We start from the raw sequence: 115,343 nt of genomic DNA, 5'->3' as shown, positions 1-115,343 counted from the left end.
CCCGTCGCAGTCGCACCCGATCTCGTCACGGACGGCCTCGACCTCATGGCAGGCGGCAATGGCTTCCTCGATATCGGCGCAGCGCTGCCGATATCGCTCCAGCGTGTGCTTACGATCTTTGGGATCGAGAAGGAATCCGGACTCAAGCAACTGCTCCATGGCCTGTGAGTGGCCTCTGAACAGATCCGGCTCAGCATAGCTGACGCCGTAGACGAAGATATCGAGGGGACGGCTTGCGGTAATCCGCGAGTCTTTCTGGCGGACTGAACCGGCCGCGGCGTTTCTGGGATTGGCGAACGGCTCGTCTCCTTCCGCCTCCAGCCCCCGATTCAACTTGTCAAACGCTTGACGCCACATGAAGATCTCACCGCGCACCTCCAAGGCAGTAAGCTCGGTTAACGGCTCGCGCAGGCGACGCGGAATGCCCCTGACCGTCATCAGGTTGTGCGTCACATCCTCCCCGTATCGGCCATCACCCCTGGTGGCGCCCCGTTCGAGCCGGCCGTGCTCATACACCAGGGCTACGCTCAACCCGTCGACCTTCGGTTCGGTCACGTAGGTAAACTGCTCGCCAGGCAGCGCTCGCTTCATACGGGCCTCAAACTCCCGGAGTTCATCAGCGCTGTAGGCGTTATCCAGGGACAGCATCGCTACCTTGTGCTGCACCGAGGCAAACCCTTCGACAGGCTGGCCGCCAACGCGCTGGGTCGGAGAGTCGGGCGTGATCAGTTCGGGATGCTTTGCTTCAAGCTGTTGCAGACGCTGAAAGAGCGTATCGAACTCTGCGTCGGTGATCTCTGGCCGGTCCTGTACATAATAGAGATACTCATGGCGTCGAATAAGCCGTCGGAGTTCCTCAGCCTGTTCGCGAAGCTGAGAGATATCTGGCATGATTCTCCACGTGGCAATCAGTCTAACTATTTATAAATACAGGCATTCACCGATTATATATTCCGCCTATTGGTAGCAGAAATTCTTAGGTGAGGCAAGGTAATTCGGTCCTTAAACTCTTGTCGAGGTTGGCTGTCTAATCAGGCAAACAGTCACAACAGGAGGAAACGATCATGAAACAGTATCTGTCGAAACTGGTAGTAATGGCTCTCGTTATCGTGGGATTGGTTGCCGTCACTCGGCCGGCTCATGCATGGGTGAGGGTTGGAATCAACGTCGGGGTCCCATACCCGGTTGTCGTCGCCAGAGCCCCTGTTGTAATGCCGGCTCCAGGATGGTACGCGCGACCTATGCCTGTCGCGTATCAACCTATCTGGATGCCCGGACATTTCAACCGATGGGGCGCCTGGGTTCCTGGCCATTGGCGGTAAACGCCTCCAGCTCTGCCTGACCTCCTCCCCCTCCCTCCGACCGCTGAGGGACTGACTGTTTGGTGAGTCCCTCAGCGGTTTTCTTATCTGTTCGTGTACCCTGTTCGTCACCTTGACATTTGCGGGCTTCTTCTGTAGGGTGGCTTTTATAGATGATGATCACCCACGTTGGCGAGCGCGATGATCGAAGCTATACTTCTGCAACAGCTTGAAGAGCTGGCAGAGCGGCTTGGCGTCAAGGTCCTCTACGAGGGCTTAGATCAGCAGGAATTCGTCGTGAAGAGCGGAACCTGCATGCTGCGAGGACAACTTGTGGCGATCATCGATTATCGCCTGACGCCGGGCGATCGAATACGGGTCCTGGCCGATTGCCTATCACGGTTCGACCTTTCCACAGTCTACCTGGTTCCGGCTGTCCGTGAATTGATTGAAACGCGACGGGCCGCACGGCCTGCAGCATAGGAGAAGAGCGATGGGGAAGACGATGAACCAACAGGCCATAGACGTATTCTTGGGACAACAGAAGGTCTGCCGACTGGCTACGGTAGATCGTCAAGGCCAACCGCACGTGGTTCCTGTCTGGCACATACTACTGGATGGCGAACTCTACGTTGAGACCTCACCACGATCCAAAAAGGGCCGGAACCTGCAGGCCAATCAGAAGGTGGCCCTCGTAATCGATGCGGGTGACAGTTTCGAGCATTATAAAGGGATCATGATTCAGGGAATAGTAGAGTTCGTCAACGATAAGCGGATGCTCCAGCGATTTCGTGATGCGATGGCGCAGCGCTACTTTGGCACCGCGGAACATCCAGGCTATAAGTACCTCGTCAGCGGTCCTGATCCGCTGCTGATGAAGGTCGTTCCCAAAAAGGTCGTGACCTGGGATTACAGTCAGAAGAAGCTATAACAAGGAGTAACGTCTTGAACGAGCAAGACCTCGCAAAATACGCCGGCCAGTTGGACTCCAGGATTCCGCTGCTGGGTCCTCGGTTGCGTCGGGAGGCGTGCCGAAAACTGGCCGAGGACTCCTCGCCAGGCGCTGTACGGTATCTGGTTCAGGCTCTCCGTTCGGACGACGCGGAGGTACGCTCGACGGCCGCCGCCGCCCTCCGCGCGCTCAAAGACGCGGCCGCCGTGGATGCCTTGTGCGCCCTGTGGTCGAAGGAGCGTGACGAGCAGTTGGGCCGTATCGTCGCCGAGTGTGGTTACGTCGCCATCAAGCCGGTTGAGTTGCGCGTACTGTCGGCCTTGAAAGCGAACCGGCCTGAGGTGGCGGGCGAGAGCGAGGCTGCAGTCAAGCCCCTTGTGGATGCCCAGGACGATCGGGATCAGGAGATAGCGAAATGCGCGAAGGCGGCCCTGAACCGGCTCACGAATGCGGCCGCCGTGGATGCCCTCTGTGAGCTCGCCATCGCTGATCCGGCAGGAGCCATAGCAGCCCTTGTCAAGGAGGCAGGGTATCTGCCGCAAAGCGTCGGTCGGCGCTGTGTGCTGTTCCTGCTGACCAAGCAGTTCCAGCGCTACCTCGACCTCGATCCGGAATTTCAGCATCTCCGTGCGGAATACCGGGTCGGCGATAAGGAACTGCGCAGGCGAATCAGCTCGCTGATTCGCGGTAGCGGCGATACCAGGCTGATGGGGCTCTTCCGCGAGAGCCGCCGACGTCAGCTCGCGAGCGAACTGACAGAGCAGGAGACCGCTACTGTCATCGACGTGTACGCTCGGAATCAACAGTGGGCTGAGATCTTCGCCTTGCTGTTTCAGATCCCTCTGGTGAGTGCCGTTGTGGGGCTTGATCGACTGGGACAATCGGGTTGGCGACCTGAGAGCCCTGCCGAGGCAGCTCTGCTTGATGAATTGATCGAACTTCGCTCGGCCATTGCCGAAATTCCCGAGAGAGCCCCGGCGCCCGGGGTCGCCTTCGGCGCAGCGCTCATCCGATGGATCGAACGAGGCCGCAGCGCAGAATTTGCAGGTCAATCTCCGGACACCTTGCGAAAGACTCTGCTCCGGAGCTCCCCGCCTGATGCGGTAGCCGCACTGGCCGCATTGGTGAGCAGCGGCAAGTTCCCCACGGGCGACATCGAGAAAGTACGTACACATCGCCACTGGCTGGTGCGCCTGGCCGGTCTGGCACTCTGCGAGATCGCCACGCAATTCGTCTTCTCCGAAACGCCATCCGGCCGCGGCGGCGGGAGGATCTGGATCGAACGCCTGGCGCCGGCAGTGCTCGATAGAGCACTATACCGAAGGCGTGCCGTCAGTCTTAGCGCGGACCAACTGGACGCGCTGCAGGCGGCATTGGCACCGGGAGGAGACCGGAAGAACGGGCGCTGGGCATACGGTCGGCTGATTGAGGCCCTTGCCCGTCACCGGCTGCAGCAGACCGTCGCGGTGGATGCACAGATGACTGTCGAGATTCTTGAACCGGCCATTGAGATCGAGGAGTGAAGATGCAGAGATCTCACGGACTGATTGATGCTGACCTCGATCTGTTGATCGAGAACGAGCGGGATGGGACGCTCTTGGTCCTGATCCCTGAGGGAGAGTTTTTGGCGGGTGATGCGCGATTTCCGGTTCGTCTGCCGGCCTACTATCTTGGGCTCCATCCGGTGACCAATGCCCAGTACAAGCGGTTCGTCGAGGCTACAGGTCACCGGCCGCCGGACCAGGCAACGTGGGGCCAGCCGACTTGGCATGGCCAGGAGTTCCCCCCGGAGAAGGCCGATGATCCCGTGGTCTGCGTAAACTGGGCGGATGCCCAAGCCTATTGCGAGTGGGCTGGCCTGCGCCTACCGACAGAGCTCGAATGGGAGAAGGGGGCGAGAGGGAACGATGGCCGGACCTATCCCTGGGGAAACGACTGGGAAGGGGGGCGTTGGTGCCGGTGGCACCAGGACCGGGGTCAAACGACGACCTGCAGTATTTGGAACCATCCGGACGGGTGCAGTCCCTGGGGGCTCTACCAGATGGCCGGGAATATCTGGGAATGGTGCGCAGATTGGCACGACGATGGCGCCTACGAGCGGTACAAACAGGGCAACGTCGATCCACCCTCGAGCGGAACCTCTCGGCTCGTGCGTGGCGGCTCCGGGAGTCTCGGTCCACTCGACATCTATCGGTGTACCTTCCGTAGCAACGTTGCCCCGACCTCTGCAGAGCACGACCTCGGGTTCCGTTGCGCCAGGTCTTTCACATAACTCCTTGTTTCTTTTTGGTAAGATGTGAAGATTTAGCTTGACAATCAGCCGCATTTTGGTATAGTAAATTAACCTTTTAATCGAACTCAGAGAGGTTCGAAAAGGAGATGTTGTGGGGACTTCGCAAGTCATTCTAGATATTGTGCATCGAGCGACCTCCTCGCCGGATGGTGAGGGGGTTTTTTTGTGCCCTGAACTTCATGGCTGCTGAATTGAACGAAAGAGCCCTGATTCTGGAACAGGCCGGCATCCAGCGGGCTGTAACCAGGATTGCCCACGAGATCACGGAGCGAAATAACGGGACGGAGGACCTCGTCCTGATCGGCCTCCGTAGTCGAGGGGTAGATTTGGCCAGGCGGATCGCCAGGGAGTTGAAGTTTATTGCTGGGACTGATACTCCGGTTGGAGCCCTGGATGTGACCCTGTATCGCGACGATCTGGACAAGGTCGGGCCGCAGCCGGTGGTCCGAACAACCGAGATCCCGTTCTCGATCAACGAGAAGCGGGTGGTGTTGGTGGATGATGTCCTGTATACCGGCCGGACTATCCGGGCCGCCCTGGACGGACTGATCGATCTTGGTCGGCCCCGCCTGATTCAGCTTGCCGTCCTCGTCGATCGAGGTCACCGCGAACTGCCGATCCGGGCCGATTATGTCGGCAAGAATGTCCCCACCTCACGGCAGGAGCAGATTCAGGTCCTGCTCACTGAGGAAGATGGGGAGGACAAGATCGTCATCGTGAAGGGGTAGAAGAGGACGCGATGGGCCTGGCAGGCAAAGATCTGTTGAGCATGCGGGAGCTGACGGTCGACGAGATCCGGCTGATCTTGGACACTGCCGAGTCGATGAAGGAGGTGGCTCGCCGCGACATCAAGAAGGTGCCGGCTCTGCGTGGCAAGACCCTGATCAATCTCTTCTACGAGCCTAGCACGCGGACCCGGACATCCTTTGAGATCGCAGGCAAGTGGCTGAGCGCCGACGTCATCAACATCTCCATCTCGTCCAGTTCGGTGGCCAAGGGAGAAAGTCTGAAGGACACGGGTCTCACACTGCAAGCGATGCACCCGGACATCGTCGTCATCCGCCATCCGTCCGCTGGAGCGGCGGAATTCCTGGCCAGGCGGATTGCGGCGTCGATCATTAACGCCGGAGATGGCGCTCACGAGCATCCCAGCCAGGCCCTGCTCGACCTCTTCACCATCAGAGAGAAGTTGGGGCGACTGGAGGGGCTCAAGGCAGCCATTATCGGCGACATCGCCCACAGTCGGGTCGCCAGGAGCAACATTTACGGGATGCAGAAGATGGGGATGGAGGTACGGGTCGCAGGGCCACGGACGATGCTCCCCCGCTTTATCGAGCGGCTCGGCGTTGAGGTCTTTACGAACCTCGATCGAGCCATCGCCGAGGTCGATGTCATCATGATGCTGCGACTTCAGACCGAGCGTCAACAGGCCGGGCTGTTCCCCTCGCTGCGAGAGTACTCGCGCCTGTTCGGTCTCAGCGGAGAGCGGCTGAAGGCCGCAAAGTCCAATGTCCTGATCATGCACCCCGGCCCGATCAATCGGGGCGTGGAGATTGCGCCGGACGTTGCCGACGGGCCCTATTCGCTGATCCTCAATCAGGTCGAAAATGGCCTGGCCGTGCGAATGGCCTTGCTCTACCTCCTTGCCGGCGGCGGCCAGACAGGATAGTTCGGGAGATGGAGCGATCATGAGGATACTGATTAAGGGCGGACGCGTCATCGATCCTGCAAATGCGGTCGATGACGTTCTGGACGTTCTTATAGAAGATGACAAGATCGTCCAGTTAGACTGGAATTTAGCTGGATACATGCTCAACTCAACGGGAAGAGAGAAATCTTCCAGAGGTTCAAAGTCCCAGACAAATGAGATAGGCCCCATTGATCGGATGATGGATGCGACGGGACTGGTGGTCTGCCCTGGATTGATCGACATGCATGTCCACCTGCGCCAGCCAGGGCGTGAGGATAAAGAGACTATTGCGAGCGGGACGATGGCCGCAGCGCGGGGTGGCTTTACGGCGGTCTGCTGTATGCCGAACACCGCCCCGGTCAACGATACGCGCTCTGTTACCGAGTTCATCCTTGACGTGGCCAAGCGCGAGGGTGCCGTTCAGGTGTATCCCGTTGGCGCTATCACGAAGGGGCTGAAAGGGGAGGAGCTGGCCGAGATCGGAGAGCTGTTCGAAGCCGGCTGCGTCGCAATCTCCGACGATGGTCGGCCGGTCATGAACGCCGAACTGATGCGTCGAGCCATGGAGTATGCGGCAATGTTTGATCTGCCGGTCATCCAGCATAGCGAGGATTTGCACCTGAGCGGCAGGGGTGTCGCCCATGAGGGGTTCGTCTCGACCGAGCTCGGGTTTCGCGGCATCCCCTCGGCCTCGGAGGCAGTGATGGTCGCGCGGGATATCCTCCTGGCGGAGCTGACCGGCGCGAAACTCCACATTGCGCACGTAAGCGCAGCCGAATCGGTGCGCCTGATTCGTGCGGCCAAGGCCCGCGGGGTCCGGGTGAGTTGCGAGGCAACCCCGCATCATATTGCGCTCACAGAAGAAGCTGTCCGTGGCTTCAGTGCTCACGCCAAAATGAATCCGCCGCTTCGGTCTGAGACCGACCGACAGGCCCTGCTCGAGGGGCTGCGAGACGGCACCATCGACGTGATCGCAACGGATCATGCCCCTCACACGGTCCAGGAGAAGGAGCAGGAGTTCGATCTGACCCCCTTCGGGGTGATCGGCTTGGAGACGGCGCTTGCCGTGACGCTGACAACCATGGTGCACCCGGGAGTACTGAGTCTATCGGAGGCGATTGCGAAACTGAGCAGCGAGCCCGCGCGTATCCTGAAGCTTCCAAAGGGACAGATCGCCGAAGGCGCCGACGCCGATCTGACGATCTTTGATCCAAACCGTGACTGGACGGTGGAGCCTTCTGCCTTTGCCTCCAAGAGTCGGAATACACCTTTTGATGGGTGGCGGTTGAAGGGGGGAGCGGTAGCGACGCTGGTAGCCGGCAAGGTGGTGTGGGAGGCATGATGAGGGGACGTTTGTGAAACAGGCGTTGTTGGTGCTGGCCGATGGCACCCTCTTCGAGGGGTCGTCCTTTGGCGCAGAGGGGGAAACCGTCGGCGAGGTGGTCTTCAACACCAGCATGACCGGATACCAGGAGGTCCTGACGGACCCCTCGTATAAGGGCCAGATGGTCGTGATGACCTACCCCCTGATCGGCAACTATGGCATCAACCCTGAGGACGTGGAGTCAACAGCGCCGGCCGTGGAAGGATTCATTGTGAAGGAGGCGAGCCCCTACCCGAGCAACTGGCGCAGCACTCGGACCCTTGACAGCTACCTTCAAGAGCAGGGCGTCGTGGGAATTCAGGGAATCGATACCCGAGCGCTCACCAGGCATCTGAGGGATCATGGGGCGATGGAAGGGGTGATCTCAACTCAGGATCTGGATCCAGAGAGCCTTGCTGCCAAGGCCAAGTCCTCGCCTGGCCTGATCGGTCGCGACCTAGTGATAGAAGTCGCCTGTAAAGAATCTTACACCTGGCGACAAGGGACATGGCAATTGGGAAAGAGGTATGAAGAGCAGGAGCTAGGGGTTGGGGGTCAGGGAACAGAGCAGAGGCTGCAACTGAATCTCTTTCCTAAACCCTCTACCCTAACCCCTACACCCTACCGCGTGGTAGTCTACGATTGCGGGATCAAGTGGAACATCCTGCGGAAGTTGGTGGAGGCAGGGTGCGACGTGACGGTGGTCCCGCCGGACACCCCCGCGTCCACGGTCCTGGATCTGGCCCCGGATGGGATCTTCTTGAGTAATGGTCCAGGCGACCCGGAGGGTGTGCCGTATCTGATTGACAACGTACAAAAGCTGATTGGCATCAAGCCGATCTTTGGCATCTGCCTGGGGCATCAGATCCTGGGCCTCGCGTTCGGGGGGCGGACCTACAAACTGAAGTTCGGGCATCATGGCGGCAACCAGCCTGTCAAGGATCTGACGACCGGGAAGGTGGAGATCACCACTCAGAACCACGGCTTTGCCGTAGACATCGCCTCGATCCCTGATAAAGAGATCGAGCTGACCCACATCAACCTCAACGACCACACCGCCGAGGGGATGCGGCACCGTCGCCTCCCGATCTTTTCGGTGCAGTACCACCCGGAAGCCTCCCCTGGTCCCCACGACGCCGGCTACCTCTTTCAGCGCTTCGTAGATGTGATGGCGAAGGCGCGTGCAGGCCAATGAAGGCGGGGGTTGGACTCATCATTCATCGGGAGCAGGAGGAGTATCTCGGGCGGCTGCTCCCCGAGAGGGATCTGCTGCTGCAAGAGATGGAACGCTTTGCAGGCGAGCATGACATTCCGATTGCCGATCCGGAGGTTGCGACGTTTCTGGAGATTACGGTCCGGACCATCCGGGCAGAGCGGGTTCTGGAGGTCGGCACCGCCATTGGGTATGCCGACATCTTTATGGCGCGAGCCATATCGTCTCACGGCAGGGTGGTGACCATCGACACCAACGCTGAGATGATCGTGAAGGCGAAAGCGTATGTGAAGCGCGCCGGCCTGGAGAACCAAGTGGAGTTTCATAAGGGGCCGGCGCTGACGGTCATCTCGACACTTGAGGGGCCATTCGACCTCGTCTACCTTGATGCGGTGAAGGAGGAGTACCGGGACTATCTGGATCTGGCCTTACCGTTGATGAGGACCGGCGGGATCGTTGTCTGTGATAATGTTCTCTGGAGAGGACAGGTCGCGAGCGGCCGCTTGGTCGCCGAACAGTATCGTCGATCAACCGAGGCGCTTCGCGATTTTAATGACTACTTCGTCCACCATCCCCAGTTTCTCGCTCAGATCCTCCCAGTAGGCGACGGCCTTGCCTACGGCGTAAAGGTGACGTAGGTGCCAAAGCGCACTGACATTGAGAGCATCTTAATTATCGGCTCTGGCCCGATCGTGATCGGGCAGGCGTGTGAGTTCGACTATTCGGGGACTCAGGCCTGTAAGGCGCTGCGGGAGGAAGGCTACCGGGTGATCCTGGTCAACTCGAATCCGGCCACGATTATGACCGACCCGGAGACGGCGGACCGGACCTACCTGGAGCCGCTGACCGTACCGATGCTTTCGCAGATCATCGCCCTGGAGAAGCCCGATGCACTGTTACCCACCCTCGGGGGGCAGACCGGCCTCAACCTGGCCGTCGCGCTGGCCGAGGAGGGCATCCTGGACCGATACGGGGTTGAGATGATCGGGGCGAAGCTCCACGCCATTAAGAAGGCCGAAGACCGCGACCTCTTCAAGCAGGCGATGCAAAAGATCGGGGTTGAGGTGCCTGAGAGCGGCCACGCCGACTCTTTCGAGCAGGCTCGTGCCGTTGTCGAACGAATCGGCTATCCGGCGATTATCCGTCCTTCGTTTACGCTTGGTGGCGCCGGCGGCAGTATTGCCTACAATCGGGACGAATTCGACGAGCAGGTTCAGTGGGGGCTCAGCATGAGCCCCGTCCACCAGGTCCTGATTGAAGCCTCCGTCATCGGCTGGAAGGAGTTCGAGCTGGAGGTCATGCGCGACCTGAAGGACAATGTGGTGATCATCTGTTCCATCGAGAACTTCGATCCGATGGGGATTCACACCGGTGACTCGATCACGGTGGCCCCGGCTCAGACCCTGTCTGATAAAGAGTATCAGCTTATGCGGGACGCCTCCATTGCTATCATCCGGGAGATTGGCGTCGAGACGGGCGGCAGCAATATCCAGTTCGCCGTCAATCCCGAGAATGGGCGGATGTTGGCGATTGAAATGAATCCGAGAGTCTCTCGATCCTCGGCATTGGCCAGTAAGGCCACCGGGTTTCCCATCGCGAAGATCGCTGCCAAGCTGGCCGTCGGCTACACCCTGGATGAGATCAGCAACGATATCACGAAGGAGACGACAGCCTGCTTTGAACCGACCATCGATTACTGCGTCGTCAAGTTCCCTCGATTCTCGTTTGAGAAGTTTGCCGGCGCGGACGAGACCCTGACGACGCAAATGAAATCGGTTGGGGAGGCGATGGCGATCGGTAGGACCTTTAAGGAGGCTTTGCAGAAGGTGATCCGCTCGCTCGAGATCGATAGGTATGGGCTCGAGAGCCGGATCTTCAAGGGTAAGGTCGTACGGGGTGCAGAGATGAGCGATATCGACCTGAAGCTGGTCCGAGACCGCCTCTGCATCGCCAATTGGGAGCGGGTCTTCTATCTTGCCGACGCGCTCCGCTTGGGGATGACGGTGCAGGAGATTCATCGGCTCACGTCCATTGATCCCTGGTTCCTCGAAAACATCAAGGAGATCGTAGACTTTGAGGACCGATTGATCGGCCTCGGTGGGCGTCGTCGTGGGCCGACACTGCTCCGCCTCTTGACGGCTCCAATGATGCGCGAGGCCAAAGCCCTGGGTTTTTCAGACCGCCGACTGGCCGAGCTTGTCGGCTCGCAGGCCTCCACCGTCCGGGATGCCAGGAAGCGGATGGGGATTGAGGCCACCTTCAAGATGGTGGATACCTGTGGCGCCGAGTTCGTAGCCCATACGCCGTACCTCTACTCGACGTACGAGCAGGAGTGCGAGGCCAATCCGACCGGCCGCCGGAAGATCATGATTCTGGGTTCCGGCCCGAATCGGATCGGTCAGGGGATTGAGTTCGACTACTGTTGCGTCCACGCAGCCTTTGCCTTGAAGGAGATCGGCTATGAGACGATCATGGTCAATTGCAACCCGGAGACGGTCTCGACGGATTACGACACCTCCGATCGCCTGTACTTCGAGCCGCTCTGCCTGGAGGATGTCCTGAACATTGCGGAGCGGGAGCGGCCAGAGGGAGTGATCGTCCAATTCGGTGGGCAGACTCCACTGAAACTCGCCATCCCGCTAGAGCAGGCTGGCGTGAAGATCCTGGGAACTCCGCCAGACGCTATCGACCGAGCCGAGGACCGGGAGCGATTCAAGCAGATGCTGCAGCGTCTTGGCCTGAATCAGCCGCCAAATGGGACCGCCGTCTCGGTAAGCGAGGCGCTTCGAACCGCGCAGCAGATCGGGTATCCGGTCTTGGTGCGACCCTCATATGTTCTCGGTGGCCGTGCGATGGAGATCGTGTATAACGAATCGAGTCTCCAGGAGTACATGACGCGTGCAGTGCAGGCCTCGTTGGATCACCCCGTACTGGTCGATAAGTTCCTGGAGGACGCCATCGAGATGGATGTGGATGCCCTGTGCGACGGCCAGGAGGTTGTAATCGGTGGGATCATGGAGCATATCGAAGCGGCGGGAGTTCACTCCGGCGACTCGGCCTGCTCTCTGCCACCCCGGTCGGTGCCACAGTCATTGCTCGATCAGATCCGGGTCCAGACAAAGGCCATGGCGCTGGAGCTTGGGGTCGTTGGCCTGATCAACATCCAGTTTGCGATCAAAGACCATGTGGTCTATGTCCTGGAGGTGAACCCCCGCGCCTCGCGGACCGTCCCATTCGTCAGCAAGGCGATCGGCGTCCCGTTGGCCAAGCTGGCGGCCAAGGTCATGGCTGGAATCAGCCTCAAGGAGCTGGGCTTTACCGAAGAGCCTGCGCTTCGCCATGTGGCGGTCAAGGAGGCGGTCCTGCCTTTTGTCAAGTTTCCTGGGGTCGATGTCCTCTTGGGGCCGGAGATGAAATCGACCGGTGAGGTCATGGGGATCGATCGCGAATTCGGGCTGGCCTTTGCCAAGTCACAGGTGGGAGCGAGTGGTGCCCTCCCCCTGGAGGGAACGGTCTTCCTGAGCGTGCGGGGCAACGACAAATCTCATATTGTGCCCCTGGCGCGACGGCTCGCGGAACTGGGCTTTCACCTTGTAGCGACGGCCGGGACCGCGGCCGTGTTACAAGGCGGGGGCGTGACCGTGGAGCCAGTGGCCAAGGTCATCGACGGCGTACGCCCACACATCGTCGATAAGATGAAGAATGGCGAGATCGGCCTGGTCATTAATACGCCGGAGGGCCACCATGCGCGCCTCGACTCGTACTCCATCCGACGGACAGCGGTTACCATGGGCATTCCCTACTTTACCACGATGGCCGCGGCGCACGCAGCGGTGGAAGCGATCCAGGCAATGCAGCATGGGCAGTTGAGGGTCAAGGCACTGCAGGAGTATCACTCAGATGTTGGGTGCGCGTAGGGGCAGCCCCTTGCGGCTGCCCTAGGTGGGGAGTGTGGGGTCCGATGTTGAGAGGTGCGGGGAATGGCGGCGGCATCTGAGGTCCAAGTTGAGGTGGTAGCCAATCGGCAGATCGCGCCGGAGTACTTTTCGATGCGTCTGGTTGGCCCTCGACACCTGGCTCGATTCCGCCCTGGTCAATTTCTCATGCTCGGATGGCCCGATGGACGCGATCCGCTGCTGCCTCGGCCGATGAGTATCAGGTGCGCAAGCCAGTTCAAAGTTCAAGGTGTAAAGTTTCAAGTTCAAAAAGGCTCTTTCGCGAACCCAAAACTGGGCACAGCCCAGGTGGAGATCCTCTACAAGGTGTGTGGTCGCGGGACGACACTCTTGGCGGCGATGCGGCCAGGGAGGTCGCTCCGCGTCCTCGGGCCCCTGGGGAACGGCTTTGAGGTTCCACGTTCCGTCACAGACATTTTCTTGATTGCCGGTGGAATCGGCGCCCCTCCCATCGCTGCCCTTGCCGAGGCGCTGGCTGCGCGCCGGACATCACGCGGAACGAAGATGACCGTCTTTCTCGGCGGGAGATCGAAGGCTGATCTGCTGTGTACCGCCGATTTTAGGCGGGCCGGCGCAAAGATTCACGTGACCACAGAAGACGGCAGTGCGGGTCAGAAAGGGTTGGTGACCGAGCTGCTGGAGCAGTATCTTCACACCCGACACCCGACACCCGACACCAGTATTTATGCCTGCGGCCCGTATCCTATGCTGGCGGCCCTTGCGTCGCTTGCCGAAAAATATGAGCTGCCATACCAGGCTTCCCTGGAAGCGAGCATGGCCTGCGGCTTCGGAGCCTGCATGGGCTGCGTCGTACCGGTGAAGGGGGGCGGACAAGATCGGACCTACCGCCTCGTCTGCAAGGACGGACCGGTCTTCGACGCCCGTGACATCCTCTGGTCCCATCAGAGATAACCCCTATGACCCCGTCGTCTTCTATTCCCGCTCCTCGCGTTCCACACCACTCTTTCGACCTCCTCACAGAGGAAGTTCCGAATCCGCCGGTCCTCACGGATCTTTTCGGTCTGGTCGCCGCCCGGCCAGGCTCCAGCCTCCTGGATGCTGACCCTTGGGCTGTCAATCGCTGGCGGGCTACGTGCTTCGGCTATGATCCGTTCCTTACCTTCTCGGCGAAAGGACAGGAAATTACCATCTCGCTCCAGGGTGAGCTACGCCGACTCACCGGTGATCCCTTCCGGCACCTTCAGACGCTTCTCCAGCAATTTGGTGACACCGCGCCTATCCGGGAATTTCCAGGCGCCGGCGCCATCGGCTACTTTGGGTACGATCTCCGACACCATCTCGAAACAGTGCCGGCTGTGGCGGTGGACGACCTTGGGCTGCCGGACTGCGTGATCCATTTTTACGACCTCCTCTTCTGGTTCGAACCGGGAACGGGCCAGCTTCTCGTCACCTCATCCGGCTTACCGCTCCCCCCAGGCGCCGAGCGGGAGCAAAGGGCTCGGAAGCGGTTACAGGAAGGCCTTGACCTGATTCGACGGGCCCGGCTCGCCGGTAGCGTGCCGCCCGAGTTACCGCATACCGAGGCCCCCCTTGAAAGCAACATGTCAAAGACGCACTACTTCAAGGCGCTGGAGGCGGTGCTAGAGTACATCGCGGCGGGCGACATCTATCAGGCCAACATCTCGCAGCGCTTCGCCGCTTACTTCTCGGGTGACCCCTGGGCCCTCTACCGGCGCCTGCGGAGCCGCTTCCCTGCGTCCTTTGGGGCGTATCTGCACTGTGGTCCCTTTCAGGTGCTGTCCAACTCCCCGGAACGGTTCCTGCTGGTGGAAGGGAACCGGATCTCGACTTGTCCAATCAAGGGGACACGCCCTCGCGGGATGACGGTAGAGGAGGATGCGCGCATCATTGGTCAATTGCGCCGCGATCCCAAGGAGCGCGCCGAGCATGTCATGATCGTGGACTTAGAGCGGAACGATCTGGGCAGGATATGTCAGGTCGGTTCCGTGCATGTGGAGCAATTCGAGACGATCGAAACCTATCACACCCTCCACCATATGGTCTCAACCGTGGCAGGCATCCTCGAGGAGGGGACAGATCCGATCGACTGTCTGCGGGCCACATTTCCTGGCGGCTCTATCACCGGAGCCCCCAAGATCCGCGCGATGGAGGTGATCGACGAGGTGGAGCCGACGGCTCGTGGCCTCTACACCGGGGCGATCGGGTTCATCGGGTTCTCCGGCGCGATGGAGTTGAACATCGCTATTCGAACGGCCATCGTAACAGGCGGACGGATCTATTTCCAGACCGGCGGCGGAATCGTGGCTGATTCCTCACCGGCACGGGAGTACGAGGAGACGTTATTAAAGGCCGAAACCTTCTTTCGGACCCTCGGCGTCGGCGCTGGCTTTGGGAGGTAAAGGAAGCGGATGGCCGTTGTCTATCTGAACGGGCGCTACGTGCAGGCTGAGCGGGCAAAGGTGTCAGCGTTCGACCGAGGGTTCTCGTATGGCGACGGCCTCTTCGAAACGATTCGAGCATATGCCGGGTGGGTCTTTAGCCTCGAATGCCACCTTGCTCGCCTCAAGAAGGGCGCCGATCAGATCGGGATTCCGTTCAAAGGTGACGTGGGTGAGTGGCGGCAGGTGATGAGTAAGCTGCTCCGGCGCAATCGCCTTCAGGCTGTTGATGCCTCTTTGCGGCTGACGGTGACGAGAGGCCCGGACGTGCTCGGTTCCCTCCTGCCTTCTGATGCCCCCTCCTCGCCCACATTGCTGCTGGTTGCCAGGCCCCTGGACGCGGGAATCGCCGAACGTCAACAGGTCGGAATCGGCGTGATCACGGTTCACTGGGGAAGCCCATTCAACCCGCTTCAGATCAAGTCGCTCGACTACCTCTATAACATGCTGGCAATGGCCCAAGCGCGCCGTGAAGGGGCTCAGGAGGCCCTGTTTGTCGATCACGATGACTGCGTCGTCGAGGGAGCCACGAGTAACCTGTTCTCATTCTCGAAAGGGGTATTGACAACCCCTCCTTTAAGCTCTGGACTCTTGCCAGGAATTACCCGGGATGTGATTATCGAGCTGGCTAAGAAAGATGGTCTGAGGGTCAGCGAAGCCCCGGTTCATCTCAACGATCTCCTCGTGACTGACGAAGCGTTCCTGACCGGTTCCCTGAAGGAGATCATGCCGCTTATCTTCGTTGATGGCAGCAAGATCAGTACCGGCAGTCCTGGCCCTGTGACGCAACATCTCCAAAAATGCTACCGGGCAGCCGTCGAAAAGGAACGGACGCGGGCGCATGTAGGGGCGCACTGCGTGCGCCCGTGCGGGGCATGAAACCGTGAAATCTGTGGTGAGCCGCGCCAAACAGCCGGATCTGAGCGTGACCGTCGCGGGAATTGCGATGCAAAATCCGGTGATGACTGCCTCCGGGACGTTTGGCTATGCTCAGGAGTTTGAGCCTTTCCTGGACCTCTCACGTCTGGGGGCCATCGTCGTCAAGACCATCACGCTGCGTCCACGAGCCGGGGCCCAGCCTCCACGGATCGTCGAGACCCCGGCCGGGATGCTCAATGCCATTGGTCTTCAGAACGTTGGTCTGCAAGCCTTCATCGAGGAGAAACTGCCCTACCTCAGGAAGTTGGGCCCCCCGATCATCGTTAATATCGCCGGCGAGTCGATCGAGGACTACGTTGAACTGGCGAAGAGGCTGAGCGATCAGGAGGGAATCAGCGGGATCGAGTTGAACATCTCATGCCCCAATGTAGCCGACGGCCTGGTCTTCGGCTGCAATGCCATACTGGCCAACAAGCTGGTCGCGTGTGTGCGACAGGCCACTCGACTCCCACTTATTCCGAAGCTCTCCCCGAACGTCACTGATGTTGCTGAGATGGCAAGGGCACTGGCGGATGGCGGGGCTGATGCGTTCTCCCTCATCAACACGCTGATCGGTATGGCCATCGACGTGCGAAGTCGGCGGCCGAAGCTCGGCAATGTGACCGGCGGGCTCTCCGGCCCCGCCATCCGGCCAATCGCTGTCCGAATGGTGTGGGAGGTCGCCCGAACGGTCAAGCTGCCGCTGATCGGGATGGGCGGGATCATGACGGCCGACGATGCGCTGGAGTTCCTGATCGCCGGTGCGACCGCCGTCGCAGTCGGGACCGCCAACTTCACCTCGCCGAGCAGCGCCGAGCGAATCATCGATGGCATCGAGGCGTATCTCGTCCGCCACAAGGTTAGCCGCGTCACTGATCTGATCGGGTCCTTGGATCTCAGCGGCACTCCTCGGGAGACAGCAGGGTGATCAAGTCGAAGCCGCAAAAAAGCGATATCCGTACTGCTACCCCCGCCAAAGCCAAGCAGATCGTGGTCGTCCTTGAGCAAACCTACCCTGGTTCCCACGTGACGCTGGATTTCAAGAATCCGTTTCAATTGTTGATCGCCACGATCCTGGCCGCCCAATGTACCGACGAGCGTGTCAATCAAGTCACGAAGGGGCTGTTTAAACAGTATCCAACGCCGAAGTCGTTTGCCGATGCCGAGCCGGTGGAGCTGGAGGAGGCGATCCGATCGACGGGCTTTTACCGCAACAAGGCCAGGAATATCATTGGCTGCTGCAAGAAGCTGGTCGAGGAGTTCGGCGGGCAGGTGCCGCAGACGATGAATGAGTTGATTACGCTGTCAGGCGTGTGGCGCAAGACCGCCAACATCGTTCTGGGCAACGCCTTCGGCATTACCGAGGGGATTGCGGTGGACACCCATGTCACGCGGGTAGCCAACCGCCTCGGCCTGGCCGCCAGCGACAAGCCGGATGAGATCGAAGCTCAGCTCTGCCGGATCATCCCAAAGGAGAAGTGGACCCTCCTCACCCACCTGCTCGTCTTCCACGGCCGGGCCGTCTGCACCGCCAAGCGACCCGACTGCCCCCACTGCCCAGTCCGCCACCTCTGCCCCTGGCCGGACAAAACCACATGACCTATTTTTTCAAAGGAAGATGACTGCGCGAACCACCGTCTCGGGTTACAGGAGAGAACGGAGATCGGCATCGATGGTGCCGAGACCTATTCCTCACCGGGCCGGCGATTGTAACCCAAGTCGGTCAAGGAACTCCCGCGCGACGACTGCGGCATCGCGGTGGCCGACATCCACATCGTAGTTCATCTGTCGCATCACCTTCTCCGAGATCCGTCCTGCTAATCGCTCGATTGCCGTTCGAAGCTCCGGGTGAGCTGCCAGCGTTTCTGTTCGGACGACGGGAATGGCGTGGTAGGGCGGGAAATAGTGCCGGTCATCCTCGAGCATGTACAGATCGAGCCCCTTGATCAGCCCACTGGTCGCCTCGCCGGCGATCAGATCGACAGAGCCGCCGGCAAGCGCGCGGTAGCTCAGCGTCAGATCCATCACATGCGGCGTCTCACTAAATCGCAGCCTGTAGGTCTGTACCAGTCCTTTGTAGCCGTCCTCGCGTTCCAGGAATTCGTATCCGAAGGCGGCCTTCCAGCTTGGCGTATGCGGCGCCGCATCGCTGATTGTTTTGAGGTTGAGTCGCCGCGCCTCGGCGGCTCGAATGAGGATCGCGAAGGTATTATTGAAGCCGAGGGGCGACAGGACTGTGCGACCGGTCTCCGTATACGCTGCAGTGACGCGCGCGAGCACATCCGCATGATCCCGAGCCACCGGTTGATGAAAGATCGCGGTCAGAGCCGTTCCCGTGTACTCGACGTAGGCGTCGATGGCGCCGGAGCGGAGCGCCTGATCGGCGATGAACGTGCCGCCGAGATTGAGACGACGCTCAACCCTGAGATCGGTTGTCCGCTCGATCACCTGGGCCAAGAGCTCGCCGAGGATGACCTGTTCGGAAAAATTTTTCGACCCGATGATGACTCGAGAGCCCCAGCGCCCAGAGATGGCGAAGCTACCCGTCACGATCAGTGCCAGGACGATCCCGACGGCTGTCAGGGCCCGGGCCGTCACGCGCCGCGATTGGGCAGCCCCCGGTGTCATGGCGCGCTCGAGCCATCCGAGTGAGGCGTCCACCGTAAGGGCGAGGAGCGCAGCCGGCACCGCGCCCGCCAGGATCAGGGTCGGCTCGGTCATGGAGAGACCCCGGAAGATATAGTCGCCGAGCCCTCCGGCGCCGATGGCGGCGGCAATCGTGGCGGCGCCCACGCCGACCACCGCGGCCACCCGCACCCCCGCTACCATCGTCGGCATCGCCAGCGGCAACTCGACCTGCAGCAGCAACTGTTGCGGTGTCATCCCAAGAGCCACACCCGCATCCCGAGCCGCCCGATCGATCCCCTGGATACCGGCGACCGTGTTGCGCATGACCGGCAGTAGCGCATAGAGGATAAGCACGATGAGGGCACTGCGGGCGCCGACTCCCCCAATCAGCGGCAGCGCCACCAGGAATCCGAACATAGCGAGACTGGGCACCGTCTGAGCGATATTGGCGAAAGTCAGCAGCACCGCGCCCAGTCGAGGGCGTCGCGCCGCCACGATCCCGAGCGGGACCGCGATAGCGATCGCCGCGACGGTCGCAACCAGCGTAAGCAGCAGATGCTGAGCAATCGCGCCCAGCATGTCGGCCCGATGGGCGATCCAGAAGTTAATCAGTATCACGGGCGATGACCGGTACTGGCGGCATGGCGTTGAGGAACAACCGGATCCTCGGATCGGCGGCGCGGGCGATGGCCTCCGGAGTATCAAGCGCCACGAGGCGCCCCTGATCCAGGACCCCCAGCTTGGTGGCGAGTGCAAAGGCTTCACCCATGTCGTGCGATACCATGACGACGGTCTTGCGGAGCTGATCCTGAATGCGGTGGAACTCGTGATGCAGCTCGGCTCGCGTGAGCGGATCGAGCGCACCGAACGGCTCGTCCATCAGGATTATGGGGGGATCAGCGGCCAGCGCCCTCGCGAACCCTACTCGTTGGCGTTGTCCGCCTGAGAGCTCGTGGGGAAACCGTCCTTCAAAGGTTGATGGATCAAGCCCAACAAGCTCCAGCAGTTCCTGGCAGCGCGCATGGATGCGGGGCTCCGGCCACCCGTTCAGGCGTGGGACGACCCCGATGTTGCGGCCGATCGTCATGTGCAGGAACAGGCCGACCTCCTGCAGTACATAGCCGGTCCGGCGGCGCAAGGCGATCGGGTCCCACTCGGGTGTCGCCCGACCCTCGACCCGGACCTCACCCGCGCTCGGCACGAGAAGGCGATTGATCAGCCGCAGAATAGTTGTCTTGCCGACGCCGCTACGGCCCACAAGAACGAGCACCTCGCCGCGCTTCACGCTGAAGCTGACATCATCAAGAATGACCGCGCCGCCGGGGGCTCGGTAGTACACGTGGTCAAACTCAATCGCGACCAGGTCGTTCATGGCTGGGAGGAAAAAGGGGTCGGAACCATCGTGTGGGGGATAATCAAGAGGCCAGGAAAAGACAAAATTGATCCCGAGGATCGGTAAAACGACCAAGAATCTGAAATCCGTGGCGCGTAAGCAGCGATTCCATTCCCGACTTGGAGTACTTGTAGCAGTTTTCTGTGTGGATCGTTTCGCCCTGGCGAAAATCGATGTCAAGGTTCAGGTCGGCGATTCTGACGCGTTGATTGCGCATACTGACCAGGTTCATCTCTATTCGGCTGCGTTCGTGATTCCATACCGCCCGATGCTGAAATGCGGCCAAATCGAAATCGGCGGACAACTCCCGGTTGAGTCGTACCAGAATGTTGAGATTAAACTGTGCGGTCACGCCCTGGGCATCATCGTAGGCCGCTTCCAGGACGGCAAGGTCTTTGATCAGGTCAACGCCAAGCAGGAGCCGGTCCATTGGGCGAAGATGGCAACGGAGCATCGTGAAAAACCAGGCGATCTCTTCTTCCGTGAAGTTGCCGATGGTGGATCCCAGAAACGCGACCAATCGAGGTCCGCTTGCGTGTGTGGTAAGATAGCCAAGCCCATCGGCAAATTCGGCCGCCACCCCCACAACCCTCAGACGCGCGTAGTTGTCCAATAGCTGTCGCGTTCCATTCTCCAATCCAGTGGGTGAGATATCAACCGCATAGTAGGTGAGATCCTGCTGCCGAGCCAGGCATGACTCGATCAGATATCGGCTCTTCGTGGAACTGCCGCTGCCCAGTTCGACCAGCGTGAGGTCCGAGGGGCAGCGTTCGATGATTGTCGCGGCATGGCTGTTGAGAATAGCGGTCTCCGCCCGCGTCAGGTAGTACTCGGGCAGCTCACAGATCTGCTCGAATAGGGCGTTCCCGGCGGGATCGTAGAAGTACTTGCAGGGAAGCCACTTCCTGGGAGCGGTCAGCGCCTGCCGAATATCGTCGGCCAGCGTGTCCTGAGCATTCCTTAGCGCAATGCAGATATATCGTTCATCGTCCATGACGTTGCCTCAAGTCCACTGTTCGCGTGATACCGTGCTTTGATCCCACTGTCAAGGAGAAATGCGATTTAGGCCCAGCTTTTTCACCTTGCCCTGTGCGGTGATTCGGATTACCCTTTTTATGAAGCGGGCACTTTCTGTGCGCGGGGTTGTTGTGAGCACTGCTAACCTTCCTACCCGAAGGTATCAAGTCTCCGCCCATGAGGGAAAGCAACTGTTGAGACGGCCTCTAACATTGTTCCACGCCAGGAGACAGGTATGACGCAGCAGGTCCTTGTTTTGATCAGCTTTCTGATTGTGAGCGGTGCACTTGTGCTGGTCTTTCAGATGGTGTTTTTCAGCACAAAAAAAACGAACGACATTGCACCTGCGCGGGTCAATCGCTATCGGGGTCTCTGGTTTCTCATGCTTGGTATTATTCTTGGTGTGGTGTTCTTTTTCACCCTTCCACGCTCTCCCTATCTGCTTTTTGTCCAGGAACGGCCGGAAAAAATCATCGTTGTGACGGCACAGCAGTTCGCGTTTACCCTTTCGGATGAATCGCTCGACAGGGAAAAGACCTCCGCCGAAGCTTCAGGCGGCACCGTTCTACCTGCAGGGGCCTTGGTAGAGTTCCGAGTCACCAGCCGGGATGTGAATCATGGCTTTGGCATTTACGACCCGGAACATACCATCATCGCTCAGGTTCAGGCGATGCCGGGTTACGTCAACCGCTTGCGTATCCGGTTTGAAAAGCCTGGTACATACAATGTCCTTTGCCTGGAATACTGCGGTATCGCCCATTTTATTATGCGCACGAGTTTTGAGGTACGATAAGGAGAAGACGAAATGGAGCAAGCAAATTCTCGCATGACCGCCTTGTGGATCTATACCGGTCTCACTTTATTTCCCATTCTGATCCTCCTCGGAATCTTCATGCGTGCCAATCAGGGAGGGGTGATTACCGTACCGGCGGACCGTTTTTTCTCATTTCTCACCCTCCATGGCCTGGGTATGGCGGGTCTCTGGTTCGTTTTTGGCATGGCAAGCAACAACTACCTACTGAACAAACACTCGGCTTCACCGTTGGTCGGAAACATCATCGCCTATATCCTGACACTGATAGGGGTGGTCTTGCTGATCATTGCGACCTTCATCGGGAAATTTGCTGCCGGATGGTATTTCCTCTATCCCCTTCCCTTTTACAAGACATGGGAGAGCTGGGCAACGCCGCTCTTTCTCGTCAGCATCGGGGTACTGGGGGTTGGGTGGCTGGTCTGGACCATTTCCATGCTGATCGGCATCTTGCGGAAATATTCATTGCCCCAGGCTCTGGCCTGGCATTACCTCCGCGGGAGAAAAGAACCGGAGGTCCCACCGTTCATTGTCGTTCTCACCGCGACGCTGATCGGTATTTTTATTTGCCTGCTTGCCGGGGTGACCCTGCTGAGCCTGTACTTTGGTGAGTATCTGGGGTGGTTCAAAAACGATGCACTCCTGATGAAGAATTTGACGTTTATATTTGGACATACGCTGGTGAATGAAATGCTGTATTTGGCGGTAGCGGTGCTATACGAGCTCTATCCGGAATTCGGCCATCGCGCGAAATGGAAGACCACATGGTATGTGGCATTATCCTGGAATGCAACCTTTCTTATCGTGATGTTCGCCTACTTTCACCATTTGTATATGGATTTTGTCCAGCCGACCGGATTTCAATTCATCGGTCAGATCGCCTCGTTCCTTGCGCCTATCCCTGCGGCTGTGATCACGATCTTCAGCGTACTCGCCTACACCTACCGGAACTCGATGAAATGGAATCTGGCCTCTCTCCTCTACTTTTATGGCGTACTCGGTTGGGCGATAGGGGGGGTGGCAGCCGTATTAGATGCGACGATCGTCAACAATTTTGTTCTTCACAATACCCAGTGGGTTCCCGCCCACTTTCATACCTATAACCTGCTGGGTCAGATCTTCTTCAATCTCGCCTTTGTCGTCTGGTTCGCTGAGAAGGTGTCCGGTACACCCTTCTCTGTCGGATTATCGAGGAGCATCTTTGCGTTGCTCTTATTGGGAGGTTGGGGATTTGTGAGCATGTTTTATCTTTCGGGAACGTTCTCCATCCCCAGAAGATTCAATCTCTATCCGCCCGATCTGTCCATGGGCACAACACTGGCGAAAGCTGCCGCGGGCTTCGCTGTACTGTATTTACTGGGGATAGCCTTCTTTTTCTTCGGAGCGTCAAAGCGATGCGCCAGAGCCTTTTCTCGCTGATTCTCATACCTCTTTTAGCGGCTTCCGCCTTTGCGCAACCGGAACTGCCCGAAGAGAATCGATATGTCTTTCGCAAGATGCCGAATGCCCTGATAAAGACCGCTCATGAGGAGATCCATCTTTCTGAGATTTACACGAGAAACCCTGTGCTTCTCACTTTCGTCTACACCAGATGTCCGACCATTTGCTACCCGTATCTCCAATATCTGCAGAAGGAACTGCAAAAAATTCAGATAGATGGATATCGCGTTCTGGTCCTCAACCTTGATCCTCGGGATACTGTAGAGGATATGGTGAGATTGGGGAAGATCCTGGATGTACCCCGACCAGACAACTGGATGTTTGGCGTGACGAAAGATATAGCAGCCCTTGCCGACAGTATGGGATTTCACTTTGAATGGCGCAAAGAAATCGGAGGATTTGATCATCCGGCGATGGTTGCCGGTATTGATCGGAATGGATATGTCCTGAGAATTCTTGTAGGTTTTCAGAAGACTGCAAGGCTTGCAGAGGTGCTGAGAGAAATGCAGGGAGAATTTATTCCCTCCTATCCCCTTCCCGGAAAAGAAACTATTTTCCGCTGCTTTGAATACGACCCAATCACAGGAAAATGGCGAATGGGGCCAGGGTTTCTGATTCTTTTCACTCCAGCCCTGCTGGGTCTCTTCGGGCTATTATCCATGTCTCTGATCATAAAACCCTCGACCGGAGGAAAACGGAGGTAATTACATGGTGACAACTTACTGGCATCGAACAAAACTAGGTAATGGGGGTCACATGGGAGGAACTGTGCAATCCATTGAAATCGTTGGTGCCGGGGGCGGGAGTCGAACCCGCATAGGCCGAAGCCCGCAGGATTTTAAGTCCCGAGCGTCTCCCAGTTCCGCCACCCCGGCAAGGTCGTTCCCGCGCTATCCGGACTGGCGCCGGCGTAGCTTCTCTTTCAACTCGTCAGGGGCTTTCGTGACCACGATGTTCCCGGACCGGACAACATAGAGCGGCTGATCTGTCTGGGTATCGTATTGGTCCGTGCGGATGATCTCACTGACCACCAGCTTCACACGGATCCGGCTACCGTCCTCGGTCTCGTACTCATTCCACTCCTCGCGCAGTGTCCGAAAATCGAGATCGACCCCGTCAACAGCCTCAGTGCCGATCTGGACCTTGATGCGCTTCGCCACGCGCCATCCCCTTCCTTCGCTATTGTCCGCCGCGAACCGGCGGCTTAACCAACGCGCACTCGACGGCCGTTGTGAGTGACATGATCACAATCCAGAACAAGTATCCGACATGGTGGAGGCGGCGGGCGGACCGAATAAAGGTTTCGTAGACCTTTGGCACGAGAAACTCCATATAGCATGATAGCAGAGACAACCCGCGATTACTGACACTTTCAAGTTAAGCTCTACTATCGTCAATACCGGCTTTGCCCTATGACATTGTATACTTCTAGCACAAAAACATCACAATCACCATAGCCTTCTGCTAAAGCAATAGCTTTGCGCAAGCGCTCTTCGCTCTCTGCTTTGCACTGTACTTTTCCTTCAAGTTGAGCCATGCCTTGCCGATAACGAATATACGGCATATCGGGGCGGCCTAGCGACCCATTACGCTTAGCAGCGCAAGGGCTGCTACCCGCTCGTTTTCACGCCCTCGCGGGACTTACCCAGAAGGAGCCTGCGTGACCGCTAGGATTGGCTCATCGCTGCTTGCTCATATCCCGACTCTCACTCCGCCCCTGAACCAGGGCAGTTCCTTACTGAAGCGACTCAACCTGGATCAGGCGCTTCAGGGGCGCGTACTCGCGGTACGTGGCAGTCAGGTAGTAATCTCCATGCTGGGGGAGCAGATCGCAGCAGAAAGCCTCCTGCCGCTACAGGTCGGGCAGGTCTTGAACCTTGTGGTACGCGAAGTCCGACCTGACCGAGTCGCTTTGCATGTGGCCTCAAAGATTGAAGAGGAGGCGCCGGGACTCCGCCGTATCGCCGATCAGGAGCTGAGTGATTTGCTGTCCACACAGCACCTTCTCCCCGACCGCACGAACCTGCTGATCGCTCGCGCGCTTCTCCGCAATTCGCTCCCCATCACGAATACGATCGTATCGGCGGCACGCAACGCGCTCCCGTTCATTGAGGCGCCTCAAGCAGACGACATCGAGGCGGCAATCTTCCTCATGCTCAAAGAGTTGCCCGTCACACACGAGAGCATGGAGCTGGCAAAGGGCGCACTGCTGCAACCGAATAACCTTGGCGCCCGAGTGCAGGCTCTCGTGACTCAGTTAGTAGAGTTGCTGCTACATGCAGAACAGATAGAGCCAGGCGGTGAGGCTGCCATACTGCCCAGGGATATGCTGGCCCTTGCGTGCCAACTCCTTCATGAGCTGCCTCTCCTCGTACCAGACCAAGTCCAGGGTCAGGCTTTTGCCGCGCTGGTCAAACAGGTACTCAATCAGATCGCTATGCCAACGGAGAACCGCCTCGCGCGGCTCCTCGAAGAAAGTATGCATACCCTGAGAGAGCAGGCGGTGCAGCCATCCACTGCACCAGCCAAAGAGGAAATCATCATTGAGCTATCAAGGCTACCCTCAAACGAAGGCCCTGATCTGGCGCCGCTCGATCTACGGCCAGATCCGGTTAAGACTATGACCTCCACCGCCGACCTTCCTGCTGGAGAGGCGCTTCTCACCGCAGAATCCCCTCAATCGACCCATTCTCTTGTATTGGAACAGGAAGCGACCGCTCCCGCTCCCCCTGCAAGGCTTCTTTCGGAGGAGCCGCACCAGGCGTCACCCGCGTTGAGGCGGCAGCACCCTTCAGAAATAGCCTCCGACTTCCGCCAGCAGCTCGCCTCGATGAACGACGTATTGACTCAGGCCTCAGATGAGCTGCCCGCCCACCATCGTCTCGCACCCCTGCTCCGAGAACTCGGCGGAGCCATCCACGAGATGATCACGATGGTGGAGGCGGAACAGTTGAGTAATGCCGGTATGCCACCGCCTACCCAGCCCCAGGGGTACTACGTCTTCAATCTGCCGATAGCCGCTGCTGGTCAAGATACGACCGACACCGCCGAGGTCCGGATCTACTACCAGCGACGAGGCCACACAAAGCGGGTAGACCCGGAAAACGCGCACCTCGCCTTTCTGTTACAGATGAGTCACCTTGGACCGGTCGATGTCCACGTGGATCTGTACCGGAAGCACCTGCGGTGCCGCATTGAATGCTCGAACGACGAGACGATTGGCCTGTTTCAGGAGTCCTCGCTCGAGTTGCGGGAGCGCCTTCACATTTCCGGTTACACTGTGGATTCCATTCGCGCCCTCATTGCCACCAGACTCAATACGCGATCGAACCGAGAGCCCATGCCACCTCTCTTCAAGATCGACATCCAGGTCTAGGGGGGCTGCCGTGCAGAAGGCCGTTGCCCTGAAGTACGAACCGCCCAAGGACTCGGCGCCAGAGGTGATCGCCTCGGGCCGCGGGCAAGTCGCTGAGAAGATCATCGAACTCGCCAAAGCGCACGGCATCTACATCAAACAGGATCCTGACCTGGTGGAGGTCCTCTCCAGGCTCGACATCGGCGAAGCAATCCCGCCTGAGCTCTACGCCGTCGTGGCCGAGGTGCTGGCCTTCGTCTACCGGGTCAACGCCAAGAAGCGACTGTCCAGTGGTCCCGGTCAGTCCTCCCGCCCATAAGCGCCGCCCGAGGTAGTTCAAGACAATGTCACGGCTGATTATGCAGTGATGTGTGCAGTCGTGCGGCTGAGGAAAGATGGCTCTCTCACTCAGAGAGAGACCTGCAGTAGCACCCCATCGGGACTATACCAGTCGTCGCTTTGTCTGCAACTTCGTGATGAACTGAGTCAGCCGCTTCTCGTCGGCTCGCTTCAGATCAGTCACACGGAGCGCGACCCTGCGTAAATCCCGTCCGGATCGGACAGATTGCTCTGTCCGGACGACCTGTACGGCGGTCTGCAGGGGAGGCTCGTCGCGAGAGAATATTACCGAGACATCGACGGCATCCCCGACCTCCATTCGCCCCTCGCACACCAAGAGCAAACCGCCACAACTGATGTTCACTGCCGTCGCTCGCTTGCGCGGCGCCTGAGCACCATTGCCTCTTGACATGACGAACTCTACATCGAGTAGGCACGGCTGTCTGACGTGCTCTCTCCGCTGATGCCTTTGCACCTCGCCAGGAGGGGTAAGGTAGAAGAGAAGGCCTGACGAGCGGAGAAGCGTGGAGGTAAATCGATAGATGGCATCTTCCACTGTCGCCGACACGCGCACGTCCCGTGCTGTGGTCAAGGATCCCGCCGACTTGCCCTGGTTCTCCTCAGACGCCAGAGATACGACCAGCGTCTGCACATCGACGTGCAGAATCGTGCCGACCATCGAGACGGGGCAGTCGGCGAAGTCGATCGTCACCTTAAGACCCTTCCTGATTCTCTCCCGCATCGAAACCCCCTACTCGGACGTCAATGTTGCCGGATTGATCGGCTGCCCTTCCCTTCGCACTTCAAAATGAAGATGCGGTCCTGTCGCCCTCCCGGTCGCCCCTACGATGGCGATCGGCACCTCCTTCTCCACGACTACCCCGGCAGGAATCAGGTTAGAGGAGTTATGGCCATAGGATGTCGTGAATCCGCCCGCATGCGCCAGGATAACCAGGTTACCGTAGCCGAGAGTCTGACCGCTGAAGATGACCCGGCCCGGCAAGGCCGGATAGATGAAGGAGCCGGTCGGCAACTTGATATCCACGCCGGCGTGGAAGGCTCTCGATCCGGTCATCGGATCAGCCCTGTGGCCGAACGAGGACGTAACTCGGCCCGCAAGAGATTGCATGAAGGCCTTCAGGCCGTGCACGATACTGCCGGCGGATACGCCCGCCTCCGCCGCCGCTCCATCGTCACTGAGCCCGACATCCCGCTCGTTCGGATTCGCGCTGGGGGTGAGGGCGGACAGATCGATCGCCTGGCCAGGACGGATGCGATCCGGATTCGTAATTCGATTGACCCTGGCTACCTCCTCGACCGCTCGATAGATGGCAGGAGGACTGACACGGATACCGGCCTGCCGCAAGACCCCTTCGACGATCTGTGAGAGAGTATCCCCTTGGCGGACTGCGCGGACGGTCCGTCGTCCTCCCGGACTCGTGATGCCCGCAGCGGATCCGGAAACGCGCCACCGATCATCGGCCTCGGCCAGTACGCGCGAAAAGGTCGGCCTCGGCCATCCCACATCCGGACCGGCGCCCCCAGGATTCGACACCGCTGTCGCGTCGACCTGTTTTCGCTCCTCTACTCTCATGTGTGAGCTACCTCGACCTTCCCATGGCCGGACCCCCCATTTCCTTCTCGAACGTGATTCGGCAGGTCCCCTGCGTCGCAGGTCGGCATCACCGTGAGGCCATCCTTTGCAGCTTTCATCCGATGCAGGTTCATCAACAACGCCACCTCTCCCACACTCATCCCGGTCGCCCGAGCCGCTTCAGTCGGCGTAAGCCCAAGATCGAGAAGCTGAAGAGCGGTTCCTCCCGCAGCGGGCAGCCTTGCCGCCACCTGTTCTCGGTCGAGCACCCGCAGTACCTGCTCTGCCAGCGTGGAAAACTCCCGGATCATCTCACGGAGTTCCCCCTGAGCAGCGGTCACCTCGCTTACGGCCTGCGGGCCTCCTTCGGGTGGTTCCACATCGCTCACCGCCGGCTTAACAGTCGTCCCCTTTGATCGTCGCCGCAGCAGTACAAGCAGCAGGCAGAGGCTTGCCAGAGACACGATCAGCGAACCGATGATGGCCGCCTCCTGCGTCCCGAGAGTGGCGAAGTAGGTATCCAAGTCCTTCACAGCAGATACACCCCATTCGATCATCTCCCCCTCCTCTCATCACCATTCAGACCGCGATATCAATAAGCCGACCCTTTGACGGCAGGGTCGGCGCGATGGCTTTGTCCCGCCCATAGCACGCTCCAGATACCTCCTGGTCGGCCGGAGTCTCCTTATCGGGGTCGGTTTGCGGCGGCGAACCGCCGTCCTCTTCCGCGTGAGAGTCCCTCCTGTCGTCTGATGCCGTCCCCCACCCCGGCTCTCCCTTTTTCGGTCTGCGCCGCGCAGCCCCTTTCGGCCGGCTACTGGCCTGCCAGCGTCCTTCTCTTGCCTGCTCCGCCACAGCGACATCCGGCAACGGCTCGCTGACCTTCGACAGACCGTCCATCACCTACCCCGTCCCTGCCTGGGCGTTACACGCAGACAGGTCACCGTAGACTCTCGGCCAGCCTCCGCACCGCGATACGGGTCGCGTGCTCGAACGACCATCCGGCCGTCCCCGCGCTTCCCGGCGCGATCTTCCCGGCCCACAGCAGAACTCCGGACGGCAGGGCGATGAGCCTGGCCTCCACCCCGACTCTCGTCACCCTGGTCGTTCCCTCCCAATGCTGATCAACGCCATACAGATTGACGACTAGGGCCCGCCTCACCCCCAAGGCGTCCCAATCGAGTACCGGGGATTTCGCGTCTCCATCCCGGAGGAATACCCCTTCCCCGATGGACGAAAGGGACGTATCCCATCCACGGGCGCGAGCCTCCTCCCGCAACCAGTCCGGTCCTCGGACGTCAATTCCGGAGTGTGAGAGCTCGAGGACAAACAGTCTGGCAACCGCCTCGACCAACGGACGATCCTCCATGGGCGCCAGCGCCGGCACGACAACGGTCCGACCCTCTCGGGGAATGACGACCGGTTGGAGCGGTGGTCTGCCGGCCGGCGCCGCGCATCCTCCAACCAGTAAACCCAGGCTCAAGAAGATGGCCAGCACCAACTCTCGCAGGGTGAAGGCCGCGCTCTCCTCCGTGATCAGGTCATCCCGCTTGAGCTTGACCCGAAGGAGCCTGGCCCGCATCCGGAGAATAGCGGAGGTGTGGATCTGTGAGACGCGCGATTCCGACACCTCGAGTACCCGTCCGATCTCTTTCATGGTCAGTTCCTCAACATAGTACAGGGTCAGAACCATCCGCTCCTGAGTCGGTAGCCCCTCAATGATCTCGCCCAGGAGCCGCACCCGCTCCTTGGAGGCTGCCGCAATGAAGGGATCTCGAGGCGTCGGGTCCGGGAGTTCCCGCATGAGTCGATTGGACTCTGATCCGTCCGCCTCTGTGCCCGGTTCATCGAGAGACACCAGGACCATGCCCCGGATCTCGCCGAGTTGCCGCCAGTAGGCGTCCCGCTCAATTCCGAGCGCGCTCGCCACCTCACTATCTGTCGGCTCTCGTCCAAGGGTGGCCTCCAATTGAGACAGCGTCTGTTCAATTTCCCGTGCCTTCATCCGAAGTGAGCGGGGAGCAAAATCCTGTGACCGGAGATCGTCCAGGATGGCCCCACGGATTCGGTGCTGGGCATAGGTGGCAAACTCCGCCGGCTGTTCCGGGTCATAATGCTCGACGGCACTCAAGAGACCGATCGCGCCGGCGCTCTCCAGCTCGCCAACCTCAACACACGACGGTAGTTGCAGTGACAGCCGCCCGGCGACCTGACGCACAAGGGAGATGTTCGCCGTAACCAGCAGATCTCTCAGCCGGGGATCTTTCGTACGCCGGTATTCTCTCCAGTGTTCCCGCGTAATCTCCATTGATCCGTCCACTCTTTCGGTGGGGCGCAGAGGACGCCTCACAACTGCGCCGCCAAGTGAATCATCCGACCCCAAAAGGGTTCCGGGTGTGGCGCGAACTGACTCGGCGCTGCGAGCGACTTAGCCAGCTCGTGCAGCGAGCGTGAGGCTCTCGCGTAGGGGAAGCAGACCGAGAACGGCTTCTGCTCACAGACCGCTCGTCCGACGCATTCGTCTCGAAGGACATGGCCCGTGAATCGGACCTCCAGCTTGAGAAAGTGCCGGATGATCCGCCGCAACTGATCAAATACCTCCTCGGCCTGGGAGACTCCCTCCACCATATTCATCAGGATACCCGCGCGCAGATCGGCGCGATGGCGCGACAGGACCTTGATGATCGCGTACGCATCGGTGATGGCGGTAGGTTCTGGGACGGTCACGACGATCGCCTCGTCGGCCGCCAGGATCAGGCTGAGGACGTTGGGCGAGATCCCCGCCGCGGTGTCGATCAGGAGGATATCGATCAATCCCTCCAGTTGTTCGAGCCGCCCAAGAAGCCTGGCCCGCCCTGCCACAGGGAGGTGGGCCATCGCCTCGACCCCCCGGCTCGCCGGGATCACATACAGGCCATTCGGCCCACGGAGCATGATCTCGGTGAGCTCCTTTTGTCCCTCGACGACATGGCGGAGCGTAAACTTCGGCGTCATCCCCAGCAGCACATCAACGTTCGCAAGGCCCATATCGCCATCGAGAAGGGCCACCCGCTGACCATTTCCCGCCATCAACAGGCCGAGATTCACAGCCAAGGATGTCTTCCCCACACCCCCCTTTCCGCTCGTAATCGCAATCGTCCGGAATCCGTTCGTGGTTGTGGCCGCTGCGTGGCGAAGCTTCGACGCCTGATCCTGCACCTGCCTCATCCCTCCCTTCCGCCCTCCGGCGCCCCGACGAGACGCCACGCCAGCCGTAACGGGTTGGCCTCCTCGATGTCGTCCGGCACCTCCTGCCCCGTCGTGAGATAGGAAATGGGGGTGGCCGCTACCAGCGCAGCCTCGAGTACCGGCCCTACGGTAGATGTTTCGTCGATCTTGGTCGCAATAATGGAGCTGAAACTGAGGGGCCTGTACCCCTCGATGGCCTGTAAGAGATCGGCCCGTTTCGTGGTGGCGCTCAAGACCAGGTGCACCTCGCAGCCGTCGTACCCACGGACGTAGGCCGCCAGTTCCTCCAGTTGGTCCTGCCGCCGCGCGCTCCTCCCGACGGTATCGACGAAGACCACATCGGCGTCCCGCTCCGCCGCAAGCGCCCGGGAAAGGTCATCCGGAAGCGGCGCCACGCAATAGGGCAGTCCGATCAGGTCGGCATAGTTCTTGAGTTGCTGGGCTCCGGCGATCCGATAGGTATCGGTCGTAATCAGTGAGACCTTTTTTCCCTCACGGAAGTGGCATCCCGCCGCCAGTTTAGCGATGGTAGTAGTCTTGCCGACGCCCGTCGGCCCGACAAGCGCCACTACCCGCCGCTGCCCATTGCCCATCCGTGGGGTCCATGCCCGCATGATCTCCTGGGCCAGGACCTCTGCGAGCGAGGCTGACGATGATGTCGTGGCGGCTGACGCCTGGGCTCGCAGCTTGTCCCGCACACAGACGATCCATCGACGGGCTACGCCCTCATCCACCTCCTGGGCCAGTAGCGACCAGTATATCTGACCGAGCGCGTCGGGCAGATCAGGTGGCAGGTGCCCCCGTCCGAGCAGACCGGACACCATCGCCTTGAGCTGGGCGATCTCCCTATGCAGCGTGGCAGGCTCCAGGGCGCCTCCAGTGGGCATGGGCCCTACGCCCTTCGCACCCCCTCCCTGCCCCTCCCCCCGGGTACCCTCCGGGTGCGTGGGAGGGATGGATGGGGGGGCGTACCTCGCGCCTCGCCCTTGGCCCTTGGCCCTTGGCCCTTGGCCTGGCGGATCGTCGTCGAGGGCGGCGACCACCTCCACAGTCTGATACTTGCCGAACGGCGTCAGCCCGTCCCGCGGAATGCTCTTGGTATGGAGGATCACGGCCTCTGGGCCCAACTCCTCTCGGACCTGTCGCAGGGCCTCGTCCATCGTGGCTGCGCGGAATCGCTTAAGATGCATCGCTGAGCTCCACCGTCCTCAAGACCTTAACCGAGACGCGAGGTCCGATCTCGTTATATGACAACACCACCACCTGAGGCAGATACCGTTCGATCAGACGCCGCAGATGCGGGCGAACCGCGGCGGTGCAGAGGAAGACCGGCTGTCCCTGGAGCGGGAGGCACCGCTCCACCCCCTGAGCAATCGCCTCGACGACCTTCTGCGCAAGCCTTGGCTCCAAGGCCAGATAGCTCTCCTGCTCATTCTGGATGACCGCCTCGGACATTGTCTGTTCCATGGATGGCCCGAGCGTGAGTACCGCCAAGGTTCCGTCAGGCGCGACGAGCGATCGGCAGATTGATTTTGCCAGGGCCTGCCGCGCATGCTCGGTCAGCAGGATCGGGTCTTTCGTGAATGGAGCGTAATCGGCGAGCGCCTCAATAATCGTCGGAAGGTCCCGGATCGAGGCCCCCTCCGTCAGTAGTCCTTGCAAGACCCGCTGCACCGCGCCCAGCGAGAGTTGGGCGGGGATGACGCCATCCACCAGGGCCGGATGGCTCTGCTTCAGGTGATCCAGAAGCGCCTGCACCTCCTGTCGACCCAGCAGTTCTCGGGCCTCCTGCCGGATCACCTCCGACAGATGGGTAGCCACAACCGACGAGGGGTCGACGACCGTGTACCCAAGGATCTGAGCGCGCTCCTTGAGCGCGGTGCTGATCCACCTAGCCGGTAGACCGAAGGTCGGCTCCCGCGTCTCGAGCCCCTCCACAGGCTCCTGGGCCGTTCCAGGATCCATCGCGAGGAAATGTCCGACCATGACCTCCCCCTGGGCAACCTCCAATCCTTTCATCTTGACGCTGTAGCCGTTAGGCCGAAGCGAGAGATTGTCCCGGATCCTGATGGGCGGGACGACGAACCCCATGTCGAGGGCGAATTGGCGTCGGATCAGTTTGACCCGGTCCAGAAGGTCCCCTCCCTGGCTCGCATCTACCAACGGAATCAACCCGTACCCCACCTCCAGCGTCAGCAAGTCCAGCGGTAAGAGCTGCTCCACCTTTTCTGGACCTGAGGCCGCAGCAGGGGCCTCCTCTCCGCCCTCCCCGGCTCTCCGCCCAGGCGCCGACGGCGGTGCCTTCACCCTGGAATAGGCCATTGTGCCCATGAGGGCCGCTACCGCGAAGAACGGAAAGAACGGCATCCCAGGAATCAAGCCAACGAACAAGAGCACGCCCGCCGTAATACCGAGCGGTTTCGGGTAGAAAAGCATCTGACGGCCCAGCGTAGAACTGAGCTCTACCTCCGATGCGGCACGCGTCATGACGATGCCCGCAGCGGTAGAGATAGCCAGAGCAGGAATCTGCGTCACTAGGCCGTCACCAACGGTGAGCAGCGTGTAGGTCTGTAGCGCCCCCATCAGATCCATCCCATTCTGCAGGATGCCGATGGCGAGGCCCCCCAGAATGTTGATGGTAATGATGATTATGCTGGCGATCGCATCCCCTCGGACGAACTTACTGGCGCCGTCCATGGCCCCATAGAAGTCGGCCTCCCGCGAGATCTCCAATCTGCGAGCTCTGGCCTCCGGCTCGCTGACCAAGCCGGCATTCAGCTCGGCGTCGATCGACAACTGCTTCCCCGGCATGGCGTCGAGGGTGAAGCGAGCGGCCACCTCAGCGATCCGCCCCGCGCCCTTTGTGATTACCATAAACTGAATCACCGCCAGGATGGCGAATACGACGGCCCCCACGATGTAGCTGCCGCCCACCACGAAGCTCCCGAAGGCATTGATGATGCGGCCTGCGGCGCTTGGGCCTTCGCTGCCGTGCAGTAAGACGAGGCGCGTTGAGGCGACATTCAACGAAAGTCGGAACAGCGTCAGAACCAGCAGGAGCGACGGAAAGACCGATAGGTCAAGGGGGCGGAGGATGTACAGCGAGATGACGAAGATCAGCAGCGCGAGCGTAATATTGAGAGCGAGCAAGAGGTCGAGGAGAAGCGGGGGAATCGGGACCAGCATCGCCAAGAGAACGCCGATGCTGGCCAGGGCCACCACAACATCGCCCTGCAAGAGCGGTGAAGGACGCGCAGCCTGCACCTTATTCATTGAGCCGCCTTTCGCGTCCCGCTCATCTGATAGACGTAGGCCAGGATCTCCGCCACCACCTTGTACAGGTGAATCGGGATTTGCTGGCCGATCGACACGCCCTTATAGAGCGCGCGGGCCAATGGGACATCCTCAACGATCGGGACCCCGTGGGCCTTGGCCGTCGCCACAATCCGTTCGGCTACCAGCCTGGCGCCCTTCGCCACCACGGTCGGGGCCTCCATCGAAGTCGAATCGTACCGCATCGCGACGGCGAAGTGGATCGGGTTGATCACTACCACATCCGCCTTTGGGACGTCCGCCATCATCCGGTGCATGGCCGCCTGTCGCGCCATACTCTTGATCCGCCCCTTGATGGCGGGGTCGCCCTCAGCCTGTTTCATCTCATCCTTCACCTCTCCCCGCGTCATTCTGAGGGATTTTTCGAACTGCCATCGCTGGTAGCCATAGTCCAGGGCGGCCAACGTGAGAAAAGCCAGACTGACCCGGAGCGCAAGCTGAAAGCAGAGCTGCCCGACCCAGGTCATCGTCTGGATCGGCGTCATATCCACAAGCAGAGGGATCTCCGACAGGTGGGCGCTGATCGTCCGATAAACGAGGAAGCCGACAAGGGCGAACTTGAGAAGAGACTTGACTGTTTCCGTGAGCATCCGCCCCGGCGCGAAGAGTCGCTTCATGCCTGTCGCCGGGTTCAACCGTTCCCACTTGAACGACAAGGCCGTCGAATTCGTCATAAAGCCGACCTGCGCAACGTTCGACACGTACGCGACCAGGACCAGCGCGCCCATGAAGGGCGCAAGCATCATCCCCGTGCGAAGCGACGTAGCAAGGATAACGCGATGGACCTGTGTGGGTGTAAACTCCCCGCCGAGATGCCCGAGATGAAGACGCATAAGCTCCACCAGGCCGCTGAGCAACGGGCCGCCGAGCAGATAGAAGACCAGGGTGCCGCTGAGCAACAGAAGGGCTGAGTTCACCTCCTGGCTGCGGGCAACCTGGCCCCGCTGCCTCGCCTCCTGGCGCCGTTTACTCGTCGCCGATTCGGTCCGTTCCGTGGCATCACCTGACGGCATGGGAGAGACTCCGCAACAGTGTGAACAGTTCCAGACGGACCTGGCCGGTGCTCACCTCGATCAGGTGCGTGAGCAGCGGTAGAGAAACGAGCAAGGCCATGAGGCCGACGACGAGGGTGAAGGAGAGGCCAAAGGCGAAGAAATTCAATTGCGGCACCACCCGCGCCAACAGGCCGATGGCAACGTTCGTCAGGAGCACGGCCACCATGATCGGTGAAGAAAGTTTGACGGCCAGGACCAGGCTTTTGCCGAAGAGCGAGACCAAGACCGAGGCGGCCCCCGCGGCCGCCGCCCCGGAGAACGTCCCGGGGGGGATCGACTCGAAGCTCGCCCAGATGGCCTCCAGGAGGGCATGGTGCCCCTGGAGCATCAGGAAGGTGAGAACGGTGATGATCTCCATGAACTGCGCCACCACAGAGGCATGCTGCGGGAACTGCGGATCGACGACGTTCGCGATGCCGAGGCCCATCTGTATCCCGCTCAGTTCCCCCGCGAGGCTGACCCCCACGAATAGGAAGCGCGCTGCGAGCCCGATCACCACCCCCACCGTCACCTCCCCCACGATGCTCAGGAACAGCGAAAACGGCTCTATCCCCTGCCCGCTGGAGACGTGTGGAGACAGGTGCCCGGGGAGCGCGCTCGTCCGGAGCAATGGGTAGAGGCTCAGGGCGAGGGTGAGAGCTATGCCGACCTTGAAGGGGATGGGGAGATGGCTACCCCCAAAGATCGGCGCTGAGAGCAGAAGCCCTCCAAGGCGAAAGAGGATCAGCAGAAACAACGGCAGATTCCAGGTGGACAACAGCACCGAATCCACGGTCATGCTCCTGAGGCCACGCACCGCTGAGCCCAATCCATGGGTTTCCTATCGCCCATACAGCGGCAGATTGATGAGCAGCGACGTGGTAAACGAAAGCATCGTCTTTATCATCCAGGGTAAAAAGATAATCAGGGCCACGAAGACCACCACGATCTTCGGGACAAAGGCGAGCGTCGCCTCCTGGATCGAGGTGACGGCCTGCAGAACGCTCACCAGCAGCCCCACGACAAGACCGGCAACGAGGATGGGCGCCGACAGGAGTAGGATGAGCTGAAGGGCCTGAGAGCCCAGATCGAGTACCACCTGCGTATTCATCCGATCCTCCGTGTGCGGTGAATGCTCCTCACTTGCCGCCTCACTGAAATCCCATCACCAGCGAGCGCACCACCAGGTGCCACCCATCGGCGAGGACAAACAGCAGGAGTTTGAATGGAAACGAAATAACCGGCGGGGGCAGGAACAGCATCCCCATCGAGATAAGGACGCTTGAGACGACCATGTCGATGACCAGGAACGGAATAAACAGGACGAACCCAATCTGGAAGGCGGTCCGAAGCTCGCTGATGGCATAGGCCGGAACCAAGACGTGCGTCGGGACTGCCGCACGGTCCTTCGGGCGCTCCATCCGCGCCAAGTGGACCATAAGGGCCAGGTCCCGCTCACGCGTCTGCTTGAACATGAACTCTCGAAGCGGCTGCAGCGCTCGCTCGAGGGCCGTCTCCTGGGAAAGCTGCCGGCTGAGGTATGGCTGGAGGGCCTCCCGGTTGATCTGTCCACCCACCGGCGCCATGACGAAAAAGGTGAGAAACAGCGTCAACCCGACCAGAACCTGGTTGGGCGGCATCTGCTGGGTTCCCATGGCCGTCCGCAGGAAGGAGAGGACGATAATGATCCTGGAGAAGGAGGTCAGCATGATGACCAGCGCAGGCGCCATGGCCAGCAGGGTCAGCAGGATGACGATCTGTACGGCCGTAGTAGGCTCGGCGCCCCCCGCGATACCCGAGACCAATGGAAGCTGCGGGAGGGGAACAAACGAGGGCCCTGCGGCAAGCAGCGGCGACGCGACAAGCAGTCCGATCCCCATTAGTCCGAGACCTCCGTTCCCCAGAGCTTGTTCAGCCGCCTCAGGCGGCTCTCGAGTCCGGCCAACGCCGTTGAACGCTCCCGCGCAAATCCGGACGGCCGGCGATGCTCGGGCTGTCCCAGCGAGCCGATCGCCTCCTCACCATCCCTCGTACCCGAGGCGGTAGCAGCAGTAATCGGCTCCAGCGTATGGAGCAGTGTGATCCCCGAGCTGGTTTGGCCAAGGAGTAAGACGTCGTTCCCCACCTGCACGAGGCAGAGCGACTCCTTCGGGCCTAGATAGGTTCGGCTCAGGACCCGGATGGTCCCGTTCTGGTGGGCGCCGCGCGGCCCACGCAGCGTGACCCGTTTATACAGGTAGACCCCAAGGGCCATCAGACCCAGCACGGCCCCGAGCGCCGTAAAGATTTGCGAGGTGATGCCGGCGCCCGGCAGCGGGCTTTGAGGATCGCTATAGCTCGACAGATCGAGCTGCTGTGAGGAGGAGGCCGGCGCCGGCTCGGTCACTCCCACCCCCTGCGTGGGCTCGGCGCTCCCGCCGCATGGCGTCACCGCAATGAGCCAGAGCACTGTCGCCGCCCATAGACCTGCCTTGAGCATCGTCCGCTCCCTTCCGTGAGAACCCATGTTGGACCCTGTCCCTTTTTACCGCAGGTTCTTGATCCGATCGGCCACACTCGTAATGCTGGTGAGCCTCACCCCAAAATTCTCGTCGATGATGATCACCTCACCCTTGGCGATCGGCTTATCGTTCACAAGGATGTCCACCGCTTCACCGGCCTGTTTATCCAGTTCCACGATCGATCCCGGACCGAGCTGGAGAATGTCTCGAATCTGAAGCCTGGTCCGGCCGAGTTCTACGCTCACCTGAAGATTCACATCGAGCAGCATGTCGATGCCGTTGCTGGAGCCGGTCCGTTCCCCTCCGGTCAGGGGAACGAACGGCACGTGAACTGAGGCAGATGTTGCAGACACTGTATCCTCCTTCGCAACCGAAGCGTTGTTGTCGGGCTGGGATTTTTCCAATCCCGCGAGCAGAGAGGGGCAGACGACCAGCGCCACCTGGCTTGGCGTCGCCCCTTCACGCATCACATTGGCCACACAGAGAAACGGGGCCGGCGCCTCCTCGCGAAACATCGCGCGGCATGCCTCTGCGTCGGCCAGCGCCGACACGATCCCCTCTCCGAAGCCTACCGGTTTCCCCCACGCAGCCCGCATGGCGGTGCCGATGGCGCCGCTGATCTGGTTCGCGGTTTCCGAGAGCGCGTCGAGCTGATCGGGAGATACTCCAGGCCGCAACACCGGCTGCTCTCCCAGGATGAGTTGCGCGATGGCTACAGCGTCGGCCTCCTTCCAGACTAAGAGCTGCGTACCGGAGAGACCCTGGGTGGCTTGCATCGCCATGCCGACCCATGGTCCAGGCAAAAGAGAGGGCAACGTCGAGGGCGATCCCTGGACGATCCGATCGAGCGTGAGCCGCACTGTCTGGCCGCAGAGCGCCGAGCAGACCTTAGAGACCGCCTCGAAGAGCAACCCCCCCTGCTGCTCCAATGCCGTAGACACTCTCCCCATTTCGGATGGAGACGCCACGTAGTCTCGCTGATCAGTGGTGTGCGGCATGAATCGACCCCCCCTCTGATAGGTCCGCCACAATCTGCACAGCCCTCTTCCTGTGCGACATACCGATCTTTACTACGTATTTCGGCACCCCCTCTACTTCAAGCACGCCGAGCGAATGAGATCCTACCTCCAGGCGCATGATGTCGCCCGGCTTGAGAGCACTCAGTTCATGGATGCTCAGGGGGATCGACCCGAGCAATGCCCGAACTTTGAGACCGATGGCCGGCATGGCCTGGGTGATCTCAGTAGACCCACTCTGATCCTCTTCCTCTCGGTGCCCGGCGATCCATCGTCTCAGCGAGAGATTCGGGATGACTGGCTCCAGCGTGGAGAAGGGGAAACAGAGGTTCATCGTCCCTTCGACCTCGCCAATCTTCACGTCGAAGCCGATGAAGATCACCATGTCGGTCGGCGCCGTGAGCTGGAGGAAGCCCGGGTTGACCTCCAGGTTCAGCAGATCGAACTGGAATGGGCTGACGCGGGTCCAGGCGCTCCGGAGGTCCTCCAGGATGCGCTTGAGCAGCTTCGAGACCAGCGCTCGCTCGATCTCGGTGAATTCCCGCGCCACATTGGGCGAACGTCCGGCGCCCCCGAGGATCCGATCGATAATATAAAAGATCAGGCGCGGCTGGAACTCGACGACGGCCCCACCCTTCAGTGGCGTCATTCCGAAGATGCCCAGGCAGGCAGGATAGGTAACCGATGCGATATATTCCGCGTAGGTCATCTGTTCCACCAGGGTAGGCCGGATTTCAACAAACGTCCTCAAGAGAGGGGTGAGAGAAACCCCCATTTGTTTCGTGAAGCGGTCGTGAAGCATCTGAAGAGCCTGGAGTTGCTCCTTGGAGATCCGATTGGGCCGGCGAAAATCGTATCGGATGTATTGACGTTTGATCTGGGAGGGCGAGGCGGCCGGCGGAGGAGCGCTCTTTGCCGCGGCTAACAACAACGAATCGATTTCTTCTTGGCTCAGGATCTCATTCATCGATAGTCATCCTCATCATGAATAGACGAATTAGATGTGTAGCAAGTGTGATGCCAGAACCGACGGAACGATTTCATGGCAGATGGGGCGATTTTCGACAGGCCGATGAGGAACGGCGCCTTCTCTCACCTCGCGCTCCGACCAATACCTCACCACCTAAATAGCGCCGGCGCCTGGAACCACGCGCCGGCAACGAGATAGCAGAGGTGATGAAATTTGACCGGATGGAAAGAAATTGGCCGCGCCGGCGAGTGAGGCGAGAGAGCGTGGGATGCGAAATACGTATTGCGAGGAGGAAACAGTCCCTACTGGATCACGAACTCGGTGAGGTAGACATCTTGCAGCCGATCGGCCCCCAGCTCCTTGCCGAACTGATCCGCGATCTGTCGTTTCAGGATCTCCAGACTTCCCGCGCTCGTCACCTCTTCTAACGGCTTGCGGGCGAGTATCTGGATCAGTCGATCGCTGAGGAGGGGTTTGCGCGCTTCGACCTCTTTGACCAGCTTCTCTTCTTCCGGGATCTCGATCTGGACGGTGACTTTCAGATAGCGACGTCCATTCGTCCCGGCGATGTTGACAATGGCGGGATCAAGGAGGAGGATCTTGCCCGCATGACGCTCCGTCTTGGGCTTGGCGGGCGGCTCCTTCGCCTGTTCCTTCCCGCTCACGACCAGCATCGGCTTTAACACATACAGGTTGACGCCGAAGGCGGCACCGGTCAGCGCCATGAAGATCCCTGCCTGAATGGCGATAGCCTTGAGCTTCCCGCCGCCTGCGGCCGAGGCTTTCTTTTCCTCCCCGCCGGACGATTCCGGCTTTCCAATCTCTGGAATATCAATTTCCGCGTCTTGAGCCACTTTTTGCTTCTCCCGTCCTCCGCATCAACGAAGGGGCGTTGCGAGTGCACGCCGATAGGCCATGACCTTCTCGATGACATGGTCGACGCTTTCCACAACCATGAGTTTTTTCCCGGTGGTCAGCGAGACGATCGTATCAGGGGTCGCCTCAATGGTTTCGATCAGTTCGGCATTCACCGTTACCTCTGCGCCATTAATTCTGCTCAGCTTGACCATTGCTAGGTGTCGATCCCTCATCCATAACCGCTCAACCCTCATCAGACCGCGGCTAATCGAGCGCCTTGAGAAGAGTGGCTCATGGACGCCGCCACTCGAGGCGTGAGGAACGCCGTGCTAACCGATCCGCGCTGAAGACTACTGTAAAGATCCAACCACCCTCGGACGGAGGTCTTGAGATGGAATCTCTCCCTGACCGTCGCAGAGGCGTTGCGCGCCAGCCGCTCTCGCTCCGCTCTGTCCTCCACCAGTCTCGTCAACTGTCTCAGCCATTCTTGGTACCGATTCTTTTTGACCAGGACGCCGTCCTCTCCATCGGTGATGGTGGTGGCGTATGGATAGATGGGAGAAGCCACGGTTGGCACCCCGAACATGCTGTATTCGAGATATTTCAGGTTGCTCTTTGCCTCATTGAAACGATTCTCGCGGAGCGGCGCCACACCGATATCCAGCCGGAGGGCCGCTAAGCCATGGTAGTAGTTGTTGGTGGGAACGAACGGATGCGTCTCGAGCCGGCCTGCGGGGACCTCACGCCTGACCCGCTCCGGTACCCATCCGGCAAAGACCAATTGCACATCGGGACGCTTGGCCATCATGATGAGAGCGTCGATCGCGCAGTCGAGATCACCCTCGTGGAAATTCGATCCCGACCAGCCGATCCTCACCATCGCAGTAGTGCGGGCCTGGTCTCGCCGACGTGATGCGGCGATCGTCTCAGCGAGATCGGGATCGACCGCGTTCGGGAGTACGACGACACGGTCATGCATCGCCCCGACGACTTGTCGGAGCGGTTCCGTGGAGACCGTTACCACGTCGGCCTCCCGGATAAATCTGGCAAGCCTCGCCAATCCATCGGCCTGATAATACCGGTAGGCCGGGTTCTTGACCGGAAGGTGCCAGAAGTCATCGTCGAGCTCATAGACGATCTTCTTGCCCATCGCCTTCTGCTCATGTAGGAAGTCCAGCGTACTGTCAGAGAGCTGCCGCTGAAATACCAGGATATCGGCGTCCCACGCGAAGGCCCTCACCGCATCGCTCAAGGAGGTGGCGGCCCTCGCATCGACCCCGTAGAGGTTGCGCAGGTAGATCCCAGGCATGAGGCACCGATACCACCCGCACCCCGTCTGATCGGCCAGCAGGTACAGGACCCTGAGGCTCCCCGGCGGGACTTCTCGTCTAACAGTGACCAGCGGCATACGACACCCTATACCCTACACCCTATACCCTGCGTTTCGCCCTACTACCGCAACAGGTTGAGAGTCGTCTGTTGAATCTGATTGGCTATGGAGATCACTTGGGCGTTCGCTTCGTAGCCTCGCTGGGCGATGATCAGATTGACCAGTTCGGTCCCCAAGTCAACATTCGATTGCTCCAGGGCCCCTGCGACAATCGTCCCCCTCCCACCGGTGCCGGCAGCGCCGAATTGTGCCACACCGGAGTTCGGGGTCTCCGCGAACTGTCCGTTGGCGAGTCGCAGCAGGCCGGATGGGTTCGAGAAACTGGCGAGCTTCAGCGTGTCGACCTCCTTCACCAGCCCATTGCTGAAGATCCCATTGACCTTGCCGTCACTGCCGACATTAAAGGAGCTGAGGCTGCCTGGCGGCACGCCGTCCTGCCGCTTCATGGAGACGTTCGACAGGGCCGCAAATCCGGTGAGTTCACCGAAGTCGATGCTAAACTGCTGGCCGGAGGCCGCCGCGTTCCCGGGGTCAAAGGTAAAGATGCCTCCCGCGGAGGCGGGTCCTGTGGTAAGGGAGCTATCAATACTGCCGCCGCTGGCAAAGGTAACGGTCCCCGCCGAGGCGCCGGTGAAGGTGCCATCCGTACTCGTCACCGCGTAATTCCATACACCCGTGTTGGCCGACCCCGGCAGCGAGAATGTGACGTTTACCTGGTGCTTACCTCCCAGGGAGTCGATGATGAAAAAGCTCGTATCAAGGGCGGATTCGTCGGTTGGCGTCACAGGATCATTCGCGGCATTCGCATCGAGGTTGCCGGCCAGCTCGACCTGTGTGGTCCCCGCTGCGGCGTTGCTCCCCAACGGGATCGAGATGTCACCATTGATCCCCTGGACCTTAAAGCCGGTCCCGGAATCGACCAGATTGCCGTTGGCATCGAGCTCGAAGGTACCCACCCGCGTGTAGATCTGGCTCTCCCCATTACTCAGGACGTAGAAGCCCTCACCCTGGATGGCGATGTCGGACGATCGACCGGTCGGCTCGATCGCCCCCTGCGTCTGAATATTCTGGACACCGCCCACGATGACCCCCGCACCGATCTGCAGTGGATCGGTCCCACCGGTGTTCCCGGACGGCGCCGACGCCCCCTCGAGGGTCTGAACCAGCAGATCAGAAAATTGCGCCCGGCTTGCCTTATAGCCGGTCGTGTTTGCGTTCGCGATGTTGTTGCCGATGACACCCAAGTCGGTCTGATAGGCCTTTAACCCGGTGATAGCCGTACTGAATGTGCTCATCGATTATCCCTCCTGTGTTAAGATTCCCGACAATGTACTTACCCCTGTGAGGCGAGTGACACCTGGGAGACGGCGTTCAAGGGGATCAGGCTTCCGTTCACCATAAGCAACGGCTCGGTCCCCTCGAAGCTGATGCTTGTCACCTGCCCGGAGACGGTGTTTACGCCCGCGATGCTCCCGCCGGCAGCATCAGTCGCCGTTACCTTGTAGCGGTAGCGACCTGACGGCAGCGGACGCCCATCGTCGCCAAGCCCATCAAAGGCCACCTGCCCTTGCCCTTGCGGCTGCGGTCCGAGGCTCAGGGTTCTCACCGGATTGCCCTGAAGGTCCTGGATCTGGATCTGGACCGACGCGGCATCACTCGGCAGACTATAACGCAGCGTAGCGGAGCCGGCCCCTGTCTGCTCGAAGATGGCGCCGTTCGCCGCAACGACTTTTCCGATATAGCTTGAGGCCAGGACGGCATCCAGCGACGCGCGGTCGGTTCCGGCGGAGGAAGTCGAGAGCTTGGCAAGCGATGTATTGATCTGCTGGAGCTGCTCCAGTGAGCTGAACTGGGCTGTTTGCGCGATGAAGTCGGCACCCTTCAACGGATTTAACGGATCTTGATTGCGTAACTGGGCGACCAGCAACTTCAGGAAGGCATCCTTCCCAAGGCCTCTGTCGAGCGGGGAGCTGGTCGCGGCGCCTACGCTCTGCGGGCTCTGTGTATTCGGGAGGCTGTTGGTTATCTCCACCGATTATCCCTCCTTTCTTCTTGAACTATCAGCTATCAGCTTAACGCTTGTGGCTGATCGCCGCTTGCCTCGTAGACGCCCATGAGCGGAACGAGCGAGCCGCCTACGACCAGGAACGCCTGACCCCCTTCGAATCGCACCTCATTGACACGCCCGGAAGCGGTACTGACGCGACTGATCGGCAGACCTCCCGCATCGGTGGCGATAACCCTATACAGGTAGAGACCGGAATCGAGCCCTCGCCCATCGAATGGAAGTTGGTGAAGGCCTCCGGACTGCGGCCCGAGTTGGACCGTCCTGATCACTGTTCCCTGGAGGTCCCGCACCTCGACCTGTACCGAGGCGGCAGCGGTGGGGAGGCGGTACTGAAGGGTTGGTGGGACCGGTCCGCGCAAGTCGATAAGCGAGCCGTTTGCCGACACCTTCCGACCGATCTGGTTCCCGGCCACGCTGTTGCTGAGCGGCCTCTGATGGGTTGCGAGGAGGCCCGTCAGTGGGACCAGCGATCGCTCTCTCGTCAACTGCGCCGTCAGCAGACCAAGGGAGGCATCCTTTGGAAGGCCGCCGGCAAAGGTCGGCGCCAGCCCCTGGGGAGGGAGACTGTCGAGGCCCTTCGCGTGCGCTCGCGCCGATTTCGTGGCCTGGCTCCGCTCCAGAATCGTATCGAATGAATTCTTTCCGGAATCGGCTGCCGTACTTCCACCAAGGTTCCGATCGATGAGCGCCGTGACGGCCTTCCCTGCCAGCGTGCTGAGGACGCTTATCCCCATTGCGGCAATGATGGGAATCATCTTCGCTCCCCCCTTTCTCCTAGACAGTGATATCGATCAAGCTATCCGTTTTCATCGATACAGCATTCGGCAGTACTGATCCTCGATCACGCCAGGGGATTGTCCCCCGCGCGTACTCAATGGTGGGAGATGGTCGAAACCCGTTCCCCTCAAAGTTCCAATGGCGAAGGTCCAACCCGACCTGGACGCCCAGACCGGAGACGGGGATCCCCTGCTTGTCGAGGGCGGTCCTGAGGCGACCCAGATCGCTCGCCAACAGATCACCCGCAATATGACTTTGGGCCTTGATGGCTGCTACGATCCCTCCCTCCTTCCACGAGATATCGATCAGCAGCTCGCCGAGCGCTTTGGGATGAAGGTGGAGATGCACCTGGCCTCCCTCGTTTCGCAGGCTCATTCTGGCCGCCTCAGCCACCTGCTCAGCCACCTGATCGACGAGCGATCCGGTATGCATGGGCGGTGCGGCAGATCCTGCACGAGGCCCCTCCACCCTCGGCCCGGCGACGAGCGTGAAATCGGCGCCGATCTGTCGCCCGTCGCCAGGCGGAGACGACGAGTGACCAGACGAATGACTCCCACCCTCCGGGTCAGAGGTCGACCCGTCCTGCTGCATGTCTTGTGTGGCCTCGATCCTCGGCGATCCTTGCGGCAGTGCCGCTCGGTCGCTGGTCGCCCGTCCCATCTGTACCCGTTCGGGAGATCTCTCACCCTCGAACACCTCAGACCCAACTACCTCCGATGAATCGGATGGCGTCGAGAACAGAGCTCCTGCGTGTTGAGGGAGAGACGAGCGACCTGCGGTCTCCTCGGATGACGCGACTACAGCCCTCGCATGGCCTTCTAGCGAGGTCACCATCGGTGGCAGGCCGCCGACCTGTTCTATTACCCGATCTCCATTCGAGCGGCTGGTGCCGTCTTGAACCCCCGTTGCTGAGGTCATGCGAGGAGGTGGCGAAAGGTTCACCCGTCCCGGCATGACACTCGACGTTGCCCCCTCCTCCGGGAGGTCCGGCTTCGCATGAGTCGAGATGTTCTCTTTGAGGGAATCCGACTTGATGGGCGAAGCCGTAATGGCAGCCTCTTCCGGCTGTAGGCGCGTCCCGATCTCGGTGGGGATGGTTGTCGGTGAGTCGGTCGGCTGATCTGAAGGGGCATCGGTGGGCTCCTGCGTCACGTGCGCTCCTGGAGGCGGCAGTACGACGGTAGCCCGTGGCTCGGAGCTGGGAGTGGTTTCTGGCTGCTCGATCCGGATGGCCTCCATAGCACCTCTGAACGGCGTGACCGGCTGTCTCACTGTACGAGGATCGCTGGTCTCCGCGTCGACGGGCCCTAGCGTCACGCTGGCTCCTGGAGGCGGCAGTACGACGGTAGCCCGTGGCTCGGAGCTGGGAGTGGTTTCTGGCTGCTCGATCCGGACGGCCTCCATAGCACCTCTGAACGGCGTGACCGGCTGTCTCACTGTACGAGGATCGCTGGTCTCCGCGTCGACGGGCCCTAGCGTCACGTGCGTTCCTGAGGGCAACGGCCGAGGCTGCAGTGTCACGACAGAAGCCTCAGCCTGTTGGGTGGCGGCTTCTATCCGTAAAAGAGACCCGATCTCGACAGGGATGGCTGCCGGTGAGTCGGTTGGCTGCTCCACCCTGAATAACGTACTCGGAAGATTGTCGGCAGGCTCAGGCGTCTGGCGCGCTCCCTGGGGAGAGAGCGAAGGTGACAGCGCGGCAACCTGCAGAGTGGTCTCGACTGGAGGCGTTGCGACTATGGTCGAGGTGGGGAGGTCCACGACGCGGTCGAGACCGGGGACGGCTAAGACCTGCGTTTCCTGCTGAGGCCGGCCGAGTGCGGCAATGAGAATAGCCAAGGCGGGGTCGATACTGCGGTCCGCCTGGTCCTTTCCATCGCTGACGCCGGATAACCCCTGGTCCACTGTCCGAGTCGTCACGGCTTCAGCAGCGTCGCTCACGCCGATGAGATCTTCTGAAACGGTCCCATCGACCGCCTGAGCTACAGCACTGATCCCCATTGCTTGCTCGAATAACAACAGGAAATCTGATACCCCCTGCGAAGAAGCAGTTTCCGCCGGAATATCTTGAAACACGCCAGATGTAACCTGACCGGCGATCCCAAGCGGTATCATGGCGTCTCCTCACCAGCCTTTCCCTGGCCGGCGGTCTGGTCCAATCTGGCCTCCTGGAGACGCTCACTCAGTTCTCTTGCTTTTTGCCCGTTCATCACCGTCAGCACTCTCGAGGCCTGTCGATCCTTCATCGAGGCGAGCACTTCCACCGCCATGTTTTTCTCCAGCTTGCTCAAAATCGACGCCGCAGCCTCTGGTTCCATTCCCTCGTATAGCTTGGCCAGCTTTTTGATCCCGGCTTCTCGTCGGGCATTCCGCTCCTTTGCGAGCTTCGCGCCGGAGGCCTTCAGCTCTGCAAGCCACTTCTCCTCGACTGCGTTCTCTTCCTTCCGCTTGCGGATCTGCTCCTCCAGCCGCAGCAACTCCGCCCGCTTTTCTGCAAGCAGCTTCTCCTGCCGATCGGCGGCGGCCGATCCTTCAACTCGGTTTAGGACAGGCTTCTCTGAACCGCCTGGGGGTGACGGTGAGGGCAGCCCCATCGAGACAGCGGTCTGTTCTGACGGCTTCGATACGCTCACCATAGGATTCTGTGACGCCGGCTGAACCAAAGGTTTCTCCTCCGGCGATGGGGAAGGAGTCTGACCTCCAGGCGTGGGGTCCGTCGCCGGAGCCTGGTCTGACCCCTGTGGAGCTGACTGCTGATCGCTGATCGCTGACTGTTCATTATGTTCAGAGACAGCCTCCTGATGGCGGAAGCGTGGGAGAATGCCATGCTGCAGGACGCCGGTGAGGTAGGCGGAAAGTAGCAGCATCGCCACGAAGTATCCGGCATACTGTACGATCCGACCCTTCATGAGACAGACCCTCTGACGCTATGCGTCGCCCACCGTCCGCCCGCTGCCTCATCGATCTCGGCCTGTTGCTCTCTGGCGATCTCACCGTGAAACGCTTTCATCTTCCGCTTCTTGAGGTGTGCGATGGCCTGTTCTTCTTTGGAGCGCTCCAGCAATACCTGCCGAAGCCTGACCGCCTCCGCAGTTTCCGTGACAAGCGTCGCCTCAAGCGCCTTGATCCGCTCCCCGATGCCCAGCAGGTAGGCGCGGCGGACCGGCAACGTTGATAGTCCGGATTGGGCGTTGCTCTGTCCCACCGCCAACTCAGCCAGCGCCTCCGCCTCGGCCTCTCTGAGCTTTGCCAGCCGTTCGCGCAACGCCCGGCAGCTCCGCTGCCGCTCTGCCAATTCGGCCTCCGCTTGATCCACCTTCGCCTCCCTGACGGCGAGAACCGATTGAAGGGAAAACCTAAATCGCTTCATCCTGCCCGTCCTCTGCTATGCGACCACCTGGGTCGCTGGAGATCCGGTCTTAGCCAATGATGCAGCCGCCAGATACGACGCCTCCAACCTGGGGTCCGGCCGCTTACGCCGTGGCGTCTCCTCAGCGACGACCTCCGGCGCAAACAGGGTCAACAACTGCTCCACCGTCCTGGGGAAGTCCGCGCGTTCGTCGGGCGATTGCCGGAGGAACCCCTCGATCTGCGCCATGTGCCGTAAGGCTTCATCCACCTTCGAACTACTGCCGGAGACGTATGCCCCGATATTGATCAGGTCCTGAGCCTGCCGATGGGCCGCGAGCAACTCCTTGAGCCTGGCAGCCGCGCTTCTCACCTCCCGTGACGCCACAACCGGCATCAACCGACTGACGCTCCCGAGGAAATCGACCGGTGGGTAGTGATTCCGCTCGGCCAGTTCCCTGGTGAGAACAATGTGACCATCCAGGATGGCCCGGGCATGATCGGCAACCGGCTCGTTCATGTCGTCCCCTTCGACAAGAATCGTATAGAGTCCTGTGATGCTCCCGCCATGATCGGCGGTACCAGCTCGTTCCAGGAGCCCAGGCAACAGGGCAAATGCCGAAGGCGGATACCCTCGCGTTGTCGGGGGCTCTCCAACCGACAGGCCGATCTCCCGCTGAGCCAGCGCGAATCGCGTAAGACTATCCATCATCAGGAGCACGTGCTTCCCCTGATCCCGGAAATATTCGGCAATGGCCGTCGCAACATACGCCGCCTGCCGGCGCAGCAGGGATGGCTCATTGGAGGTAGCCACCACCACGACCGAGCGCTTCAGTCCATCCTCCCCCAGTTCCTTCGTGATGAACTCCCGGACCTCACGTCCCCGCTCACCCACGAGGGCGATGACATTGACGTCGGCCTCGGTGTAGCGAGCGATCATGCCAAGAAGGGTGCTCTTCCCAACGCCGCTGCCGGCGAAGATGCCTACGCGCTGTCCCTTGCCGCATGTAAGCAACCCATCGATCACCCGGATCCCCGTCGGCAGAGGCTCTGCGATAGGAGCGCGCGTCATGGGTGAAGGCGGATGACGGTGAACGGAACAACGAGCCTCGACCTCCAGTGGTGCCTTGGCGTCGATGGGGCGGCCCAACCCGTTGATTACCCGACCCAACATTGAGTGTCCCACCGGGACCTCGAACGGACGACCGACCGCTACCACCTCGCTCCCTGGGCGGATCCCCTGAATCTCACCAAGCGGCATCAAAAGCAGGGTCTCCGCGCGAAAACCCACCACCTCCGCCCAGACATCATAGCGCCCTGCCGAGCGAATGCGGCACAACTCACCGATAAATGCCTCCTGCCCAACCGCCTCCACTACCAGCCCGACCACCTTGGTCACCTTCCCAAGGGATCGAATGAGATCGGCCTTAGCCATGCGGGCACGCTCAAGACCCCAATCGAATCGAGCGTCGCTCATGAGATCTGGTCCCTCCCGAGCAGGTGAGCCGCCTCCTGGAGCTGGCTCTCCAGGCGCGCGTCAATGAGACCGCTCTCGACCTCTACCACGCAACCCCCGGACGCGATCGCGGGATCCGAGATAAGCCGGGCCGACTCCAGCGACCCCAGCAATTCCCCCCGATGCTCGGCCAGCAATTCGTAGTCGCTAGGGTTGACTCGGACGGCCATGACCTTCCGGCTCCCGGCAGCCTCCAAGGCGGCCCTGACGATCGGGACGGCCGCGTCCGGACGCGCCGCGAGCTCGGACCGGAGTACCCGCTCCGCGACCGCAATAGCGAGATCGATCAACTCTCCTTCGGCATTCGTGATGACGGTCTGGCGGGCAGACTCAACCTGTCGGCAGGTCTCCTGAAGCATCGCCTCCAGCGGCTCGATTCGACGCCGCATCTCGGCCATCGCTTCTTGCTGACCCTTCGTGCGCCCCTCTCGGTAGGCCTCTCGTTCGATCTGTTGCGCTACCTCACGAGCCGTGAGCAAGATCGCCTCAGCCTCGCGCTCGGCCGCGCGGGTCGATTCATGCCCCAATGCGAGTGAGGAGCGCTCTACCACTGACGCTCTTCGAGCTCCCTGGCGCGGCACCTGTGGCAACTCTTCAAATGAGACCGGCGCCCATCCACCCTCTCCGGCCATGACGATCTTAGACAATGATCTCCTCCTCCGCACCCCCACCGCGCCCCTGGACAATGATCTCGCCCGCCTCCTCGAGGCGGCGCACGATCCCAACAATCTTCTGCTGGGCCGACTCCACATCCCGGAGCTTGACCGCCCCCAGATACTCGACCTCCTCCTTGAGCAGAGCGCCCGCCCGCTCCGACATGTTCTTGAAGATCTTCTCCGCTACCTCCTGGCCGGCGGCCTTCATCGCAAGGGCCAACTCCTTCTGCTCCACCTCCTTGAGGACGCGCTGGATGCCACGGTCATCCACCAGCACCACATCATCGAAGGTAAACATCAGCTTACGGATCTCGTCCGCCATGGAGGGATCGCTCTCCTGTAGGACCTGAAACACACCGCGTTCGCTGTTTCGGTCCATGGAGTTCAGGATCTCCGCCACCTGTTTGATCCCGCCGCTGATGGAGACCTCCTGATTGAGCACGGAGGAGAGACGGTGATCCAGAATCTGCTCGATCTCGCCAATCACCTCGGGGTTCGTCTTGTCCATGTTGGCAATCCGCATGACTACATCCGTTCTGACCTCCTGCGGCAGGCCTCCCAGCACGCTGGCCGACGCCTTCGGATCCAGGTGGGAGAGAACAACAGCGATGGTTTGCGGGTGCTCCTGCCGGACCGAGTCCAGCAGGAACCGGGGGTCTACCTTCTTGAGGGTGGTGAAAAAGGTGGCCCCCTTCAGGCCCTGGAGGCGCTCGATGATCACCGAGGCCTTATTCTTGCCGAGGGCCTTTTCAAGGACATCCTGCGCATAGCGGATCCCGCCGGTGGACATGTACTCCTGCGCGCGAGCCATCTGCTGGAACTCCTCGATCACCGCGGCCGAGGCCTTCGCGGAGACACTCTTCATTCGGGTGATCTCGCTGGTAATCGCCTCGATCTCCTCGTCTTCGAGCTGTTTAAAGATCTGGGCGGCGGACTCGACCCCGAGCGTCAGCAGCAGCACGGCGGCCTTCTGGGGGCCACTCAGTGTCTCAAAGGAGGTGGTCATAGCGGCTTCTTCACCACCCAGGCCCGGACGAGTTGAGCCACATCATTCGGTCTGGTACGGGCCAGTTCCATCAGCCCCTGCCTGAGCGGATCATCTGAGGCGGCACCGAGGGCAGGAGCTTGAGGTGATTCTCCGATGGCGGTGGCACTCGGCTGCGACATCGAGAACACCTGCGGCGCCTCGATGGCGGGCGAACGGCGTCCCTTGAGCGCCCGGATCAGCGGACGCAGGACGAAGAGCAGGGCGAGGAGGACACCGATGGCCGTCAGGGCCTGCGTTGCCAATGAGTACCAGAAGGCTTTACGCTCCGCCTCTTCCATAAGAGCCTGTTCCTTTTCCATAGCCGACGTGTCGAAGGGAAATTCCACCACCTCAACCTCGTCCCCCCGAGACGCGTTGAATCCGACAGCGTTTTTCACGGCCACCTTGATCTTTTCAAGCTCTTCAGGCTTCCTGGAAACGTAATCCTTCCGCTCGCCACCCTTCCCGTCCGCAACAGCCTTGGTTCGCCCGTCCACCATGACCGCCACTGAGACCCGCTTCAACTGTCCCGGCGAGAAGACCTTCCGCTCAAAGACCTTGCTGACATCATACTGGACGGTCTCAGCTTCCTTGGTCGACTTGGCGGTGTTTTGACCCGACGTGGGCTGCGCAGCGATCTCACCGGGGACGTTCGAGGCGGCCCCTGTCACCGCTGCCGGCGTCGTCGAAGAGCTGTTTTGGGTCTCCGTCGTCCGCTGTTCGCTCTTGATCACGCCGTGTGGGTCGAATCGTTCCTCTGTCCGCTCCACACTGGTAAAGTCCATCTGAGCGGCGACTCGCACCGTAGCCTTATTCGGACCGAGGATCTCGTCAAGCATGGTTCGGACGCGGCGCTCCAACTCGGCTTCGACGCCCGCCTGCGTCTCGAGCTGCCCGCTGCCGGTCAGGCTGAGCCCGTTCTCAGCCGGTCTCGCAATCAACTTCCCCGACGTATCGATTACCGTCACTCGATCGGGATTAAGCCCCTCCACCGAGCTCGAGACCAGATGCACGATCCCCCTGACCTGCTCCGGCGTCAGGCGCGCACCGGGGCGAAGATTCAGGACGATTGAGGCGGTCGCGGGCTTTTCCTGCTCGGTGAAGACGGAAGGCTGGGGGAGGGCCAGATGGACGCGGGCAGCCGTCACCTCCTTGAGCTGTCCGATCGTCCGAGCAAGCTCGCCTTGGAGTGCGCGCTGATAGTTCAGCCGTTGGACGAAATCGGTCGTCCCCAGTGTCGTGCGATCAAAGATCTCAAAACCCACCCCTCCGCCTTGCGGCAAACCGCGGGTCGCCAAGTGGAGCCGAGTCTCGTGAACGACGCCGGACGGGACCAGGATCCTGGTCCCTCCATCAACGACCCGGTAGGGCACCTTGCCGCTTTTCAACTCTTCGACGATCGCGCCCGCGTCGGAGGGATTCAACTGTGAGAACAGGGTGGCCATATCAGGTCGGTGGGTAGAGAAGGTGGTCCAGAGAAGCGCGGCAAGAACGCCGACGCCCACCAGCGCCACCAGCGCCCGCCCGGGCAGGCCTAGCCCTGCCCATACCTGCTTGAGCGACTCGACAATCTTTGTGATAGCGTCAGGCATCCGATGTCAGGTAGCACGGCAGTGCGCGCGCCCCCGCCTCCTCATCTACACCTGCATCCGCATGATCTCTTGGTACGCCTCAACCACCTTGTTCCGGACCTGGAGCATGAGTTGAAAGGAGATATGGGCCTTCTCGATCGTAATCAATGTAGTCGCGAGATCACTGGAATGTCCCTTGGCCACCTGCTCTACGAGGGCATCGGCCTCATGCTGCAACTGGCTGGTCTGAGCCACAGCCTCCTGCAAGAGACCGGCGAACGAGCCTTCGCTACCGACGCCGGCTTTGGGTCCAGGCGGGACGAACGACCCCTGGCTCGGCCCTACCGGCAGGATCGGATTGCTTGCCATCCTTTGACTCCTTTAACCACCAGTGATCAGCCTTCAGCGGTAGCTGATGGGCTCATAGCTGATCGCTGCTTCTCACCGCCCGATCTCCAGCGTCTTCGTCACCATATTCTTCGCGATCTGGATCGCCGAAACATTCGCTTCGTAGGCGCGGGACGCCGAGACCAGATCCACCATCTCCATCACCGGGTTGATATTGGGCATCGCGACATACCCCTTGGCATCGGCATCAGGGTGTGACGGATTGTAGACCTGATTGGGAAGCGTCTGACTCTCGACGATCTTCAGCACCTCGACGCCGCCAGGCGTGGCGCCGGCATTCAAGAGCCCCTCGAAGGCGGAGGCCTCGCGCGCACCAAGCACAACTCCCTTCCGGCGGTATGGCCCACCGGATGGGGTGTGTGTCACTTCGGCATTGGCCAGGTTCTCGGCGATGAGGTTCATCCGGAGTCGCTCGGCCGCCAAGGCCGTCGCGCTGATTTCCATCGATGCGAAGATCGATCCCATATCGCTTCCTCCTTACCCGCCCCGTACAGCGGTCCGTAGGAAATTCATTCGTGAGTTCAAGATCTGGATCATGGCATTGTGCCACAGCGCATTCTCCGCCATCTTCTCCATCTGGCGATCGAGATCGACCCCGTTGCCGTCGTACCGCCCTGCGCCGGCGGCTGAATCAGCCACCACGGTGGCCCTGACGATGGAGGCAGGAGAGTCGCCAGCCTCCGACGCCAGCCTGAGCTCTTCGCCGAAGTTCACCTCCATCGGGCGATAGCCCGGCGTATCGATATTCGCGATATTCCGGGAGAGGACCTGGTGCCGTAAGGACGCCGCCCGGATCATCTCGCCCAACAGCCTTGAAGTCTCATCGAACAGTAGTTGCATCTGTCATCCTTTCGTCCGAAGGGTCAGCGCCCCTCACGATAACAGAGGGAGCAGCAAAGGGCGTGCCATGACGGAAGTCAGCGTTCTTATGAGCTTTCCCGGACAGAGGCCGTAGAGGCGGCAAGATCTCGGCCCGCGATGGGCAAAATTTTCCCCTCTTCTCGATAGTCCCGCAGCTTGTTCCGAATCGTTCGAACGCTCACGCCGAGAATTTCCGCCGTCCTCATCCGATTCCCGCCGACCTTGGCCAGCGTCTCCAGGATCAGTTGTTTCTCCATGGCGCGAAATGAGCCGTCGGCCACATTCGGGATCTGATCGGTGGTCGGCAAGTCGATCACATGCTCCAGCAGCAGATCGGAGGGCTCGAGGCGAGTTCGATTACACAGGAGGATCGACCGATGGATGCAACTCTCCAACTCGCGCACGTTGCCCGGCCACGACCATTCCTCCAGTCGCTTGATCGCCGCAGATGAGATCTCTCGCACCGGGCTTCCTGATAGGTTCCTGTAGTGCATCAGAAAATGTCGCGCCAGAAGCGGGATATCGCCTTTCCGCTCGCGCAGCGGCGGAAGGACAACCGGGACAACCGCCAGACGGTAGTAGAGATCCTGGCGAAACCGCCCCTGGCGAATTTCCTCCTTGAGATCCCGATTGGTGGTCGCAACCACGCGAATGTCGATCTCGACCGGCCGCGATCCGCCGATCCGATCGATGGTCCGCTCTTGCAGCGCCCGGAGCAGCTTCGCCTGCAGCGTCGCCGACATCTCACTGATCTCGTCCAGCAGGAGGGTGCCGCGATCAGCCGCCTCAAACTTCCCCACGCGACGGGTGATCGCGCCTGTAAAGGCGCCACGCTCGTAGCCAAACAGCTCACTCTCCAGCAACGACTCCGGAATCGCCGCACAGTTGACCGCCACAAAGGGGCCTTGGGACCTCTTGCTCCACAGATGCGCCTGACGAGCGAACAGTTCCTTGCCTGTGCCGCTCTCGCCCCGGAGAAGGATCGACGCCGAGTCATCCGCCACCCGTTTGAGGGTGGTGAGTAGACTCAGGATCTTGGGATCACGGCTGACGATGGTCGACGCAGGTCCGTCGGCTGGATGAGGCGTCTCAGCGCCGAGCGCCCGCTCCAGGATCTCTTCGACCCGCTGTGCGGAAAACGGCTTCATGAGGAAGTCAAAGGCCCCCTCCTTCATCGCCTGGACGGCCGTCTCCACCGATCCGTACGCCGTGATCAAGACGACGCGTGGGGGGGACTCGATCGCCGTGATCTGCTTGAGCAGTTCCAGCCCGTCCATCCTGGGCATCCGGATATCCGCAAAGATCAGCGGGGCGGGGGTGCGCTTAAACTGCAGCAGGGCATCCTCCCCATCGCAGGCCATCACGCTTTCAAACCCCTTCCGCCGGATCGTCTCAGAGAGGGCGGTCCGCACCAGGGGCTCATCGTCCACCACCAGGACACGAGGCTTCATATCAGATTCCTCCTTGGGCGGACGCCATAGCCTGGCACCGACTCCTAAACAGGATGCGGAAGGTGGTCCCTTTCCCCACTCGGCTTTCCAGGCTTACCCTGGCCCCGTGTCGTTCCAGGATCCGTTCGACAATGGCCAAGCCAAGCCCTGCACCTTTCGGCTTTGTGGTGAAGAACGGCAGGAATATCTTCTCCAGATTCGCTTCGCTAATGCCGCACCCACTATCGGACACCTTGACCTCCACGAACTCACCTCCATTCATGCCGCCGTGTTTAGGGCGACATCTGGTCGGTTGACCGTCTGCTGTGGTGTGGCCTCCAACCGATACAGGGGACTCGCCCTCTGGGCCCCTGGTGCTGATCCTGAGTGTGCCACCCGACGGCATCGCCTGAACGGCATTGAGGATGAGGTTCAGGAGAACCTGTTTCAACAGCTCCCGGTCTCCATCGATCTCAAGGGGGCCTGAGTGATGGAGTCTGATCAGATCGATTTGCCGCTCCTTGAGAGCGTACAATGCCGTGCTGAGCGCCTCCTCGATGACCCTATGCAGATCGAGCGGCTTCAAGCAGGGCTTGACAGGTCTGGTGAAGGCCAACAGGTTGGTCAAGATGGTGTTGACGGACGCGACGCCTGCCTGGATACCCTGGGCCAGATGGCTTGTCCGGGCATCGGCCTGGGTCTCCTCGGCAAGAAGCGTAGCCAGCAACTCGATCGAGGCCAGTGGATTCCTGATCCCGTGGGCAAGCGTGACCGCCATTTCCTCCAACCCGGCCTGGGCGGTCGATCGCCGTCGCCGCTCCTCCATCCATTTCCGCTTCGAGATGTCATCGAAGATCAACAGGGTGTCCAGCACCTTCCCTCCTTCGTCGCGGATCGGCGATGCGGTGATCTCAGCCTCCAGAATGTACCCATCTTTTCTTATGATCCGCCCCTCTCTGTGGCCGTCATGTCCCTCCCCGGTAAGTCCGTGGAGGAGGACCGCCGCATCCTCACCCAGGAGGCGATCGGCCTGTCCGCCCAATGCCTCGGCAGCCGTGAAACCGGTCAGCCGTTCCGCTCCTCCGCTCCAGAGCGTAATCTGACCGGCAGCATCGACGGCAACGATCCCTTTCTCAATACTCGTGAGGAGGTTCGAGAGGTAGCGGCGAATCCTAGTGTTCTCATGCAGGCTCTGGGTTAGACGGAGGTTGGTGTCATTCAATTCGAGGTTGAGGACCGCCACCTGCTCTCGAAGAGTAGCGTAGGCCTGTTCGAGTCGCTCAGCCACCCCCGTAAAGCCTTGAAAGGCATCGCGGATCTGGACGGAGACGGCATCGATCGAGAGGTCTGAGCTGATAGAGCTGTGGGTCATGCGTGTCTCCTGCCTCGGCAGCGCTGGGGTACTGCGGCCCTCAGGCAGCGGCCAGGATCTGATCGAGCTTCTTCTTAAGAGTCTCGGCGTCGAACGGCTTGACGATGTAATTGCTGACCCCAGCCGAGAGCGCGATCATAATATTCTCTCGCTCCGCTACCGTCGTAATCATCAAGATCGGCAGGTCCTTGTGCTGATCCTTCGAGCGGATGGCCTTCGCGAACTCGATGCCGTTCATCTCCGGCATGTTCCAGTCGGTGATGACCAGATCGATTGGGTTGTCCGCTAGACAGGCCAGGCCCTCTACCCCATTACCTGCCTCTACGGCATCGTCATAGCCGGCGAACTTGAGATTATTCCGGACGATCCGGCGCATCGTCGCAGAGTCGTCCACGATCAACACTCGCATTTTCTGGCATCCTCCCGGTTCTGGCTGAACGATGGGTTGATAGGCGCCTGATCCCCTACTCTTCGTACGTCGATATTCATGTCTCACGTTCTAAGACCCGAAACATAGTGAAGCAAGCAGAGTGCCAAACGTGAGACGGCCAAAATTGCCACATGCAGGTCGCAATGTGTATCAAACGGGCACGATTCAAAAGGGATTATGGAAGGGTTGAGAGCCGCACAGTGAGGCCGGCGGTCAGGATCTGGCCGTAGGCAGAGCGGTATGGCTGGAACTTATCGAAAGTAAGCTGGGTAGAGAGAAGGAATAAATTTTAGCCGGGGCGGAAAGAAGCTTACCGCTCAGGGGTTCAAGCGCGATGGCAGATGGTGGAGGCTCGGAGGGGGAACGCGGCGGGAACTGTCGAAACAATCCTATCAAGTTCTGTAGACGGCGTGCCGATGATCTACCAGAGTTGCACAGCCCCACACTCACGAGACGACAAGGAGGCGCGATGCTGGCAATCATCGGAGTCGTTGTAGTCCTCGGAGCGGTTGTCGGCGGCTTCACCATGGAGGGAGGACCTCCTCTGGTCCTCATCCAGCCGGTGGAGCTGCTCATTATCGGCGGCGCCGTGATTGGCGGCCTGCTCATCGCCGTTCCACTGAAAGTCCTCAAGATCCTCATGAGCCAAGTCATCGGTATTCTCGGGTCAGGCTTGAGCAAACAGGCCTATCTGGAAGTCTTGCAGGTCATGCACGACCTCTTCACAAAGGCCAAACGGGAAGGGTTCACCGCCATCGACTCGGACCTCGTCGCCCCCGAGAAGAGCCCGATCTTCTCCAAGTATAAGGGATTCACCAAGAACCACCATGCGATGGCCTTTCTCTGCGACTCACTGCGCCTCGTGGTGGACGGGGCCGCGAATCCCGATGAACTCGACACTATTATGGAGACCGGACTGGAGACACACCATGAAGAGGGCAGCCAAACCTCGTCGATCCTGAACAAGGTCGGCGACAGCCTTCCGGGTCTTGGCATCGTTGCCGCTGTCCTCGGTATCGTCATCACCATGCAGGTGATCGACGGCCCGCCGGCGGAGATCGGACACAAGGTCGCCACCGCCCTAGTCGGCACGTTCATTGGAATCCTGCTGTCCTACGGCATTATTCAGCCGATGGCCCAGAACCTCGAGCATCAAGCGCAATGCGAGGGGAAGTACCTGGCCTGCATCAAGGCGTGCTTGGTCGCGTTTGCGCGCGGCGCGCCACCCATCGTCGCTGTTGAGTTTGGTCGGCGGGTCATCTTCAGCTACGATCGGCCATCGAACCAGGAGATGGAATCAGCCTGCAAGGGGACACCCATCAAGGAGACGGCATGAGCGACGCATCGGAGAAGGAGAACGGCGACGTACGCAAGATCGTCAAAAAGAAGGGCGGCCATGGCGGTCATCACGGCGGAGCCTGGAAGGTGGCCTATGCCGACTTCGTGACCGCGATGATGGCCCTTTTCATCGTGCTCTGGATCGTCGGACAGAGCAAGTCGGTCAAGGAAGCGGTAGCGGGTTATTTCAAGGACCCATCGAACTTCTCGAAAGGCGGCTCACCAGGAGGCATCCAGTCGAAGGGGGGTAAGGGGATCATCTCTCAAGGAGGCGATCCAGTCCCGGCTTCACGTCAGGAGCCGGAGGATACGAAAAAGCCGCCAGAGAACGACACATTGGACCGTGAACACCTCGATGGGGCGGCGGAGCAATTCAAGCAGGCCATCCAGCGCATTCCGACGCTGCAGGCCCTTCGAGACCAGATCCGAATCGAGATCACCAATGAGGGGCTTCGTGTACAGCTTATCGAAGGCAACCGTGACAGTTTTTTTGATCTCGGTTCGTCCCGTCTGAAGCCGGTCACCCGGGAGTTGCTCGCGGCAATCGCAAAGGAGGTATCCAAGCTTCCGAATCAGGTGGTCCTCGAAGGACACACCGACGCCCGTCCTTACAGTTATAACAGTAAGCCGGACTACTCGAATTGGGAACTTTCGACAGACAGGGCCAACAGTGCCAGACGCGCGATAGAAGAGGCGGGGCTACGACCGAACCAGGTAGCCAGGGTGATCGGGTACGCGGACCAGCACCTCCTGAACCCAAAGGACCCGCTCGATACCGCCAATCGCCGGATCAGCATCCTGGTACGATACCTGACGACATCGACTGGGACCACCCCCCCCACGACAGGACTCAGGATAGGCTTACCGATCAAGCCTCTTGTGGAGAGCCAGAACAGTAAGGGGTAAGAAGTGTGTGCTTAGCCCTCAGCGATCGAGGTTCGACCATCCCCCTGCGGACTATCCGAACTATGCCGGCAGTCGAACGCAAGTTTGGTTCGCAGCGTCTGCCTTGAGATGCCCAGAACCTTTGCCGCCTCTGTCTTGTTGCCGCCGACCTCCTTGAGGACTCGGTCGATATGGGCCCGTTCTACCTCGGCCAGGCTCTGGCGCGGTCCACCCTCGGCGCTCCCGCTGGTTTCGAACCTCAGGGAAGCAGGACCTGTCTGCGTCGCGGGCGCGGCAGATACGATAGGCGCGTCCGTGGCACCGGCTTCCTGAGCCCCCTCCAGACCGGCAATCTCTGGCGGCAGGTGGATCGGCTGAATGAACTCTTCCGTTTCCATCATCACCAGATAATCGACGACATTCCTGAGGTGTCGCACATTCCCTGGCCAGGCGTACCGTTCGAATCGCCGCTCGACATCCGGCGTCAATCCCAGAATCCTCTTCCCAAAGACGGCGTTGCTCGAATGGAGGAAAAAGGTAGCCAGCGGCACGATGTCGGCCCTACGCTCGCGCAGGGGAGGGAGGGCGATCCGAATCGCATTCAATCGGTAGAAAAGATCCTCCCGGAATTTCCCCTGGGCAACCAGCTCTTTGAGGTCCCGATTGCTCGCCGCCACCACCCGTACATCAACCTGAATGTCATGCACCCCCCCAACCCGTCGGAACTTCCACTCCTCGAGAAAGCGAAGAAACTTTGCCTGAAGACCCATAGCCATCTCGCCGATCTCATCCAGAAATAGCGTCCCCTGATGGGCCAGCTCGCAGAGCCCTCGCTTGGCGCCCTTTGCGTCTGTAAAGGCGCCACGTTCGTGTCCAAAGAGCTCACTCTCGAAGAGGGTCTCGTTGATGGCGGCGCAGTTGAGATCGACAAACGGATGCGCGCGGCGTGCAGACTCGTAATGGAGGGCCTTCGCTACCAGCTCCTTACCGGTCCCCGTCTCGCCTTGGAGTAAGACGATGCGGGTCGAGCTGGCGGCGGCTCGCTTCACCACCTGCCAGAGGCCCTTAGCCGCTTCCGATTTCCGAATAAATACCCCGCACCGGTACTCTCCCTCACCAACCCCGTGCAGCCGCTCGACCTCTTGACGAGTTCGCACCTCCTCCAGTACGCGATGGAGGGTCAACCGGAGCTCCTCCAAGTCAAACGGCTTACAGATATAATCGTAGGCCTGGTGCTTCATTGCCTCCACGGCGCTTCGAACCTCACCGTAGGCGGTCATGATGATGATGGGCGGACCTGAAGCCCGCTGGATCCGCTTCAAAAGCTGGATACCGTTCAGGTCTGGTAGGATCAGATCGAGCAGAATAAGATCAGGGGAGAGCCGCGCACAGATGTCAATCGTCTCGGCGCCATCGGCGGCCGTGAGCACGGTGTGACCTTCCCGCTGCAAGGCCTCAGACAGCGTCAGTCTCAGGTTCTTCTCGTCATCAACAATGAGAATAAGCGCCATCTGCGTCGCCCTCACCGCCCGTTAAGGGGTAGTCGCGCCAGGATGCTGCACCCCTGATCCGCATGAGCCCGCAACCACAATTCGCCCCCATGCTCGGCGAAGATCTGCAGCGCAAAGGCCAGCCCTGCCCCAGCTCCCTGCAACCTCGCAGACATACACGGATCAAAGAGTTGTCGTTCACGCTCCAGACCGACCACGAGAGCAGTGTCGATCACCTCCAACTCGATCATCTTCTCCTCTGGTCGATGGCGAGTCGCGACCGTCATCACACCGCCCGTCGGCATCGCCTCCTTGGCATTCTCAATGATGCGTGAGATGGCCAGCTCCACACGCGCCACGTCGATCCGGACATCCGGTAACTGCGAGTCGAGCCTTCGCAGCAACTGAATGCCCTGCGCTCGCAACCGCGGCACCGCGCGGGCTAATACTTGCTCCGCCACGCTATTCAGGTCAGTCGGAACAACCGGCCCCCGAGAGGATCGCCCAACCTCGGTCAGGCGCTTGAGGAATTGCTCCAGGCGGTTGCACTCTTCCATGATGATCTTTAAGTAGCGTTGGGTGGGATCGGATGAGCCTGTGGTGAGCCCGGTCGAACCAGCGGACCCTTCGATCAATAACTGGGCGCTGTTCAGGATCCCGGATAGTGGATTCCTGACCTCGTGAGCGAACCAACTGGAGATCTGTAAAAGGGCCGTCAGCTTCCGCAGCGCCCTATCCTGCCGGAGGAAGCGCGCCCGGACCAGGAGATCCTTGACGGTCTCCATAGAGGGGGGGAGGAGTAACAGATCAGACGCTCCGAAACGGATCGCCCGAAGCGCCATTTCGAGGCTGGGCGGAGGCAGGGCCAGGACGATTGGCGTGTCAGGTAAGGCGGTCAGGAAGTGTGGGATTACCCCCAGATCCTCTTCCTCAACCTTCGCCAGACAGAGAATCATGAGGAGGTGGGGCTTGTCCGAGAGGGTCGCCGCCGCTTCGGCGCAGTCCTCAACTACGGCGGTTTCGACCCCTTGGCACTCAAAGGCGCTTACCACCAGATCTAACGTAGATCTCGCCTCACCCAGTACCGCGACCCGATCCATCGGTTGAGTCCTGTGCTCCCACCTACCTCCTCCCGCCTCGAAGGAGAGGAGATGAATGGCCGCTATTGAACGCTGAGGTCACACAATCGCCAGGAAGAACAGGGTGGGATAATATGCTGTTAGCTGAGGCTTGTCAAGTGTGGGAGGATGCGGTAGCTGGGACGCAGAGGTCTTGCGGGGAAAGTGAAGCGAATGCCTCGACCACCTCCGGATCAAATTGAGGACCTGCACAACGACAGAGTTCTTCGACCGCCTGCTCATGCCCTCGTGACGCTCGATAGGGGCGAGTAGTCGTCATGGCGTCATAGGCGTCGACCATCGCCAAGATCCTCGCCGGCAGCGGAGTCTCCTCACCCTTTAGACCGTCAGGATAGCCACCGCCGTTCATCCACTCGTGGTGGTGCCGGACGATAACGGCCTCCTCCCGCAGGAAGCTGAACAGCGTGAGGATCTTCCAGCCGACGACGGGGTGTTCTTTCATCCGCGCGTACTCTTCCGCAGTCAGCTTACCCGGCTTCTGCAAAATAGCATCAGGGATCCCCACCTTGCCGATATCATGGAGGGCCCCGGCATACCGGACCAGATCTTCGACGTTGCTCCCCAGTCCCATCTGCCGACAGATCTGCACGGCGGTCCCGGCCACCCGCAACGAGTGGCCCTCGGTGTACGGGTCCTTCGCCTCGAGCGCCACAACCAGGGCACGCATTCCCTCAAAGACACTCGATTCGACTGTCGCGTAGAGCGAGAGATTCTCCAGCGCCACAGAGGCCTGCTGAGCGAGGATATCGAGCATCTCGCGGTCCGCCATCGAGAACGATTCGGGGTCGCGCCGATTGGCTAGCGCCATCTCGCCGACCTGCCGCCCCTTCACGATCAACGGGACGACGGATGACGCAATCTCGGAGGGGAGATCGGCGAGGCGCCAGAGCTCATCCACACTCCCCACTTCGTCGCCGGACCTCACGGTCTCACGGAAGCCCCTGCTCGCGGCGACCCTCATCCTGCCCTCAGCTTCCGAGGCGATCAGGAGCACCCCCTGCTCCGCGCCGACGCCCCACATGGCCAGTTCCAGGATAGTCCCCATGAGGCGTCCGAGGTCATGGGTTTCGCCGAGCACCTTAGCGGACCCAGCAATCAGTTGGAGGGCTCGACTTTTCCTGATCAGGATCTCCTGAGGTCGATGGCCGTTCATTCCCGCCTGTTTGGGCACCCGCTCCCCAGCCTCGTTTTCTGCAAAGCCGTGCAGTCGCTGAACACGCCGGACGAGATTTCGGATATCGTCCAGACGGAATGGCTTGAGCAGATAGTCGAAAGCGCCACGTCGGAGGGCGAACAGCGCGGTATCGAGATCAACCTGTCCTGAAATCAAGACGACCGGGATCCCGGCCGTCATGGCGCTCGACCTGTCGAGGATCTCGAGGCCAGAGGCACCAGGCATCGCGATATCGCTCAAGATAAGATGAAACGGCTCCTGGGCGATCCGCAACAGGGCTGACGCGCCATCCGGGCAGAGCGCAACCTGGCACCGCTCCGCTTCAAGGAGTGTCCCGAGAAGCTCCAACATTTCCGGATTATCCTCGGCGACCAGCACGCGCAACCCATCGGTCATAGCAAATCCCCCCTCTGAAATTAGGTCCGGCCAAGCAGTCTGGCCTTTCTCAGGATGAACTCCTCCTTCGTCAGGAGACCCATCTGATAGAGCTTCCCTAGACGCTCTAACTGGTCAAGCACCTGCTCCTCCTTCTTCGGCCCCTTGCCGGCAGGGGAAGGGGTGGGAGGGAAGAGGCCGATCTCAGCGATCGGCGCTGAAGGCCCTTCCGCCTCTGCACCTCGCGCGCTTTCCGCCCTCGCCTGTTCCAGCTCACTCTGATAGCGACGGTTTTCCCGAACCAAGCGGATCCGTTCACAAGCGTTCCGGACCGTGACTCGGACCTCCCCGATATTCAGCGGCTTGAGCATCAGGTCGTACGCGCCGGCCTCCGTTGCCTCAGCCGCCGCGTCCGGCCACGCGAATCCTGTAATCAGGATCCCGATCAGGTCACGATGCAAGCGTCTCGCTTCGCGAATGAGGTCGAGCCCCGTCATCTCCGGCATTCGGTAATCGGTAATGAGTAAGTCAAACGGGCCGGCCCGTAGCAGCGTGAGCGCCTCCATCGGATCTGGGGTAGTCGAGATCCGATACCGCTCCTCTCGCGCCAGGAGATCGCGCAGAAGCGACATGATCAGATCATCGTCATCGACGATGAGCAGCGAATACGACTCAGCCGGATTGCTGACCCTTTCGATAGCGCTCAAAGCAGGCCTCTGTGTCACGGCAACGCTCTTTTTCTACGAAGATCACCGACGCTCGTCTCTCTGATCTGCGCCTTCTCCTCCGGGTCCATTGGCGCGGGCCCACTATCCCGCGCCGCCTCTTCGAGGACGACATCGACCTCTGAAAGGGGGTTGTGCGATGGCGGAAGGTTCCTGAGTCGCTCGACCACTTGACTCACAACCCGGTCGCGGATCATGAGCCGCTTCGCCTCAGTAGAGATGATGACCTCGTCTCGGACGGCGGGTAAGCGGTCGCGATCCCCCCCCTGCTTCCGGCTGCTCCCTACTCGGCTCTTCTCGTACGCCTTCAGCATCTCAGATATCCGAACCTGATCGATTCGCATGGCGGTCTCCTTCAGGAAGCCAAGTCGATGAAGGCCGCATCGGCCGACTCGCCCACCCGGTAGCCTCCCAGTCCGCTCTTTCCGCGCTGGAGCAGGCCAAGCTCGGCAACCACCCCCTCGCGCCAAGCGAGCAGCAACGCCTCATTGGCCCTATCCAACTCCGCAATCGCTTGCCGCCGCGTCTGCTCCCGGTCTCCGTCCTGATCCACTGGAAGGGACTCGATGAGCGGCCCCCTGCGAGCGAGCAGCGTCAGCAGCCGTTCCAGATCGCCGCCCCTGATGGCCTCGCGCTGCTGCAGGGTCAGTCGTAGGATCTCGTCATACTGCTCGCTTCTTCGGTCAAGCCGATGTCGGGTGTCGTCGGAGAGAGCCATCTTACACCTTCGCCTTGAACAGCAATCCGAAGAGGTCCCGCATAACGGTTCTGAGCTTCGTCATTTCCTCCGAAGGAACCTGCCTCAGGACCTCGTTCGTATCACGATCGATCACCTTAATGATGACGCTGTGGGTCTCCCGGTCGATGACGTAGGTAAGTCCGACATTCTGGTGTGAGCCGAGGCCCTCTAAGACTTTTCTCAGATCGGGGAGGGCGACCTCCAGCGTTGCGAGAGAAGACGGTCTCGATCCGACCGCCTTTTGGCTTGCCCCTCCAGGCGGTGAAGGGACGCCGATCTCGCCTCCGGGTGACCTAACCCCAACTATCGGCTCGATTGGCTTGCTCTCGTGACCTATGTCTGTCATGACCTTCCCCCCTTCTGTTGAAGGGCCTACTACTGTAAGATGAACCGCTGCGCGCTGAGCGCGCTCAGCGCCTTTTGCAGATCCAACAATTGCTTCCGCAAGGCCGCTTCCCTGATCACCAGTCGATCCTGCAGCCTGGTGATCTGCTGGTTAATATTCTGCGCCTTCGACGTGGCAGTGGAGAGGCTGCCATCAATCAGCCCCCCACTGTTGACGAACCCATCCAGGCGGGTCATAAGTCGAGTGGCAACACCGCCCGTCGAGGCAAAGAGATCGGTCAGCCCACTGAGTTTCGTCTCAATCGCACTATCAAACTTGGTGGTATCACTGATAGAAAGGGTTCCATTCGAGGCCGCCGTTATCCCGATATCGGCTAAAAGGGCCGGATTCCCTGTCTGCACGGAACTCACCGAACTGCCGACGTCGGATCTGAGGTTCGACACCAACGACCTATACGTCATTTCGCCTGCCAACGGGCCCCTGATCACCGAATTCACCGTTGTGGATCTGGCGCCGGAGGTCGTCGCGCTGACCTGCACAAGGGTCCGCTCCCGCAAGAACGTCAACGCCTTATTGTACGCATCCAGGAACGCCTGGACGCTCGCCTTCATCGAGGTCTTATCGGCGCTGACTGTGAGCGTCATATCCGACGCCGAAAGCCCGAGCAGATTGATCGTTACCCCCGTGAGGACATCGCTTATGCTGTTGCTGCTCCGCGTCATCGCCAGGCCATCCAGCGTAAACTTGGCGTCAAGGGCGGTGTCCGCGTACAGAAACCCGCCGGCTGTCCCTGTCGAGGCGATCCCGCTGTTGAGTCCAATCGTGCTCAGCAGGGAGCCCGTCGCGTCGGCGACCCGGACCTTGTTAGCCTGGCCGGTCTGCTTGCTGGTCAACACGAGCCGGGCAGTAGTGGCGGTGTCATTGACGACAGATGCGCTGATCTTCGCACCGAGCGTCGAGTCGCTGTTGATCGTCGTAGCGAGGTTAGTGAGGATGGTGTCGTTGGTATCCCCGGCATTCAGCGTGACATTCACCGTAACGGCCGTGCCGCTCGTCGCGGGATCAGTGCCATCGTAGGTAATCTTCACGCTCTTCGTACCAATCCCCTCCGTCGTCACCACATCGGTCGCGCTCCCGGTGAGCTGTTGTGAAACGACGGTGCTCAACTTGGCGAGTTGAGACACAGAGAGCGTGTGGACCGCCGCCAAGGCCGATGGAGAGGCAGTCGCCATCGCAACGGTGGCACTGCTTGAACTCACCGCCTTGACCTGAAAGGGCGACAGCGTCCCCGCCTGGGTTAGGGCTTGAGCCTTGGATCGGAGCGCGCTCAGCGCACTCTTCAGGTCGCTGAGTGTCGCGGATCGGCGGGAGAGGGTGTTCTGGTCGGTCTGCAGCCCGGTAAGCGGTTGTTGCTCCACGGCCATGACACTTGCAACCAGGCCCTCAACATTGAGCTGAAAAACCGATGCCGGTAGAATCTCAGTAAGAGACATGGCTCACACCTTCATCAGTGGTCAGCGATCAGCACTCAACCGCTGATAGCCGAATGCTGAGGGTTGACCGCTCTCCTTCAGGGCGGTCTCCCACGCCTCCTTCAATTGTCTCAAGATATTTGATGCCTCATGAAACGACCCTGCGCTTACCGTACTCAGGCAGTATTCATACAGGCGAAACAGAGGGACTGCAATCTCCTGGTAGTCAAAGTTCAGGGCTGCAATCAGTTCAGTGATAGCCCGGCGCGCGCGTTCCGTATCGCGGCGGCCGCAGGCGGTGAGCGCTAGGTCGTACACGATCAGGATGAGTTGCATGGGGGAAGCCCCAAGAACCTGGGCGCTCTGATAGGAGGCCATCGGATTCACCGCAAAATAGACCGCCGGCAACCGATCAGGTTCCACTGAGACAGAACGCGGACTGACAGATGGTGTCATCTACGCCTCCTCTTCATTCGAAAGCCCCCCCACCCGTCCCCTCCCCCCCCTACCCAAAGGGTACGGGGGGGAGGGGTGAGGAGGGGTGCGATGTCGTAGAACACTAGCCTACTTACCTGAAGAGCGCCAGGACCTGCTGTGGCCCGCTATTCGCCTGGGTGAGCTGGGCGGTCGCCAACTGCTGCAAGATCTGGAGCCTCACGGCGTTGACCTGTTCGGCGGCTACGTCGGCATCCTGAACCCTTGATGCCGCCGCTTTCGTATTGGTGACCGCGACGGAAAGGTTATCCGAAATGCTTCGCAACCGGCTGCTCACCGATCCGACGTTCTGGATCTGCGACCTAACCGACCCGAGCGCCGTGTCCACGTAGCTCAGCGAGGTGGAGGCAAGGGCGGCGGTACTGACATCCATGCTGGCGTCCGCAAGTCCCAGGCCTGTGGTGCTCGTGGGATCGAAGTCTTGGCTGATGCTCACAAGGATGGTGTCGGTTGTCTCGCTTCCCGTCAGGACCCGCTTCCCGGTGAAGGTCCCATCGAGCAGCTTCTGTCCGTTGAAGGTGGTCGCGTCGCGCAGACGGCCGATCTCAGATGTCAGATCGTCGAGCTGCTGCTCGATGGCGGTGCGCTCATCGCTCCCGAGGTTATTCGAGGTGGCCTGAAGGATCAGGTCTCGCATATTTAGAAGGTTGTCATGGATCGACTGCATCGCGCCCTCAGCGATGGAGAGCATGTTGGTCGATGTCCCGACAGAGTCGAGGGCGGTCGCAAGGCCTCGTGCCCGCGCATTCAGTTTGCCGACAACCGAGAAGCCGGCCGGATCGTCGGCCGCTTCGTTGATCCGCTTGCCGGTCTGGAGCCGAAGCTGGGTGACGCCCAGTTGATTGCCGATGTTCTTCAAGCTGTTCAATGCATTGAAGGCTGCGATGTTGGTATTGATACGGGTCAGATCACCAATAGCCATGTTAGCTACCTCCGTGTAGCGGCAACACAATCTTGCGTTGCCTGGTGTGTGAACCGGACATCCATGCCCGGTCCGAAAAAGCGTTTACGGTTCACCGTTCGGGGTTCACAGTTCAGGGGGGCGGAGCGCGACCATCCTCAGCCATATGATGTAGGATATAGGGTGTCGGGTGTCTGGGGCTAGATGCTCGCACATCGCGTCCCACACGACAAATCCCTCCGCCTCCCCCTTTTGTAAAGGGGGGGGTCAGAGGCGTATGTCCCCCCTTTTGTAAAGGGGGGATGGGGGGATTTTGTGCTTCGTCATCCGCACTCGGCGCAGCAAGTGACGCCCCTACTTCCAGCAGCCGTCCTAGCAGCTTCAGGCGCGCTGCAATTTCCGGCGTCCCTGGCGCAAGACGCTCGGCCTCCAGCAGGGCGGCCAGCGCCTTCCTGTACTCGCCGGCCTCGATCAGGCAACAACTCAACAGGAACGGGATGCGGGCGTCGGTCCGCTCCAGCTCCCATGCCTTGCGACATAGGGCGGTCGCCTCCTGGCGGTCGCTACGGGCATCGGCGAGGCACGCGAGGGCGAAGTAGGCCATACCGGATGGCGCTCGATTTACGAGGCGGCGGTAGATCACCTCGGCCTCAGCCGGGCGGTCCAGTTTCAGCAGAGCCTGCGCCTGTAACTCTAATCCCCCGTTATCCTCTGGACAGGCTTGAAGGAATCGCTCGCATGCCGTGATCGCCTCCGCCCATCTCCCGAGCTCGGCGTAGGTCTCGGCGAGGGTGAGGTGCCCTTGCGGCATCTGCTCGAACAGCGCGGCGGCCTTCTCAAGCGCCACTGCTGCCTCCTGGGCTCGCCCCTGGAGTCGGTGAATCTTTCCCACCCCAAGGTGACCATCCGGCGAATCCTGGTCGAAGGAGAGGGCGGTCCTATAACAGTCCAGCGCCCGATTGACCTCCTTCAGCGCAAAGAGACAGTTGCCCTTGAACGACCAGGCATAGGCCTGGTTCGGCTCATAGCCCAGGACGCCATGAATGCCTCGCCCTGGTCGGTCGGCTTTCGCCAGATATAGGTCGATCTGCTGGATGGCGGCCTCGTACCGCCCAAGTTTCCCGAGGGCGATCGCTCCGGTCAGATGCGGCATCGCGTAGCCTGAGTCCTCCTTGAGCGCGAGGCAGCACTCCTGCCATGCTTCCTCGAACTGCTGCCGGTTGAGCAGGCAGGCGGCCAGGCTTCGCCGGGCTACAGACCGGTTGGTGGGTGGTAGGCCTGGGAGCGATAGGGCGGCCCGATAGCAGACAATCGCCTCATCAATCCTCCCCTCCAGGCCATAGACCTCGCCCAGATGGAAGTGGGCTAAGGGATCCTCGGGGTGATCAGCGAGTTGCTGGCGTAAAAGGCGGACGTTACGCTGTCGCTTGGCGGAGAGGTCAACCCAGAGGCCGTGGTACCCTCGGTGATGCACCTGGATTTCAGAGGGGCTCACGGTCCCACCGACCCGGGCGATCGACGGTGTGACCTGCTCGTGGCATCGCCCCTCAAATCGGATCTCCGGACGGTTCCTGAACAGGCGCGGAAAGGCGTTGATGACGGCGTGACTCGATCGCCGGTCGTTCACGGGGCTTACGATATTCAGCAGATAGGCGGTCGGACCGTCCTGGCGCAAAAGGGCACGGAGGCAACCTCGGTCCTCCTTGGCCAAGGCCTCATCCGCATCCAGCACCAGGATCCAGTCGGAGGTAGCAGATCGCAGTGAAACGTTTCGCGCGGCGGCGAAGTCGTCGCTCCACTGATGCGAGAAGATCTTGGCCCCATGCTGCCGCGCGATCTCGACGGTTCGATCGGTCGAGCCGGTATCGACAACGATGATCTCGTCGGCGACCCCCGTGACGCTCTCCAGGCAGCGGCCGAGATTCGCCTCCTCATTCTTAACGATCATGCAGAGGGAAAGGGTCGATCGCCTCGCAACCTGTAGGTGAGCCCCCTTTTGCTTATTGCGTCTCATCGACCGCTCCCTCGTCCCATTCTCCTGATCATGCGCCGCGTTTAACTTCTTGTACTTCTATCGGCGCCAGAGGATTGAGGCATGAGCGGTTTTTTGAAACGACTCAGGTAGATAGATTGAAGGCTAAAGGCTTTTAGGATACTTCAGCCTTCGGTCTTCAGCCTAAACACCTAAGCAATTACGATCTTCCATCGACGTGCGACGTGCGGGGCGAGGGGGGGTGAGGATCCGACGTGCGAGGTAACGACCTTAGCGAAGGGCAGTTCCAGTTTCTTGCCAGCTTTCTATCCGTTCAAGCTCAGGCTTCACACACTTCTCATAGCAACTCGGGCAGATATGGTGGCTGAATTGCGCCTCGGAGTGCCTGCTGATGTATCCTTCAACCTCCTGCCAGTAACTCTTGTCATCCCGGATCTTCTTGCAATAGGCACAGATCGGCAGGAGACCACGGAGACTTCTCACTTGTGACAGGGCCTCTTCCAGTTCATTGACGCGATCCGCCAAGCTCCGCTGCAACTCGACAATGCGACGCCCCACATCAACCCTGGCCCGCAATTCCTCGGGATCGAACGGCTTGATCAGATAGTCATCGGCCCCTGCATCGAGTCCCGCCACGATATCCTCACGTATTCCTTTGGCCGTGAGCAGGATGACATACATGGAGGAGATCTCTTGCGTCTGACGGATCCTCCGGCAAAGCTCAGGACCATCCATTTTCGGCATCACCCAATCGAGAATCGCGAGTGGGGGCGCCTCACTTGCCTCTAATACCTGCCAGGCCTCGGAGCCATCAGAGGTTGTGATCACCTCGTGCCCCCATCGCTTGAGCGTAGCTTCTAACAGGCGACGCGATACGAGGCTGTCTTCGGCAATCAGGATCCGCATGGCAGTATCCCTGGCCTGCCGAATGGCCACATCACCCTATTTATATTCAGTGATATCGGCAAGGATCGCGATCTGCCGGATGGTTTGATCAGCGGCCTAAAACCCATAATCGCTTTGCCTTTCCCCTAACACCCTGGCCAGCATCTCCGAGAGGGTACGAAGGTAATACGGCTTCGGCACAAAACCGACCACCCCCTCATCAAGCAGCGCTTGTACCGCCTCATTATGCCCATAGCCGGTTGAGATGATGACCTTGATCGACGGATTGATCGCTTTGAGGGCATGAAAGGTCTCGCGTCCTCCGAGCCTCGGCATCACGAGGTCAAGGAGGACAAGATCGATCTCGCAGCCATGCTCACGATAGTAGGTCACGGCCTGCTGACCATCCTCGGCAATCACAACCTCATAGCCAAGGTGCTGCAGCAAGTCGGTAGAGGATTCCCGTACGAGCTGATCGTCATCAACGAGGAGGATGCGACCCTGACCGACAATGGGTTCGAGCGGTCTCGTATCGGCAGGGTGTGGCATCGCGGCAGCAACCAGTGGGAGATACACCTTAAAGGTGGTCCCCTGTCCGACCTCACTGTACAGCCGGATCGAACCGCCGTGGTTCTTGACAATCCCATAGACCATCGCCAACCCCATCCCGATCCCCTTCCCTTGTTCCTTCGTGGTAAAGAACGGCTCGAAGATCCGGTCCTGGGTCTCTCGGGGGATGCCGTGACCGGTATCGGTGATGGCGACCATGACATAAAGACCGGGTACCGCACCCGTATGCCATCGGCAGTATTCCGCATCGAGTTCGACAACGTCGCTCTCGAAGTAAAGCTCCCCCCCATCTGTCATGGCATCGCGGGCGTTGATGGCGATGTTGAGCAGGACCTGCTGGATCTGATCCGGATCACCCATCACCGTCGCCTGCTCAGCCTTGAACTGATGAGTAATAGTGATTCGCTTGTCGATGGTTTGACTCAAGAACGAGACGACCTCCCGAATGGCTTGATGCAGATCTACCGTGATATGCTGGTGCTTCCCTCGCTTCGCAAAGCCTAAGAGCTGGCTCGTCAATCGCGCAGCCCGATCGGCGGCCTGCTGAATAACATCGGCAGCGCGAAACACCGAATCCCCCGGTTCCGCTCCCATCTTGAGAAGAGTAGCAGAGCCCAGGATGGCGGCCAGCAGGTTGTTGAAATCGTGGCCAACCCCGGCGGCCAGTTCGCCAATCGCCTCCATCTTCTGCGCCTGGCGCATTTGAGCTTCGATCTTTGCCTCTTGCGTGACGTCCTGCAGAACGGCCACATAGTTGATGATGCGACCAGCAGCATCCCGGACCGGAGCGATCGTTTCCTTCACCTCAATGAGCGTCCCATCCTTGCGTCGATTCGTAAGACGGCCGTTCCAGACCTCGCCGCGCGTGAGCGTCTCCCACATCTCACTGTAGTGATCCTCCTGCTGTTTACCGCTCTTCAGCAGTCGTGGGTTCTGCCCCAGCGCCTCCGGCCTCGAATAGCCGGTCACTTGCTCAAAGGCCGGATTGACATACTCGATTGCTCCCGCCGTATCGGTAATCATGATCGCCTCGGCTGCCTGTTCGATCGCCGTCGTGAGCATCCGGTGAGCAACCTCCACCCGCTTCCGCTTGGTGATGTCGGTGTGGGAACCGGCCATCCGTCTGGGCTTCAGAAGCCCATCGTGCGGCGCCATGCCCCGATCAAAGATCCATATATACGAGCCATCCTCATGCCGCACCCGATACTCAGCCTGATAATGGACGGTAAACCCGCCAAGGTGTGACTGAAGCTCTGCTGTGGCCTCGTCGCGATCCTCCGGATGGACTCTTGCCCACCATGTTGCCATCGGAAGATGCGCCTCCTGCGCTGGTAGGCCGACCATCGCCATGGTACGGGCGGAGCAGTAGACCTCGTCGGTTTCCAGATTCCAATCCCACAGTCCATCGTTCACCCCATCGACGGCGACCGCGTATCGGGCTTCGGATTCACGCAGGGCCTTGGTGCGAATCTCCAACAGGTCCCTGACCCAGAGCAAGGACCGCTCGCGTCGCGCCTTCTCACAGAGTTCGACAAGATAGCCCGGTTCAAACGGCTTGTGTGCATACGCATCGGCCCCCTTCTGGATGAATTCAAGGGCCAGGGCCGGCGTGGGATTGCTGGTCATCATGATGATGACGGTCGGCGCCTCCTGCTGTTTGAATTCGCACAGGAGTTCGATGCCCATCGTGTCGGGCAGGCGGTCGTCGAGGATCACGACCTGTGGCGTAGATGTCCTGAAGAGGAACCGCCCCTGCTCACCGGTCTTCGCGACATGGACGATGTACCGCTGGGCCTCAAAGGCCTGCTTCAGTACCTCGGACTGGAGCGGATTATCTTCGACGATCAGGACCGTCAAGGGGATGACCGGCGTTCGACCATTCAACAGATCCCGTACGGCAGACCGGAAGCTCGACGGATCGAAGGGGGCGGAGAGGAAAGCATTGGCGCCCAGGTCGACGCTAATGAGTCGGGCATCTACTCCGGCGTAGGTCCAGGAAATGACGAGAATCGGGATCGCGTTGAAGGCCGCATACTCGGGGGACCGAAGCAGCCGACAGAACCGCCACCCATCGATGCCGGGCATATATAGGTCGGTGACGATCAGATCGACCGGACCGTGATCGACCAGGGAACGAAGCGCCTCCTCGGCACTGACAAAAGAACGGACCCTTATGCCCTCCTGTTCCAGGAGGGCGGCCACCAGCCGCAATTGAGTAGGGCCATCATTGACAACGAGTGCGGTTGGGCATTGAAAACGAATCATGGCACGCCCCCTCTCACCCCTCCCGCACGAACGCTGTCAGGGCAGTCAGCAGTCGGGTGAAGGCTGCCTCCAGATCAGCGCACACCCTCTCCGCTCGTGCGAGATCACCGGCCCGTCTCAGTCCTTCCAGCTCAGAGGCTGCCCGTATCACCGCCACTGCGCCGAATAATTCGGCCGCGCCCTTGAGTGTGTGGGCCGCCCGGCTGAGGGCAGGCCCATCCCCCCTGGTGAGAGCGACCTTTACCTCTAGCAGGTGCTTCGGACCATCGGTCAAGAACAGTGTTGCTAATTCCTGGAGGAGGACTGCGTCACCACCCGCACGGGTCAAGGCCACGGCACGATCGAAGGGGCCGCCTGAATCCGTCTGAGATCCGTCAACCTGACATAGAGTAGCCGTGTCGTCACCGTGCTCACCCGTTCTGCAGGCATCCTCACCGGCCATTCTCTGCATACCTCGACCGCAGCAAGTATCAATAAGGCTCAGCAGAGCGGCAGCCGAGAATCGGATGGATTCCAACGCTTCACGCCCCTCCTGAGCGTGGATCCCCCTACCCATCGCACCCACCGCCTCCAGGATTACCTTCATCTGCGCGTCGGCTGCATAAGCGAAGGCCAGGAGACGTTGCCGTATCGCCAGACTCTGGGCCTCTGATACTGCCTTTGCCTGCTCAAGGATGACGGCGCGCTCCTTCCACGCTCGGGTCCGAGCGGCTACCTCCTGCTCCAGACGCGCAAGAGCGCTTTGCTGTTCCGTGAGGAGCGCATCAGAGGTCTCCAAATGCTGGGCGACAATTCGTCGGTGTTCCTCCTCAAAGACCTGCTGCTGTCGCTCCAGTTGTATAATTCTCGCCTCCAATACGCATACCAGATCCCATCCTGGTCGAGCCTCTGATCTCTCCTTCTCTGGACCGAAGAAACGGTCTAACTGTTCGGATAGGAGGAGTTGGTCCGTCATGAGGTGTCGCCGAGCTTATTCCAGTCCCATCAGCACATCGGCCTTTGCCAACTCCCGATCGAGATCGTCCCAAAGGACCGTATACCCCTGGCGATCGATCGACAGGGCGGCAAAGATGGAACCGCTGGGGGAATCGACCCTGCCGATGCCGATAGCGCTCCGCTGTTTCGCAGAACACAGGAAGTCCGCGATCTCAACAGCTTGCGCGATCGGCCGACTGTCGCCTTCACAGACATCGGCGCGGTGATGATATCGGATGGCTGCCATCGTTGAAGCGGGAAGGTTCCAATGACAGGCCACCCGTTCGCCAAGTTGCGTGTGGTCAAATCCCAGCCTCTGCCGCTCACATTCGCAAAGCGGTCTGCCGGTCGAGACCACCCTCACGATGTCGTTGAAGGCCTTATGTACAAACTGATCCATTAGAATGAGGCCAAAATCGTGCAATAGACCGGCCATGTAGGCCTCCTCATACCGCCGGACGCCACAACGCGATGCCACAAAACGGGACGCAACCGCCACAGAAACCAGATGTCGCCAGAGGCCCTTCCGACTATAACAGCCAACCGTGGCGTCCGCCTTGAAGATGTCAGCGAGGGACGCGGTAGCGGCGAGATTCTTGACTTCATTGTACCCCAGGTAGATGATCGCATCACGTACGGTGCCGACTTGCCGGCGCAGGCCATAGGCGGCTGAGTTCGCCGTTCGTAGCAGGCGCGCAGCCAACGAGGGGTCGCGTTCGACCGCGACCTGCAACTCGATCGCCGACGATCGCGGATCGTTGACAATCCGAATGATCTCCATCACAAGCTGAGGCATCATCGCGGAGACCTCTCGAATACGACCCGCGATCTCGTTCAACTCTCCTTCAGCCGTATCGAACACGATGGTTGAGCGGCTCATGATCTCTCCTTGAACCGGTTTGGTAATCTACAGATCACCCATATTCTCAGCACGTTTCGAGTCGCCAGGAGCCCATCTCGCGGTCCCGGATTACCCTCCCTCTCGCGCACACAGGATATTATCGGTCGGTCTCGACAAATCATTAAGCGGTATCGCTTACGTGCAGACCTTGACTTCTAGCGGAGTACCTGGTAGCCATCGTGGCAAGCGCGTCAAGGGTCGGCGTCAGCTCGGCGAGGCCCCCTCGAGGGCAGATCGGCAGGCGGCTCGTAATGCACATAGGCATCCAGCGCTACGGCCACTGTACAGCCGGCCTGCCGGAGTCTGGCAAAGTAGTCGTGTAGCGAGGTCGAAAGGTCCAGATCTTCGCGAAGCGGCTCGACGGCGCGGCATGTACTGCCTTTGAAGATGGTACAGAAAGGGGCGAGGTTGTCCACCTCCGCCAGTTTCTCCCCGTATCGGTGCGCCCGGCGCAGAGCGAACTGCCGAAGCGCTTTGCCGGTCCCTTTGTAGTCAGCCTTGACCCGCTGGGTGGCTGGACCTTGATTCAACGTTGGACCAACGACGGCGATGCGCCGGTCACGGTCGAACGCCGCCAGTAGGCGCTTAAGCCACCCCGGCGTAAGGATCAGGTCACTGGAGAGCAGAATCACCGGATCGTCGTGAACAGATTCCAGGAGCTGATTGAGCAGCCGGACGGTGGGGAGATTGCTTGTGCCGATCCGCCACCCGCCGGGGCACACCGCTTCATGCGCCGGCTCAGCGCCATTGCCGTTTCCGTGTGATGGAAGAATGGTAATTGCCAGCGGGTGCTTCGCATGCTGGACAAGCGACGGCCACAGGGGGGCAAGCCCATGGCCGTTGGAAACGATGACGACACTGAGCGGCGCCTCCCCTGTCACGGCTGGCTGAGCCTGGCTCACAACCTTATCAATGCGTTCGACAGGCTCACCACAGGTCTCCTGCCACCAGTGGCTTTGGTCCTCACACCAATGGTCGGCGCCGACATCCGGAAGCGGGATAGACGGGTTTGATTCCCTGGCTGTCTGAGCCGGAAAGCGATATCCCTTTTCGTAGGGGGCGTCCGCAGGGATGTCCCACTTCGCCTTGAACAGCTCCCAGTTACGCATGAGGCTTTGACGGTAATCGATCTTGGCGGATTTGAACGTCTGGCTTCCGGTATGATGAATGAAGGCATCCAGCGCGATCCGCGCTCGAAAGCCGACCTGAAACGCCCGAATGCAGAAGTCGTCATCCTCAAAATTGCCGCTGCCGAACTGCTCGTCCAACCCACCGATGCGCGCAATGACCTCCTTCCGCGTCAGCAGGCAGAAGCCAACCACCCGGGTCGCCTCGGCGCTTTGCCCGTCGTGGCCTTGAGCCCACTTCACAGCGAAAGCTTCAAGCCCCTCTGGGCCCTTGTAGGAGACCTCCCGGACCAGTTGGGGGCCCGAAACATAATTGGACATCGGCCCGACGATACCAACGTCAGGATGCGCTAGGAACACCTGCAGCATCCGCTGAAGCCAGCCTATAGTGACGATGGTGTCGTTGTTGAGTAGCAACAGATAGTCGCCTCGAGCTAATGCCAACCCCTGATTGTTCCCGGCGGCGAAGCCTCGATTGCTCCGATTTGCGATGACGCGCACGTTGTCATGCGCAGCCATGTAGCTACGCAGGTACTCAATTGTCCCATCGTCTGAGCCGTTATCGACGATGACAAGCTCATGCAACTCTGGCGTGTGGGCCTCGATACTCGCCAAACACTTCCGGGTGTGCTCAAGGCCATTGTGGGTCAGGATGATGATGCTCGTAAGCTGCCCCTCCATGACCTTCGCCCGAACCCGAAAGCTTGCCGCAGTCGGCTTGAACCAGTCGATCCCCCAAAGCTCCATGGGGCTTGGAACATTGCCAGGCCCATAATGGGTCACGAGATTGGCGTAGAGCCGGTCGGTGCTTTCCTGAACAAGCCGCGACGTCTTCGTCTCTGCCTCCGACTTGAAGCTGACCTGGCCCTCATGGTGGACAAAAGCATCGGTGGCCACAAGGAGTCTATAGCCCCTCAGGCGCAATCGCCATGACAGGTCGAGGTCGTCGTTTCCCAGGAACAGATCCTCATCCAGCAGCCCAACCTCATCGAGTACCTTTCGAGGTACCAGCATGCAAAATCCGATCAGCAGCTTCGTTTCGACGGCCTTGCCCTGATTAACCCCGCCTAATAGGTCAGCCAATTCAGCGAGCGTCATCGTGGCCGGTCTATGGGCCGGCAGATAGAGGTGAAACTTCTGGAGCCCTGCCACATAGTCGGAAACCGGCCCCACCGCGCCGACACCAGCGGACGCGTGAGAGAGCAGCCGCTCTAACCAGCCCGAGGTGACAACCGTATCAGGATTGAGCAACACCACATGCTGGCCAGCGGAGGCACGGATCCCCTGGTTGCAACCCCGCGAGAACCCGGCGTTTTCAGCGTTCACCAGCACGGTAATGCGGCCCTGGTATTCCGCCAGGACGGCGCGCGTCGCATCGGTGGAGGCATTATCTACCACAATTAGCTCGAGGGGGGATCGGGTAGAGCTGAAGACGCTCTCCAGACAGGCCCGGATGGTGCGGACTGAATTGTAAGTGACGATCACGATGGACACGAGTGGTTCATGAGAGATAGATCTCGCCCCACTCAACGTCTCGGGATCTTTCGACAGTCTGTCGGCTCTCAGGGTGACACTATCTGAAGCGTCTCTGTTCCCGCTTATGGCGGCCAGATTCTCGGCGGCGACCGTATTGCCCGAATTGAGTTGCAGCACCCGCTGGTAGAAACGTTTGGCATCCTCCGGGCGTCCAGCCTCGGCGTAACAATTCCCCACAACGAGGAGGGTTTCTACATCATTCGGGTTCTCCTGTAGAATGGTGCTGTAAGCTTGAACTGCCTCAGTATAACGCTCGCTGTCGAGGCAGACGCGGGCCAGGACCTTCAGAACATCGGTATCGTGGGGGTTGAGTGCCAGCGCCCGGCGCGCCGATGCTTCGGCCTCTTCGGCGCAGCCTAGGCGCAGTAGTACGGCAGCCAGGTTACCATGCGCGGGCGCGTAATCTGGCGCCAACACCGTAGCCTTAACGAACTCACGCCGTGCTGCCTCGACGTTGCCTAATCGCAATGCAACGTTGCCGAGAGCAACGATGATCTGCGGATCGTCCTGGGCTTGGTCATGTGCCTCCCTGAGGGCATCATGCGCAGAAGCCCAGTCTTCTCTAGCGGCACATTCATCGGCCCGGCGGAGCCATGCGCTAATATCGACCCGTGAGGTCTGTGCGCCGGTAACCTTGCCTGTTTCGGCGCAAGATCTCCTGGTCAGGGCATCTCTGTAAATTATTTCCAGTTGATCCGCATTCTCTCGAATAGTGCTCACGGAACGGACGCTCCGGCGAAAGGTCGTTACTCGGTTGGGATCGCTGACAAACACGCGGAGCTTTTTGGCCAAGTCATCGGAGTCGCCCGCCTCGAAGAGTAGACCGTTCTCACCGTCCTGAATAATCTCAGGAATACCGCCAACGTTGGAGGTAATAACGGGCACACCTGCATGCAGGCATTCCCGAACGATACACGGGTAGTGCTCGCTCCTCGACGGGATGACTGCAACATCAGTGTCAGCCAGGATGCGCGCCAGGTCGGCTGGACTGTACGCCCCATGGTATGTCACCTGATGCCGGGGTTCGATCTCGGTCATGACCCGCCTAAAATACGCCGGATCTTGAACCTGGCCGTAGAGGTCCAGCCGTGCCGTTTTCGGGTCAATGCGATTGAACGCGTGGATTGCCAGATCCACACCTTTAGTAAAGCAGATATTCCCCAAAAAGGTGAATCGTAGCCGATCAGTACGAGGTATCCACGGAAGCACATCGAAGGTGGGCAGTCCCAGCGGCGACAGGGTAACACGAGGGTGTTCAAACCTGTGACGGCTAAGCATCTGCCGCATGAACTTAGATGGGACAATAATCGTATCGATAGACCTGACAGTCTGTTCCAGACACTGTCGGCGTAAAGCCAGTGTATAGAAGATCTTGGGTGTCTGTTCCGATTGAAGCGTTAAACCGTACCGTCCAACAAGGCACTGCACACACTTGTCCACAGTTTCCGGTCCATCCTTACAGTAGACGCCATGAGGCTGCAAGAAGTGGCACTGTTCGCAGATCAACCATCCGTCGTGCATGGTCATCACGCTTGGAAGGCCTTGCTCCCTGAACACCTGAACGGCAGCCGCCGAGACGCCGATCAGATGTTGGATGTGGACCAGATCCGGTCTGAGACGTGACACGTATTGCCTCAGCGGGGGCAGCAACCGCTCATTATTGAACTGACTGATGAGGTCTGCAGGCCTGACGTGAATGCGCGCCACCTCTAACCCCTCATACCTCTCCTCAACGATGGTCCCCTCCTCTGAGCCCCCGCTGTAGTCAGGATACAGCACGCACACGTCATGGCCCCGACTGCGCAGTTCTTGCGCCAGGGCATAGGTGTACAGCTCAGTCCCGGCCAACCTTTGGGGAGGAAAGCCATGGACCACCAGCAACAGACGCATGCGTTCGCCTGGCCGTGATGACTGCGATGTGTCCTCGGACTCCTCGCGCCTCTGAAGAGAGATCTGACGTGAATCGCTCTGAGCGGCAGACGCTTGGCGCGCGACGGTTTTACCTACTACGCTTTGTTGCGCGGCATGGACGGTCTGAATGGAGTAGAGTTCGGGATGATTTAAGACAATTTGGGCCTTCAGTTGCTTATCCTTTTTCAGTGCATCTGTGTACATACTTTGCGCTTTAACGCGATAATGAAAGAGGGCGCGCGGAATCCGTTTGGCCCTATGACCCCTTTTACATGCTGCGATCCAGAAGTTCCAATCTTCGTATGAATCCATTCTGGTATCGTATCCTCCAACATCATCCCAGACCCGACGACGGTACAACGAACAATAATTAGGCAGGTTTTGTTGAGTTAACCGACAAAAATCAAACTCTGCCGCTGCAACATACCGTTCAACAATCCCGAAGTCTTGACGATCACTATAGACAATGGAAATATCAGATTCTTTCATTAACAAAGATATCATCTGCTCGATGCATTCCGGCATCAGCTTATCGTCGCTGTCAAGCGGTAGAATAAAATTGCCCCGTGAGGCCAGCACACCCGCATTGCGGGCATCGGACAATCCCCCATTCTCCTTTTCCACTAACCGGATATTGCAATTTGAATACGTACGAATTAAGTCATGGACGATTTTCGACGCGTCGTCGGGGCTCCCGTCGTTCACGACGATGCATTCCCAGTCACGAAAGGACTGCGCCACGACACTCTCCACAGATTCATGTAGGAAATGTGCTTGCTTGTAGCACGGAACAATTACCGATACGGTCGGTCTTGTCGACATTGTCACAACCAATTCTTAGTTCTCTTCAAGATCGTATGGTACGGCGTTATGCTTCTATCAGCGGCATACTCAATGTCTGGCTCATTGGCTGGACTTGTATGAAGAAGCGTATATGTTCGTCAATAGGCGCCTTGCCCAGCGCATTTACATACGAGGCCAAATTCACAATAAGGGAATACGCATCCTCACTCTCTCGAGACCGTTCGATTTCCAGCACACGAAGACGATGCTCAAAAACAGAAGCACCTGCTGTCAGTAGCGCGGCTGCCCTGAAGGTCAAAGATGGAACGGCCGCATCTTCCAATCCGTAGGATCGGAGAAAAGTGAAGAGGTCTGAGATCCAGAATATCTCATGAAATAATGCCAGAGATTTATCCGGGTAACTTCCTGAATCCTTGATGATCGCCCGTCTCGGGTCGTGCCAATCCCGTTCATCTTTCGCGTAAAACGATTCCTCTTTACCCGTGACAATTTTCCCCTTCATGGCAAGATAGCTGACCAATAACTGATCGGCATAAGTAGGCCAGATTGCCTTTGTCCGCAGGAACTCAAACCATTCAAGAAAAGGCTTGCGACGTATCACAGACCACGTCAGGATACCGTTGAGATGCGCCTGTTTGTACAAGGCCAGCAGCCTCGCCCCTTGTTCCTGTTCTTCGATATTCTGCAACCGAAATAGATTGAATTGAGTGGGCGAATAACTCAAGTATGTCGAGGGGACAATGGCCATCGTGTCTGATGGGGCTGTTCGAGATTCGCTGCACATGCTTCGGATAAAATTGACGCTATAGGGATCATCGTCGGAGATCGGCAGTATCCATTCCGCCTCCACTTGGACAGCGCGTAAGGTTCGTTGCATCACATCCTTGAGGCCGATATAGGTAAACTTGCCGTCCTCCGCCAGATTTCTAGTCTGGCGGATAATCCATTCTTTCTTCTGGTCGTCTTCCTGTCCGTCCGCGATGGTCACATGGATATCCGTCGCCTCCTCGGCTGTACCCACCACGTGGCGAATGATATCTCGTGTCACGGGAAGAAATCGAATAGTCGGTAAAATAACATTCACCGTGGGAATCATGCTGCGCAACACCTTTCCTTTGGAATCGCATAGAGAACGGCCCCAGTCCCACACCACGCATGTAAGCGCATGAGAAAGCGATAATCCTGTAGCGTGTCCATCAGGAAGGTCGGTGTACGCCACAGCCCATCCTGATTGTGATATACGGTAACGGCCAGCATGGGGCGCTGGCGTTGCAGGATATTCAGGCCGCCTCGTAGCGCATCCAACTCCCCTCCTTCCAGATGGATTTTTCCGTACGTGACGGGGAAGTTGAGATCATCCAATCGACAGGTTCGTACGTTGCCATCAGCCTGATTCACAATTCGTGAAGCCAGGTCCATCCCGTGACTGAATGATCGGATGCCGCTTTCAGCCGCCAATGCGCAATCCTGCACCTGAATACGTCTGCTCATTTCGACAGGAAGTGAAGCTACCCAAGCTCTCAAGTGCACAATATTCTCCCGGTCAGCTTCTACCGCAAGGATCGCGCGAAACCGGCCCCCCATGATATTGAGCCAACGATCTGCGATGTCGCCGTGATAGGCGCCTGCATCGAGAAAGTATTCGTTCTCATTCATGACCGGTCGGACCGGCTCTATGAAATATCGGTCGTCAATACGCACGGGAGCGTTCTGGAAAGACCATTCCTCCCGATGCAAGCGCCACGCCATAAACTGGAGGTGGGCCGCTCGGGACCAGTCGTCGCTCCAACCCGATAGCACGGCGCTTGTTCGGCTCATATCTTCCCCGTTAAGCCGACCAGCGAACCAACCGTTGCCCATTGGCAGGTAATCGGTATAGGTCTCCAGGAGATCGTATACAGGAAAAATATGCCGCCACCCCATGGCCGAAAGATCGGCTCGGATCGGCTTATAGGGAGCATTGACAATACATACGGCTACCATGTGGCTGTCTCGGTCGGCCTGTCTGACTGCATCGAGTCTCCTGATCGGGATATCGCCTGGGAGTCGACCACCGGCCGTCGGAGACCGGTCCAGAGCATAGGCCACGGGGATACCGAGTCGACGAAACAGATCGGCCGCCAAGTGTCCAAGCTTACCGGCACCGTACAGTACCAGAGGCCGATCCACTGGGCGAGGGCTGATCTCGCTACGGCGCGTTGCCAACTCCGACAGAAGTCGGATTGCCTCGGCCGTATTCGGCAACGCACGGATATTCATTGTGCCGATGTCAGTCGTTGCGCCCAGTATGCCAGGCGGACATCCGATGGATAGGTCGCGCGGTAATGGAATACCGAACTTTTGGTTCGTTCATAAAGAAAAGAGGGAACGAAGCCGGTCGGCCGCTTCGATGCGCCACTGTCGGAGAAGCGCCAGGCCTCAGCGCCCTGACACGCGCGAAACCAGTCGGCCGGCTCGCAGCCGAAGACCGGCCGGAGATCGTACGATCGCTTTTCTTCCTTGAGAACGGCCTGGTAATGGGTCATCAAACCGTCGGCCGTACGCTCCACGGCAAAGCGTGCACGTGCCGTGCGAGCGGCGTTTGCTGAGAGCCTGGCGCGTTCATCCGGATTAGCGGCCAGCCAGTCCAGTGCATCGGCAAAGGCTGCAGGCCCATCCACCACGATACCGGTTTCCAGGTGGGTGACCAAATGACGCTCCGCCGGGTTATTCAAGACAATGGGCACCACACCCATAGCCATGGCCTCCAGCAGTGCATTCTCGGTGGTCCCGTAGTGCAGGGGATTGAGCAGATACGCCAGCACATCAAAACCCGCTAGTTCTTTCGCGACATCAGCCCGATAGCCACGGAGTTCTAGATCTTTGATCCCGGTGGATGCCGCGTTCGTCAATAGCTCTGTCCCAGTGGTAGGGTCACCCACTAGGGCCAGGCGAAAGCTCGGCAAACGGACGGCCGCTAAGAAATCCATCAAGCGTGGATGCAACTTGGCGAAGTTGAGAGTACCGACATAGCCCACCCGTAACGAGCCGTTATGATGGCGGGCAGATGGTATTGGTAAGTCGTGGAAACCACCGGAGCTATACACCACACCCACCCGTTGCCTCACTTTTGGCTCAAGAGCTGCCAGGCGTGGATGTTCCCAGGAACAGGGAGAGGTAAAAAGAAACCGATGCGGAGCCGCCACAAAGGCGGGAGGTATTTCGGGGGGATGTAGTCCAGAAACATGACTCCATACGACCAGTCGCATCGGGGGTAGCTCATCAGCGCACATCCAACCCGCAACTACCGGGTGGTGCCACCATTCCAGTTGTACGATATCGGCCTGGCGGATCTGTCCTGCCAGTTCCTGGTTGGTCGGGCAGAGCAGCAGGTGTCCTCCGTGTGCCTGTACCTGTTCGGCAAACTGAAATTTTTCCGGAGCTTCCAGACAGGCCACTGTGTGCCGAATGCCGCTCTGCCGACGCTGGGATTCGGCCACCAGGGATGCCAGCACCTTGCCGACACCGCCGCCAAGATGCGCGGTAATATGTAGGAGCGACACCAACGTCAACTCCGTCACTTGCCCGCTGCGATTTCTGAAGAGCCTCTCGTCCTGACCCTATCTCTGTTCGAGTGCGCAAGCGATTCGACGCCAAGGACGCTTGCCGACAGATGGGGGAATAAGGCATTCGCGCTTAATCCCATATTCGTTTCTCCGTATCGGCGCGGTAGCTTTCGTCCACGTAGCATACCGACTTCACCGTTTCATCGATGTCGACGCTATCGGCCAAAGCCTGGCCATAGAGGGAATCGATTAGTGGCAGTGACAGCTCGGTTTCTTCCGGCTCGATGCCCGTCATGAGCCAGTCGACGATGAAGGAACGGATGCCTTCATGAATGTCGATCTTATGATGAAACAGTTCCTGATTCTTATGGCCTAGCGCATTGATGAAACTGCCGTCCGCACGAATCCGGAGATACATGCCTTCCGGTGCAACAAGTACCGACTCGGACAACAGGTGGTGACGATAGACTTGGCTGGGCTCGCCACCTCGCGATCCGGGAAATAGGGCGGAGGTATTGTCTGTCATGCCGTACGGGTTATCAGAACCGAACCAGCCGGTGATGTAATACCCCTGCATCGTCTTCCCGAGCATACGTTGCAACGCATCTTGGATCGAACCCTTGATCCCGAGGTCGGCAACTGCGATCCGGCTGTCCCGGGTTATGCCCAGACCGCCGACATACCGCAGGTATGCTTCCCGTTCATCCCGGGCATTGGCCAGGATGTCATCAAGATAACGCTCCACCAGCGCTACAGCCTCTGGGTCGGAATGCACCAGGTGGTCGTCCACAGCAGCGTCTGAACCATTCAGCCCGTAACGTAAGCGTAATAATCCCTCGGAACTCCCGGAGTAGTCGTCATCGAGCAAAGCCAGCGCGTCTTCAGCAGTTCGCAGGGAGGCTACCCCGGCCATGCGGCGAGAAGTAGCGAAATAAAGCCCTTCCGGAAGGTCTCGTAACTGTTTCTCCGCTCTCAACCAGTTGTACAACCGAACCAGAAGATAGCCCTCCCTGGCAAGGAATAACAACTTGTCCGCTGGACGGCGCCGCAGATTCCGGATCAGCCAAGCGAGCCAGGTCAGGAGCAATGGTCCGAAAAACACGTATCCGAATTGATGCAGGTCATGGATCCGGACCCGTCCACCGTGGATCATGGAACTAAACGGATCGGCGAACAGACGTCTCGCCAGCATTCCCAGGAGCACACCGTCGTGCGTCGTGCATGCCTCACGCAACAAAGGATTCAGTCGGGAACGGATAAACAAATCAGGCGGTGATAACACGCGAAATGCCCTCATGCCCTGCTCGATTGCGCGCGTCACGTCCGAATGTTCTCCATCGCCGATATGAAGAATTCGGCGGCCCCGGTAGATCGACCGGAGGTGGGCAAAGAGCTTCCCCGAGTGTTTCGACGCGCCCTCCTCACTCGATATTGCCAGATGTGAGACCGTCGGTATTGCACATCGATTCAGAATCATATCGATCATCGACCTGGATAAGTGCGTGTCTGTCAGTATACATACGGTTTTCCCGTTGCGGAGACAGCGGGACAGCAAGCTGATCATTGCTGCCCTTGGGGAAGATAGCGCGATCTCCATCGCAATTTCGGCCTGCTGCAGAGCGTCAGCTATGGCATGCGATATGCCCATTGATTCTTTCATATAGCCATAGACGGCATCCAAGTTGAATGCATATCGTCCATACTGTTTGCAACACACCTCCTCTGCTTCCTTTCGTATCGACAGTAAGTCACCCTGATACCCCAGTTCCTTTTTAGTCCGCCAGACTGCCGTCTCGAGTATGTCATCGGATCTCGTCGCGGCCCGAACGACAAGCGTCTCAAACAGGTCAAAAGAAATGACCTCGTGTTCCGCGATCAAGCCCTCAAGCTCAGAGAAAGCCCTTTGATGTATATCCGGAGGCGTGGGCAACACTTCACTCAACGCCGCCAACGTACCGTCCATATAGAGTACGCGAATGCCGTGCAAGCGACAGAATGGGGCGATGCGCGCACTGATCGTGCGCCAGTAGATATCCGAAGCCGCAATGATAATCAGATCAACGCCCTGCCGTCGGACGCTCGAGTCTGACAGGACGACCTTACCGTACAATATCCGGCCGACGTTTGCCGGATCCTTGTCTATAAGGCCTACGACGTTGAAACCATCAAGAATTGCGAGGACTGTCTTGGCAACAACGCCCAGCCCATAGACGGCGATAGCACGTGGTTGAAGTCCTACAACTGCGGACAGCAACGTGGGGGCATATGAGGTTGGAAGGTCACACCGTACTTGCATCGAGTTGCTTCTGACGTGTCCGTATTTTACCGTCCTTCAATTGTAACGCCGCCTGCACCTCTTTCGCTCCAATGGGCAAGGCACAATAGCGACACGATTCGATAAACCTCTCGCTTTCAAAGACATCCAGTTGCCGTCGGATCTCTTCCGCGCACGCCGTATGCAGCTCGACCACATTCGTCTTCGGAATTCGGCCTAGCTTCACCCCATTCGCCTGCACAGCGCAGTGAAACAACGTTCCCCGGTACAGTCTTCGACAGCTTTCCAGAAAACAATCCCTGTAATTCTTTTCGAGTTCCTGGTCATTCACTGTATTGCGCTGAAATTGAATCAGGTCAAACCAATATCGATCGGCGATTTGCACTACTTGGACGCCGTGCCGCTTCAGCTTTTCAATTGTGTCTTTAATCTTCTTCTTCTGTGCATCATTTAAACTCTGACTATAGTCAGAATTCGTGACAATGACCCGCTCAGACGCCAACGCTGCGCACAACTCGTCGGACGGCATGATAGTTCCGTTGGTAAACACCGCGATATATCCGATGCCCGGCAGTTTCCTGATTTCCTTAATGATCGCAGCGATATTCCTATGCGCAAACGGCTCTCCGCCAACGATATCCAATCTATGTAAGAACGTGATGGAGGCCGTTAGTTTTTTCAGGTCTGCAACAATCTCATCGATCGAGACCATTTCTTTGCTGTCCAAATACGGCACCGCTTCGCAACATTGGGCACATTTGAGATTGCACCACTCGCCGATAAGATATCCGACACTGTTGAATGTGGAGCCATCGGTCTTGATGTCTTGAGGAATCTCTTTGGAGGCGAGCCGTTCCGTTAATCGCATGAAGTACTCGCATTTAAATGGTTTTGTATGATACCCAATGCATGTCATGAGATTTTCATGCTTCTCTTCCCGTGCCAGATTCGCGCAGTGCAAGTTTTGCAGGACATACGTCAATTTTCTTCCATCGATGATCTTAGGCCCTATTCCCGCTGAGAACTTATTGACCTCGAATTGCATCGACCGAAATAACTCCGCTGAACCGGCCGCAAGAACCAATACATCTTCTTCGGACAGTTCGGATACCTGCTCGGACGGCTTTACTGCGAAATGAAGCCCGTTAGTCACGGTGCTACTGCTCCTCCTATCGAACCCTCCCTTGATAGAAATGGCGAGCTCATTCAGCCGTAACATCAGAAGTGTGGCGGTTCTCCCGAGCGCTCCGTAGATATAAATCGGTTTATTAGCCAATTCGTGAAGAACTGCATCCAGCATGTGTTCGCTGGCGCGACCTTCGCACATTAACCTTTCGTATTCTTGATAAAGTTCATCCATATGACTATCTCTGTAAGTAACTCGTCGTTTTCCATGAACCGCACTCTGATGAATCCTGCGCAGTGACTCTCTTCAAAATGGTGTCCACGTGTGCATCAATATTGTCCGGGAGACAATGACTCAACTGGCCGCAGGCGGCACACGTAGGATCGTCTTTGCGACGACCTTGCAGGTGGGCAACCCGGTGCTGGTGCATGAGTTCGCCGTTCCAGATGTCTTTCAGTGATCGCATACGGACATCGCCGATGCTGAGTTCGCGTGCCCAGTCCAGGAAACAAAGGCTTACGGTGCCATCCGTGTTTACCGCCATGGAATAAAAGATATAGGGACAGACCGCAACTTCCTGCACCGTATTGCCGTAGATGCCTCTGGTAATCTGAACCCCGGCGCGTTCCTCCACATCGAAGTTCGGCCAGCAGGGGGCGACATTTTCGATGAACATCCGGTCCGCAATGTCGCCAAAGGTATCGAAGAACCGCTGCCGCTCCTCTGCAGACAGGAAGTCACCCGGAATTTTCACACAGATCTCGCAGTGACCCTTGTGCGCGTAAAGCCATCGGATATTCTCGACGAATTGGTCGAAATCGACCCGGGTCCTGGTGAACTCCCAGTATTGTTCGCTCGACATACCGTCCACTGAGATGTTGATGCGATCAATTCCCGCATCCAGGATTGGAGCCACCCTGTCCGGTGTGAGCAGGTAGCCATTGGTGGTGGTGTCGATGTACTGTACGTGGCCGCTTGCCTTGGCGTAGCGCACCATATCAGCGAAACGTGTATGCAATAGGGGCTCGCCTTCCTTATACAAACGGAGCACCTTGAGCGGCCTGTCGAATTCGCTCAGATCGTCGATGACCTTCTTGTACAGTTCGAAATCCAGCCGACCCTGCCAACGTCCCGTAGATTTGATCAGGTCCCGGTCTCCGGTGGGGCAGAATTTACATCGGAAATTACAGGTACTGTCCGGATCGATGAACAACACGAACGGGGTAGAAAGGGGAATGACCTCCTGCAGCGGGGTTCGATTTTCCAGGTTGATCCTTGGTTTCACCTGCGCTTGCATGGGTCGCTTCCTTTTATGCCGGTTCAAGCGGGACGCGCATAACGGGCGGCCTCCCACAGTGTGTTGTTGAATGAAGGTGTCTGTACGAGCTGCCCACTACTTCGCAACCCGGCTGCCAGCCCCACGCAGGCGCCGCAGTCCCCCTTCGAGTGAAATCTCCGGCAGCCATCCTGGCAGAACTTCTGCGCCTTCCCAAGGCTGAAATACCTCGCGCCGGCGGTAAGGCTGTGTACCCCAACGTACCCTCACCGGATGAGATTGATCGGAGACGTTGAGCATCGCTACCAACTCACGCAGGGAAACCGCCTTGGCTGATGGCAGTCGATAGATACGGCGTTCCCCCGCCTTAAACGTCTGTACTTGCTCGCATGCCATCGCCACACCTCGAACCAGATCTGCCACATGGACGAGGTGGAGTCGTTGTGCGCCTTCCGACATGGCGAATTCATCGCTCGATTCGGCCGCAGCTTGGAGCCGACTGAGCAGCTTGTTTCTTGGGTCATCCTCGCCGTAGCTGTCGTACAGGTGGAGTTCCAGGAGACGCAGACCGGCAGCGTCCAAGTAGTACTCCGCGAGAGTCGAGAAGGCCTGCTTGGTCGCAGCGTAGAGATTGACCGGACAGTAGTTGCGATCATGGTAGTGCTGCCAGGAGGTGCCCGCATAGACCAGAGCATCACAACCGGCTGCCCCCATGGCATCCAACAGATATGCGCCGAATTCTACATTAGCCTGTACTAAGGGCCCCACATCCTCATATCGATGCTCGGCCACATACAGGGCGGCCAGATGTACGACGACGTCCGGCATAAACTCGGTCAACGCCTCGCAAAATCCGGAGCCGTTTACTCCAACTCTCCAGGTCGGAAGATCGGACGGCTCCGGCTGGAGGGTCGAGTTGTCATGCACGAGACAACCCACACAATGCCCACGATCGCGCAGGTGCGGCATCAGATGGGAACCAAGAAAGCCGGTCGAACCGGTTACAAGAATCTTCATCCGGCAGCCTCGCCATCGAAAGGACTGACAAACGCTCCAAAGGAAGGGTGCGCCCGATCTCGATCGGATAGGATCGGATCGGTAATTGACCAGGGAATACCAGCGGAACTCCATAACACGCCGCAGTCATGCTCCGGTGAATACGCGCTTGATGCCTTATAGACCATGGTAGCCGTCTCACTCAGTGTACAGAAACCATGAGCCAAGCCTTTCGGAATGTAGAGCATATTTCCGACTTGGGCGGACAGTTCGACTAAGGCAAAACGGCCATACGTGAAGGAGTTCCGACGCAGATCCAACACCGCATCCTGAACCCGTCCGCTCACGCAGTAAACCAGCTTTACGTGATCCATCGGCGGCAACTGGAAATGCAGTCCTCGAACCACTCCACAACGAGAAACGGAATAGAATTCCTCGGCATACTCTGAGTAAAGACCCGCATCGACAAAGACTTGTCGGTTCCACACCTTCACAAACCGACCGCGATTATCTTCGTAAATATGGGGCCGTATTTCCACGCAACCCGGAATGACCGTATCGATAGTTTTGAACACACCATCCATGGTTGGCTGCTTTGTGTTCAGCCGATCTGATATCATGCGACGTTTACCCCGAAGAATCGTCCCAGCTTCTCTGCAAGATAATCCAGATGGGCCTGATCCAGTCCCGGATATATACCGACCCAGAAGGTCCGGTCGGTGATCCTGTCGGTATTGACCAATTCGCGGATAACTCGATATGGACGCCCCTGGAAATACGGTTGCCGGGTCAGGTTGCCCGCAAACAGCGGTCTGGTGCCGATTCTATGCTGATCGAGATATCTCATCATATCGAGTCGGTCCACACCGGTCTCTTCGCGTAGGCTGATCGGAAAACCAAACCAGGAGGGATCGGCTCCGGGCGTTGCCCTCGGCAGGATCAGGAACTCTTCGAGGCCGGTCAATCGCTCTTTGAGATAGCGGAAATTGCGCTTACGAGCCTCGATGAACTCAGGTAGTCGATCCAACTGAGCCAAACCAATCGCTGCCTGCATATCGGTAATCTTGAGGTTATAGCCAAGGTGGGAGTAGGTGTACTTGTGGTCATACCCGAAAGGTAAGTCACCCCACTGCCAACTGAAACGCTTGCCGCAGGTGTTGTCCTTACCGGGGTCGCAGAAGCAATCTCGGCCCCAGTCGCGAATTGATTCAAGGATAGGTTTCAAGTATCCGTTGCTGGTAACTACTGCGCCACCCTCGCCCATCGTAATATGGTGCGCAGGATAAAAGCTGAGCGTGCCAATGTCACCAAAGGTGCCCACCGGCTTACCATCATATGTTGAGCCAAGGGCATCGCAGCAGTCCTCGATCAGCCAAAGGTTATATTTCCTGGCTACACGCAGTACCTCGCCCAGCTCAAAAGGATTCCCTAGGGTATGGGCAAGCATGATGGCCTTGGTTTTCTCCGAAACCGCCGCCTCAATCTGTTCAGGGTCGATATTGTAGGTGGAGATGTGCACGTCCACAAACACAGGCACCGCGCCGTGCAACAAGATAGGATTGACCGTCGTGGGGAAGCCGGCTGCCACAGTGATCACCTCGTCGCCCGACCTGATGGCCCGCTCTTCAAGCCTCGGAGACGTGAGCGCGGACAATGCGAGCAGATTGGCGGATGATCCGGAATTCGTCGTCAGCACGTGCCTAACTCCGAGAAATGCGGCAAGCCGCCTTTCAAACGCATCGTTGAAACGGCCGCTAGTCAGCCAACCGTCCAGAGAGGCGTCAACCAGGCACTGCAATTCCCTTGCCCCGATGACTTTGCCGGATGGCGGTATCGGCGTAATACCGGGCATAAAGTCCCGATCCGCAAAGACCTGATTCGCGTATACCTCAACTAAATCGAGTATGTTCTGTCTCAGTTCGATTGTATTCATGTCGGTTCTTGGTGGTAGAAACCATATCCCCGGAAGATGCGAGGTATGCAGCAACCTGGGTCAACGTCACCGTGCGCATATCTGCGTGATCATGGTAGGCTCGGTACCACTGCACGATCTTTTGCAGCGCCTGCTCCAACCCCCAACGGGGGTGCCAACCCAGCCTTGCCTTGGCTTTGGCGCAGTCCAACTTAAGGTACTGCGCTTCATGCGGCTGATGCGGGTCACCGTCGAGTCGCCAGGATGCATCTGCGCCCCATAAGCCGGCTAGACGGTCTACGACCCACTCGACAGCCCTGACATCGTCGTCATCTGGTCCGAAGTTCCACGCTTCAGCAAACGCCGCTCCATCCTCCCAGAGGTACTTTGCAAGCATCAGATAACCACCTAACGGTTCAAGTACGTGCTGCCATGGTCGAACCGCCTCAGGATTGCGAATGCTCGCCGGACGTCTCTCCAGGAAAGATCGCAGGGTATCCGGAATAAGCCGATCCTCTGCCCAGTCACCGCCGCCGATCACATTACCCGCCCGTACTGTAGCCAACGCCACGCCATGGCGACCATACTCGGCTGATTTGAAAAACGCGTTTCGGTAGGCGGCAGAGATGAGCTCCGAACAGCCCTTACTGCTGCTGTACGGATCGTAGCCGCCCACGGATTCATCTTCCCGATAACCCCATAACCATCCACGGTTTTCGTAACACTTATCGCTGGTAACATTGATTACAACGCGTACGCTGCCGACCTGTCGGACCGCCTCCAGTACGTTGACCGTACCCAAGACATTGGTTGTGTAGGTCTCTACAGGATTTGCATAGGAATACCGCACCAACGCCTGAGCGGCCATGTGGACGACAATCTCTGGCCTCGCTACTCGCACCGCAGCGGTAATCTGTTCCGGGTCGCGCACATCGCCTATAATGGAAGCCGTCATGAGATTGTCGATGTGGGCCAACTCGAATAGGGAGGGGCATGTAGGTGGCGGCATCGCAAAACCCGTCGTCTCGGCTCCCAGCAGATGCAGCCATAGACAGAGCCAACTTCCCTTGAAACCGGTATGGCCGGTAATCAAGACCTTCTTTCCCTGCCAGAATGTGCGATCCGCTACCACGCTTTCCATGGCGCCTTGCCGCTTGCCCATAATTCTTCGAGACAGTATTTGTCCCGCAGAGTATCCATTGCCTGCCAGAAACCGCGATGCTCAAAGGCCATCAGTTCCCCCATAGCCGAAAGCCGAGCCAGCGGGTTTCCTTCCCATATCGTAGCGTCATTCTCTATCAGCTTCGTAACCTCCGGCGAGAGGATGAAGAACCCGCCATTGATCCGTCCTCCGTCGCCACGGGGCTTTTCTGTAAAGCCACACACTCGTTCTTGATCCAGATCGAGCGCTCCAAAGCGTCCAGGCGGCTGGACCGCCGCAACAGTCGCAAGCCTGCCATGTGTCCGATGAAACGCCATCTCGGCGGACAGGTCGATATCAGCAACCCCATCACCATATGTAAAGTAAAACGCCGCTTCATCTTGCACATAGTCGGCGACACGCTTCAAGCGTCCGCCGGTCATCGTCTGTTCGCCCGTGTCCACCAGGGTCACGCGCCAGGGTTCGACATGGTTGTGATGCACTTCTACGCGATTATGGGCCAAATCGATCGTGACATCAGAGCGGTGCAGAAAATAATTGGCGAAATACTCTTTAATCATATAGCCTTTATAGCCCACGCAAATCACGAAGTCATTCACGCCATGAGCTGAATACAGCTTCATGATATGCCAGAGAATCGGTTTACCCCCGATCTCTACCATCGGCTTGGGGCGACCGACCGTCTCCTCACTCAGCCGCGTACCCCCTCCTCCAGCCAGAATAACTGCTTTCATCGTCGTCACGCGCCGCAATGGCGGGCCACGTCCTTTATTGTTCGGTTAGTCACTTTGCATTGCAGTGGATGGCAGAGAAACCGTTGGAAACATCACGCCGTTATGGGTCCCTACTCAGCACCCTCGCATCCTTCCCTGCCGATATCATCATTGAAAACTAAGGCAAGCTATGTGCCACAAGAAATAATGGCAATAGAGGCTGTTAACTCATTGACAATGCTGAGACTGACCTGTTTTTGGTACTGGTCAGATCGGACAGCGGCTATTTCCATACCATCAGGTGGGGCAAATTTTGCCGCTAGGCCAAAGGCACCTGCTGAAGAGGGCAATTCCTTGTGGGCGCACTCCTGTAACCGCTTGATACTACAGTCTCGACACGTTTATTATTGATGTACGATAATCCGAAGCCTTCGGGGTCGAGCGTCCGAGCGAATCTTCAGGCGTGAGCAGGCTTAGCGCGTGGCTCTGCGGAAGCTGCTCATCCAGGATGCGACGGAGTCGTTTGAGGATCGACGACTGCCGCCTGGCAATCACCTCAAAAAGCTCTCAGGGGATCGATAGAGTCACAACTATAGACGCGCTTTAGATTGGAGGTTGAGAAGGACCGCCTGGGGGACTGACTGCAAAAGGAAGTCGCGACTTACCGCGCTATTTGACTGGAAGGTAGAGCCTGTCGTCAAGTCTTGCGGAGCAAGCGATTCAGGCAGCAAGAGATCTTGTGGATGCCATCAAAGTCTTACTTCGATAGGCTAAGGTGAAGCTGGCCCAGGGCCTTGCGATTCAGAAAAGAATCCTACTCGGTCGAGGGCTTCTTGGGTACGGCTGATCCTGGAAAGATAGCGCGGAGCCGTTCACTCAGCGCGCCAACTTCTGAATGCCCGACCCTGCCGGCTCGGAGGTTCTCCTCTCGAATCCGCTCATAGATCTCGCCCCGATGGATCGTGATCGAAGGCGGCGCCACGATACCGAGGCGGACCTGCGAGCCCCGAACCTCCAGGACACTGATCACGATCTGTTCGGCAATCGTGATCTCTTCGCCCACCTTCCTGGTCAGGATCAACATCGCGGCTTATTCGTGTATCCGAACACTCCGTTTAACCTGCCGCGCCCATCACCTTGCCCGTAGCGCCGCTGCGCTTCTCGCGGTCAGGTTGAGTCGGTTGTTAGGCCAAGACAATTTCCGCACGATACTATCGATGCAGCTTGTCATACTCTGAGTAAAGAGTATTTTCTTCTTTTCTTACTCTCTGACTGAGATTCATATAAAGACGGCCAAAATCTCTCGCAAACTCAAGCCCTGAGCCTCCGTTCGAATATTTATCGACAAAACTCAATGCCTCTGTTGAGATCGTCTCCATTTCACGAGCAAACAGGTCTAATGTACGCTTCAGCGAGTCATTTTTTTCAGCCTCCTTTTTCAGGACTGGATATAATTGTTCATCTTCTGTCTTGAGATGCGCAAGCAGAGCGGTTCGTGCCGAACGTAGTTTATCCTGTCCTTCTTTTGAGCCGACACCCACCTCTTTTGTCTTGTTGAGGGCATCCACGATGATAACGTGTTCCCTTTTCAGTCTTTCTACCAACATGGACATGGCATACCTCCTTCTGCGTTGATGATTGCTACCTGTTCAGTTATTTCGTCTTTGGGAGCGACCCAACCAGCGGATAGTGCAAGGGATACGTCCCGTCCGGAAGCACTACCTGTCGGCCAAGCCGTCGCGTGAGGTTCACACAGATCGGGGCCATGAGGTTGACCGCCACGTTGTCGCCGCCACCATCGAACGTGACAACCACGAACAGCTCCAGTTCCTCCACAGACCTCACCTCAAGCGCCTCCAGATCCGATGATGGAATGGGTGGCGAATAGTCGCTCAGGAATTCGGCGGACCGGAGCAACGGAAGGGCGACGTCGGCCACGTCTAGGGCAATCAAGAGCGTGAGCGGCTCCAGCCCCTCCCGCTCACAAAGCAGAAAACGGCTCAGATCCTCAAAGCCCGGCAGCCCCTGCGGAAAGTGGAAGACAGCCTGTTCAGTTGCACGGAGGCCGCTCATCGCAGACCCCTTATCGTGATTAACGGTGATCTCGTTGTTCATCATCGCCCGATGCTATCGCAGGAAATCGATAAGGTTGATCTGCACAACCTTAGAGGCCGCTGCCAGAGCCGCCTGATAAACATTCTGCGCCTGCTGGAACTCGATGGAGGCCTCAGCGATGTCGGTGTCCTCGATCTTTGAGAGCCGACCTCGGAGGGTGAGCAGGTCGCTTTGCGACCGCTGTTGGATGTCGCGTATGCGGCCGATCCTGGAGCCGACATCAGCGCTGACGACACGCACCTGATCGACGGCGGTATCGAGATTGGTCAGGTTCAACTCAACGCCCGCGACATTACCCGCCCTCAATTGATCACGGACCGCGATCAACAGCGGAAAGATATCCACCGTTTGGGGAGAGGTCGAGGTGAGAACCGTCGAGCCGGGGACATTGACCACGACGGTCAACCCGCTGGGGAGTGAGGCGTCCACTTGGCCGGCGATCCCCGTTCCCAAGGAATTGGCCGAGACGGCGGTGATGTCGCCGTTGGCATTGCGAGTGGCGGTAAAAGGGGCCACACTGGTCTGCGTTCCGCCGAAGAGGTAGCCGTCTATCGAACGCGCGTTGGCGTCGGCCAGCAACTGCTCCAGCTTCTGGTTCACCTGAGTGGCCAGGTTCTGCCGGTCTGAGTCGGTCAGGGCGCCATCGACGCCCCGAAAGGCCAGGTCCTTCACATCGCCGAGCTCCGAGAGGATGTCCGTCAATACCCCCTGTGACGCCTGCAGCCTGGCCTCGGCTTGATCAGCGTTGCGCTGGGCTTGCAGGAGCTGCGCCAACGATTCATGGAGAGAGACGGCCAAGCCGGCGCCGATCGGATCGTCTGAGGCGGTCGCCATCCGTTTTGAGCTGGCCACCTGACGCTGCAGTTCGAACAGGCGATTGGCAGATCTATTGATATCGGCCGTCAACTGGTGGAAGATCGTATTGCTTGTGATGCGCATCGACGTCTCTCTATCTCCATCTCGGCTCTCGGTCAAACGCCAGCCATCGCTAACGGCCGAGCTGATTTATCAGCGTCCCCAACAAGTCGTTCACCACGGTGGTAAAATGGGCCGCTGCCTCATACGCCTTCTGGAAGCGAATCAGATTGGTCATCTCCTCGTCCAAGGAGACCCCAGAGGCCTGGTCCCGGCGGCTGGTCAAGGAGTCTGCCACCGTCGTACCCAGGTTGACTGACCGCTTCGCGCCTGCCTCCTGCTCGGCGAGGTCGCTGACGAGGTTGCTCAGGTACCCGCTAAAAGTGCTATTTGACAGCGAAGCTATTGAGTTGTTCGGAAGCTGGGCGAGCGCCAGCGCATTGCTGTTGTCTCCAGGGTCGAAGAGGCCCGACGTCAAGTTCGGCGTGGCCGCCGCAATCATTCGGGCATCCGCCTGGATCGAGTTGCTCACCGCGATAGTCTGCGCATCATTGCCGCTGAGCAAGCCGTGCAGACCCAGCGCCACCAGGGTATCGCTGGTATCGGCGGTCAGTGTGAACGTTCCACCTGCGGGCGCCGTGATGGTGAGCTTGTTGCCAGCCCCCACAGTTGCCGTAAGACCTCCCACTCCACTAATCGCGGTAGCCAGGGTGGTAAGTGTAGTGGTCCCCGCGGTAACGGTGATTGTCCCAGAGGCTGTCACCACTCCGCTGGAGTTGTACACGAACACCTTGAAGGTGCCGTCCGTCGGCGTGAAGGGGAGGCCTGCCGCATTCAGGGCCGTCGTCGGACTTGCCACGGCGTTCTCACTCGTAAGCGTACTCAATCCCTGGAGGCCAATCCCGCTCGCGTGCAGCCGGTTGATCTCCAGAATAAGGTTCTTCGCCATGGCATCCAACTCAGACTGAAACCCCTTGACGAAACCGGTGGCGGAGTTCCTGGAGTTGAGCAACCCAGCCAGCCTCCCACCGCCAGGCGTCATCAGGTTGCCGCCGAGGAACAGGCGGAGACTGTCGGGGTAGGTCGGATCAGCAGCGTTAAAGGCCTGCGCCACAATCGGCACACTGGTCTGCCCATCGACAAGCGTCAGCCCACCTCCGACCGTCACCCGGACCTGGCCGCCGGTTTCCTCGACCACAGACCCGCTCACGAGCTTCGAGAGGTCATCCAACGCCTGATCCCGCTGATCCCGCAGGTCGTTGGCCATCCCGCCCTCACCCTCAGACATCGCGATCTGTCGGTTCAAGTCGGCAATCTGTTGAGCCAGTCCATTAACCTGTTTGACGTCCACCTGAATCTCGTTATTGAGATCGACCTTGAGGCTCTCAAGCCCGTCGTCCAGGCGGTGAAATTGGTCCGCCAGCGCACGGGCCTTGTCGCGGACCACAGTCCGAACCGCGAGATCGGTCGGGTTGTTGGCCAAGTCCTGGAACGATGCGAAGAGCGCCGACATGGCGTTGGCGAGGCCGTTGTCGGACGGCTCGCCGACCAGCCCCTGAATCTGTGTCAGGGTCGCCTCCTCCGCCTCCTGTTGACCAAGGGCCTGGTGCGCGTCCCTGAACTGGCTATCCAGCAGCAGGTCTCGGAGTCTGGTAACCTCCTTGATATCCACGCCGGTTCCCAGCAAACCCGCCTGACCCAACGAAAACGGTATCGTGGGTGCCATGTCTACGCGCTGCCGGGTGTAGCCTGGGGTGTTGGCATTGGCAATGTTGTGGCCGGTAGTCTGGATCGCCGCCTGCTGCGCCTGGAGCGCCTTTCTGGCCATCGTAAGGGATGCCAAGAGGCTGATCACGCGTGATTCTCCTCAGACCTGGCTGTTCACTGTCGAAAATGGCGGCGACTGGGCCGCGACACTACCATCCCCTTGATAAAGCGGGACGGGGGTCACCGCCGACGTGAGAAACGACAGCGAACCCCTGACATACGCGACCGACCGATCCAGCAGCGCTGTGTTCCAGTCATTGTCCTCCACCAGCCTTGTCGCGAGAAAGGCCAGCCGATTCAGGAGCGCCCGGTATGATGTCGCATGCGAGGCGGGGACGAGATCGGCGAGGCGGAAGAGGGTCAATTCCACCATGGGAATGCCGTACATGGCGCTCACCTTGGTCATCAGGGCAAGGCGGGCTTCTTGTAAGATCTTCAGTTCAAGCACCAGGGTCTCTTTCCGCTTCACTAACTCGGACAGCGCCTGAAGGTTGCCATCGACGATCAGGCCCCTCTCCTGACGGAGGAGTCGGAGCAGCGCCTCGTACTTCTCGGTCTCTTGCCCGAGTACTTGAGCCACATCTTCCAGCAGCATCATCACCTGTGATAACATTTTTTGAAGCTATCAGCTTTCGGCTATCAACTCATAGCTGAAGGCTGCTTGCTGATCGCTATCAGCTCCCCATCGCGCTAGACAAGCTGATCAAACAGCCCCTGCCCGAGCATCTTTGCGGCGACCGCCTCACCCCTCACGTTGTACGCCCCCTTCTGGATCAGGCTCTTAAGCTCAGTCACCTTTTCGAGGCGGACCTCTGGCGAGGCGGCTAAAAGCTGCCGAGCCTGCTGCAGTGCCCTCGCTGCCCCCGAAAGTTCGACGCGATCGGCGGACGCCTCACGAGCCGGGGTAGGCTCCTTCGACTCTGACCGCTCCGCTGCATCCTGAACGCGGTTAAGGTGGGGATTGATATTTGTGTTGTCACTACGGTTTTCGATTTTCACCGTCGTACTCCTTCAAGCGGGGAGACCCCATGTCCCCCTCTTTTAGTAGAATCGGCAGGTTGCGAGGGCGCCTTGAGCTGATTTTCGTGTGAATTCAACAGGCTCACCACAGGGTCCTGGGCCTGAAGCATCCCACGCAATTGCCGCTCCAGCATCTTCCCAACACCGATACCCCCACTGCGGGCGATCGCCTTGGCGACCTCATCGGTGAACAACTGCTGGTAGAGATCGTGCGAGAGCCCGCCGGCAAGAGGAGTAGCCTGCCCACTCGGTCGCGCCTCCTTAAGGAGTGAGGCGATCAAGATCGCCTCAAATTCCTGGGCTACTTCCTTGAGCTTCTGCTCTGTCGGCCGCGCAGGTTGTTGCGCGGCATGCGGTCCCGGTGATATCCCAGTGAGTTCCATTTTGAGTTTTCAGTTTCGAGTGTTCAGTACGTTACAGAATTTCTATTTCGCCCTGCAACGCGCCTGCCGCCTTGATCGCCTGCAGGACCGCAATGATATCCCGCGGCGTGACCCCCAGGGCGTTGAGCGCCTTGACCAGATCCCCGATGCTGACGGCCTCATCGACGAGGTTAAAACGGTTCTTGCCCTCGTGGACTTCCAGTTCGGTCTGAGAGACGACGGTCGTTTTACCTTGAGAGAGAGGGGCCGGCTGAGACACCTGTTGCTCCGCCCGGATCTGCACGCTGAGGGCGCCGTGGGCGACAGCCACTGTGGAAATGCGTACCTGACTGCCCATGATGATCGTCCCCGTTCGCTCGTTGACCACAACCTTCGCCGACATGTCAGGCACCAGGCTCACCTTCTCGACGGCGGCGATCAGTTCGACCGGATTGGACAGATACGAGTCGGGAACCCGGATCTCAACCGTAGAGGCGTCCTTCGCCCTGGTTTCAGCCCCAAGCGATTTCTCGACTGCCTGGGCCATGCGGAGAGCCGTCGTGAAATCGGGGTTGTTGAGCACAAGCAAGAGCTGTTTGGCCTTCAGAAAATCCGTGGACGACTCCCGCTCCACGATCGCGCCATTGGGGACTCTGCCGACGGTCGGATGGTTTTTCTGGATCTTCTCGCCTGCCCCTCCCGCCTCGAAGTTAAACCCCCCGATCGAAATCGGGCCCTGCGCGACAGCATAGACCTGACCGTCGGCGGCCTGAAGGGGGGTGAGCAACAGGGTACCACCCTGCAGATTGGTTGCGTCCCCCACTGACGAGACCGTCACGTCCAGGGTACTTCCCCCCTTTGCGAATGGCGGTAGCTTCGCCGTCACCATGACCGCTGCCACGTTTTTCAGCGTGAGGCGCTCTGCCGGTATGGTAATCCCAAGCTTCTTGAGCATGCTCACCACAGCCTGGATCGTAAAGGTGACCTGTGCCCTGTCCCCCGTCCCGGCGAGCCCAACCACCAAGCCGTATCCAAACAGCTCGTTCTCCCGGACCCCTTGGACTTTGGCGATATCCTTGATCCTCGCCTCGGCCATGGCCGCAGCCGGCAGGGCCGCCACCGCGAACATCATCAGGACTGAAGCAACAAGTCGCCTAAAGTCGACCAGCGATCGCGCGAGCATATCCCATAGCCTCAGTACAGGAATAGCCAATCGGCGAACCGGTTCAGGAGGCCGGGACGCTGTTTCTCCGCCAGCGCGCCCTTTCCTTCAAGAACGATCTCCGCGTCGGCGACCTGTGTTGATAGGATCGTGTTGGCAGGGGTGATGTCCTCCGGACGGACCATCCCACTGACGGCCAGATATTGGGTCTCGTCGTTGGCCAGGACCGCTCGGCGGCCTTCAATGATCAGATTGCCGCTCGGCAGCACCTTGACCACCCGCGCCGCCACCTTAGCCGTCACCTCGTCGCTCCGGGTGACAGACCCCGATCCTTTGTGCTCGTTTGTGCCTTCGAAGGCATATTTCGTCTTGTCCCCCAATGGCAGTCCGAAGAGGCTGGATAGATTAGCGGAATTGGTAGACTCCTTCTTGGTGTTGGTCTCGGCCTGGCGATTGAGGGCGCTCGATTCCGTCACCAGGACCGTGACGATGTCACCCGCATGTCGAGCCTTGCTGTCAATGAAGAGGAAACCGGGCCCGATATCACGCCAGAGCGACTCCCCGGAAGACTTCCCTGCCAGCATGAGGATCAGAAACCCGCTCGCAGAGGCCGCGATCCACTTGTTCATGCCGATTGCGCCTCCCTTCCCTACAACCCGACCCGGACCGTCTTATCGCTCTCCACTTTCCCGAGGACCTCTCGGCCTGAAGCCGTATTTTTTACCCGAACGAGCTGTCCGACCTTCCCCCCCTCCTGGGCAATGCCTTTGGCCGTCACGAGGAGACCCGGAGTCTCGACCATCACGTTGACGACATCCCCTTTCTGAATGAGCGGCGGCAGTTCCACCGCATCGGAGGCCACCACGTCCCCCATAGCCAACATTCGGGTCGTTCTCCGGCCTACGACCAGCGCGAGGTCCTGAAGCGGCTCATGCTGGACCAGACCGATGTCCCGCCGCTCGAGACGCACATCCGTCGTCTTCACCACCGCATGACGGGGTAGAGGGTAGCTCGCGACCACCACCTCGCGCATGAGCGATAACCGAAGGGTGAGCGACATCGTCCGGTAGAGTCGTCCATCGACCCAAGCCTCCACAGCGACCTGGATCGGCCCGAACCCGACCGACGTCGGACGAGGCCTGGCCAGAAGCTCAATCTCTCCGGGCGGCACCACGAGGTCCGGCGGGAGGGTATCAGGACGAACGGTGATCTGTTCCAGTTCCCCCTCCCGCCCTCTGAGGACCGCCGACTTGGCGGCCTGGAAGAGCGCGTCGCTCCCAATGATGCGATGCGCTCCCGCAATCACTACTGCGTGAGGCGACTCGATCCGGATACCGGTGGGGTCGATCTTGTACTGGCGCAGCTTGATCACGATCAGTTCGGGATCAAACGTCCTGGTGAGACCCGGCGGCGGCGCCTGTCCGACCGGAAGGTCCTCAAGCGCGTCTGCTAACGACCGGTTCGACGAAGCAATCTCGGCAATATCTTTGAGGAAGATCTCCTTGCCCTGCACTGTGGCTGACTCTCTCACCCTTATCACCGCCCGAGGGGTAACCGCCGTATTCTCAACGGGGATGCCTTGTCGCGCCTGAGCCGGCGGCGCGATGGCAATCACGATCGCCAGCAGTACGGCACCCATTCCTGCTGGCCAGTTCTCAGTGACTCTCGAACCTTGTGCCCCGGACATCACACCCATTATCTCCTGATGTTGTTGGAGACCTGGAGCATCTCGTCGGCCGCCTGGACCGCCTTTGATCCGGCCTCATAGGCTCGCTGGCTCATGATGAGATTCACCATCTCCTCCACCACCTTGACGTTGGAGAGCTCCAGAAACCCTTGGCCGATTGTTCCTAGACCCTGGGTCCCAGGGGCGCCGCTAGTCGGGTCGCCGGAGGCAGACGTTGCCAGGAAGAGGTTTCGACCCGCGCTCTGCAGACCGGCCGGGTTGATGAAACGACTGAGTTCGATCGTCCCGATCTGTTGGCTGGCAGTCTGCCCGGGGATGGTCGCCGACACGATACCGTCAGAACCGACATGGACACTCATCGCCTGCGCGGGGATCGATACCTCGGGCTGCAGTGCGAAGCCGTCAGATGTCACGACCCGCCCGTTGGCATCACGCTTGAAGCCACCGGCGCGGGTATAGGCAATCGTCCCATCAGGCCGCAGGACCTGAAAGAACCCGTCACCCTCGATCATCAAGTCGAGTGGGTTCTCGGTCTGCTGCGGATCGCCCTGGACGTAGATCCGTTGGGTTGCTACCGGCTTGCTCCCGTGGCCGACCTGGATACCGACCGGGATCTCCGCGCCGCTTGCTGTAGAAGCCCCCGCGGGCCGATACGTCTGGTAGAACAGGTCCTGAAAATCGATGCGGCTTCGCTTGAACCCGGCCGTATTCACGTTGGCCAGGTTGTTCGCAATGTTGTCCAGGTTAAGTTGCTGGGCCTGCATCCCGGCTGCGGCACTGAACAATGCTCGAATCATTGGATTTCCTCCGTGTTTAGCGTTCGTAACTACTCAGGTGTTTAGGCTGAAGGCTGAAGACTCTTAGGTGGTTCCCCTTCAGCCTATCCTCCTTCAGCCTTCAGCCTATATCCTGCCTAACTCCCCAGCCGCCAGGCTCAGGCTTTGGTCAAGCGCCTGAATTGCCTTCTGATAGGCCTCCGATGCGCGAAGCGATACCATGACCTGCATCAGCGCACTGGCTGCATCAACGTTCGATCCTTCCAGGAATCCTTGACGGATCTCGGCCTTTTCCCCAGTGGGGGGCTCCGGGGCGCTCGGCTTGAGGGTAAAGAGGCTGCCGCCTTCCCGGATAAGGGTAGCGGGGTCGGGATCGACGATTCGCAGGCGATCAACCTCCCGTCCTGCCACCAGGATCCGCCCACTGCTGTCCACTGAAAATCGTCCGTCCGGAAGCTGAATCGCCCCTTTCTTACCCTGAACGCGGTCCCCATCCAGGGTCTGAAGATACCTGTTCGCGTCGATAGCGAAATTGCCGGCCCGGGTGTAGCGCGTCCCTCGCGGCGTCTCCACAACAAAGTAGCCGGAACCGCTGTTGGCCAGGTCCATCGGGTTCTCAGTCTGCCGGATCAGGCCGCGGCCAAAATCGGTCACGCGGCGACCGATCCTGACCGGTCGAGGACCAGTCTGAAGCCCCTCTGTCAGGAAGGCGGGTTGGAGAGGTCCCCTGGCCCCTTCTTCGATGATCTGGAGATTGCCTTTGAACCCGGGGGTTCCCGCATTCGCGAGGTTCTGCGACAACACCTCCATCTTTGCCATCTGAGCCACCATGCCGGACGCTGCCGTGTACAGCCCACTCACCATCGTATCGTCTCCATCGCGAGATTGCAGATCCGACGACTTCTACTCCCTGTTTACGTACCTGCCTTAGGATGAAGCAAGCCGTGTGCCACCGACTTTTCAGAGAATGGAGCCGCAATCACCGATAGATAGGGGGCGATTCAGGATAGGATCGCTGAGGGAGCGGAAAAATTTGCCGAGGCGTCCTGGTCGTCCGGAAGAGCATTGTCGAGTCGGAGGCGCCGATCGATCAGATAGACGCTGCCCGGCTCGGCCTTGGCGGCGGCCTTCAGTTCAGCGGCGCGCGCAATAAGTTGACCCACATGGTCAAAGCCCCGGTCTTCGCTCGGGATCACGGCGATAGAAAGCGCCATAAGCGGAAAGCGGCAGAGGCGACCCTGACGATCCTTCAGCAGAAGAAAGCCCTGACGGCGATCAGTCTCATCATAGAGGGATGGCGCGATCAGATCGAAGTTTGCGATGATCTCCTCACAGGCCAGCTCGATCTGTTTGATCGGGAGGAGGAGGATAAAATCATCCCCTCCGACATGGCCGACAAATCCGGATCCCGGTCCCAAGTTGACGACGGCGTTCAAAACGATGCGAGCCGTCATCCTGAGCGCGTCATCGCCCCTGGCGAAGCCATACCGATCATTGAACGCCTTGAACGAATCGATGTCGAGGTAGGCCAGCGCAAACGACGAATCGGTATCGAGTCGCCGTTGGATCTCTTTAAGAATGGTATTGTTCCCAGGCAGGCGAGTGAGCGGATTAGCATCAAGATCGAGGCGCGACCGCAGGAGGCACAGACGGCTCCTGATACAGACCTCCCTCGGGCTGACGGGGGGCGCAATGAAATCGCTAAGCTGAAGCTCTGCCCACATCTCGACCCGCTCGTCGGCATCGGGCGGGAGCAAAAGAATAATCGGAAGCTGACGGAATACCGGCTCAGCGCGAATCATCCTGAGGATCGCTTCCCCCTCCAAAGCAGGCAGGTTCTCGCCCAAGATCACCAGGTCCGGGGGATCGGCGTACATCTGGCATAGAGCTTGGCCGGGGTGACCCAGCATCGTCACCTCGAACCCCTCACGCATCAACTGCTCGGTAACCTCTTCGATGCGGGAGCAATCCGGCTGAACGAACAGAATCTTCGCGTCGCGGTGCGTCATATTGCCGTCAGGGATAAACGGTGTTCGTTGATCCTGGGCTCCACGTCACCCGGGCTCAGGCAAAGGCCATGACGATCTCCTGCTCGTCAATCTCGCACAGCGTTTCCTCCACCTGTCCCATCGTCATGCCAAGCAGATTCCATGCCGCGTGAGAAAGCGGGAGAATCTTCGCATCTCCTGAATCGCCGATGCTTGCTGCGATGCAGAGGATATCCGCCAGATGGACGATGGCGGTGGTCAGTGGCGCCTCTCTGGCGAGGTGGGGGGCGTGGTGTAACGCGATAGGCTCGACCAGCTTTGCCGGCAGCTTCCACCCCTCGAGCAGCCATCGGCCGATCGCGGCGTGGGTCGTGCCCAGGACCTGCACCTCCGCATCAAGCATGAGGAGATTACGCCTCTTCGCCAGATCGATGATCGTCGCGAACTCCTCTGGCAGGTGTGCGCAGAGAACAATCTTCCCCAAGTCGTGCAGCAGACCCGCCACCACCGCCTCCTCAGGTTCGTGGAGCTTGACCTTCTGGGCCAGGATGCCCGCGATCCGCGCGGTCCCGATCGAGTGGTCCCAGAGAGGCTTGCGGTCCACACCATCCCCCCCTTCCTGCTGGAAGAGGTCAAAGACGGACGCGCTCATGGCGAGTCCTTTGACAACATTGAACCCAAGCAGCACCATGGCGTGCGTGATTGTTGAAACCGGCCTGGAGAAGCCGTAAAAGGCGGAATTCACCAACTTGAGGACCCTGGCCGAGAGGACTTGATCTTTCGCAATAACTTTCCCCACGTCTGCGACAGAGGTTGTCGGGCTTTCAACCATCGCGACAATCTTGGTTACCACTTGCGGCAGCGTAGGGAGAGTCGTAATCCGCTCGATCTTCGCTCTCAGGATGTCCGGGCTTATTGTCATTGGCAGGTCTCACTGCCGGCGCGGGCCCAAATCCGCTTTCGGACGATTTTCTGGATCTGTTGCATAAGCGGATCATGGCACACATCGGCGAATCGCCTCTCCAGTGCTCGCTCCATTTTCTTCGCTGCCTCCGCCGACAATCTCCCCTCGTCGGGCCCTTCCGCCTCTACCCAGACCTGCCCGATACTCTGAGCCTTCAATCGTTCGATCATTCGATCGGTCAGCGAAACCCCTGGCGCCAGCAGGATCCGCCCGGAGTCATGCATCACCGGCTTGGCTACCGCCATCCCCTCCGCCAGCAGGTCGATCGCAATCAGACGCATAGTTCGTTATCGCGTCTTCTGGCCGAACTCGGCCAGGAGCCGGTCCACCATCTCCTGATCCATCTCCCCGGATTTCGAGGCTGCGGCGAATTCCCCCAATGCCTTCCACTTACCATCCACCTCGTTCTCGTCTTGTCCATTCGGCGGGAGATTGAACAGGACTACCAGGCGCAGCAGTCGGTTCTCCACCTCGGTGATCAGAGCGATGCTTTTCTGGATGTGTTGGGCTGTGATGTCCTGGAATTCCATGGCCGACATGATCTCCAACGCCCGGCCTTGGGTACGGCTATGGCGCTGCCGTATCTCCGCCAGCGTCTGCAAGGCTGCTCCCCGTTGAGGATCGTGCGTTTGCTCTACCTCCAGCAGCGTCGCGAGCTGCCGAAGGCCCTTCTCCACCGCCATCTGTTCCTCTACCATTTGGTCAATCTCATTCAGCACCCGCATGGACGCCTGCTCTGTGGTCTTAACCACCTCCGACAGTTGCCCGCTCATTTGCGGCAGACTCCGCGAACTGCCCCCCACTGCCGGATCGAGTTGCTGCAGGTTATGCATGGTTTGATTGATATAATAGGCCAATCGGCCTATTTCACCCTTAGCCTGGACCGCGACGATCTCCCGAAACTTCCCGTCGGCCATTCTTCGGGCCGCCTCAACGAGTTCATGGAGATCGCCTTGCTGTTCCTCATTGTATGTATCACCTGACATCGCGTCCTCCCCCATCAATCCGCAAGGTTCCCATCAGTCGCTGATGACTATTTATGCTAACCGCTTAGGTGCTTAGGATGAAGACTGAAGCAACTGAAGAGTCATTCACCGCCCACCTTCAGCCTTCAGTCTATCCACCTGCGCGTTACGCTTTATGTCGGTGTCTGAATGTGCAACTCCACCCGGCGATTCCGTATATTGCCCCGCACAGGGTCGTTGGGCGCCAGAGGCTGATTGTCTGCCATCCCCCGAGCCGCCAAGCGGCCCGGGGGGAATCGATGGATCTCCACAAGATGCCGGATCACCGCAGTGGCGCGTCCAACCGACAACTCCCAGTTACTGGGGAAGATGGGCGACCGGATGGGGAGATTGTCGGTATGCCCCTCGACCTCAATGACATTAGGAACATTGAGCAGGGAAGGGGCGATCTTGTCCAGGATCCTTTTCGCCTCAGCAGAAAGGGTCGCACTGCTCAGATCAAAGAGGACGGTCTCCTGAAGGCGGAGGATGACTCCCTTTTCGTTTCGCTCAATCTCCACGCTCCCTGTCTTGATCTCTTCCTCCAACTGCACGCTCAACTGCTGCACCAGCATGCCTACCGTATCTGGAAACGGCAGCAGCTTCTCTCCGCCATCCCCCGCCCGTACAACCGATCGCGGCGGCAGCGGGACGCCAAAGGCTGTTCGGATCGATGAGACCATGTCGGTATATTTCTTGGCGTCCACCCTGGACGACGCGTATAGGATAATAAAGAAGGCCAGGAGCAGAGTGATCATGTCAGCATAGGTCAGCAGCCACCGCAGCCCTCCGCCTCCGTCATGTCCGTTTCCTACCATATCTAACCCTCAGCCATCGTGATCGGCAATCAGCCAGTTCATAGCTAACCGCCGATCGCTTCTCATGACGCCTTAGACGCGAAAAACGATCGGAGCTTCTGCTCCAGCATGTGGGGATTGAGCCCTGACTGGATCCCCAGGATTCCCTCCATCATGACTTCGCGCATATGGGTCTCCTCTTCGCTCTTGACTTTGAGATTCCCCGACATCGGAAGGAACAGGACATTCGCACTGAAGATTCCGTAGAATGTGGCGAGGAAGGCGACGGCGATCCCCCGACCGAGACTATCCGTTCCCTCCCCGAGCCTGCTCAGAACATGGACCAATCCCATGACCGTACCGATGATCCCCATGGTCGGGGCGTAGCCGCCCATGATCCCGAAGATCTCGATCCCTTTTGTATGGCGGGACTTCATCGAGTGGATCTCGGCCTGCATAATCTCTCGCACGATTGTCTCGTCCGCGCCGTCGATGACCAGTTCGAGCCCCTTGATCAGAAAGGGATCCACGCCTCCCGCAGGCATCCTATCCTGAAGCGCTAATACCCCCTCTTTTCTGGCCGTCTGGGCAAAGTCCACAAGGGTCGCGATCACCTCATCCGGTTTCAGTGATACCCCAGGGAACAGGGCCCGCTTCACGAGTCGCGGCAGCCTGAACATGTCTTGAAGCGAGGTGGTCACCATAGTCGCACCCATGGTCCCGCCAAAAATGATCAGAAAAGCCGAGAGGTTTAGGAATGCGCGCAGCTCTCCTCCGTCCAGCAGGACGGAGCCTGCGATCGCCAGGAATCCAATAGCAAGGCCACCCAGGATGCCGACGTCCATCACCCCCACCTCAGAGGACGAGCCTGATCCCCTGGGTCTGGCTGAACTCCCGAAACTCGCTGTCAAGCTGCTGGTCGAGGTTAATCACAGTCATCACGCCATCATGGTAGGTCGTCATCAGTTCCTCGTAAAGGTCCGCGAGCGTCTCCAGGAGATTCACATGAAGCTCCTTGACGCTTGTCAGGTCAAAAACGATCGCTTTCTTGCCGAGTTTGATCATGGCGATGACCTCCCGTCTCGCATCGTGCACCTTCTCGAGCGTCACCACACCATGCGGCCAGATGTACAACCCCACCTGGTTCCAGTCTCCAAACTGCAGCGGCTTTTTGCCACACTTCTGATGATCAACTCCGTTGATCACGACCCAGCCCTCCCGAGAGGCGCACGGACCCTGATAGGTACAGTACCGCCCCCGCTGGAAGGAACGAGCATACATGCAGCGCTCGATGAGCGTGTCCTTGGTCCGGCGTTGCTTCTCCTTCCCACCCTCCAACCGCTTCACGCAGTCGACGATGTGCGCTTTGATGTTATCGGCAGTATCGCCCACCGTCACAGCCCCATCAGCCTTCCGCTTAAACAGAGCCTCGGTGATCAGGTCGAGGTCGCTTTCATCGCCCGCGATCAGGAACGCGGCCTGATCCTGCTTTCGCCTCCGGTACTCGTCGAGAAGCGAGAGGGTAAACGGGCTCTTCACGTCGCCGAGAATCGCCACCGGCTTTTCACGGTGGATGGCCTCCAGCCCCTGGTTGGCCTCTTCCTCTCCCTCATAGATATAGGTCTCGCCCCACGTAAGCTTCTCCTCCATGGTGTCGGCTAACCCTTTGGAGAGCACAAGGATCGTACCGTAGAAGCGGTCTGTGTCCGGCTTTCCCAGGAGGTCGTCAACTCGATGGCCTAGGTCCTTCAGATCTAGGGGCTTCTTCAGGAATGCGGAGACGCCGAGCCCCCTGGCCTCCTGAACAGTCCCGATGTCGGGAAAGCCGGTCATCAGGACAAAGGGCACCTGAAGATTCAGCTTCCGGATCTCCCGGATCAATTCGAGACCGCTCGTCGCCGGAAGCCGCTGGTCCGTCAGCACCAGATCTACCCCCTGGCGCACATGCTGGAGCGCCGCTTGCGCATCCGGAGCCGATTTGACCCGGTGGCCCAGCAACTCCAGGTATTGCCCAAGCGACTCCCTGATCTGCTCATCATCGTCAATAACAAGGATCGTGTCCTTCCCCATCGATTATCGCTCCTCGCAACACACAGGATCTGACCGACGGCCAGCCCTCCTTTACCATCGCTGCTGCCCGGTGATCTCATTCAGCGCGTCGTAGCGATCTCAAACAGTGCAGATCCCGTGCCATGTAGGCTTTCGCGTCCCCCTGGGCCCTGAGACCAATCACCGCAACTATCTAGGTCCTGTCTACCGCGGAGTTTACGGGGACAGGCCAGGACGCAACGGAAAAATTTTCCGATACCACCGTTTACGCCTCTGCCAACTCCAGAGCCTTGCGGGCGATCAGGGGGAGGGCGATCACATGATCTGCAGCGCCCAGGGCGATCGCCTCTTTCGGCATTCCGAAGACGACGCAGGTCGCCTCGTTCTGGGCGATGGTGCGCGCCCCGGCCTGTTTCATCTCGAGAAGGCCCTTGGCACCATCCGCCCCCATCCCGGTCATAATCACACCGACGGCGTTCCGTCCCGCGCACTCGGCCGCCGATTCGAACAGGACATCGACCGAGGGGCGATGCCGATTGACCGGCGGCGCGGAGTAGACATTGACGAAGTATTGGGCGCCGTTGCGCCGCAGGGCCATGTGATAGTTGCCGGGTGCGATAAAGGCATGGCCGGCAAGCACGCGATCACCATCCTGCGCCTCCTTGACCCGAATCGTGCAGAGCTGATCGCAACGTTCCGCGAACGATTTTGTGAATTTCTCCGGCATGTGCTGAACGATGACGATCCCTGGCGAGTTTGCGGGCAACATCATCAAAAACTCCTTCAGCGCTTCGGTCCCTCCTGTGGATGCCCCCACGGCAATGACCCGATCCGTCGTTCTGATCATCGCCGCAGGAGCAGGCGCCAGGGCCGCAGCCTCCCGGATGACGGCGCTCGGTCCACACCTGCCCCGTGGAAGAATTCGCGCCGATGCCGCCGCGAGGACCTTGGCGACGATCTCCTCAGCAATATCATCCATGTGCTCACGAATATCCACTGTGGGCTTCGTGATGAAATCCAATGCTCCGAGTTCCAGGGCGCGGAGGGCCGTCTCGCACCCCGCCTCGGTAAGCGACGAGACCATCACCACCGGCATGGGGCGGGCTCGCATGAGCTTCTCCAAAAATGTGAGTCCGTCCATCCGAGGCATCTCGACGTCCAGTGTCAGGACGTCGGGATTCAGCGCTTTGATCTTCTCCCGGGCAATGAAGGGATCGGCTGCCGCTCCCACTACCTCGATCCGGTGGCCCCGCTGGAGTAGGACGGTCAGCATCTGGCGCATCAGCGCCGAATCGTCCACGATCAGTGCGCGAATTTTCTTACTCATCGCTCATATCTACCGGCTAGGCTTCAGCCATCAGCTCGTGGTTGGTAACTACCTAGGGATTTAGGCTGAAGACTGAGGGTTCCAAAAAGCCATTCAAAACTTTCTCGGGTCTTACCCCTAACAGCCTTCGGTCTTCAGCCTATCCACCTGAGTAGTTACCTTCAATCATCAAAGAGCGTAATTTCCCCATACTGTTTCGTTTCTCGCTCCGCCTGTGCCTCGTGATCCCGCTCCGCCACGGTCGTCAGTCTAGTCGCCCTCGAGAGGCGTTTCATTCTGACCTTTCCAGATCCGGTATCAAAGAGAACGTGCCGCGCAACACAGCCCCCCAGATCGTGGGCCAACAACGGGATTCCCTCTGTGCGCAAGAAGTTTCGAATAAACCGGATGTTCTGCTGCGGTACCCCGTTGACCGACTCGGCGATCTGCAAAACATGGCCCCCGCCGAAGACCTTGGCCTGCACCCGGGCGCGTTCCCCTCCCAGCTTCTGGATCTGTCCGATGAGCAGTTCCATGGCGTGGACACCAAACCGGGAGAGATTTCCGTCGGCGTCGCCATTCAGCGTGCTGGGCAACATGAAGTGATTCATTCCACCGACGCCGGCCACAGGATCCAGAAGACAGGCCGCGATGCAGGACCCCAACAGGGTCTTGATCACGGTCGGCTCCCCGGTGGCAAAAACGCCACCGATGTGAATGGTGACCTGGGCTTTGTGTCTCACGTAGTCGCCTCCGCTGTCCGTAGCGGCAGCAGTTCCTGCCCTCCGTGCTTTCGGTAAATGGTGTGGTGAAGAAAGGCAAACTGGTCGCTGATCCCATAGAGCGATTCAGAATGCCCCAGGAAAAGGTGGCCGTCATCCTTGAGATAGGTGGCAAAACGTTGCATCAGGCGGTGTTGTGTCGGCTTGTCGAAATAAATGATCACGTTCCTACAGAAGATGCAGTCAAAAACCGTCCTGATAGGCCACGGCTCCTCCAACAGATTTATCCGACGGAACGTCACAAGATTCCGCACCTCCCGAGTCACCTGCACCAGACCGGCCTGCGCTCCCGTCCCTTGTCGAAAATGGCGCTCCAAAAGGGGCCTTGGAATTTCGGCGACGCGTTCCTCCGGGTAGATGGCCTGCGCCGCTCGAGCCAGGACCTCCGTGTCAATATCCGAGGCCAGGATGCGGATATCCCAGGCCAGAAGACTTTCGATAGCCTCTCGCAGCGTAATGGCAATGGTGTAGGGCTCCTCGCCGCTACTGCACCCGGCGCTCCAGATCCGAATCCGCCGCTCCCCGCCCCGAGCGACCCGCGCCTTCAAGGCGGGTACGATTTCCTGTTCTAGGAATTTGAAGTGCCAGTTTTCACGATAGAAATCCGTCTTGTTCGTAGTGATGGCGTTCACAAAGTTTTCCAGTTCCGCCTCCCCTGCCTCGGCGTTCAGATAGTCGTAATATCTCTGGAAGGACGTAAGCCCAAGCCCTCGCAGTCGCTTGCTCAGCCGAGAACAGACCAGGTTCCGCTTGTGCTCGGTCAGGGCGATCCCGGTATGGGCTTTGACCAGGTCCTGAAACAGCCGAAATTCCTGATCGGAGATCGTGAACTCCGATACAGGTTGTGGCAGGGACCCGACTCCGGGTCGGTGATGTTCCATTGATTCCCTCATTAGTTCATATCAGCCGCTTCAACCGCCGCCAGCGTTACCCCTGTCGCCTGGCAGTCGTCACAGAACCTTCTCGACGTCCAACATGCGCGCGCCTCTTCTGACGACCGATCAAAACTCCTCGAACCCTTCGACCATGTTCAGGGCCGGCGTCCCGTACGCGGCATCAGTCCCGGTGGCCGCTGCCACTACCTTGGGCACCTCGGTCTTACTCTTCGCCTTGGCCTTCAGGGGGACGACCTTGCTCTTCGGTTCTGGGCGTACCGCGAATTGCTGAGAGCTGACCGCTGC

General features: G+C 59.2%; 114 protein-coding genes and 1 tRNA gene (1 of these 115 running past the window's edge). 23 read left to right on the top strand and 92 right to left on the bottom strand.

From position 1 onward, the window contains the following. Nucleotides 1-891 carry the beginning of an NAD-dependent DNA ligase LigA gene (gene ligA / locus PHV01_RS01695; RefSeq protein ID WP_337289415.1) on the bottom strand. Its footprint begins 1,158 nt before the window's first position, so the window shows 891 of its 2,049 coding nt (coding positions 1-891); it begins with the start codon at nt 889-891; its stop codon lies beyond the left edge, outside the window. Nucleotides 892-1,064: 173 nt separating this feature from the next. Here ligA and PHV01_RS01690 point away from each other — a divergent pair, with 173 nt between their 5' ends. The 16 genes from PHV01_RS01690 (at nt 1,065) to nth (ending at nt 17,705) form a co-directional block, all read left to right on the top strand. Then, nucleotides 1,065-1,322: a hypothetical protein gene (locus PHV01_RS01690; RefSeq protein WP_337289414.1), complete on the top strand. Its 258-nt coding sequence runs from the start codon at nt 1,065-1,067 to the stop codon at nt 1,320-1,322. A gap of 180 nt (nt 1,323-1,502) precedes the next feature. Beyond that, complete coding sequence (locus PHV01_RS01685; protein ID WP_337289413.1) at nt 1,503-1,784, top strand: hypothetical protein; 282 nt, start codon at nt 1,503-1,505, stop codon at nt 1,782-1,784. 10 nt (nt 1,785-1,794) lie between these two features. After that, complete coding sequence (locus PHV01_RS01680) at nt 1,795-2,232, top strand: pyridoxamine 5'-phosphate oxidase family protein (RefSeq protein WP_337289412.1); 438 nt, start codon at nt 1,795-1,797, stop codon at nt 2,230-2,232. A 14-nt stretch (nt 2,233-2,246) separates the two neighbouring features. Further along, a complete protein-coding gene (locus PHV01_RS01675) occupies nt 2,247-3,776 on the top strand; it encodes a HEAT repeat domain-containing protein (protein ID WP_337289411.1) in 1,530 nt (509 codons plus the stop codon). A gap of 2 nt (nt 3,777-3,778) precedes the next feature. After that, nucleotides 3,779-4,525, top strand: coding sequence for a formylglycine-generating enzyme family protein (locus PHV01_RS01670; protein WP_337289410.1), 747 nt, complete (start codon nt 3,779-3,781; stop codon nt 4,523-4,525). 200 nt (nt 4,526-4,725) lie between these two features. Beyond that, nucleotides 4,726-5,274, top strand: coding sequence for a bifunctional pyr operon transcriptional regulator/uracil phosphoribosyltransferase PyrR (pyrR, locus tag PHV01_RS01665; protein WP_337289409.1), 549 nt, complete (start codon nt 4,726-4,728; stop codon nt 5,272-5,274). Between the two features lie 11 nt (nt 5,275-5,285). Next, complete coding sequence (locus PHV01_RS01660; protein WP_337289408.1) at nt 5,286-6,215, top strand: aspartate carbamoyltransferase catalytic subunit; 930 nt, start codon at nt 5,286-5,288, stop codon at nt 6,213-6,215. 19 nt (nt 6,216-6,234) lie between these two features. After that, a complete protein-coding gene (locus PHV01_RS01655) occupies nt 6,235-7,578 on the top strand; it encodes a dihydroorotase (RefSeq protein WP_337289407.1) in 1,344 nt (447 codons plus the stop codon). A 13-nt stretch (nt 7,579-7,591) separates the two neighbouring features. Next, complete coding sequence (gene carA, locus PHV01_RS01650) at nt 7,592-8,794, top strand: glutamine-hydrolyzing carbamoyl-phosphate synthase small subunit (protein WP_337289406.1); 1,203 nt, start codon at nt 7,592-7,594, stop codon at nt 8,792-8,794. Continuing rightward, nucleotides 8,791-9,450: an O-methyltransferase gene (locus PHV01_RS01645; RefSeq protein ID WP_337289405.1), complete on the top strand. Its 660-nt coding sequence runs from the start codon at nt 8,791-8,793 to the stop codon at nt 9,448-9,450. The genes carA and PHV01_RS01645 overlap by 4 nt, the downstream gene beginning before the upstream one ends. After that, complete coding sequence (gene carB, locus PHV01_RS01640) at nt 9,451-12,729, top strand: carbamoyl-phosphate synthase large subunit (RefSeq protein ID WP_337289404.1); 3,279 nt, start codon at nt 9,451-9,453, stop codon at nt 12,727-12,729. Nucleotides 12,730-12,792: 63 nt separating this feature from the next. After that, the gene (locus PHV01_RS01635) at nt 12,793-13,680 is read left to right on the top strand and encodes a dihydroorotate dehydrogenase electron transfer subunit (protein WP_337289403.1); all 888 of its coding nucleotides are present in this window, start codon (nt 12,793-12,795) and stop codon (nt 13,678-13,680) included. A gap of 5 nt (nt 13,681-13,685) precedes the next feature. Beyond that, the gene (gene pabB / locus PHV01_RS01630) at nt 13,686-15,149 is read left to right on the top strand and encodes an aminodeoxychorismate synthase component I (RefSeq protein ID WP_337289402.1); all 1,464 of its coding nucleotides are present in this window, start codon (nt 13,686-13,688) and stop codon (nt 15,147-15,149) included. Nucleotides 15,150-15,158: 9 nt separating this feature from the next. Beyond that, nucleotides 15,159-16,067: an aminotransferase class IV gene (locus tag PHV01_RS01625; protein ID WP_337289401.1), complete on the top strand. Its 909-nt coding sequence runs from the start codon at nt 15,159-15,161 to the stop codon at nt 16,065-16,067. Nucleotides 16,068-16,080: 13 nt separating this feature from the next. Beyond that, entirely contained in the window at nt 16,081-17,034 is a 954-nt protein-coding gene (locus PHV01_RS01620) for a dihydroorotate dehydrogenase (RefSeq protein ID WP_337289457.1), read from the top strand. Next, nucleotides 17,031-17,705, top strand: a complete 675-nt coding sequence (nth, locus tag PHV01_RS01615) for an endonuclease III (protein ID WP_337289400.1) — start codon at nt 17,031-17,033, stop codon at nt 17,703-17,705. Before PHV01_RS01620 ends, nth begins: the two co-directional genes overlap by 4 nt. Nucleotides 17,706-17,798: 93 nt before the next feature. Here nth and PHV01_RS01610 read toward each other — a convergent pair whose 3' ends face one another. Genes PHV01_RS01610 through egtD form a run of 3 tightly spaced genes read right to left on the bottom strand, consistent with a single transcriptional unit; the run spans nt 17,799 to nt 21,121 of the window. Continuing rightward, nucleotides 17,799-19,352 (bottom strand): glycine betaine ABC transporter substrate-binding protein, encoded by a 1,554-nt coding sequence (locus PHV01_RS01610; RefSeq protein ID WP_337289399.1) that lies wholly within the window; start codon nt 19,350-19,352, stop codon nt 17,799-17,801. Then, nucleotides 19,339-20,106 carry an ATP-binding cassette domain-containing protein gene (locus PHV01_RS01605; RefSeq protein WP_337289398.1) on the bottom strand — a complete coding sequence of 256 codons (768 nt, stop codon included), beginning with the start codon at nt 20,104-20,106 and terminating at the stop codon, nt 19,339-19,341. Before PHV01_RS01605 ends, PHV01_RS01610 begins: the two co-directional genes overlap by 14 nt. A gap of 43 nt (nt 20,107-20,149) precedes the next feature. Beyond that, on the bottom strand, nt 20,150-21,121 hold the full coding sequence (gene egtD, locus PHV01_RS01600; protein ID WP_337289397.1) for an L-histidine N(alpha)-methyltransferase: 972 nt from the start codon (nt 21,119-21,121) through the stop codon (nt 20,150-20,152). Between the two features lie 258 nt (nt 21,122-21,379). On the opposite strand from egtD, the gene PHV01_RS01595 reads away from it, so the two are divergent. Genes PHV01_RS01595 through PHV01_RS01585 form a run of 3 tightly spaced genes read left to right on the top strand, consistent with a single transcriptional unit; the run spans nt 21,380 to nt 24,099 of the window. Further along, a complete protein-coding gene (locus PHV01_RS01595) occupies nt 21,380-21,937 on the top strand; it encodes a hypothetical protein (RefSeq protein ID WP_337289396.1) in 558 nt (185 codons plus the stop codon). Nucleotides 21,938-21,949: 12 nt separating this feature from the next. Beyond that, nucleotides 21,950-23,374, top strand: a complete 1,425-nt coding sequence (locus PHV01_RS01590) for a cbb3-type cytochrome c oxidase subunit I (protein ID WP_337289395.1) — start codon at nt 21,950-21,952, stop codon at nt 23,372-23,374. After that, nucleotides 23,350-24,099: an SCO family protein gene (locus tag PHV01_RS01585; RefSeq protein WP_337289394.1), complete on the top strand. Its 750-nt coding sequence runs from the start codon at nt 23,350-23,352 to the stop codon at nt 24,097-24,099. Before PHV01_RS01590 ends, PHV01_RS01585 begins: the two co-directional genes overlap by 25 nt. A gap of 84 nt (nt 24,100-24,183) precedes the next feature. Here the strand turns inward: PHV01_RS01585 and PHV01_RS01580 are convergent. The 3 genes from PHV01_RS01580 to PHV01_RS01570 form a co-directional block, all read right to left on the bottom strand. Beyond that, nucleotides 24,184-24,270: transfer RNA gene (locus tag PHV01_RS01580), tRNA-Leu, on the bottom strand. Nucleotides 24,271-24,285: 15 nt separating this feature from the next. After that, nucleotides 24,286-24,555 (bottom strand): hypothetical protein, encoded by a 270-nt coding sequence (locus PHV01_RS01575; protein WP_337289393.1) that lies wholly within the window; start codon nt 24,553-24,555, stop codon nt 24,286-24,288. Nucleotides 24,556-24,574: 19 nt separating this feature from the next. Then, nucleotides 24,575-24,715, bottom strand: a complete 141-nt coding sequence (locus tag PHV01_RS01570; RefSeq protein WP_337289392.1) for a hypothetical protein — start codon at nt 24,713-24,715, stop codon at nt 24,575-24,577. A 340-nt stretch (nt 24,716-25,055) separates the two neighbouring features. Here PHV01_RS01570 and PHV01_RS01565 point away from each other — a divergent pair, with 340 nt between their 5' ends. Both PHV01_RS01565 and PHV01_RS01560 read left to right on the top strand, forming a co-directional pair. Then, the gene (locus tag PHV01_RS01565; protein WP_337289391.1) at nt 25,056-26,771 is read left to right on the top strand and encodes a flagellar hook-length control protein FliK; all 1,716 of its coding nucleotides are present in this window, start codon (nt 25,056-25,058) and stop codon (nt 26,769-26,771) included. A 10-nt stretch (nt 26,772-26,781) separates the two neighbouring features. Beyond that, nucleotides 26,782-27,069 (top strand): EscU/YscU/HrcU family type III secretion system export apparatus switch protein, encoded by a 288-nt coding sequence (locus tag PHV01_RS01560; protein WP_337289390.1) that lies wholly within the window; start codon nt 26,782-26,784, stop codon nt 27,067-27,069. A 123-nt stretch (nt 27,070-27,192) separates the two neighbouring features. Here PHV01_RS01560 and PHV01_RS01555 read toward each other — a convergent pair whose 3' ends face one another. From PHV01_RS01555 to PHV01_RS01390, 34 genes are all read right to left on the bottom strand, one after another. Continuing rightward, nucleotides 27,193-27,831, bottom strand: coding sequence for a PilZ domain-containing protein (locus PHV01_RS01555; protein WP_337289389.1), 639 nt, complete (start codon nt 27,829-27,831; stop codon nt 27,193-27,195). A gap of 9 nt (nt 27,832-27,840) precedes the next feature. Continuing rightward, a complete protein-coding gene (locus PHV01_RS01550; RefSeq protein ID WP_337289388.1) occupies nt 27,841-28,683 on the bottom strand; it encodes a M23 family metallopeptidase in 843 nt (280 codons plus the stop codon). Then, nucleotides 28,680-29,240 (bottom strand): hypothetical protein, encoded by a 561-nt coding sequence (locus tag PHV01_RS01545; RefSeq protein WP_337289387.1) that lies wholly within the window; start codon nt 29,238-29,240, stop codon nt 28,680-28,682. Before PHV01_RS01545 ends, PHV01_RS01550 begins: the two co-directional genes overlap by 4 nt. A gap of 22 nt (nt 29,241-29,262) precedes the next feature. Continuing rightward, nucleotides 29,263-29,583, bottom strand: a complete 321-nt coding sequence (locus tag PHV01_RS01540; protein ID WP_337289386.1) for a hypothetical protein — start codon at nt 29,581-29,583, stop codon at nt 29,263-29,265. Between the two features lie 40 nt (nt 29,584-29,623). After that, a complete protein-coding gene (locus tag PHV01_RS01535; RefSeq protein WP_337289385.1) occupies nt 29,624-30,991 on the bottom strand; it encodes a FliA/WhiG family RNA polymerase sigma factor in 1,368 nt (455 codons plus the stop codon). Between the two features lie 38 nt (nt 30,992-31,029). Next, nucleotides 31,030-31,890, bottom strand: a complete 861-nt coding sequence (locus tag PHV01_RS01530; protein ID WP_337289384.1) for a MinD/ParA family protein — start codon at nt 31,888-31,890, stop codon at nt 31,030-31,032. Then, nucleotides 31,887-33,101, bottom strand: a complete 1,215-nt coding sequence (gene flhF, locus PHV01_RS01525) for a flagellar biosynthesis protein FlhF (RefSeq protein WP_337289383.1) — start codon at nt 33,099-33,101, stop codon at nt 31,887-31,889. The genes PHV01_RS01530 and flhF overlap by 4 nt, the downstream gene beginning before the upstream one ends. Further along, nucleotides 33,091-35,184, bottom strand: coding sequence for a flagellar biosynthesis protein FlhA (flhA, locus tag PHV01_RS01520; RefSeq protein WP_337289382.1), 2,094 nt, complete (start codon nt 35,182-35,184; stop codon nt 33,091-33,093). The genes flhF and flhA overlap by 11 nt, the downstream gene beginning before the upstream one ends. Then, a complete protein-coding gene (gene flhB, locus PHV01_RS01515; protein ID WP_337289381.1) occupies nt 35,181-36,257 on the bottom strand; it encodes a flagellar biosynthesis protein FlhB in 1,077 nt (358 codons plus the stop codon). The genes flhA and flhB overlap by 4 nt, the downstream gene beginning before the upstream one ends. Next, a complete protein-coding gene (locus PHV01_RS01510; protein ID WP_337289380.1) occupies nt 36,244-37,077 on the bottom strand; it encodes a flagellar biosynthetic protein FliR in 834 nt (277 codons plus the stop codon). The genes flhB and PHV01_RS01510 overlap by 14 nt, the downstream gene beginning before the upstream one ends. A 42-nt stretch (nt 37,078-37,119) precedes the next feature. Continuing rightward, the gene (fliQ, locus tag PHV01_RS01505; RefSeq protein ID WP_337289379.1) at nt 37,120-37,389 is read right to left on the bottom strand and encodes a flagellar biosynthesis protein FliQ; all 270 of its coding nucleotides are present in this window, start codon (nt 37,387-37,389) and stop codon (nt 37,120-37,122) included. 40 nt (nt 37,390-37,429) lie between these two features. Further along, nucleotides 37,430-38,158 carry a flagellar type III secretion system pore protein FliP gene (gene fliP, locus PHV01_RS01500; protein WP_337289378.1) on the bottom strand — a complete coding sequence of 243 codons (729 nt, stop codon included), beginning with the start codon at nt 38,156-38,158 and terminating at the stop codon, nt 37,430-37,432. Further along, nucleotides 38,158-38,757: a flagellar biosynthetic protein FliO gene (fliO, locus tag PHV01_RS01495; protein ID WP_337289377.1), complete on the bottom strand. Its 600-nt coding sequence runs from the start codon at nt 38,755-38,757 to the stop codon at nt 38,158-38,160. Before fliO ends, fliP begins: the two co-directional genes overlap by 1 nt. Nucleotides 38,758-38,802: 45 nt before the next feature. Beyond that, entirely contained in the window at nt 38,803-39,777 is a 975-nt protein-coding gene (fliN, locus tag PHV01_RS01490; protein WP_337289376.1) for a flagellar motor switch protein FliN, read from the bottom strand. Continuing rightward, the gene (gene fliM / locus PHV01_RS01485) at nt 39,761-40,762 is read right to left on the bottom strand and encodes a flagellar motor switch protein FliM (protein ID WP_337289375.1); all 1,002 of its coding nucleotides are present in this window, start codon (nt 40,760-40,762) and stop codon (nt 39,761-39,763) included. The genes fliN and fliM overlap by 17 nt, the downstream gene beginning before the upstream one ends. A gap of 305 nt (nt 40,763-41,067) precedes the next feature. Then, entirely contained in the window at nt 41,068-41,619 is a 552-nt protein-coding gene (locus tag PHV01_RS01480) for a flagellar basal body-associated FliL family protein (RefSeq protein ID WP_337289374.1), read from the bottom strand. Nucleotides 41,620-41,643: 24 nt separating this feature from the next. Beyond that, complete coding sequence (locus PHV01_RS01475; RefSeq protein ID WP_337289373.1) at nt 41,644-41,835, bottom strand: flagellar FlbD family protein; 192 nt, start codon at nt 41,833-41,835, stop codon at nt 41,644-41,646. A 41-nt stretch (nt 41,836-41,876) separates the two neighbouring features. Beyond that, entirely contained in the window at nt 41,877-43,031 is a 1,155-nt protein-coding gene (locus tag PHV01_RS01470) for a glycosyltransferase family 4 protein (RefSeq protein ID WP_337289372.1), read from the bottom strand. 44 nt (nt 43,032-43,075) lie between these two features. Next, a complete protein-coding gene (locus PHV01_RS01465) occupies nt 43,076-44,308 on the bottom strand; it encodes a flagellar hook protein FlgE (protein ID WP_337289371.1) in 1,233 nt (410 codons plus the stop codon). Between the two features lie 38 nt (nt 44,309-44,346). Continuing rightward, nucleotides 44,347-45,045, bottom strand: a complete 699-nt coding sequence (locus PHV01_RS01460; protein ID WP_337289370.1) for a flagellar hook capping FlgD N-terminal domain-containing protein — start codon at nt 45,043-45,045, stop codon at nt 44,347-44,349. A 35-nt stretch (nt 45,046-45,080) separates the two neighbouring features. Then, entirely contained in the window at nt 45,081-45,836 is a 756-nt protein-coding gene (locus PHV01_RS01455; RefSeq protein ID WP_337289369.1) for a FlgD immunoglobulin-like domain containing protein, read from the bottom strand. 19 nt (nt 45,837-45,855) lie between these two features. Beyond that, the gene (locus PHV01_RS01450; RefSeq protein ID WP_337289368.1) at nt 45,856-47,973 is read right to left on the bottom strand and encodes a flagellar hook-length control protein FliK; all 2,118 of its coding nucleotides are present in this window, start codon (nt 47,971-47,973) and stop codon (nt 45,856-45,858) included. Beyond that, on the bottom strand, nt 47,970-48,767 hold the full coding sequence (locus tag PHV01_RS01445; RefSeq protein ID WP_337289367.1) for a hypothetical protein: 798 nt from the start codon (nt 48,765-48,767) through the stop codon (nt 47,970-47,972). Before PHV01_RS01445 ends, PHV01_RS01450 begins: the two co-directional genes overlap by 4 nt. Further along, on the bottom strand, nt 48,764-49,228 hold the full coding sequence (gene fliJ, locus PHV01_RS01440; RefSeq protein WP_337289366.1) for a flagellar export protein FliJ: 465 nt from the start codon (nt 49,226-49,228) through the stop codon (nt 48,764-48,766). Before fliJ ends, PHV01_RS01445 begins: the two co-directional genes overlap by 4 nt. 15 nt (nt 49,229-49,243) lie before the next feature. Further along, on the bottom strand, nt 49,244-50,683 hold the full coding sequence (locus tag PHV01_RS01435; protein ID WP_337289365.1) for a FliI/YscN family ATPase: 1,440 nt from the start codon (nt 50,681-50,683) through the stop codon (nt 49,244-49,246). After that, nucleotides 50,680-51,369 carry a FliH/SctL family protein gene (locus PHV01_RS01430; RefSeq protein ID WP_337289364.1) on the bottom strand — a complete coding sequence of 230 codons (690 nt, stop codon included), beginning with the start codon at nt 51,367-51,369 and terminating at the stop codon, nt 50,680-50,682. The genes PHV01_RS01435 and PHV01_RS01430 overlap by 4 nt, the downstream gene beginning before the upstream one ends. After that, on the bottom strand, nt 51,362-52,384 hold the full coding sequence (gene fliG / locus PHV01_RS01425; protein ID WP_337289363.1) for a flagellar motor switch protein FliG: 1,023 nt from the start codon (nt 52,382-52,384) through the stop codon (nt 51,362-51,364). The genes PHV01_RS01430 and fliG overlap by 8 nt, the downstream gene beginning before the upstream one ends. Further along, nucleotides 52,381-53,997, bottom strand: a complete 1,617-nt coding sequence (gene fliF, locus PHV01_RS01420; protein WP_337289362.1) for a flagellar basal-body MS-ring/collar protein FliF — start codon at nt 53,995-53,997, stop codon at nt 52,381-52,383. Before fliF ends, fliG begins: the two co-directional genes overlap by 4 nt. 45 nt (nt 53,998-54,042) lie before the next feature. Then, nucleotides 54,043-54,345, bottom strand: a complete 303-nt coding sequence (gene fliE, locus PHV01_RS01415; RefSeq protein WP_337289361.1) for a flagellar hook-basal body complex protein FliE — start codon at nt 54,343-54,345, stop codon at nt 54,043-54,045. A gap of 72 nt (nt 54,346-54,417) precedes the next feature. Next, nucleotides 54,418-54,849: a flagellar basal body rod protein FlgC gene (gene flgC, locus PHV01_RS01410; RefSeq protein ID WP_337289360.1), complete on the bottom strand. Its 432-nt coding sequence runs from the start codon at nt 54,847-54,849 to the stop codon at nt 54,418-54,420. Nucleotides 54,850-54,861: 12 nt separating this feature from the next. Next, nucleotides 54,862-55,224: a flagellar basal body rod protein FlgB gene (gene flgB / locus PHV01_RS01405; protein ID WP_337289359.1), complete on the bottom strand. Its 363-nt coding sequence runs from the start codon at nt 55,222-55,224 to the stop codon at nt 54,862-54,864. An 86-nt stretch (nt 55,225-55,310) separates the two neighbouring features. Then, nucleotides 55,311-56,696 carry a sigma-54 dependent transcriptional regulator gene (locus tag PHV01_RS01400; RefSeq protein ID WP_337289358.1) on the bottom strand — a complete coding sequence of 462 codons (1,386 nt, stop codon included), beginning with the start codon at nt 56,694-56,696 and terminating at the stop codon, nt 55,311-55,313. Nucleotide 56,697: 1 nt separating this feature from the next. After that, entirely contained in the window at nt 56,698-58,047 is a 1,350-nt protein-coding gene (locus tag PHV01_RS01395) for an ATP-binding protein (protein WP_337289357.1), read from the bottom strand. Between the two features lie 40 nt (nt 58,048-58,087). Then, nucleotides 58,088-58,456, bottom strand: a complete 369-nt coding sequence (locus PHV01_RS01390) for a response regulator (RefSeq protein WP_337289356.1) — start codon at nt 58,454-58,456, stop codon at nt 58,088-58,090. A 490-nt stretch (nt 58,457-58,946) separates the two neighbouring features. Between PHV01_RS01390 and motA the strand changes: the two genes are divergently transcribed. Then, on the top strand, nt 58,947-59,813 hold the full coding sequence (gene motA, locus PHV01_RS01385) for a flagellar motor stator protein MotA (RefSeq protein WP_337289355.1): 867 nt from the start codon (nt 58,947-58,949) through the stop codon (nt 59,811-59,813). After that, nucleotides 59,810-60,721 carry a flagellar motor protein MotB gene (locus PHV01_RS01380; RefSeq protein WP_337289354.1) on the top strand — a complete coding sequence of 304 codons (912 nt, stop codon included), beginning with the start codon at nt 59,810-59,812 and terminating at the stop codon, nt 60,719-60,721. Before motA ends, PHV01_RS01380 begins: the two co-directional genes overlap by 4 nt. Before the next feature lie 11 nt (nt 60,722-60,732). Here PHV01_RS01380 and PHV01_RS01375 read toward each other — a convergent pair whose 3' ends face one another. The 51 genes from PHV01_RS01375 to PHV01_RS01125 form a co-directional block, all read right to left on the bottom strand. Next, nucleotides 60,733-62,211 carry a sigma-54 dependent transcriptional regulator gene (locus tag PHV01_RS01375; protein ID WP_337289353.1) on the bottom strand — a complete coding sequence of 493 codons (1,479 nt, stop codon included), beginning with the start codon at nt 62,209-62,211 and terminating at the stop codon, nt 60,733-60,735. Nucleotides 62,212-62,222: 11 nt separating this feature from the next. Then, nucleotides 62,223-63,290 (bottom strand): ATP-binding protein, encoded by a 1,068-nt coding sequence (locus PHV01_RS01370; RefSeq protein ID WP_337289352.1) that lies wholly within the window; start codon nt 63,288-63,290, stop codon nt 62,223-62,225. Nucleotides 63,291-63,423: 133 nt separating this feature from the next. Further along, nucleotides 63,424-64,899 (bottom strand): HD domain-containing phosphohydrolase, encoded by a 1,476-nt coding sequence (locus PHV01_RS01365; protein ID WP_337289351.1) that lies wholly within the window; start codon nt 64,897-64,899, stop codon nt 63,424-63,426. A 20-nt stretch (nt 64,900-64,919) separates the two neighbouring features. Next, the gene (locus tag PHV01_RS01360) at nt 64,920-65,603 is read right to left on the bottom strand and encodes a response regulator (protein ID WP_337289350.1); all 684 of its coding nucleotides are present in this window, start codon (nt 65,601-65,603) and stop codon (nt 64,920-64,922) included. Then, complete coding sequence (locus tag PHV01_RS01355) at nt 65,600-65,947, bottom strand: hypothetical protein (protein WP_337289349.1); 348 nt, start codon at nt 65,945-65,947, stop codon at nt 65,600-65,602. The genes PHV01_RS01360 and PHV01_RS01355 overlap by 4 nt, the downstream gene beginning before the upstream one ends. 11 nt (nt 65,948-65,958) lie before the next feature. Further along, nucleotides 65,959-66,321, bottom strand: coding sequence for a flagellar protein FliT (locus tag PHV01_RS01350; RefSeq protein WP_337289348.1), 363 nt, complete (start codon nt 66,319-66,321; stop codon nt 65,959-65,961). A gap of 1 nt (nt 66,322) precedes the next feature. Next, nucleotides 66,323-66,688: a flagellar protein FlaG gene (locus tag PHV01_RS01345; protein ID WP_337289347.1), complete on the bottom strand. Its 366-nt coding sequence runs from the start codon at nt 66,686-66,688 to the stop codon at nt 66,323-66,325. Nucleotides 66,689-66,717: 29 nt separating this feature from the next. After that, nucleotides 66,718-68,181 carry a flagellar filament capping protein FliD gene (gene fliD / locus PHV01_RS01340; RefSeq protein ID WP_337289346.1) on the bottom strand — a complete coding sequence of 488 codons (1,464 nt, stop codon included), beginning with the start codon at nt 68,179-68,181 and terminating at the stop codon, nt 66,718-66,720. A 21-nt stretch (nt 68,182-68,202) separates the two neighbouring features. Further along, nucleotides 68,203-68,616 (bottom strand): flagellar export chaperone FliS, encoded by a 414-nt coding sequence (locus PHV01_RS01335; RefSeq protein WP_337289345.1) that lies wholly within the window; start codon nt 68,614-68,616, stop codon nt 68,203-68,205. A gap of 112 nt (nt 68,617-68,728) precedes the next feature. After that, nucleotides 68,729-69,577, bottom strand: a complete 849-nt coding sequence (locus PHV01_RS01330) for a flagellin (RefSeq protein ID WP_337289344.1) — start codon at nt 69,575-69,577, stop codon at nt 68,729-68,731. A gap of 112 nt (nt 69,578-69,689) precedes the next feature. Continuing rightward, nucleotides 69,690-71,570, bottom strand: a complete 1,881-nt coding sequence (locus PHV01_RS01325) for a tetratricopeptide repeat protein (RefSeq protein ID WP_337289343.1) — start codon at nt 71,568-71,570, stop codon at nt 69,690-69,692. 249 nt (nt 71,571-71,819) lie between these two features. Continuing rightward, nucleotides 71,820-72,455, bottom strand: coding sequence for a response regulator transcription factor (locus PHV01_RS01320; protein WP_337289342.1), 636 nt, complete (start codon nt 72,453-72,455; stop codon nt 71,820-71,822). 96 nt (nt 72,456-72,551) lie between these two features. Then, nucleotides 72,552-75,269: a response regulator gene (locus PHV01_RS01315; protein ID WP_337289341.1), complete on the bottom strand. Its 2,718-nt coding sequence runs from the start codon at nt 75,267-75,269 to the stop codon at nt 72,552-72,554. A 13-nt stretch (nt 75,270-75,282) separates the two neighbouring features. After that, nucleotides 75,283-76,224: an Hpt domain-containing protein gene (locus PHV01_RS01310; RefSeq protein ID WP_337289340.1), complete on the bottom strand. Its 942-nt coding sequence runs from the start codon at nt 76,222-76,224 to the stop codon at nt 75,283-75,285. A 15-nt stretch (nt 76,225-76,239) separates the two neighbouring features. Beyond that, nucleotides 76,240-77,124, bottom strand: a complete 885-nt coding sequence (locus tag PHV01_RS01305) for an HDOD domain-containing protein (protein WP_337289339.1) — start codon at nt 77,122-77,124, stop codon at nt 76,240-76,242. A 212-nt stretch (nt 77,125-77,336) separates the two neighbouring features. Continuing rightward, a complete protein-coding gene (locus PHV01_RS01300) occupies nt 77,337-81,698 on the bottom strand; it encodes a glycosyltransferase (RefSeq protein WP_337289338.1) in 4,362 nt (1,453 codons plus the stop codon). An 889-nt stretch (nt 81,699-82,587) separates the two neighbouring features. Further along, the gene (locus PHV01_RS01295; RefSeq protein WP_337289337.1) at nt 82,588-83,619 is read right to left on the bottom strand and encodes a hypothetical protein; all 1,032 of its coding nucleotides are present in this window, start codon (nt 83,617-83,619) and stop codon (nt 82,588-82,590) included. Next, on the bottom strand, nt 83,616-84,782 hold the full coding sequence (locus PHV01_RS01290; protein ID WP_337289336.1) for an FkbM family methyltransferase: 1,167 nt from the start codon (nt 84,780-84,782) through the stop codon (nt 83,616-83,618). The genes PHV01_RS01295 and PHV01_RS01290 overlap by 4 nt, the downstream gene beginning before the upstream one ends. Beyond that, nucleotides 84,779-86,065, bottom strand: coding sequence for a glycosyltransferase family 4 protein (locus PHV01_RS01285; RefSeq protein WP_337289335.1), 1,287 nt, complete (start codon nt 86,063-86,065; stop codon nt 84,779-84,781). Before PHV01_RS01285 ends, PHV01_RS01290 begins: the two co-directional genes overlap by 4 nt. A 133-nt stretch (nt 86,066-86,198) precedes the next feature. Further along, nucleotides 86,199-88,364 carry a hypothetical protein gene (locus tag PHV01_RS01280; protein ID WP_337289334.1) on the bottom strand — a complete coding sequence of 722 codons (2,166 nt, stop codon included), beginning with the start codon at nt 88,362-88,364 and terminating at the stop codon, nt 86,199-86,201. Continuing rightward, nucleotides 88,348-89,703, bottom strand: a complete 1,356-nt coding sequence (locus PHV01_RS01275; RefSeq protein ID WP_337289333.1) for a radical SAM protein — start codon at nt 89,701-89,703, stop codon at nt 88,348-88,350. Before PHV01_RS01275 ends, PHV01_RS01280 begins: the two co-directional genes overlap by 17 nt. 4 nt (nt 89,704-89,707) lie before the next feature. Then, nucleotides 89,708-90,766: a radical SAM/SPASM domain-containing protein gene (locus PHV01_RS01270; RefSeq protein WP_337289332.1), complete on the bottom strand. Its 1,059-nt coding sequence runs from the start codon at nt 90,764-90,766 to the stop codon at nt 89,708-89,710. Between the two features lie 96 nt (nt 90,767-90,862). Further along, a complete protein-coding gene (locus PHV01_RS01265; RefSeq protein ID WP_337289331.1) occupies nt 90,863-91,762 on the bottom strand; it encodes an NAD(P)-dependent oxidoreductase in 900 nt (299 codons plus the stop codon). Then, on the bottom strand, nt 91,759-92,325 hold the full coding sequence (gene rfbC / locus PHV01_RS01260; protein ID WP_337289330.1) for a dTDP-4-dehydrorhamnose 3,5-epimerase: 567 nt from the start codon (nt 92,323-92,325) through the stop codon (nt 91,759-91,761). Before rfbC ends, PHV01_RS01265 begins: the two co-directional genes overlap by 4 nt. A 32-nt stretch (nt 92,326-92,357) precedes the next feature. After that, on the bottom strand, nt 92,358-93,674 hold the full coding sequence (rfbH, locus tag PHV01_RS01255) for a lipopolysaccharide biosynthesis protein RfbH (RefSeq protein WP_337289329.1): 1,317 nt from the start codon (nt 93,672-93,674) through the stop codon (nt 92,358-92,360). Further along, nucleotides 93,631-94,815, bottom strand: coding sequence for a CDP-glucose 4,6-dehydratase (rfbG, locus tag PHV01_RS01250; RefSeq protein WP_337289328.1), 1,185 nt, complete (start codon nt 94,813-94,815; stop codon nt 93,631-93,633). Before rfbG ends, rfbH begins: the two co-directional genes overlap by 44 nt. Next, entirely contained in the window at nt 94,779-95,549 is a 771-nt protein-coding gene (rfbF, locus tag PHV01_RS01245; protein WP_337289327.1) for a glucose-1-phosphate cytidylyltransferase, read from the bottom strand. Before rfbF ends, rfbG begins: the two co-directional genes overlap by 37 nt. A 793-nt stretch (nt 95,550-96,342) precedes the next feature. Next, nucleotides 96,343-96,612, bottom strand: coding sequence for a carbon storage regulator CsrA (csrA, locus tag PHV01_RS01240; protein ID WP_337289326.1), 270 nt, complete (start codon nt 96,610-96,612; stop codon nt 96,343-96,345). 127 nt (nt 96,613-96,739) lie between these two features. Next, the gene (locus tag PHV01_RS01235) at nt 96,740-97,141 is read right to left on the bottom strand and encodes a hemerythrin domain-containing protein (RefSeq protein ID WP_337289325.1); all 402 of its coding nucleotides are present in this window, start codon (nt 97,139-97,141) and stop codon (nt 96,740-96,742) included. Nucleotides 97,142-97,181: 40 nt separating this feature from the next. After that, nucleotides 97,182-97,601 (bottom strand): flagellar assembly protein FliW, encoded by a 420-nt coding sequence (fliW, locus tag PHV01_RS01230; protein WP_337289324.1) that lies wholly within the window; start codon nt 97,599-97,601, stop codon nt 97,182-97,184. Between the two features lie 54 nt (nt 97,602-97,655). Further along, nucleotides 97,656-98,582, bottom strand: coding sequence for a flagellin (locus PHV01_RS01225; RefSeq protein ID WP_337289323.1), 927 nt, complete (start codon nt 98,580-98,582; stop codon nt 97,656-97,658). A gap of 49 nt (nt 98,583-98,631) precedes the next feature. Then, the gene (flgK, locus tag PHV01_RS01220; RefSeq protein WP_337289322.1) at nt 98,632-100,353 is read right to left on the bottom strand and encodes a flagellar hook-associated protein FlgK; all 1,722 of its coding nucleotides are present in this window, start codon (nt 100,351-100,353) and stop codon (nt 98,632-98,634) included. A 12-nt stretch (nt 100,354-100,365) separates the two neighbouring features. Next, nucleotides 100,366-100,863, bottom strand: a complete 498-nt coding sequence (locus PHV01_RS01215; protein ID WP_337289321.1) for a flagellar protein FlgN — start codon at nt 100,861-100,863, stop codon at nt 100,366-100,368. Nucleotides 100,864-100,955: 92 nt separating this feature from the next. Further along, nucleotides 100,956-101,264, bottom strand: coding sequence for a flagellar biosynthesis anti-sigma factor FlgM (flgM, locus tag PHV01_RS01210; RefSeq protein ID WP_337289320.1), 309 nt, complete (start codon nt 101,262-101,264; stop codon nt 100,956-100,958). Further along, nucleotides 101,261-101,668: a rod-binding protein gene (locus PHV01_RS01205; protein WP_337289319.1), complete on the bottom strand. Its 408-nt coding sequence runs from the start codon at nt 101,666-101,668 to the stop codon at nt 101,261-101,263. Before PHV01_RS01205 ends, flgM begins: the two co-directional genes overlap by 4 nt. A gap of 31 nt (nt 101,669-101,699) precedes the next feature. Continuing rightward, on the bottom strand, nt 101,700-102,830 hold the full coding sequence (locus PHV01_RS01200) for a flagellar basal body P-ring protein FlgI (RefSeq protein ID WP_337289318.1): 1,131 nt from the start codon (nt 102,828-102,830) through the stop codon (nt 101,700-101,702). An 11-nt stretch (nt 102,831-102,841) separates the two neighbouring features. Beyond that, nucleotides 102,842-103,438: a flagellar basal body L-ring protein FlgH gene (locus tag PHV01_RS01195; protein ID WP_337289317.1), complete on the bottom strand. Its 597-nt coding sequence runs from the start codon at nt 103,436-103,438 to the stop codon at nt 102,842-102,844. Between the two features lie 20 nt (nt 103,439-103,458). Then, nucleotides 103,459-104,496 (bottom strand): flagellar basal body P-ring formation chaperone FlgA, encoded by a 1,038-nt coding sequence (flgA, locus tag PHV01_RS01190; protein ID WP_337289316.1) that lies wholly within the window; start codon nt 104,494-104,496, stop codon nt 103,459-103,461. Between the two features lie 8 nt (nt 104,497-104,504). Beyond that, a complete protein-coding gene (flgG, locus tag PHV01_RS01185) occupies nt 104,505-105,293 on the bottom strand; it encodes a flagellar basal-body rod protein FlgG (RefSeq protein ID WP_337289315.1) in 789 nt (262 codons plus the stop codon). A gap of 105 nt (nt 105,294-105,398) precedes the next feature. Further along, entirely contained in the window at nt 105,399-106,136 is a 738-nt protein-coding gene (locus tag PHV01_RS01180; protein ID WP_337289314.1) for a flagellar hook-basal body protein, read from the bottom strand. 137 nt (nt 106,137-106,273) lie between these two features. Then, on the bottom strand, nt 106,274-107,281 hold the full coding sequence (locus tag PHV01_RS01175) for a diguanylate cyclase (RefSeq protein ID WP_337289313.1): 1,008 nt from the start codon (nt 107,279-107,281) through the stop codon (nt 106,274-106,276). Between the two features lie 55 nt (nt 107,282-107,336). Beyond that, entirely contained in the window at nt 107,337-108,182 is an 846-nt protein-coding gene (locus tag PHV01_RS01170; protein WP_337289312.1) for an HDOD domain-containing protein, read from the bottom strand. Beyond that, entirely contained in the window at nt 108,179-108,505 is a 327-nt protein-coding gene (locus PHV01_RS01165; protein WP_337289311.1) for a hypothetical protein, read from the bottom strand. Before PHV01_RS01165 ends, PHV01_RS01170 begins: the two co-directional genes overlap by 4 nt. A 6-nt stretch (nt 108,506-108,511) precedes the next feature. Then, nucleotides 108,512-109,210, bottom strand: coding sequence for a protein phosphatase CheZ (locus tag PHV01_RS01160; protein WP_337289310.1), 699 nt, complete (start codon nt 109,208-109,210; stop codon nt 108,512-108,514). Nucleotides 109,211-109,362: 152 nt separating this feature from the next. Continuing rightward, on the bottom strand, nt 109,363-110,046 hold the full coding sequence (locus PHV01_RS01155) for a flagellar motor protein MotB (protein WP_337289309.1): 684 nt from the start codon (nt 110,044-110,046) through the stop codon (nt 109,363-109,365). Nucleotides 110,047-110,108: 62 nt separating this feature from the next. Continuing rightward, nucleotides 110,109-110,870 carry a flagellar motor protein gene (locus PHV01_RS01150; RefSeq protein WP_337289308.1) on the bottom strand — a complete coding sequence of 254 codons (762 nt, stop codon included), beginning with the start codon at nt 110,868-110,870 and terminating at the stop codon, nt 110,109-110,111. Between the two features lie 10 nt (nt 110,871-110,880). Beyond that, a complete protein-coding gene (locus PHV01_RS01145; protein WP_337289307.1) occupies nt 110,881-112,095 on the bottom strand; it encodes a response regulator in 1,215 nt (404 codons plus the stop codon). A gap of 244 nt (nt 112,096-112,339) precedes the next feature. Further along, nucleotides 112,340-113,401 carry a chemotaxis response regulator protein-glutamate methylesterase gene (locus PHV01_RS01140; protein ID WP_337289306.1) on the bottom strand — a complete coding sequence of 354 codons (1,062 nt, stop codon included), beginning with the start codon at nt 113,399-113,401 and terminating at the stop codon, nt 112,340-112,342. Between the two features lie 161 nt (nt 113,402-113,562). Continuing rightward, entirely contained in the window at nt 113,563-114,123 is a 561-nt protein-coding gene (locus PHV01_RS01135; RefSeq protein WP_337289305.1) for a chemotaxis protein CheD, read from the bottom strand. Further along, nucleotides 114,120-115,043: a protein-glutamate O-methyltransferase gene (locus tag PHV01_RS01130; RefSeq protein ID WP_337289304.1), complete on the bottom strand. Its 924-nt coding sequence runs from the start codon at nt 115,041-115,043 to the stop codon at nt 114,120-114,122. The genes PHV01_RS01135 and PHV01_RS01130 overlap by 4 nt, the downstream gene beginning before the upstream one ends. Before the next feature lie 120 nt (nt 115,044-115,163). After that, nucleotides 115,164-115,343, bottom strand: a 180-nt coding sequence (locus PHV01_RS01125; RefSeq protein ID WP_337289303.1) for a hypothetical protein, incomplete at its 5' end; no start/stop codon positions are given.

The organism is Candidatus Methylomirabilis sp. (assembly GCF_028716865.1).
GTDB lineage: Bacteria > Methylomirabilota > Methylomirabilia > Methylomirabilales > Methylomirabilaceae > Methylomirabilis.
The sequence above is the reverse complement of the archived record's forward strand: the minus strand, read 5'-3'. Positions and strand labels throughout refer to the sequence as shown.

Excerpts from the sequence above, each read along its gene's own strand:
- PHV01_RS01690 (WP_337289414.1), top strand. The coding sequence starts at position 1,065 with ATGAAACAGTATCTGTCGAAACTGGTAGTAATGGCTCTCGTTATCGTG.
- PHV01_RS01685 (WP_337289413.1), top strand. The coding sequence starts at position 1,503 with ATGATCGAAGCTATACTTCTGCAACAGCTTGAAGAGCTGGCAGAGCGG.
- PHV01_RS01680 (WP_337289412.1), top strand. The coding sequence starts at position 1,795 with ATGGGGAAGACGATGAACCAACAGGCCATAGACGTATTCTTGGGACAA.
- PHV01_RS01670 (WP_337289410.1), top strand. The coding sequence starts at position 3,779 with ATGCAGAGATCTCACGGACTGATTGATGCTGACCTCGATCTGTTGATC.
- pyrR (WP_337289409.1), top strand. The coding sequence starts at position 4,726 with ATGGCTGCTGAATTGAACGAAAGAGCCCTGATTCTGGAACAGGCCGGC.
- PHV01_RS01660 (WP_337289408.1), top strand. The coding sequence starts at position 5,286 with ATGGGCCTGGCAGGCAAAGATCTGTTGAGCATGCGGGAGCTGACGGTC.
- PHV01_RS01655 (WP_337289407.1), top strand. The coding sequence starts at position 6,235 with ATGAGGATACTGATTAAGGGCGGACGCGTCATCGATCCTGCAAATGCG.
- PHV01_RS01645 (WP_337289405.1), top strand. The coding sequence starts at position 8,791 with ATGAAGGCGGGGGTTGGACTCATCATTCATCGGGAGCAGGAGGAGTAT.
- PHV01_RS01635 (WP_337289403.1), top strand. The coding sequence starts at position 12,793 with ATGGCGGCGGCATCTGAGGTCCAAGTTGAGGTGGTAGCCAATCGGCAG.
- pabB (WP_337289402.1), top strand. The coding sequence starts at position 13,686 with ATGACCCCGTCGTCTTCTATTCCCGCTCCTCGCGTTCCACACCACTCT.
- PHV01_RS01625 (WP_337289401.1), top strand. The coding sequence starts at position 15,159 with ATGGCCGTTGTCTATCTGAACGGGCGCTACGTGCAGGCTGAGCGGGCA.
- PHV01_RS01605 (WP_337289398.1), bottom strand. The coding sequence starts at position 20,106 with ATGAACGACCTGGTCGCGATTGAGTTTGACCACGTGTACTACCGAGCC.
- egtD (WP_337289397.1), bottom strand. The coding sequence starts at position 21,121 with ATGGACGATGAACGATATATCTGCATTGCGCTAAGGAATGCTCAGGAC.
- PHV01_RS01595 (WP_337289396.1), top strand. The coding sequence starts at position 21,380 with ATGACGCAGCAGGTCCTTGTTTTGATCAGCTTTCTGATTGTGAGCGGT.
- PHV01_RS01590 (WP_337289395.1), top strand. The coding sequence starts at position 21,950 with ATGGAGCAAGCAAATTCTCGCATGACCGCCTTGTGGATCTATACCGGT.
- PHV01_RS01585 (WP_337289394.1), top strand. The coding sequence starts at position 23,350 with ATGCGCCAGAGCCTTTTCTCGCTGATTCTCATACCTCTTTTAGCGGCT.
- PHV01_RS01555 (WP_337289389.1), bottom strand. The coding sequence starts at position 27,831 with ATGCGGGAGAGAATCAGGAAGGGTCTTAAGGTGACGATCGACTTCGCC.
- PHV01_RS01550 (WP_337289388.1), bottom strand. The coding sequence starts at position 28,683 with ATGAGAGTAGAGGAGCGAAAACAGGTCGACGCGACAGCGGTGTCGAAT.
- PHV01_RS01545 (WP_337289387.1), bottom strand. The coding sequence starts at position 29,240 with ATGATCGAATGGGGTGTATCTGCTGTGAAGGACTTGGATACCTACTTC.
- PHV01_RS01540 (WP_337289386.1), bottom strand. The coding sequence starts at position 29,583 with ATGGACGGTCTGTCGAAGGTCAGCGAGCCGTTGCCGGATGTCGCTGTG.
- PHV01_RS01535 (WP_337289385.1), bottom strand. The coding sequence starts at position 30,991 with ATGGAGATTACGCGGGAACACTGGAGAGAATACCGGCGTACGAAAGAT.
- PHV01_RS01530 (WP_337289384.1), bottom strand. The coding sequence starts at position 31,890 with ATGAGGCAGGTGCAGGATCAGGCGTCGAAGCTTCGCCACGCAGCGGCC.
- flhF (WP_337289383.1), bottom strand. The coding sequence starts at position 33,101 with ATGCATCTTAAGCGATTCCGCGCAGCCACGATGGACGAGGCCCTGCGA.
- flhA (WP_337289382.1), bottom strand. The coding sequence starts at position 35,184 with ATGAATAAGGTGCAGGCTGCGCGTCCTTCACCGCTCTTGCAGGGCGAT.
- flhB (WP_337289381.1), bottom strand. The coding sequence starts at position 36,257 with ATGCCGTCAGGTGATGCCACGGAACGGACCGAATCGGCGACGAGTAAA.
- PHV01_RS01510 (WP_337289380.1), bottom strand. The coding sequence starts at position 37,077 with ATGACCGTGGATTCGGTGCTGTTGTCCACCTGGAATCTGCCGTTGTTT.
- fliQ (WP_337289379.1), bottom strand. The coding sequence starts at position 37,389 with ATGAATACGCAGGTGGTACTCGATCTGGGCTCTCAGGCCCTTCAGCTC.
- fliP (WP_337289378.1), bottom strand. The coding sequence starts at position 38,158 with ATGGGGATCGGACTGCTTGTCGCGTCGCCGCTGCTTGCCGCAGGGCCC.
- fliO (WP_337289377.1), bottom strand. The coding sequence starts at position 38,757 with ATGCTCAAGGCAGGTCTATGGGCGGCGACAGTGCTCTGGCTCATTGCG.
- fliN (WP_337289376.1), bottom strand. The coding sequence starts at position 39,777 with ATGCCGCACACCACTGATCAGCGAGACTACGTGGCGTCTCCATCCGAA.
- fliM (WP_337289375.1), bottom strand. The coding sequence starts at position 40,762 with ATGAATGAGATCCTGAGCCAAGAAGAAATCGATTCGTTGTTGTTAGCC.
- PHV01_RS01475 (WP_337289373.1), bottom strand. The coding sequence starts at position 41,835 with ATGGTCAAGCTGAGCAGAATTAATGGCGCAGAGGTAACGGTGAATGCC.
- PHV01_RS01470 (WP_337289372.1), bottom strand. The coding sequence starts at position 43,031 with ATGCCGCTGGTCACTGTTAGACGAGAAGTCCCGCCGGGGAGCCTCAGG.
- PHV01_RS01465 (WP_337289371.1), bottom strand. The coding sequence starts at position 44,308 with ATGAGCACATTCAGTACGGCTATCACCGGGTTAAAGGCCTATCAGACC.
- PHV01_RS01455 (WP_337289369.1), bottom strand. The coding sequence starts at position 45,836 with ATGATTCCCATCATTGCCGCAATGGGGATAAGCGTCCTCAGCACGCTG.
- PHV01_RS01450 (WP_337289368.1), bottom strand. The coding sequence starts at position 47,973 with ATGATACCGCTTGGGATCGCCGGTCAGGTTACATCTGGCGTGTTTCAA.
- PHV01_RS01445 (WP_337289367.1), bottom strand. The coding sequence starts at position 48,767 with ATGAAGGGTCGGATCGTACAGTATGCCGGATACTTCGTGGCGATGCTG.
- fliJ (WP_337289366.1), bottom strand. The coding sequence starts at position 49,228 with ATGAAGCGATTTAGGTTTTCCCTTCAATCGGTTCTCGCCGTCAGGGAG.
- PHV01_RS01435 (WP_337289365.1), bottom strand. The coding sequence starts at position 50,683 with ATGAGCGACGCTCGATTCGATTGGGGTCTTGAGCGTGCCCGCATGGCT.
- fliG (WP_337289363.1), bottom strand. The coding sequence starts at position 52,384 with ATGACCACCTCCTTTGAGACACTGAGTGGCCCCCAGAAGGCCGCCGTG.
- fliF (WP_337289362.1), bottom strand. The coding sequence starts at position 53,997 with ATGCCTGACGCTATCACAAAGATTGTCGAGTCGCTCAAGCAGGTATGG.
- fliE (WP_337289361.1), bottom strand. The coding sequence starts at position 54,345 with ATGGCAAGCAATCCGATCCTGCCGGTAGGGCCGAGCCAGGGGTCGTTC.
- flgC (WP_337289360.1), bottom strand. The coding sequence starts at position 54,849 with ATGGGATCGATCTTCGCATCGATGGAAATCAGCGCGACGGCCTTGGCG.
- flgB (WP_337289359.1), bottom strand. The coding sequence starts at position 55,224 with ATGCAACTACTGTTCGATGAGACTTCAAGGCTGTTGGGCGAGATGATC.
- PHV01_RS01400 (WP_337289358.1), bottom strand. The coding sequence starts at position 56,696 with ATGAAGCCTCGTGTCCTGGTGGTGGACGATGAGCCCCTGGTGCGGACC.
- PHV01_RS01395 (WP_337289357.1), bottom strand. The coding sequence starts at position 58,047 with ATGACCCACAGCTCTATCAGCTCAGACCTCTCGATCGATGCCGTCTCC.
- PHV01_RS01390 (WP_337289356.1), bottom strand. The coding sequence starts at position 58,456 with ATGCGAGTGTTGATCGTGGACGACTCTGCGACGATGCGCCGGATCGTC.
- motA (WP_337289355.1), top strand. The coding sequence starts at position 58,947 with ATGCTGGCAATCATCGGAGTCGTTGTAGTCCTCGGAGCGGTTGTCGGC.
- PHV01_RS01380 (WP_337289354.1), top strand. The coding sequence starts at position 59,810 with ATGAGCGACGCATCGGAGAAGGAGAACGGCGACGTACGCAAGATCGTC.
- PHV01_RS01375 (WP_337289353.1), bottom strand. The coding sequence starts at position 62,211 with ATGGCGCTTATTCTCATTGTTGATGACGAGAAGAACCTGAGACTGACG.
- PHV01_RS01370 (WP_337289352.1), bottom strand. The coding sequence starts at position 63,290 with ATGGATCGGGTCGCGGTACTGGGTGAGGCGAGATCTACGTTAGATCTG.
- PHV01_RS01365 (WP_337289351.1), bottom strand. The coding sequence starts at position 64,899 with ATGACCGATGGGTTGCGCGTGCTGGTCGCCGAGGATAATCCGGAAATG.
- PHV01_RS01355 (WP_337289349.1), bottom strand. The coding sequence starts at position 65,947 with ATGCGAATCGATCAGGTTCGGATATCTGAGATGCTGAAGGCGTACGAG.
- PHV01_RS01350 (WP_337289348.1), bottom strand. The coding sequence starts at position 66,321 with ATGGCTCTCTCCGACGACACCCGACATCGGCTTGACCGAAGAAGCGAG.
- PHV01_RS01345 (WP_337289347.1), bottom strand. The coding sequence starts at position 66,688 with ATGACAGACATAGGTCACGAGAGCAAGCCAATCGAGCCGATAGTTGGG.
- fliD (WP_337289346.1), bottom strand. The coding sequence starts at position 68,181 with ATGTCTCTTACTGAGATTCTACCGGCATCGGTTTTTCAGCTCAATGTT.
- PHV01_RS01335 (WP_337289345.1), bottom strand. The coding sequence starts at position 68,616 with ATGACACCATCTGTCAGTCCGCGTTCTGTCTCAGTGGAACCTGATCGG.
- PHV01_RS01330 (WP_337289344.1), bottom strand. The coding sequence starts at position 69,577 with ATGGCTATTGGTGATCTGACCCGTATCAATACCAACATCGCAGCCTTC.
- PHV01_RS01325 (WP_337289343.1), bottom strand. The coding sequence starts at position 71,570 with ATGAGACGCAATAAGCAAAAGGGGGCTCACCTACAGGTTGCGAGGCGA.
- PHV01_RS01320 (WP_337289342.1), bottom strand. The coding sequence starts at position 72,455 with ATGCGGATCCTGATTGCCGAAGACAGCCTCGTATCGCGTCGCCTGTTA.
- PHV01_RS01315 (WP_337289341.1), bottom strand. The coding sequence starts at position 75,269 with ATGATTCGTTTTCAATGCCCAACCGCACTCGTTGTCAATGATGGCCCT.
- PHV01_RS01310 (WP_337289340.1), bottom strand. The coding sequence starts at position 76,224 with ATGACGGACCAACTCCTCCTATCCGAACAGTTAGACCGTTTCTTCGGT.
- PHV01_RS01305 (WP_337289339.1), bottom strand. The coding sequence starts at position 77,124 with ATGAGCCGCTCAACCATCGTGTTCGATACGGCTGAAGGAGAGTTGAAC.
- PHV01_RS01300 (WP_337289338.1), bottom strand. The coding sequence starts at position 81,698 with ATGCGTCTGTTGCTGGTGGTCCATGGCTTTCCTCCCCAAAGGTTGGCC.
- PHV01_RS01295 (WP_337289337.1), bottom strand. The coding sequence starts at position 83,619 with ATGATTCCCACGGTGAATGTTATTTTACCGACTATTCGATTTCTTCCC.
- PHV01_RS01290 (WP_337289336.1), bottom strand. The coding sequence starts at position 84,782 with ATGAATATCCGTGCGTTGCCGAATACGGCCGAGGCAATCCGACTTCTG.
- PHV01_RS01280 (WP_337289334.1), bottom strand. The coding sequence starts at position 88,364 with ATGCAAGTACGGTGTGACCTTCCAACCTCATATGCCCCCACGTTGCTG.
- PHV01_RS01275 (WP_337289333.1), bottom strand. The coding sequence starts at position 89,703 with ATGGATGAACTTTATCAAGAATACGAAAGGTTAATGTGCGAAGGTCGC.
- PHV01_RS01270 (WP_337289332.1), bottom strand. The coding sequence starts at position 90,766 with ATGCAAGCGCAGGTGAAACCAAGGATCAACCTGGAAAATCGAACCCCG.
- PHV01_RS01265 (WP_337289331.1), bottom strand. The coding sequence starts at position 91,762 with ATGAAGATTCTTGTAACCGGTTCGACCGGCTTTCTTGGTTCCCATCTG.
- rfbC (WP_337289330.1), bottom strand. The coding sequence starts at position 92,325 with ATGGATGGTGTGTTCAAAACTATCGATACGGTCATTCCGGGTTGCGTG.
- rfbH (WP_337289329.1), bottom strand. The coding sequence starts at position 93,674 with ATGAATACAATCGAACTGAGACAGAACATACTCGATTTAGTTGAGGTA.
- rfbG (WP_337289328.1), bottom strand. The coding sequence starts at position 94,815 with ATGGGCAAGCGGCAAGGCGCCATGGAAAGCGTGGTAGCGGATCGCACA.
- rfbF (WP_337289327.1), bottom strand. The coding sequence starts at position 95,549 with ATGAAAGCAGTTATTCTGGCTGGAGGAGGGGGTACGCGGCTGAGTGAG.
- csrA (WP_337289326.1), bottom strand. The coding sequence starts at position 96,612 with ATGTTGATCCTGACCAGGAAGGTGGGCGAAGAGATCACGATTGCCGAA.
- PHV01_RS01235 (WP_337289325.1), bottom strand. The coding sequence starts at position 97,141 with ATGTCCATGTTGGTAGAAAGACTGAAAAGGGAACACGTTATCATCGTG.
- fliW (WP_337289324.1), bottom strand. The coding sequence starts at position 97,601 with ATGAGCGGCCTCCGTGCAACTGAACAGGCTGTCTTCCACTTTCCGCAG.
- PHV01_RS01225 (WP_337289323.1), bottom strand. The coding sequence starts at position 98,582 with ATGCGCATCACAAGCAATACGATCTTCCACCAGTTGACGGCCGATATC.
- PHV01_RS01215 (WP_337289321.1), bottom strand. The coding sequence starts at position 100,863 with ATGATGCTGCTGGAAGATGTGGCTCAAGTACTCGGGCAAGAGACCGAG.
- PHV01_RS01205 (WP_337289319.1), bottom strand. The coding sequence starts at position 101,668 with ATGGAACTCACTGGGATATCACCGGGACCGCATGCCGCGCAACAACCT.
- PHV01_RS01200 (WP_337289318.1), bottom strand. The coding sequence starts at position 102,830 with ATGCTCGCGCGATCGCTGGTCGACTTTAGGCGACTTGTTGCTTCAGTC.
- PHV01_RS01195 (WP_337289317.1), bottom strand. The coding sequence starts at position 103,438 with ATGAACAAGTGGATCGCGGCCTCTGCGAGCGGGTTTCTGATCCTCATG.
- flgA (WP_337289316.1), bottom strand. The coding sequence starts at position 104,496 with ATGTCCGGGGCACAAGGTTCGAGAGTCACTGAGAACTGGCCAGCAGGA.
- flgG (WP_337289315.1), bottom strand. The coding sequence starts at position 105,293 with ATGATTCGAGCATTGTTCAGTGCCGCAGCCGGGATGCAGGCCCAGCAA.
- PHV01_RS01180 (WP_337289314.1), bottom strand. The coding sequence starts at position 106,136 with ATGGTGAGTGGGCTGTACACGGCAGCGTCCGGCATGGTGGCTCAGATG.
- PHV01_RS01175 (WP_337289313.1), bottom strand. The coding sequence starts at position 107,281 with ATGACGCACCGCGACGCGAAGATTCTGTTCGTTCAGCCGGATTGCTCC.
- PHV01_RS01170 (WP_337289312.1), bottom strand. The coding sequence starts at position 108,182 with ATGACAATAAGCCCGGACATCCTGAGAGCGAAGATCGAGCGGATTACG.
- PHV01_RS01165 (WP_337289311.1), bottom strand. The coding sequence starts at position 108,505 with ATGCGTCTGATTGCGATCGACCTGCTGGCGGAGGGGATGGCGGTAGCC.
- PHV01_RS01160 (WP_337289310.1), bottom strand. The coding sequence starts at position 109,210 with ATGTCAGGTGATACATACAATGAGGAACAGCAAGGCGATCTCCATGAA.
- PHV01_RS01155 (WP_337289309.1), bottom strand. The coding sequence starts at position 110,046 with ATGGTAGGAAACGGACATGACGGAGGCGGAGGGCTGCGGTGGCTGCTG.
- PHV01_RS01150 (WP_337289308.1), bottom strand. The coding sequence starts at position 110,870 with ATGGACGTCGGCATCCTGGGTGGCCTTGCTATTGGATTCCTGGCGATC.
- PHV01_RS01145 (WP_337289307.1), bottom strand. The coding sequence starts at position 112,095 with ATGGGGAAGGACACGATCCTTGTTATTGACGATGATGAGCAGATCAGG.
- PHV01_RS01140 (WP_337289306.1), bottom strand. The coding sequence starts at position 113,401 with ATGAGTAAGAAAATTCGCGCACTGATCGTGGACGATTCGGCGCTGATG.
- PHV01_RS01130 (WP_337289304.1), bottom strand. The coding sequence starts at position 115,043 with ATGGAACATCACCGACCCGGAGTCGGGTCCCTGCCACAACCTGTATCG.